The sequence below is a fragment of the Paenibacillus tyrphae genome (assembly GCF_027925525.1).
In the GTDB taxonomy this organism is placed as follows: Bacteria; Bacillota; Bacilli; order Paenibacillales; family NBRC-103111; genus Paenibacillus_G; species Paenibacillus_G tyrfis_B.
The window spans coordinates 1-115,343 of the sequence record NZ_BSDJ01000006.1; the positions used below are offsets into that span (position 1 = coordinate 1).

Sequence of the window (115,343 nt, forward strand, 5' to 3'; positions counted from 1 at the left end):
CTTCGTTACTTTATTCAAAAGTTTCAGCATGAATAAGATCCTGCGAATGAGCGAGATAGAACGAGAAAACAGCATCATACTGAGGGAGGCGGACGTAAACTCTTACGGGATACACCCCACCTCTATTTGTCAATGATTTTCTAATCCTAGGGCTTCTCAAAACTCTAGGGACCTGGCTTAGGCCCGGTCCTTTTTCCCGTTTCCGGATAGCCTCCGCAATCGTTATTTTTAGGGAGGAGGATGTGATAAACTAGTTGCTGACGGCACTACATCTATACAATACAAATGAGGGAATCGAATGAAGCAACCGCTTATCATAGGGATCGCAGGCGGCGCAGGGAGCGGCAAAACGACGCTCAGTCGTTACTTGGAGGAGCGGGCGCAGCCCTTCCATGTCCGGGTCATAGCGATGGACCGCTATTACAAGAAGGAACGGCCACAAGCGGTGGCGCCTTTTCATGGGAAGCCGTTTGAGGATTTCAACCAGCCTGACGCCCTCGATATGGATCGGATCATGGAGGACGTACGAAACGAAATCGCCGGCGGACAAGCACAGCTTCTGATCATTGAAGGGTTCTTGTTGTTTCACTTCACGGAGATGTTGGACATGGCAGACCTCAAAATCTATGTCGATTGCCCGCCGGAAGAGCGGATGCTGAGAAGAATCCCCTCGTTTGCGAAATGGGGCATTGCGGAAGAAGATGTTTCGGCGTACGCCAGCTTTGTTGCCTACCGCCATGCGCAGTATGTCGAACCGACAAAATGGCATGCGGATATGGTGGTCAACGGGTTATGCACCCACAAGGGAGGCGAAGTTGTATTCGAATGGATACGGACCCGATTAAGCAGGCAGGAAGAGAACAGAGACAGGGGATGAGTGAAATGGACTTGCTTTACCGCAGAGCCGTGCCGCAGGATAGCCTGGAGATTGCCCGGTTATCCGGTCAATTGGGCTATCCCGCTAACGCGGAGCAAATCGAAGCAAGGTTGGCTCCGATTTTGAGTGCGGACGATCATGTCGTGATCGTGGCAAAAACGCAGAGCAAGCTCGTCGGCTGGATTCATGCGCATGGGAGATTGCTGGTCGAATCTCCGCCCTACGCTGAAATCGGAGGGCTGGTCGTGGATCAGGAGTTCAGAGGCAAGCGAATCGGCAAGCAGTTGGTACGGCATTGCGAGGAATGGGCAAGAACGAAGGGCTATCACGAGCTTCGCGTCCGGGTCAACGTCACCCGAGTGGAAGCCCACCAATTCTACAAGCACGCAGGATTCGAAAATACGAAGACGCAGCAAGTGTTCCGAAAAGAGCTGTAGCATGAAGAAAACAATAGCAATCGCCGCAGTCATGTTGCTTGCCGCAGCCGTCATTTACGGCGTAATCCGGCTCGAAATCGGGGGCCCGGAGCAGCAGCTCGCCCGCGCCATTGAGAAAGAAGCGTCCAAAGCCCGGGAAGCGGGCAAGGCCGTTTATTTGAAGGAACACACCGACTTCGCTTGGGACAAGGCGTACGTCTTTGGGCCTTACACCGCTCCGCAAACCATCAATGCCGCTGTGGGCTATCATTGGACCGATCAATATTTGTCCAATGACGATGCCAACACAATCATCGTTTTTTGCAACGAAGGCAAAGTGGTCCGGCATATCGTCTACTCGGGCCCGATGAGCAATAATTTATACGACAGGCCGTTGAGTCCGGAAGAAGCGGTGATTTGGCCGTAGGACGTGTAGTTTCAGACGGTGCAGCCTGGGCGCCGGCAGATTTAACCGATGGATCTGCCGGCGGGATACCGGAGTTGACACCCGTCTATCTTAGGGGTACGATTGGAATAGAATTAGTACCTGATCCTATGATTACATACTAACTTTTCGTGGCAACTGCGTTAGGAGAGGGTGAGATTAAAAAAAGATTGGAGGAAACATCATCGTGAGCCAGTCCAATGTTATGGAAATGACCGTGCCTCAGCGGCAGGAGGAGCTTGCCGATACTGATTGTGCCATCGACGTGACGCCTGTCCGAAGGACGATTGCCGAACGCACGCTGCGGAGCGTGACGGAGATTCCACATGCCCTGACGGTTGTGGAAGCGGACGTAACGAATCTGGTCCTGCTGCGCAGCAAGCTCAAAGACGACTTTTTGCGGCAGGAGGGCGTCAACTTGACGTACTTCGCCTTTTTTATCCAAGCGGTCGTCCGGGCGATCAAGGACTATCCGATCATGAATTCGATATGGGCGGACGACAAAATTATCGTGAAGCGGGACATCCATCTCTCGCTTCTGGTCGGGACGGAAGACTCGGTGCTGGCCCCGGTCATCCGGAGTGCCGATCTCCGAAATATCGCCGGACTGGCGCTGGAAATCGACAGGCTGGCTCAATTGACGCGTACGGGCAAGCTAACGCCAAGCGACATGCAGGGAGGCACATTCACAGTCAATAATACGGGGGCGTTCGGCTCGATCTCGTCTTACCCGACCGTCAACTACCCGCAGGCCGCGATTTTAACGTTCGAATCGATCGTCAAAAAGCCGGTTGTCGTGGACGACCGAATCGCCGTGCGTTCGATGGTTCGTTTGTGCCTGGCATTGGACCATCGCATCTTGGACGGGGTGATTTGCGGGCGCTTTTTGCAGCGGGTCAAGGAAAATCTGGAGGCGTACGGCCCGGAGGGCTCCTTGGATTGAACCTTAAGAACGATGATAAACGGCGCTCCTAAGCTAATGAAGTATTGGCTTGGGGGCGCTTATTCAAATTGTTTGAATAGCGAGGGGCATTACGGGAGTGCTGCGGCAAATTTCACTTTACATTAAGATTGTATAGGATTCAGGTTAAGTTTACCCGTTTATATTGTTGTTGTAGGGAAAAGACAACAAAAAGGAAGTGATTCTTATGAATCGAATGGGTAAATATGGAAGCAAACTGGCTGTCGCTGCCCTGGCCGTTGCAGTATTGGCCGGGAGCGGCCCGGTGCCAGGCGTATCGGCGGAATCCGGTCCGGCAGGACCTCAGGCACCGGAGGAAGTCGAGCGATTTGTCGATGCGTTTTTTAACCAGCCGGATATTCAGAAACAGATGGCCGGTGCCGCGGTGGCCGTGGTGAAGGACGACCGGGTACTGTTAAACAAAGGCTACGGCTACGCCAATGTGGAGCAGAAACTGCCGGTCGACCCGGACCGAACCCTATTTCGCGTCGCCTCGGTTTCCAAGGTGATTACAGCTACAGGCGTCATGCAATTGGCCGAGCAAGGGAAGCTCGATTTGAACGCCGATGTGTCGAAATATTTGGGGGAGGTTCGCATCGGGAATCGGACGGATGTACCGTTGACCATGCGGCATTTATTGATGAATGCGACCGGATTTGAGTATGGGGATTTGTCCGATTCTACAACGACCGACTTGTCCAAGGAAGTTTCCTTAAAACAATATCTTCTCAACAATTCGCCCACGATTATACGCCAGCCAGGACAATTTTATCGCTATGACAACCTGGGATTTACGATTCAAGGGTATGTGATCGAACAGGTTGCGGGCCAGCCGTTCGGCGATTACGTTCAGAAACATATTTTTCAGCCGCTGGGCATGACAAACAGCGATTTTCGGCTAAATTCGGAAAATTTAAAGCGGCTCGCCGTACCCTATAACCAGCTCGGTGATAACATCCCTACACTTGCGACGGTCCCGACAGAGTTTCCGGGAGGCGGAATGCTCTCAACCGGCTCGGACATGGCTCGGTTTATGATGGCACATTTGAACGGGGGGAAGATCGGGAGCACGGCGATTCTGAGTGAAGCAACGACTCGCGACATGCACAAGCCTCAGCTTGCCATCCATCCGAAGCTGCCGAATATGGCCTACGGCTTCGAATATTCCAATCGGCAAGATGCCAACGGGCAGTATGTGGTTGAGAAGTCCGGAGATGTAGACGGATACCATACGGGGATGTGGTTGATTCCCGATCAGAAGGTCGGCGTTTTCATTACCGTCAATAAGGATTTTGAGCTCCGGAAGCCTTTTTTCAAAGCCTTCATGAATCATTATTACCCGGCTGCGGGCAAGCAAGCCGATGCTCATGGGCCGCTCTCCTCGTCGCTAACTGAGTTTGCAGGCACATACAGCGATTTGCGAAACCGGATGTGGACATCGCGCATTCGCGCGGAAGACGGCAAGCTTATCGTGCAAGACCCGCTTGGCGAGCATGTGCTGCATGAAATCGAGCCGCTTCTGTTTCAGGACGATCAGGGTGTCAAAGCGGCGTTCAAACGGAATGAAAAAGGCGAGGTACAGGCGTTTTATTACGATCTGAAGCTCGACAGCTGGTCCGAAAAATTGCCGCAGCCGCGCCCCTATGACGATGTTGCTCCCCAGCATCCGTATGCAGCCTACATCGGCCATATGCGCCAGCTTGATGTCATCGGGGAGGCAAGCGGCGACAACCTTTTCCGGCCTGAGCAGCCCATTACGCGGGAACAGTTTATCGGCTGGATCATCCGGTGGTCGGGTCTCGCCCCGTCGAAGCAAAAGCCGGTGTTCGCCGATGTCGCGGACAGTCCGTATGCCCAGCATATCCAGGCCGCGCAAGAGCTTGGCTTGATCCAGGGATCAGTCGGTGACCGGTTCTTCCCGCAGCAGCCATTGACACGACAGGAAGCGGCGACCATTGTATGGCGCATGGCCTTCAATCATCTGCGTGCTACCCCTAAAGAAGCCAAGATTGCAGGCCATACGGATTCATGGGCGGTGGAAGGTGTCCGCTTCGCTGTGGCGAAAGTATTATATGGACCCGAAGTTAGCGAGGACCAAAACGGAGCGGTCGACTACAGATCGACACAGCCGATGCTGAGACAAGAAGCCGCAGTGCTATTGTCCCGGTTCGCCGATCATTTATTCTAGCCAGCGATAGCTCTTTTCCCTCATCAGCGGATAGCTGATGGATAAGGATACGGGTATAAGACAATAGAGGTGAAGAGCCAATCAAAACGATATTGATCATCGACGATGAAGCGGAAATTGTCGAATTGCTCGCCGTTTATTTAAACCATGCCGGTTACGGCACAATGACGGCGGGCAACGGCGATGAAGCGCTGACGATCCTGCAGCGCGAGCAGATTGACTTGATCATCGCAGATATTATGATGCCACGGATGGATGGATGGGAGCTGCTTAAGAAAGTGCGGCAAAGCTCCCCGATTCCATTTCTTTTTCTCTCGGCCAAGTCGGACGATATGGACAAAATATTCGGATTGCAGCTAGGGGCGGACGATTACGTGGGCAAGCCCTTTAACCCGCTTGAAGTCGTAAGCCGGGTGCAGGCGCTGTTCAGACGCCTGGATGCCTTTACCAAGCCGGACAAGCCCGCTCCTGCCATCATCGAAATCGGTGACGTCAAACTGGATTTGGAGAGCTGCAAGCTCTATAAAACCGGTATAAACAAGGAAGTCACATCCTACGAGTTCAAAATTATCGCTTTGTTGATGAGCCAAGCCGGCAGGGTATTCACGAAAGCGCAGATTTACGAGCAGGTCTGGGGCGAAGAGTATATGGGGGACGAAAATTTGATTATGGTCTATATCAGCAAGCTCCGCGAGAAGATCGAGCATAACCCAAGAAAGTCTGACTACCTGGTTACGATTAGGGGGTTAGGCTACCGTTTTGAGAAGAAATAATAGCATTCGCGGCCCAAGACCGCTGAAGAAGTTGTTTGTCCGCAACTATATCGTCATTAGCGGCCTTTTGTTGGGCGCGATTGCCGTAGCGCTTGTGAGCACCGATATTCTGATGAACCGGGTAGTAGACAGGACGGGCGATTTGCCTCGGATTGCGGGGGAAGATATTTATCGGTATCCCTTCGAAAATATCGACGGGAAGCTGCTGGATCGGTACGGCGGCTGGTTTGAGGTGATCGACGAGGCGGGAGAGGTGATCTATGTCCGGGGAAATAAGGAAGACGATATCGTCCGTTACCGGGATGGACTGCTCTATGTCAAAATGGATATGCAGCGGAACGATGATTCGATCTATTATCACGCTTATTCGGTAAAGGGGCCGAATCAAGAGCCGTATATCCTGCTTTGGAAAATACCTATGCGGCTGGATAAAGTCTCTGCGGCCATAGCCATTTTTGCGGCATGTTTTGCGCTTGGCTTGCTTATCGTCGTGTATTTGTACGCTAAATACTCGGTTAAGCAAGTAGAGAAGCCGATCCGGCAAATTGTAGAAGGCATCAAAGAAATGGAGCGGCTGAATTATACGAAGCGGCTGACGTTTACGGCCGAGCAGGAGTTCGACGAAATCCGCGAGGCTTTCAACGGGTTGGCCGAGCGGCTGCAGCGGACCTCTGCCGAGAAGGAAGCGGCCGAGACCAGCCGCAAAAACATGCTCTTGCATTTATCGCATGATTTGAAGACGCCTATGACTTCGATTTACGGCTATTCCCAGTTGCTGCTGGACGATCCGTCGCTGGAGGAAAGCAGGAGGCGCAAATATATCCAATACATTCACGACAAATCTTCCTATACGTCCAATTTGATTAAGGACTTGTTCGAATTGGCAAAATTGGAAGATTCCAATCAAATGCTGAAAAGAGAAAAAGTAAACGTCACCAAATGGTTTCAGCAGATTGTGGCGGAATGTTATTCCGAAATCGAGGACAAAGGGTTCGGACTGGATGTGCAGATTCCGGAAGAGCCGCTGCCGGTGATGCTGGACCATGTGCATATGAAACGCGTTATCATGAATCTGATCGGAAATGCGCTCAAGTTCAATGCAGCGGGAACGGTGCTGTACGCGTCTTGCGAAAGCAAGGACGGCCGGGCTGTGCTGCGGCTTGGAGATGACGGAATTGGCGTACAGGAGCCGATCAGGGAGCACATCTTCGAGGAATTTACACGCGGAGCCGGGGCGGTGAAAGACAGTACCGGTTTGGGCCTCGCCATCTGCCAAAAAATCGTTACGCTGCACCAAGGCACGATTGAACTGGAAGCGGACCGTCGGTATTCCACGATGTTTCGGATCAGCTTGCCGCGTGCGGATGCATAAAAGGCAGCGGCACCTTCGGACGCGAAAATCACGTTCCGAACGGCCGCTGCCTCTGTTCAGCTTGCGCCCATTTAAAGTTTTACGATCTTGGTAGCGATATTTTTGCAAAATTCGCTGTCATGCTCCACAAAAAGAATGGTCGGCGAGTGCTCAAGCAGCAGTTCCTCGATCTGCATACGGGAGATCACATCGATAAAATTCAGCGGCTCGTCCCAAATATGCAAATGAACCTTCTCGCAAAGACTTTTCGCCAGCAGCACCTTCTTCTTTTGGCCGCCGCTATAATCTGAAATATCCTTTTCAAACTGAGCTCTGGAGAAATCGAGCTTTCTTAGGATCGATTTAAACAGGCTTTCGTCAATTCCGGTGCTTCTAGCGTAGTCCGATAAATTTCCATGTAAATGCGAAGTATCCTGCGAAACATACGATATTTTCAGCTGGCTTCCCTTTCGGAACGTGCCGGTATACGCGATATCCTCGTCGCAAATCAGCTTAATAATGCTTGATTTTCCGGAGCCGTTCGCACCCGAGAGCGCAATTCGTTCCCCTTGCTCAATCGTAAAGCTGATATCGGTGCAAACCGTCTTCTCCCCATAATAAATGGAAACATGGTCCAGTTCGGCGAGCTGATTTTTATGAAAAGCCAGCTGGGTAATCTTTAAGCTCTCGGAGCTTTCGATATTTTTCAAGAGCTGCGACTTTTCCTCGATCGCGTTTTGCTGCCGGTGCTCCATGGATTTGGAGCGTTTCATCATTTTGGCAGCCTTGTGCCCGATGTACCCTTTGTCCACCTTGGAGCCGGAATTTCTTGTGCCGTTCTTCGTTTTTTCCACTTCATGTGACCAATTGCTCGTTCGTTTGGACGCTTCCGACAAACGTTTAATGTCTTTTTTCAGCTTTTCGTTCTCGCCAAGCTCAAATTGGTCTTGTCTCTGCTTATTTTCCCACCAATCGGAAAAATTGCCTTTTTGAATTTCGATGTCGGTTTTATTGATGGACAGAATATGGTCTACGCAGCGATCCAGGAACGACCTGTCGTGAGAGACGAGGATAAAGCCGCTTTTCGTATTGAGATATTGACTGACCAGTTTTCGGGCGTTCATGTCCAGGTGATTGGTCGGCTCGTCAATCAACAGAAAGCTGTTTTCCTTCAGAAATAAGGCGGCCAGCAATACTTTGGTTTGCTCGCCATTGGACAACGAAGCAAAGGGACGGTATAGAACGTCCTCCGACACCTTGAGCAGCGAAAGCTCGCGCATCAATTCCCAGTGAAGGTAATCCGGGTAGATGTCGCCGATGATATCGATTGTGTTATGCTCCTTGTTCTCCACATGGAATGGAAAATATTCAAAGCTGACTTTGGCGGAAATCGTTCCGCTGTATTCATACTTCCCAAGCAATAGGTTGAGGAAGGTGGTTTTGCCTCTGCCGTTTCTTCCCGTAAATCCGAGTTTCCAATCGGTATCGATCTGAAAGCTTACGTCCTCGAATAAGTTATCGTAACTGCCGTCATAGGCGAACGTCAGATTTGTTACATTGATTAATGACATAGATATAGATCCTCCTGTACAAAAATATAAAAGCTGCAAGAAAGTTACCTTTCCTACAGCTCAAATAAATACAGCAAATCCAACTCAAATATAGAGTTAGATAAGGATATATTGTTTGAGTGAAAAGATATCGTAACTTTCTTGCATATAAATAATAAAACATGCGCTCGTGTCGCTTTTTTGTTTTACTATTTTATATTTCTTAGCAAGAAAGTTATTTTACATTATATCTTTTCAGCTCCTGTCATTAATTTAGAGCCATCTTACCATAGCTATTTGTTAATTTCAACTATTTGACTTCATGGAAGGGGGAGGATATAATTCCAAATGACCACTTAGTCATTTATAGAACCAATTGGTCAAGCGGACTGAAATTGAAATCTGCAAGAGAGGTGAACGTTATGACCAAAACCGGTTCGAATTGGGGACCGCTCGTCATTTTGATGGTGAACATGTTCATTACGATGGTGGGAATGGGACTGATCATCCCCATTTTGCCTAAATTCATTACGGAATTCGGGGCAAGCGGTCAGGACATGGGATATCTTGTCGCGGCTATGGGGGTGACGCAGCTCCTATTTTCGCCTATTGCCGGCGAGATGTCCGATAAATACGGACGTAAAATTATGATTGTCGGGGGGATCGGGGTATTTGCGTTGTCCCAGCTGCTGTTCGGGCTGGCCGATCAGATGTGGCTGCTTTACGTATCCAGGCTGCTCAGCGGAATCGGGGCTGCGCTCCTGACACCCGCGATGATGGCCTATGTGGCCGATATTACGCAGGAGAAGGATCGCGGAAAAGGATTGGGCCTGTTCAGCGCCTCCATGTCGCTGGGCGTCGTGATCGGGCCCGGCATCGGCGGATTTCTGGCCGACTACGGGCTGCGGGTTCCGTTCTATGTGGCGACGGCGATCGCCGGCGTGTCGGTACTGCTGTCCCTGCTGTTCCTGCCGGAGACACAGAGCCGGGAAGCGAGGCAATTGGCCCGGACGGCGGAGAGGAAGCGGGAAAATCTGTTCAAGCAACTGCTTAGCTCGTTTCGCGCGCCGTACTTCGTGCTGCTTCTGCTTGTGTTCATGCTGACGTTCGGGTTAATGAATTTTGAAGCCGTGATTAGTTTATATGTGGATGTGAAGCACGGATTTACGCCGAAGGACATCTCGCTGATGATCACGCTCGGCGCGCTGGCAGGGGTTTTCACCCAGGCTGTTTTGTTCGAAAGGTTGCTGCGGAGGTTTAGCGAGCGTCAAATTCTTATTGCTATGTTTTTGCTTTCCGCCGTTATGATGCTGGCGGTCCTCGTGACGAAGACGTACGTTTCCGTTTTTGCCGTGACCATTCTGTTTTTCGTTGCCACGACGATTATCCGGCCGGCCGTCAATACGCTGTTGTCCAAAATGGCCGGAAACGAGCAGGGGTTCGTAGCGGGGATGAACAACGCCTATATGAGCTTGGGTACGATCGCGGGACCGTCCATTGCCGGCGTGCTGTTCGACGTTAACGTCAATTACCCTTATGTGCTCGGAGCGGCCTTCATGGTGGCAAGCACGGCTATGCTGATCCGCTGGAAGGAACGCAATCGTGCAGGAAGCTCGGCACCGTTACAAGAAGGCGCCGCAGCCGTTCAGGACTAGGGTGGAGCTTGCAAGTTACTTGCGTATCCGCTATATTCGCTAAGACGTAAACGAAGCAGACCATACAAGTTTCGGGGCGGTGTAACGGTGGAAGAGAAGTGGAACGAGAAGAAGCGGCACATCCTGCTTGCCGCGATGAAGCTATTCGCTGCGAACGGGTATGTGCAGACGACGATGCAGGAAATCGCCGAAGCTTGCAAAATGTCCAAAGGCAGCGTATATCAGCAGTTTTCCTCCAAGGAAGCGCTGCTGCTGGATATTTTTAAATTCTTTTTTAAGCGTTTGAACGACGGGATGCAGCTCGTGGAACGCGAACGGCAACTGGGGTCAAGGGAGCGACTGGAGCGGAAAATACTCGTCTGCCTTGGCCTGTGGATCGAATATCCCGAATTTTTCACCATGCAGATGCGGGAAAACGGAGGCTTCGTAAATCAGGAAATTCGGGATTACTTGAAGCAAATGGATACCGAGATCAGTATGTTCTTTATCGACAGCCTTGTTGGCATCTACGGGGACGGCTACGCGCCCTATGCGCCGGAAGGCGTATTGCTGTTAAGCAGCTTGCTGTCGACCTACATGGGCTTGCAGTTGGTCGAGAAGATCAAGTTGGGACCGGACGAAGTATGCCGCCATATTCTGCATATCGTCGATGCGGTAGCGGAGCGCGTGCTGCAGGAGAAGCCGCGCCCTCTTTTGAACGAAAGCAATTGGCCGAGGCTGAAAGAGGTATACGCGAGAAATGCGAAGTCGGCTCATCCGCTCCTGCTTGTGAAGCGGTGCCGGGAACGGTCGGAGCGGCTCCCCGAAGGGGAAGCGCGCAATGAAGCGCTCGAGTCTTTGGCGGTGCTGGAGCAGGAGCTGGTGGAGATCCGCTCGCGCAAGGTCATCGTGCTCGGCATGCTGGCGAATTTGAAGCGCTCCCCGGAGCTGGCCGATTTGCTGGTGGAGCTGGAGGCGGCGTGCCAGCAGGCGGGACTTGTTCGCGGATAGTGAAAAAGCCTTGTTCTCTTCCCTTGGAAAGAGGACAAGGCTTTTCTGTTGATTCTAGAGGAAATGCGCTTAAGCCATAAATTCCGCAAACGCTCCGTCGAGTCCCTTCGGCCCGTAGTGCTCCCGGAACTCGTCGATGGAGCCCTGCCGCACCAATTCCCCGTTCCGCAGGAACATGGCCCGGTCGGCGACGGATTCGGCCACCTGCAGGTGGTGCGTCGAGAAAATGACGGCGCGGCCTTCGCGTTTCACTTCTTCAATGAGATGCACGAACGATTGCAGCCAGTACGGATCGAGGCCGTTTGTCGGCTCGTCCAGCACGAGCAGAGGCGGGTCGCCGAGCAGCGCCTGCGCAAACAGCAGCCGCTGCCGCATCCCTTTGGAGAAGGAGGTGACGGGCTTCTGCTGCACCTCGGCCAAACCGACCTTGTGCAGCAGCTCCTGGACGCGGGACGGCGGCACGCTGCGGAGCTTCGCCCAGAACGTGAGCGTCTCCCGCGCGGATAGCGCCTGCCCGAACACGTAGTCGTCGGGCATGTAGCCGACAGAAGCGGCGTAGCGCATCCGGTCGGCGCGCCACTGGAGGCCGCACGCCTCGATGGAGCCTTCGGTCGGCTGCGAGCTGCCGACGATCATGCGCAGCAGCGTGCTTTTGCCCGCTCCGTTGCCGCCGCACAGCGCCATCACCTGCCCCGGATACAGCTCCAGATCGACTCCCTTGACGATCGGCTGCTTGTTGATTGTTTTGCGGACATTCGTCAGCTTCAGCACCGGTTCAGCCACGCGACCGCCCCCTTTCCCAGAGCACGACGGCGGCGCCCAGACAACCGGCGATCCAGACGGTCGAGACGAGCAGGAACAGAAGAGTGCCGCCCGTCCCGCGAATCCACCCGATCCATTCGTAGTATTCGGGCCCGAGCACGGACCCTCCGCTCAGCTTGACGACGATGAACAGCCGGACCAGCTCCGCCGGATTGAACAGGGTGAGCACGGCCAGCGCCGGTTTGATCCACAGGTACGGCAGCAAGCCGAGCACGGCGACAAGCAGCGTCGGCCAGCCGATGACGGTGAAGAACCAGATCGCCACGCCGTACGTCAGCGCCTGCCAGCGGTTTTTGGCGAGCGTGCCGACGATGGCAGCCACAGCCAGAAACAGCAGCACGATGCCAGCTGAGAAAGCCAGGAACAACGTGAAGGTTTTCACATCGAACGGCTTTCCGGTAAGCTGTCCGACGACGCCGGTCAAGCCGTAGCCGAAGGCGACGATGACGAGCAGCACGGCGGCGATGCCCGCATATTTGCCCAGCACGAACGCGGGCGTGCCAAGCGGATAAGCGGAGAGCAGCTGCCAGCCGCCTTCTTCCTTTTCCGCGGTCAGCGAGAAGGAACCGAGCAGCAGCGTCATGAGCGGCAGCAGGTACAGGATCAGGTTCAGCATCGTGCCCGTGACGCTCGAATACCCTTCGACGACCCGGCTGGAGTGAATCAGCAGCAGGGCCAGGCTGAACAAGGAAAAGAGCGCAAGGAACGAATATGCCCACGGGTTGCGGAAGCCGATTCGCATCTCGCGAATCGCCACAGTCAGCATCGGTTTCATTAGTGTGCGACCTTCGGCTCTTCTTTCTTCGCTTCGCTGCCGCCATGGCCGTCCTTCATGTCTTTCATGTCTTGCTTGCCTTCATCGCCGGGCTTGTGGCTGTCTTTCATATGCTTCATCTTGTCCGAATTGCGTTCCCACGTATGGGAGCCCAGCTCGGAGCCCGTCATCAGCTTGCCTTTTCCATTCTCCGCGATGAATTTTTCCGCCGTCGCTTTATCCTTGAACGAATAGATGCCGTAAGCCATCGGCGATTTGAACGATTTGTCGTACACGTAGTAAGCCTTCTCCAGCTCGATCCATTCCTTGGAATGGTAGTCCCGAACGAATGTCGCTCCGACCTGCTCGGTGCCATTTTTGCTCTTCCATTCGTTGTAGCAGCCGATATCGTCGAATTTCAGCGATTTGCCATCCTTCAGAACCGCTTGCGTTGCGAACTGGTCGTCTTTCACCTGCATGTTGCACACGGCGCATTTGTCCGTCGCTTCGTTGATGGCCTGCGGCTCGTATTTTTTGGCTCCGCATGCGGACAGCACCAGAATGATCATGACGATGGCCAGACTTAAAGTAAATTTTTTCATTTTCTTCGAACCCCCGTTACGAATATGGTTGTTACTGCGCTCCCCAGCAGGAGGAGGCTGACGATTAGCGTTCCCGCCGTTTCAGATCCGGCCGGCAGACGGTAGGCGTCCGGTGTGTAAGGCTTCATCGCCGGCGCCCGGTCGGTCGTCCAAGCCTTCTTGGACGAGGTCAGCATGCCCTCCAGAAACGTCATGCCCGGCGACTGGAAGAACAGCTGGAACGGCGGAGTCGTTTTGGTCATCTTCTGAAAAAAAGGATTGATCGCATACGGCATATCGCTGAACCCGTCTCCGTCCAGATCGACGCCTTGGAAGCTGTCCCAATAGTTGCCTTTCACGTCGTTATTCTGGCTGTCCGTCGCTTCGGCCGGGATCACGTTGCCCTGAAAATCGTTGCCCTGAAACCGGTTGTTCTCGGATTCTTTGAGCTGCAGGCCCACGTAGTTTACGGTCACCCGATTGCGCTCCAGCACGTTTTTCTGCGCTTGCTCGATGTAGATGCCGACGCGGTTACCCTCCAGACGATTGTCCGCGAAGACGGAATCGCTCGCGTCGAACAGCAGCAGGCCTTGGGAGTTGACGTTCTCGCTTTGTTTAACGAACGTGTTGCCCGTGACCTCTACGCTTTTGACGGCCATCACCATCGCTCCCGTGATGTTGCGCGCCCCGGTGTTGCCCCGGATCGACGAGTCATTGACGTACATGAAATGCACGCCGTACCGGGACTCGTTCACCTCGTTCTGTTCTACCCGGATGCCGTTGCTGTTCTCGATGTAGATGGCATCGTGCATACCGGTGACGGTGTTGCCTGCGATCACGTTGTCATGGGAGGCGTACAGGTCGATGCCGTTGCCCTTCTCCGTCATCTTGACGTCCGGCCCCGCCCAACCCACCGTTGTACGGCTGATCTTGTTGCGGCTCGCGTCTCGCAGATGAATGCCGGAGGACACCGTCTCGATCCGCAGATTCTCCAGCGTGCTGTCGGCGCCGGAAAGCAGCACGGCCGCCGTAGTCTTGACTCCCGTGTCCCGGATCGCCAGACCCGCTAACGCGGAGCGGTCGGCACGGAGCTCAACCGCCGGCTGATCCGACTCGTTGACGATCTGCGCTCCGTCCGCGCCTTCGATCCGCAGCGGCTTCGCGACGACGGCTGGCCCCCGGTAGGTCCCGGCCGCCAGCTTCAGCGTGCCGCCGGGCGGCGTTTCGTCAATGAGCTGCTGGAGCGGGATTTCCTTCCCGCTGCTTCCACTGTTGCTGCTGCTTTCGGCGCAGACCGCCGTGGACGGCAGCACCGCAAGTGCGAACGCCAGCAGCGCGACGCGCAGGGCGGACCCGTGCGGCATCAGGCTGCGGATGCGGTTGCGGCTCATGAAGCGACCTCAATCTTCTTTTTCTTGATGATGTGCAGGTCGCCGATGTACAGATGCACGTAGACGGTGTACGTTCCCGGCTCCTTCAATTCTTTTTCCGCGGAGTACGCGTTTCCTTCCGGCTTCGCATTCAAATACGACAGCGTATCGTTTTCGGACTTGCGAATGTCGAAGGCCAGGGTGGCTTTGGTCGATTCCGGCACACCACCTAACGTGGCGGTGAACTTGGTGACGGCGTTCACCTTGGGCGGCGAAGGCTCGGTCGTCAGCGTGACCTCCACCTCCGACGGGTCGACCGGACGCTCGGAGGTGGAGCAGGCGGTCATCACGGTCACCAGCAGCAGGCCAAGCAGGACCGTCAGCATTCGTTTACGATTCATCTCATCACTCCTTACAAAACAGGCAAGCACCCTCATTGTATAGAACGGAAAGCGGGTTGCCCATAGCCCGGTCGGGCTATCGGAGGCGGTTTCCTGTGAAGATAAAATGAACTTTTTGGCAAAAGCCGCCTGCCGGTTGAGGGGAGCGGTCCGGAGGAGCGCATGGAAATTATTCCATTTTTATGGTAAGATCAAAAATGGAAAACTTTTGGTTTTTTTGAAAAGGAGATGGACGACATAAGCAAATGGCTCATTTTGCTGCTGGCCGCAGCGGTAACCTTGCCGTCGGGATCGCAGACCGCCCGTGCCGACCAGAAGCCTGCGGATCAGAAGCTTGCCGAACCGAGCGCGATGCCTTATATTACTTTGTTTGACGATTTTAAACTGTACGCCAGTGATAAAACGAAACCGAATGAAGTCCTCGGCTCCATCAGCGCTTATCAGTCTGTGAAGCTCGCCCCGATTGAAAGCGACAAACTGCTCTCTATTACGAGGATGGATAAAGTACCGGTCGAGACGTGGCTTGGCAAAGCGTGGATTAACTTGAAGGAAGGGGCGTACAAGTACGGCCAACTGCAGAAGCAGGAACAGACCTTGACTCTGCTGGACCCCCAGACCTCGCTCTATGACTCCCGGATGAAATTAACCGGGTACAGTCTTTCGCCGCAGCAGGTTCAGGCGGTTGCTTCCATCGACGCATGCGATCCGTACACGCCCTGTCGCACATCGGCGAAATGGTATTTGATCCGGACCTCCTGGCTGGGGGAGCAATGGATTCGTTCGGAGCATTATGCGGAGAATTACGCGGGCCAACCGGTTGAAGGAATGATTCCCGTTGCGCGGGAGAGCGAAGTGTACAGCCAGCCCTTTGAAAAGCCGTTGACCGGCGAGCCGAAGCTGCCCCCTCAAGTATTGAAGCCTGTGGCGAAGTATACCCGGTTAGCCGGCATGGCTCCTCCGAGCGTCTGGTACCAGATCGAGACGCCGAACGGACTGCGATGGATTCGCTGCAGCGACGACTATGGGCTTGGTTTTGAAGGGGTAGAGCAGGTCGACCTGAAGCTGGACATTCCCGTTCCGTTCCATTACTTTAAAACTCCTGCGATCTACTCCACCTATACCGAGAAAATAGGGGCAGAACAACCGGCCCAAACCGTTCAGGTCATCGGGAAAAAAGGAAGCTGGTACTTTACGGTAAGCGAGGGCGTCGGGAAATGGATCAATCCGTCCATGGAAATTGCCTCGCGATTAACCGGTGATTTCGAGCAGGATGTCAAGCTCGGGGTGCAGTTAAGCAGCGAGCGGCTTGAACTTACGGGGTCCTCGATCGGGTTCGACATCCCTTATGTAGAAAATCAGCCTGCGGAAAAATGGCTCACGTTTACCCCGCAAACCGTTACGGCATCTCGGGTCTGGAACTCTCCAAACGGAGAGTCCTGGTATTACATCCACACTTGGCAGGGCGCGAAATGGGTCAGGCCGTAAAGCCCGCTTGCGATTGGACGATGGGATGATCGAATTGAAAAACAGACCTTCGAATTCCACTTTTACGGTGGCTCGGAGGTCTGTTTTTCTTTTGCCGGCCACCGATCTCATCGACAAAGGGGTATTTTTTTTGATATACTTCAAAAAACGTATTGAGAATCATTATCATATAGGACGGTGCACAAGCTTATGAATCCAGGCATCACGGAACCGGGGGATAAGGTGGTCACTTGGCTGGACGGTACGCATTGGAAGCTTCGGGACGTAGAAGCGTTCAAAGGAGACGGCGAATGGCGCATGGAGCAGCAGCTCGCGGATTCGTACGTTCTGCTCGCGGTGACGAAGGGACACGGGCGGTTGATCGTAGACCGGAAGGAAGGCCGGCTCCGCCAGGATACCGCTTATGTGTGCTCTCCGGGCCAGACGTTCGGTGCCGCTTCGGATACGGCGGAAGGGTTGAGCCTGTTTTTGTTCCGGTTTGACTTGTACCGAGAGACGGAAGAGGACGAGGGGCAGCTCCGGTTCAACAAGGAACAAGGCTTATTCTGGGTGCAGGACGAAATTCCGATGGTCCCCGCCGCGCAGATGATTACGCTATGCGATGCCGTGAGCCGCCATTGGCAGAGCGGCGAGGATACCGGACGCCCGCGCGCCCGCCTGGCCTTCCGCGAACTGATCTATGGCGTTATGAAGAATGTCGGGCTCTCCGCGAGAAAAGATTCGGAAGCCGCCATCCGGCGGACGAAAGACTATATGGAGCGCCATTTCAACGAAAGCTTGTCGATCGAGCAGCTCGCCCGGATGGCCGGGGTCAGTCCCAAATACTACGTGGAGCTGTTCAAAAAAACGTACGGCAGCAGCGCCATCGATTACTTGACGGAGCTCCGCATGACGCGGGCCAAGCAACTGATGGCCGGTTCGAACGTCAGGCTGCGGGACATCGCCCAGCAGGTCGGTTACAGCGACGAGTTTTATTTAAGCCGAAAGTTCAAACAGGAAGTCGGCGTATCGCCGACGGTGTATATGAAGAACCGCAACCGCAAGATAGCCGCCTACAGCTCGGCCATCACCGGCCAGCTTGTAGCGCTGCGGATGCTGCCTTATGCCGCCCCGCTTCATCCGAAGTGGACGGCCTACTACTACGAAACGTACCGCAACGATATTCCCGTTCATCTCAGCGCTTACCGCAACAATTTGGATTGGGAAACGAATATCGACACGCTGCGCAAAGCCCGGCCGGACGTTATTCTGTGCCGCACCGGGCTGGATGAGGAAGAACAGGATAAGCTGAAGCAGATCGCTCCGCTCCTGCAGGTGCCGTGGGCCGAGAAGAACTGGCGGGAGCAGCTGCAGTTTACGGCAGAGTTTCTCGGGGCGTCGAAGGAGGCGGAGCTGTGGCTGAGAGAGTACGACCGCAAGGTGGAGTCCGTTCGGGAACAGCTTGCCCGCGAGGCGGGGGACGATACGGTTCTGATCCTGCGCATTTATAAGGACGAATGCCATGTGTTCAGCAACCGGAGTATGCGGGAAGTGCTGTATGGCGACCTGCAAGTGAAGCCGGCTTGCCCGATCGGCCGCACCGTGCTCAATGAGCCGATTACGCTGGAACGATTGGCGGAGATCGACGCGGACCGCCTGCTGCTGCTCGTTCGCCAGGAGCCGGAATCGCTGGCTCACGCCAAGCGGTTAAGCGGCGCTTCCGCATGGCAGGATTTGAAAGCGGTCCGGAAGCAACGGGTGCACCGCATTCCTTCCGACCCGTGGCACGAATATTCCGCCACTGCCCACAATCGGATCGTCGATGCGGCACTGCATCTGTTTTCCGACAATTGTCCAAAGTGACTCCGGAAATCGTCCATGGTTTAAGGGGGGAGGGTAGTTTATAATCGCAAATGAGAATCGTTATCAATGAGAGGGGATTAGCAAGATGATGAAACGTAGTTGGTCAGGAATAGGAGCTGCGGCGCTGCTGGCGCTTGCCTTGTCCGCTTGCGGCACGGCAGGTCAGGGGAAAGAGCAGCCGGCCGCTTCGACAGGAACGGAGAAACCGGCGGCAGCGGCCAAAGACGCCGCGGCTCCGGCGACCAAAACGATCAAATATCTCGGTAAGGATTACACGGTGCCCGGTAAAACGGACCGAATCGTCATCGCGGGCGCGATGGAAGCGATGGAGGATGCGCTGGTGCTGGGCGTGAAGCCGGTCGGTGCGATTACCGTAGGCGGCAAATTTCCGAAGATGTTCGAAAGTATCACGCAAGGCGTGGAAAGCACCGGCGAAAAAATGCAGCCGAATATCGAAGGCATTTTGAAGATGAAGCCGGACGTCATTCTGGGCTCTTCGAAGTTCCCGCCGGAAATGGCGGAGAAGCTGGCCAAAGTCGCGCCGACGTTCCCAGTGTCGCATATTTCGACAAACTGGGAAGCCAATCTGCTGCTGCTGGGCGAGCTGACCGGCAAGCAGGAGCAGGCCAAGCAGGTGCTGCAAAAGTATAAGGAAGATGTGACAGCAGCCAAAGCGAAGCTCGGCGATCGCTTGAAAGACAAGAAGGTCGTTTCCCTGAGAGTCCGGACCGGCAACCTGTACATTTATCCCGAAGGCGTATTCTTCAACGCGTCGCTGTATGCCGACCTCGGCTTTACGGCTCCTCCGGAAGTGAAGGCCGCTAAGGCGCAGGAGCTCATCTCGATCGAGAAATTCAGCGAAATGAACCCGGATTACATTTTCCTGCAGTTCTCCGAGGACGAAAACAAAGACACGCCGAAGGCGCTGGAGGATCTGCAAAAAAATCCGATCTGGCAGAGCATCAATGCGGTGAAAAACGGCAAAGTATTCGTCAACGTCGTCGATCCGTTAGGGCAAGGCGGCACCTCGTGGAGCAAAATTCAATTCCTGAAAGCAGCTGTGGAAAAGCTGGCCTCCTGATTCCGGGCAGGCGAGCCGACAAACCATGAAACAAGCATACAAGCTTCACCCGGCGTGGATCTTATGGCTTTCGCCGGTTGCGATCGTCCTCTCGATCATTTTATCCGTCCGTTTCGGCTCCAAAACGATCGATGCAGGCACGCTCTGGGAGGCGTTCGCCAATTTCGATTCAGGCAACGTCAATCATCAAATCGTGATGCACTCCCGCGTCCCGCGCGCGATCGGAGCGCTGCTCATCGGCGCGTTCCTGGCGATGTCGGGAGCGCTTATGCAGGGGATGACAAGGAACTACCTTGCATCCCCTTCGATCATGGGGGTGACCGACGGCTCGGTATTCGCCATTACGGTCTGCATGATCGCGCTGCCCGGCTCTTCTTCGATCGAAATGATCGTGTATTCGTTCATCGGTTCGGCGTTCGGCGTAGGGCTTGTCTTCGGACTGGCGTCGCTTCTGCCGGGCGGGATGTCTCCAGTCCGGCTGGCGGTGACAGGCACCGTGATCGGCACGTTTCTCGGCAGCATGGCGACCGCGTTCTCGACGTATTTTCAGGTTTCGCAAAAAATCGGCTTTTGGTATAACGCCCGCCTGCATCAGATGGACCCGAATCTGATCAAGCTGGCGATTCCTTTTGCCGTGGTCGGGGTCGCGCTTGCACTGCTCATCTCGAAATCCGTGTCGATTCTTTCCTTGGGCGAAGAAGTGGCGGTCAGCCTCGGACAGCGGACGCTGCTCGTTAAAGTGGTCGCGATGCTTGCCGTCATTCTTCTTACGGGCGTTTCCGTGGCGCTTGCCGGCAAGGTCGCCTTCGTCGGCTTGATCGTCCCGCATATTACCCGTTTTCTCGTCGGCCTCGATTATCGCTGGATCGTGCCGTGCGCCGGTGTGCTGGGCGGGGTATTTCTTGCCTTGTGCGATGTCGCAAGCCGCTTCATGAACTACCCGTTCGAGATGCCGATCGGCGTCGTGACGTCCTTGATCGGAGTTCCTTTCTTTCTGTATCTGATTCGGAAGAAGGGAGGGGAACAGCGTGCATAATCAATCAACCGGCAAGTACATGGCGGTACTGCTTGGAGCGGTCGCGCTGATCGTCACCGCCGCATACCTGTCTCTCACGAACGGGGCCTTCGACATGACGGTGGGCGACATCGTTCGAACGCTGCTTGGGATCGACCCGCAGCCCGAGCACAAATTGGTGATCTTCGACTTCCGGCTGCCCCGGATCGTTATTGCCGCCTTGGTCGGCTTGGGGCTGGGCGTGGCCGGCGCGGCGATTCAAGGCGTCACGCGGAACGGGCTGGCCGATCCGGGAATTTTGGGCATCAACGCCGGAGCAGGCGCGGCAGTCGTCATCTTTATGTTTTTTTTCAGCGGGCAAATCAAGGGAGCGGGCTGGTTCTCTACGATGGCGATGCCGTTGTTCGGTTGGGCGGGCGGTCTAACCACGGCCGCGTTTCTGTACCTGTTTGCCTGGAAGGATGGCAAGCTGGACCCGCAGCGCGTCCTTCTGGTGGGTATCGCGACCGCTTCCGGACTCGGCGCGGTTGCGATGTACATCAGCCTGAAAATGAATCCTTCCGACTTCGAGATGGCCACGGTCTGGATGACCGGCAGCATCTACAACGCCAACTGGAAGTTTATTGTCTCCATGCTCCCGTGGCTGGTCGTTCTTATTCCCGTCATCGTGCGCAGATCGTACATTCTGGACTTGCTCCAGTTGGAGGAGAACAGCGTCAGAAGCTTGGGCGTCGCTGTGGAAAAAGAGCGGATGATCCTGCTGCTCGGCAGCATCGGACTGGTGAGCGCCTGCGTCAGCGTGTCGGGTGGGATCGGCTTCGTCGGCCTGATGGCGCCTCATATCGCCAGGCGTCTTGTCGGCATCCGGCACGTCCGCATGGTTCCCGTCTGCGGCCTGATCGGCATGGCGCTGGTCGTCGTATCGGATTTTATAGCGAAGACGGTATTTTCACCCGCCGAGCTGCCTGTCGGCATTGTGATTTCAATTATCGGAGTGCCGTATTTTGTATATTTGTTATTTAAGGCCAGAGCCTGATCAGGGACTGGCCCCAACCCGGGAGGGCGTCATGCAGGGAAAAATCATAGTCGAAACGTTCGATGACAGGGAGATAGCCGTCTATCTCCCGCCTTCGTATTTTACAAGCGGGGCAGCATACCCGGTCGTTTATGTACAGGATGGAAGCTATTTGTTCGATTCCTCCATGGAGGAGCTGGAACGAAGGTTTGAGAGCCGAGAGCTGCGCGAGCTTATCTTCGTCGGCATTACGCCGTTCGAGCGAAATGACGAGTACACACCGTGGGCTGCCCCCTCGCTGGCAGACTCGTCCCGGAATTTCGGCGGACAGAGCGCCGACTATCTCGCCTTCGTTACCGGCCGGTTGAAGCCCTGGATCGATGAGAAGTACCGGACATCCCGCCTGCCGGAGGAGACGGGCATCGCCGGCGGGTCGTTCGGGGGCTTGGTCTCGCTTTACGCCGCTTATTTGCATCCCGACGTGTTCGGCCGGTTCGGGCTGCTGTCCGCTTCCTTCTGGTACCCGGACTTCATGGAGTATGTGAGAACGAAGCCGATAGAGGCAGCAGGACGCAAAATCTACATGTATGTGGGAAGCATCGAAGGCATCCATAAACCGAGCGCCCAGAAAATGATGGTACCGTACACCCGCGAAGTGCATGCGATATTGACGGAGCGCGGGTTCGACAGGGATCGGTTGCGGCTCGAAATCGAAGACGGTGCGGGTCACGAAGCGAAGTATTTTATCAAACGTTTTCCGGAAGCGATGGCTTGGCTGTTTCCGGCGGAAATCGATTCTTGAAATTTCCGGCCGGTCCGCGTATAGTACAGTTAGTAATTAATAACTAACTGATCGAAGAGATCGGCCGGAGCACTCCGGTTTCGCAGGAGGAACGATGGGCAAGATGAAGTCGAAGACCGGCGAGCCTGCCGCAGCGAACCGCAGGGAAGAAATATTGGAAGCCGCCGTAGCAGTGTTCGCGGAGCATGGCTACTACAGCGCCACTACGGCGCAAGTTGCGGAGCGGGTGGGCATTTCGCAGCCTTACGTGTTCAAATTTTTCAAAAGCAAAGCGGAGCTGTTCGCCGCTGCGCTGAAGCTGGCCATTGAGCGCATCGTCCGTGCGTTCTCTAGGGTGGATGCCTCTTCGGACCGGCTGGAGCAGGCGATGATTCAAGCTTACGAAGAGCTGATGCGCACGCATCATCATGAAATCGTTTTGCAAATGCAAGCGATGGTCATCAAGGAAGAGCCGATCCGCCAAGTGATGCGGGAAGGCATGCATCAGGTGACGGCTTCCGTGGAGGCGCGCTTTCGCGAAGCGGGCATCGCACAGCCGGAGGTAGCGGTCAGCATGTTCATGGCGAACGGCATGCTGTGCAACATTTCGGCCGTTTTGGAGATGCCAGAGCTTAAGCCGAAGCACCCGGAACGCTAATCATTATTTCTTCTTGTTAGGTAAACACCGTGCTTCTTCTGGATATATCCCCATAGACTGATCACATAAAGTTGATCATGCGCCCTGGGAGGAGAAGGCAACATGGAGCCAACGACCGACTTGGAAAAACTCCGGATGAGATTGTGGGATCGGTATTTAACCTTACAGGACAGGAACAAAATTTCTTTTGATCAATACTGGTATGAATTTCTGATTAGATATTCGATAACGGATGAAGATTTGAATGGGGAAACAGCCGCGAAATGAGAACGGATACTAAGGAGACCCCTGTTCATCAAAGTAATCGTACTTCATTACTTCGACGAACAAGGGTTCTTTTCGTTGTAAAGGTATTCCATTGTAGAAAAAAAGCCGCTCGCGGCAATTGACATGCAGTTATACATACCCATCGGCTGAAGAGCAACGGCTCGTCCGCTTGCTACGAAAGCTCCGTTCATTCCTTGAAGAAGTCTAGTCATGTAATAAACGTATAATGGCATCAATAAATAACCATAATCCAAGCAATCCTAGAATAACTCCGGCAAATTTCTCCGACCATTCGCCGAGGTATCGTTTCAACTTTGAACTAAACGTAAGTCCTAAAAATGTAAAAACGAATGCTTGAAGTGCAACTAAACTAATGGTTAACGCAATAGGCACTCCGACAAGACCGATGGAAAAGCCAACTGCCAATTCATCCAAACTGATGCTGAGCGCTGTTACAATCAATGTCCATCCAACCAAATTCCGTTCCAGCTTCTCTTCCGCTTCATCCTCGTCTTCCAAAAAGATTAGCCAGACGGCTACCGCTAACAGAGCAATTCCGCCAATTAACGAAGCCCAATTGCCAATGAGCTGACCCACGCCTTGTCCGATAAATAGCCCAATTAAAGACATTAATGCTTCCGCACACGCAAATGCAAGGGCAATTTTCATTTTTCCTTTTGTTTTTACAAACCCTAGAGATATCGAAATCATAAGCGTATCCATTCCAAGTGTTAAAATCAAAGCGATCATCTTCAAAGCAACCAACACGATTCCCTCCAACGTTGTGAAATAATGAAACAGGTGTTACATTTAATTATATAGTATAATAATCATAGAAATGAAACAACTGTTTCATTTCAAAGTCAAATCACTGCTTGGGAGGGCAATCATTGTGAGCGAAAAGCGGAAGTGGCTTATATTATCGTACCGTGTACCCGCAGAGCCATCTACATTGCGTGTCCGGGTTTGGCGGACGCTCAAATCCATTGGGGCCTTTTATTTGCAGCAATCCGTATGCGTGCTCCCTCTTACGTCAGATATTCAAGGGAAAGCCACTCAACTTCAAAACCTCATTTCCGACAATCATGGCGAGGTGATATTGTTGGAGGTTGAGCAGTTTTCAGGCATTACAGAAGAGCAGATGGTCGCTTCGTTTAATCAACAGCGTGAAGTCGAGTATAAGGAATTTATCGAGAGTTGTAATGTCTTTCTTGAAGAAATTAAAAAGGAAACAAGCTTGGGGAACTTCTCCTATCATGAAGTGGAAGAAAATGAGGCAGAACTGGTTCGACTCAAAAGATGGCATCGAAAAATATTGAACCGCGATTTTTTCCAAACGAATTACACGACAGAAAGTCAAAATAAATTGGATGAGTGCGCAGCTTCACTAGAGCATTTTACACAGCAAGTATATGAAGAAGAGGGGAACAAAGAAGGCGAATTGATGTAAAGTTTATTTCGCAAAAGCCCCGGCATGGAAGGAATCGGAGGCAAAGCGGCAGGGGGCGGAGCAGGCTGGGGACAGCTCTGCAGCTTCGGCTAGCGAATGAGCTGAGGAAAGCATCCGGGCGGCTGGCACAATAATCAAACCCCCATCAGCTAGGCTGGCGGGGGTGCTTTTCAACTTTTTCAGACAAAATAATGCATTCCATATGTATTATGTATTTTGTTTGCTAGTGCCGGACAGCTTCGCTTTGAAGAATTTTAGTTATTTGTTCTGCGAAGTTGGATCTGGCGAATATCCCGATCGCCACTGACCCTAAAGTTACCAGAGAAGCAATGACATATATAGTCTGAATGCCGAAAGTATCGGCCACCCATCCAAGAGAAAGCAATGAAACACTGAAAAACACATTGTTCGTTACCTCAAGACAAGCCATGACCTTCGGCAGCTTATCTTTTTCAGCGTTTTCTTGTAACAAAGTTCTCCTAATTACTGCCGTTACTTGTAGGGGTGGACCCATTATAAACATCAGAGCTATTGCTACAAAAGGGTTTCCATTAAATGCGAATGCTCCTGCTATGGCCGCATAAATCGCCAGACCCCATAACATTAAGGGGAATTTTTTATTATTAAAGTAATTCGAAACTGAAACCACAAGCAACCCACCTATAATAGATCCCGCAAAGAAAGATCCATTTGCCAATCCCCACCAACTCTCATCTTTGTTAAGAACCTGAACGCAAAACGCAAGCACAAAGGCACCAAGCCAAGCTGTTCCGCCAATTGTATCTATTGCATCAACTATAAAGATAGTTCTTATTCGCTTGTTACGAAAAGATGTCTTCCATCCTTCCGCAGCTTGCTCCCATTTTGACTCTTTATTATATGATTTTTTTTCTTGATCGCTATTGTCCTTGACCAGAGAAGCAAGTATTGTAGCGATAAACAATGATGCTAAAACGATAATCATGGAATTAAATGTTCCAAGCATAATCACCAAAACACCGCTGAAAGCCCAACTAGAACATTTAATGATCTGATCGGTTGTGGATACCAACCCATTTACTTTTATCAATGCCTCTTTGGTGGCTAGTCGAGGAATTATGGAATTTCTGCAAGGCTTAACCCAGCCATCGAAAAATGAAATACAAAAAATCAGCAAAAACAGGAGGGCCAAGGGGATTGATTCCGTTAAAAAATAATAAATCATTAAGCATGAGAAGATTGAGAATTGCGCTAATTGAGCGAATACCAGTATCTTTACCAATCTGAACCTGGAAACCACTAACGGAAAAACTAAACCGCTTACGATCTGTGAAAGATATCGCATCAAAGGTACAATTACGGTGGACAACAATGAATGTGTGTTTCCAAAGACAAAAGAAATTACTGTCATTAAGTAAATGATGTCTGCAACGTTTGAAATTGTTTGACTTCCCCATAAAAGATAAAATGACCTCTTAATCATAAATTAGTCCATTTCCCTCTTTCATAAATTTGCCTGCGTTTGTATTTATATGTAAATTATAACATAAATAACACACCGGAAGGAAACCCTTCCGGTGTGCCTTCTACTTCACAACTCTTTCAGACGGTACTATTCTTCCATTTCATTAAGTTCATCTAGTGAAATCTCTTCTGGCTGATAGTTTTTTAGTGAATAGTTGTTCCAATACCAGAAAAAAGCACCCTGGGAAACAATAAGTCTTTCAAACCATAATTCGAAATTAAGATCAATTGCTTTAAATTCATCCGCAAGGTTTAGAATTGAGCCTTCGAATAAGTAGTCTTCCCTTCCTTCTTTGACCCGCAACGAATCAATAAAAATAATGGTTTGGTCATACTTCGCAATGGCATACAGGTTAGGAGGGAGTTCGTTTTGTTCCGAGTATTCCATAATTTCCTCCAAGCCAAAAATATACCATGGAGTATCAACATACTCGGACTGATCTTGAAACAATATAGCGCCATCGTGCATTTTCAAGAAATCGATGTAACTCGTTGGCAAGAAAAAGTCTGTCTCTTTTACAAAGCCGTAGATTTGATCTGGCGTAGCGCCTTTATACAAAGAGCATGTGCAAGGAATAACATAACCCGATTCTCTTTGAATCCAAAGGATCGGTTGTTTCGCCAAACGAGCCTTTAAGCTTTTCAAGGTCAGATATACAATTTTGTTCATTGATAATAAGCCCACCAATTTGAGAATTGATAATGTTTATCTGCGTACAAAGGAATTAAATTATCAAAAGAGTTATCGCCTCCAAAATTCAAAGGTCTGATATGATGTATCTCAATACCCGCCTGCCAATTTACGTATCCGTATCGTTTGTCATAATAATCTTTATACTGTCCCTTCACCGTATTATTAAATGTTTTTCTCAAAGCTTCAACAACATCAGACGATACTCTGGAGTAAGTTGTAGTATCGGGAGGAAAAGCGTTTAAATACCCGTTTACATCTATACCGTACCAAAAAGGATACAGTACCCCGATTTTATTGAGCAGTATTTCGGTCGTCTGATTTCCATCTGTGGCATAGCCAGCCGTGCTTCCGTCAGGATTTCTCCAAATTGCAAAATTAGACGACTGATACCAGTAAAAGCTTGTATTATTCGCGCTAACATATTTCCTTTCCGATTTTCCTACAAATGGATATAGCCAATTATAGTTTAATACATCTGTTACCGTATAGCTCCCGTATTTATTCGGCCCTCTTGATAATGAAAGCTGCCCCCAACAGTAGCAGGCAGACTACCTTCCACGGCAGTTAGTGCAATCTCCAAATACGGGCTTGTATTTCCTGTGATAACAAAATCCGCTGAATAGTACGCCACTGAGACGCCACTACCGAGTCTGCCTCCACTGACTCCCGCAGAAGGATCAATAGTTGAAAATTCTGTGTTTGATTGTCCAACATTTTTCAGATTGTATACGCTGTGCTCTTTTCCGGATTCAGAGTAGGTGATGACATCGTTGGGCTTCAAGAAGGATGCGCTTAATTCGTTGGCTAATTGGTCCGCATTCTTATTCGAAGCATGACTTTTGCCGACGTTATCACCTTCGATTACCTTAACTGCCTTATCTTTGTCATAGACAACCGAAAATTTGTGAGAAATTCGAATTTCCTTTTTCTCAGTGTTATCCAGCAGAACAGCATTGTTTTTAGCTGATGTTGAATCAGCCGCAGCGGCAGGAAGCACACTTGAGAGAACGAAAGACAAGCTCAGGATAGCAGGTAATAAGTATTTCCCAATTTTCTTAATACCCATTGGAAATGTCACTCCTCTATTGATTTTTTTGCAAACAAGAAACGAAACAATTGTTACTAAAACCTATCTGCCCCCCCCCCCTTTGGGATAATTTGGACATCTCATCGGCCGGTTAGGTTGTCCAACCACAAAGTACCATAAAAACCCATTATATGTTAAGACCTATTTTTGTGCCAATCTGCCTATTTAAAAGTCCTGAAAAATTACATGTAATTCCTAATTATAGTATTTTATTTACATTTTTATTTGGCCGATGTAATATTATGGGTATATTGAAGTGGAGGAGATTGGTAATGGTATCGACCGTTCAAAGTCTAAGAACTGTTGTAGAAATTGAAATACAACACCATGGTTATACTCCTTTACAATTTAGCGAGCTTGCAGGAATCCGTATTGATCAACTGGATTACCCCCGGTCTGTCACCATAGACCAACTCGAAAAGATAGCATCCCTTTTCGGGCGCCCACCCGGTTGGCTTTATGAGATGTATCTAAAGGAATGCTTTACAAGCGATAATCTCAGCATTTCGGAACAATTTGCACTGGCAGAAAGCCTATTTGAACAAGGAAAGAAATATGAAGCCGTACCGCTTTATCGTCATGTTGTCGAAAATGGTAACGGTTACGAACCGCAGTATATCATGAGTCAGTTCCGATTGTTTCAATCGCTCATTGGGACTGGTGTAGAAGAGAACAGGGAGGCTGTTTTTCGCTTCGAGGGTCATTACAAGTATCTGCCGGAGGATGTCCGGCTCGATGCACTTTTGCAAATGGCGAATGTTTACTACACCTTCGAGGATTGGAAAAAAGTCGAGCGATATGCTGACGAGCTTAGGGAACTGGCAACCAAAATATACGAGGAACAATTAAAAAATGGTAAACCTTACAATTTCCTTAGAACACAACGGCATTTAGTGGTATATTATGGTCAAGGCTACCTTTTGAAGGGTGTTGCCTTGGCGAAACAGGATCAGTACGGGGAAGCGAAAGAGTATGTTTTAGGGTATTCCGATCTTGGAGGGTTTCAATTCCTTGACGAGACTGGTCAAAAGGAGGTTGAGAAGTTCAGGGTTTGGGGTAAAGGGAACATGTATGCTCTTGAGGTGAGTACGGGAAATGAAACTGTCATCCCGGAGTATCTGACCTATATCGAAGAGCATCCAAATGAATATGTTTCTGGGGCCATGCATGTTGCTAAAGCAGCATGCAAATTTAATTTTTCTGTCGATGAAATTCTGGAAAAATTGTCTGTGAAACTCCCTGATATCAATTCTAGTATCACGCATATTCACGGAACCCAATTATTTCATTTTTGGTACATGAAAGCAAAAATTAGTTTCAAGAAAAATCGTAGGCAAGCTGGAATTGATGAACTTTTACATGCTCTGCAATTTGCTCGGAAAATCCAGTATTATTCTGGCTTTGAAAAAAGCGTCTCATTGTTCTGGAAGTTTATTGACCATGCTTCCTCAACTCAAAGAATGGATTTTCATAACATTTTTGAAGGAGCGGTTGATTTATGAAGAAAGTAATTTTTTCATTGGTGATGGGTCTTGTTTTTTTGAGCGGAATTAATTTAGTACCACAACCACCCGTAACGTCTCAAAATCCACCTGTACCGCAAATGTCTGCCCTGGACGATCATGGAGTCGGGGGCTAAACACCAGAAAAAATGAGTCCCGGCCAGTAAGCGAACTGGTTAGGGACTTTTTTCATTTTACTACACCGCAGCACACGTATAACTTTGCCATGGAAACCGCATCCTAACGTGTAACTTATTCTCTCTAACACACAGGATGATCGCCATGGCTTTTTTGCATAATTGGATTCGAGGAAAGAAGAGCTTTGCGGCGCAAGCGCAGGCGAACCATAAGCTGAATACCCCGATCAGCTCCGTATTAGCGCAAAATATAGCCGATTTGCATGAGCTGTTCAGTCAGACGCCCGATTTGGTCGTACGTCATTTCGTGATCAAACAGACGGGCAATCAGGCGGCCATTGCTTATTTGGACGGGCTCACGGACAAAAACGCCCTTAACAAAGATGTGCTGCGCCCGCTTCAATTCGAAGCGGATTCGGATGCCCCGGGCAATTTACCCCGGGTGAACGTCGGGAATGTCCGGACCATAAGTCTGTGGTCCGATCTCGAAATGGCCATGCTGCAGGGCGTCAGCATTTTATTCGAGGATGGCCGCAACGATGCGGTTGTTTTCAATACGCAGGGGTGGCCGCAGCGGTCGATCGAAGACCCGCAGCTCGAGGCATCGCTTAAGGGTGCGCATCAAGGCTTTGTCGAAACCAGCAGCCAGAACATCGCGTTGATCCGCCGTTACATCCCGAACCGCGAACTGAAAATTAAGGAGCTGACGATTGGCCGCCGAGGGAACACCCTCGTATCCATCTTATATATGGCTGATATCGTTCATCCCGAAGTGTTGAAGGAAATCGAAGACCGCATTCAACAGTCGGACATTGATGCCATTATTAACACGGGGGAATTGGCGGAATTGATCGAAGACAACCCGTACTCGCCTTTCCCGCAGTTTATCGCCACCGAACGCCCGGATTCGGCTGCCGCCCAATTGCTGCAAGGGAGATTTGTCGTCATCGTCGATCGTTCGCCCAGCGTACTGATCGGCCCTGCGACGTTTACATCGTTTTTTCAAAGTGTGGACGATTACAGTACGCGCTGGATGGTCGCATCCTTTACACGTTTGCTGAGATTTATGGGCTTTACCGTAGCCGTCTTTTTGCCGGCGCTCTATATCGCCGTCATTTCCTTTAATTACGAGGTCATTCCGCTGCAGTTGTTGTTGTCGATCGGAGAATCCCGGGCGCGCGTTCCGTTTCCTCCGCTTGTCGAAGCACTGCTTATGGAAATTACGTTGGAAATGATGCGCGAAGCGGGGGTACGGCTTCCGGCACCGGTCGGACAAACGGTCGGAATCGTCGGGGGTATCGTGATCGGGCAAGCGGCCGTATCCGCGGGAATCGTCAGCAACATTATGGTTATCGTGGTCGCTTCCACGGCGATCGCTTCGTTTATTATCCCGAATTACGATATGGCTTCCGGCGTCCGGCTGATTCGGTTCCCGATGATGATCATTGCCGCGATGTTTGGGATTGTGGGCATGGTAATCGGCATGATGACCTTGATCGGACACTTGATTTCACTGGAATCGCTGGGCACGCCTTACGGCAATCCGATCGCTCCGATGCGGTTCGCGGATATGAAAGATACGTTCGTTCGGTTGCCCTTATGGCGCATGAAGACGCGTCCCAAGAGCTCGCGGGCCGTTAATTCGCAAAGAATGGGCGACAACCATCCGAAAGGTGACGGCTGAATGAAGAAGTATGCGTTTAACGAGATCACGCTGATGCAATATATTTTGGCGATTCACGGGATGCAGATCGGGATCGGCGTGCTCCAGCTCCCCCGTCTGCTGGCGGAGAAGGCCGGAACCGACGGATGGATATCCTTGGTCATCGGCTGGCTGGTTGCCCTTACTGTCAGTCTGGTGATCATCCGGGTCATGAGATATTATCCGGAAGGAACGCTATTGGAGCTCCTGTCCCATCATTTCGGCCGCTGGGCAGGGAAGCTTGGGGCGCTCGTTTTTTGCGCATACTTCTTTTTCTTTTTCTTTATTGTCGTTGTCCGGGCCGTACTGTTTTTGAAGCTGTGGATTTTACCGCAGACCCCGGATGCGACGATCATGGTGTTGATTCTGATTCCGAGCTACCTCATTGTTCTGGGAGGCGTGCGCATTTTGGGCAGGTATGCGGAACTGGCATTTTATATGTCGTTGTGGCTTCCGTTCTTTTACCTGTTTCCTTTGTCGGTCAGCCACCATTGGCTTCATCTCCTTCCCGTACTGAAGGAAAGCTGGAAAAACATCTTGGAGACATCCCTGACGACGATCGTGTCTTTCCTTGGATTTGAAACGGCGTTTTTCCTCTATCCCTTCTTGCAAAAGAAACAGTATGCTTCCAAAGGAATGATTGTCGCTAATATCCTCACTATGATCGTTTATCTGGGGGTTACTCTCATCTGCTTTGTTTTCTTCAGTCCGGACGAAATTACGCGGTACAACGAACCGACACTTAGCGTGCTGAAGGTAACGGAGCTCCGGTTTGTCGAGCGGATGGAAATTGTTTTCCTTGCATATTACCTGTTTATTCTGTCGACCACATTGATGCCGATGATGTACTTTACCATTTTTTGCTCGAACTGGTTGTTCGGCACGAAGGCTTACCGCGCACACTTTCTGGTCTTGGCGGCAGTTGTTGTCGCTTATGTCGTTTTCTTTGTTCCGACATTTCCCCAGAGCGATAAGTCTCAGAAGATTTTCGGCAACATTGCGCTCTATCTTTGCTTTGTCCTGCCTTTCGTCTTATGGTTTCTGCTTTGGATGAAAACTCGTTCTGCTCGGAGGAAACTGGCATGAAACGATGGCTTTCGCTCGGACTGCTGGTTATTCTGCTTGTGACCGGCTGTAGCAGCGATAAGATTAATGTCGAGGAGTTGACGCTTGGCTTAATGCTCGGCATGGATCTGGACCAAGATAACCATATGGTGTATTACTTGTCCAGCCCTGTGTTTAACAAGGAAGCGAAGAAGAAAAATGAAGAGTTCGGCCGCAAGACGGAAACGCTCCGCCAATCGATGACGGGGTTCGATGCGATGACGACCGGGCTGACCATTCGGGGAAAGGTGCAGGTTATGCTGGTAGGCAAACGCATCTTGCAGCATCCCGATTGGTTTCGGCTGTTCGATGTCGTATACCGGGACGCCAAGTATTCCGTGAACGCCAGAGTTGTCGCTGTGGACGGCCCGGTTGCGGAAGTCATTAACTTTTACCCGATTGACAAGCCGCGGCTGCCCCTGCATATGACCAGATTGATCGATACGGCCAGCCGGAGGGGCATCACCGTGAAAACGACACTGCAGGAGCTGCACCGGCAAATGTATGAGAAAGGGGTGACGCCTTCGATCAGTGAAGTTAAGATGGGCAAGGCTGTTGAGGTGAAAGGAACGGCCGTGCTGAATGAGCGTGGGAAGTATGCGGAACTGCTCAACTTGCAGGAGAGCACGTTGCTGCTTATTTTGCAGGAGCGCGGGAAGGAAATGAACCTTTCCGTTCAAATTCCGGGAGAGGACGAACGGGGACCGGTCCGCCGAAGCACGATCACCTTTCGGGTCAAAAGCGCCAAGACGAAAATTAAAACCAAGTACGTCCAAGACAGGTTTCAATTCGATATCGATGTCAAAATGTCTATTGCTTTGTCGGAGAAGTTATTCCCGTTTGACGTCAGAAAAGGGGGAGAGAAGCTGCAGAAGGCTATTGAGGAGCAGTTGAAGCGGCAAATCGAACATATAATCAGCAGTTTTCAAAAGCATCAGATCGATCCGATCGGTCTCGGGCTACACGCCCGCGCTTATGAATACCAAGCGTACAAGAAAGTGCAGGAGCATTGGGGCGAAGCATTCGCCAAGGCCGACGTGAAGCTTTCCGTGAAAACGGAAATTACCGATATGGGGCCGGTCAAATGAACTATACCCGGAGCATGTTCAATCCGTAAAGCGAGTGGTGACGAATGAAAAAGTATGCGTTTAATGATATCACATTGATGCAATATATTTTTCTGATCGCCGGTATTCAATTGGGTATCGGTCTGCTTCAACTCCCCCGTGAATTGGCTGAACGTGCGGGAACCGACGGGTGGATCGCCATCGTTATCGGTTTTGTCATCGCCACATGCTCCAGTCTAATGATTGTCGAAGTGATGAAGCGGCACCCGGACGGAACGCTTTTTGATCTGCTGAAGCGCTACGTGGGGAAGTGGGCGGGACAATCGGCAGCGGTCTTTACCGCGCTGTATTTCGCTTTCTTTTCCTATACCATTATGGTGAGGGGAGCGTTGTTCGTCAGGTCGTGGATTTTACCGAAAACGCCTGATTTCGTCATGTTGATTCTTTTCGTCGTCCCGTCGTATTTGATTGCCCGGGGAGGCGTTCGCGTGTTAGGCCGCTATTCGGAGCTTATTTTTTATATCACCTTATGGATGCCCTTTTTCTACCTCCTCTCCTTGAGAGAAGGCAATTTGCTGTACATACTTCCTTTGTTTAAAGAGGGCCTGCAGCCGATCCTGCTGGCGGTAAAGCCGACGCTGTTCGCTTTTTTAGGATTTGAAGTGGCATTTCTCCTGTATCCGTTTCTAAAATCGAAAAAATACGCCTCCACAGGGATTATTGTCGCCAATACGCTGACAATGCTCGTTTACTTGCATGTTACCGTGACCTGCACTGTCTTTTTTAGTCCGGATACCATTACTCACTTTAACGAACCGTCGGTCAATGTGCTCAAAACGTTGGAGTTCCGGTTTATCGAACGGCTGGAAATCTTTTTTCTCGCTTTCTTTATCTTTATGATTTCAACGACATGGCTGCCGGGAATGTACTTTTCCGTTTTCTCGATCAATTGGATGTTCGGCAGAGAAGATCACCGCAAGCTGCTTCAATGGTTAATGCTGCTTTTTGTCGCCAGCATGTTCTTTGTTAAGCCGTCGTTCAACAAGACCGATAAGTGGATTGAAGTTGTCAACTTGATGGGGATATGCTTTGGTTATTTGTTTCCTTATGTTTTGTGGGTGTACGTATGGCTTCACGATCGTCTGCAGCGGAGGCGAAGGGGAACATGAAGCGATGGGTACGGATAGCAGCATTGGCCGTCTGCGTAGCGATATTGCCCGGATGTTGGGATCAGACGAATATCGAGGATTTGACGCTCGGTCTAACGCTAGGCCTCGACTTGGACGAGAAAGATCACTTGACAGTTCATATGGCCGCTCCCGTGTTCAGTAAAGAAGCGAAGAAAAAAAATGAAGCCTACGAATTCCGGTCCAAGACGCTCCGCGTATCCAGAAACCAATTCGATGCCGTTGTCACCGCTCTTACCGTCGGAGGGAAGTCGCAAGTGCTGCTTCTCGGCAAGCGTTTGGCAGAGCAGGCGGATTGGTTTCCTTTGACGGATGTCTTTTTCCGGGACGGGAAGCAGACCGTCAATGCGAAGGTTGTGCTTGTGGACGGCCCGGTATCCGATGTGATACACACTTTTCCTAAGGATAAGCCGCGTCTTTCTTTTCATCTGACCAGGCTGCTCGATAAAAATAACAAGCGAAATTTTACCGTCCGGACGACGATTCAAAAGCTGATCGATCAGAAGTATGAGAAGGGCATGACCATTTCCATTTCCGAGCTTAAATTGAGCAAGGAACTCGAGGTAACGGGCACGGCGCTGCTGGATAACAAGGGCAAATACAAGGGCTCGCTGAATCAGCAGGAAAGCGCCTTGCTGCTCATTCTGCAGCGGCAAACGGTAGATGAAATTCCGTTCAATATCCATGTCCCGCACGAGCGGAAGAGCGGTGTCTTCGCTTCGGATATTGTCAGCTTCAACGCCGGTACCGAGAAGATTAAAATCAAAACGGCTTACAATCAAGGGAAGTTTCGTTTTGATGTCGGCATCCATTTGTCGGGAGCTGTGACGCAGAGACTGTTTCCTTTCGATTTTGAAAAAAAAGGAAGAGAGATGGAAGCCGCGATTGAAAAGCAACTGGACAAGCAATTCTCGGAGCTGGTGAAAAAATTCCAGAGCCTGAAGGTCGATCCGGTCGGCTTCGGCATCTATGCGCGGGCGTATCAATACAAGGACTATAAACAAGTGCAACAGCAATGGCCGGACGTGTTCGCGAAGGCGGACGTGAACGTTAAGGTCAAGCTCACGCTCAAGAGCGGTGGGGTAACCAAGTGATTCATGCGGCTCTCTGCGAGGAAGAGAGGCGCCCCCGGGCAGCCGGACCGGCAGCCCAAGGGAGATAAAGTTTGTCTGTTATTTCATGAATATACCTCGAATTCGAACAGCGAATATCCGTAGGCCGTGCCGCGCGCGGTGCCGAGTACCCGGACATACCTTGCATTCTGCGAGGCGAACGTGACTTCGTCCGTTCCGCCGTTGCCGCTTGTCGTCGTATAGACGTCCGTCCAACCGGTTGCGTTATCCGACACTTGAATTTTGTACGCCGATGCGTAGGCGCCTTCCCATTTCAGCTTGACTTTGCTGACGGCTCGGGACGAGCCGAGATCGACGTAGATCCATTGCGGATCCTTTCCTTCCACGCTGGCCCACCGCGTGCTGCTGTTGCCGTCCACCGCTTTGGACGCGTCGAAGCCGGGGCCTTCGACGGAGCTGGCGACAGCCGGTTTGCCGAGCGCCAGATTGCCACCTGTTGGCGGAGGCGTGACAGGCACCTCGTCGAGGATGGACGTAATGGCCAGCATATACCAGGCGGCGTGGGGAATCCACTGTTCCAGGCTGCGCCATCTCTCGCCGCCGGATTGGATGAAGTCGATGCCGGAGCCGTCGTTGTTTTTGGAATGGATGCCGTTGCTGATTCCGCCGTCGAGGTCCGTATGGCCGTATTTCGTGCTGCCGTAATCCGGGGGATTCGTCCCGAAGCCTCGCAGCATCGAGATGCCATACGGGTTTTTCCCGAGAATCCAATCCAATTGATCGGCGTAATAGGTCCGGTACGTGCCCGGTAAATTCGCGCTGCCTGCGAAGGCGTATTTCCCGCCGATCAGCGACATGGCCGACAAGGACGACAGCCGCGCATTTTCCCCCTGCCACCAATAATTCGATTCGTTCTGCCGCGGGATGAAGAAATCTTTGCGTATCTTGCCGTTGTGCTTGGTTACTTGTCTGGACAGGCCGAAGCCGTTCGGAACTTCGCCGGTAATGGCGATCAGATGGTTGATGTAATTTTTGATCGAGTCGATATTGACCGTCTGCGAAGCCGCTGTATCCGTCTGTGCATAGAGAGCCAGCGCCATCGCGGGCATTCCCGCCTCCGCCGCATGGTAGTACGGGCGCGAGCCGCCGTCCGCGTAATACCAGCCTTCCGTCTGCTGTCGGCTCACAATGCTCGCGGCCCGGGCGCGGGCGTCGGTCAGGTAAGTCTGGTTGTTCGTCGCTTTGTACAGTTCGGTAGCCGCAATCAGGGCGCAGTAGTCGTCGATAATATTCTCGACCCCGTTATCGGTATAGCTGGAGTTGTTCGTCTTCAGATGCGCGTAGGCGCTGACGGCTGCGTTCAAATAGTCGGCGCTGGTAAACTCCCCCGACAAGCCGAGTCTGGAGCTGGCCGCCAGCGCTGCGATCGCCATGCCGCCGCCTTCGCGGAAGGCGGCTTGGTAATTGGCCGACTTGTCGCCCGTGCTGTTGGAGTAGGCGGCTACATACCGCTTGGACAAATCGCCCGTCCAGTTGTCGAACACGGTAACGTAGAAGTACGGATTGTTCGCCTTCATGCGGACGAGAAAATCGGCGCCGAAGGCGGCTTCCTGCTCCAGAGCGGCCTTCTTGCCGATCGCATCGAGCTGCGCCGGGTAACGGTCGCGAATGTAGGTCATTACCCAAACGACCAGCGGCGTTTGCTGCGGGGTCATAAAGTTGGTGTACTGGAGATGGCTCAAATATTTGGAGATATCGCCCGAAGCGTCATACCAGCCGCCGCGCACGTCGCGGGTTTGGGCGGGATTGCTGCCAAACAGCTTCGCTTTGGCGTCGGCGTTCCATACGGCGCCCGCGTTGCGGCTTTTGAAGAAATAATCGAGCGCCGGGCCGAACGTCTTTTTGAACAGAAGGGCATCGTCGATGTCGAAGGCCGGAGACGTAACCGTACTGCCCTGAACGATCCTGATTTTGTATGTGCCCGGCGTCCGGAACGCGGTGAAATCGAGCTTGGCGAATACCCGGTCGCTGTACCACGAAGTCATGCTTTTCCAATCCGCGGCAGCGATGGCGCCTTGAAAGACGGACTGCGAAGTGGACGCATCGATAAGCTCAAACGATGTCGGCTTGGCTCCTGAGGACGACCAATCGACGACGGCGGTTTTCGGATACGTTTTCTCGTAGCCAACCTGATTGACGCGGATCGCATTGGCCGCGGCGTGCGACGGGGCGGGGGACGCAGCGAATGCCGACAGCATCATCAGACAGCACAGGACCAGCATCATGATTCGCTTTCTCATGAAACAGCCTCCTTTGATTGTAGTTGTGTAAACAACGGCAGGTCGTTACTCCTTGACCCCTCCGGCCGTCATGCCGTGAACGAGAAAGCGCTGCAGGAAGATAGCAATGAGCAGCGGAGGGATGGAAGCGGCGACGCCGCCGGTGGCCACCATGCCGAAATCGACCGCATGCTTGCCGCTGAACTCCGAGATGGCGACGGAGATCGTCTTGGAGTCGAGCGTGGAGGTGAACAGCAGGCCGAAGAAGAAATCGTCCCAGGACAGCAGGAACACGAAGATCAGGGTGGCGACGATGCCGGGTCTGACCATCGGAACGACGACCAGCCGGAGCGTTTGCAGCCGGCTACACCCGTCCAGCGCGGCAGCTTCGTAGAACTCGTGGGACAATTGCTTGAAGTAGCTCTGCATAATCCAGATGACGAACGGGATCGCGAACGACAAATTCAACAGTACGAGCGTCGCTTTGGAATCGAGCAAGCCCAGTTGGTCCACCGTCATATATAAGGGGATGACGATTACGATGGACGGAATCATGTACGTGAACAAAAATAAGTAAATAAGCGGCTGTCGGAAGGTAAAGCGGTACTTCGCGAAAGCGTGAGCGGCCAAGCCTCCCACGATCAGTGCGATCAAGGTAACAAAGGCGGCTACGATCAAGCTATTCCTCATCGAAATGCGGAAGGCGTAAGCCATATCATTGTCCGGATTTGTGAAAATATCGCTATACCGCGCAAGCGTCACCCGCTCCGGAATCCAGCGCAGTGGGACGCTCTGCAGATCGACCTGATACGAAATGCTGGACAGCACCAGCCATGCGAAGGGAGCCAGCGTACAGAAGGCGACGGCCAGTCCGAACGCATACTGGACGAAAGTCAGCGTGCGCGATTTCATGTCTTCGCCTCCCCGGTACCGAACCCTTTCACGTAAGCGAACGTCAGCAGAGCGATGAAAGCGGCGATCAGGTAAGACAGCGTCGCCCCTTCGGAAAACTGAAGGCTGGTGAACGCTTTGATGTAGGTCATATAGTTGACGACCATCGTTCCGTTAGCGGGTCCGCCTTGGGTCAGCACGAAGATCAGGTCGAACACCTTGAACGTTTCCATCGTCCGCATGACGATCAGGAACAGGAACGTCGATTTCAGATACGGCAGCGTAAGGACGGCGAATCTGCGCAGCAGGCCGGCGCCGTCGATATTCGCCGCCTCGTAGACGCTTTTGTTCGTAAGCTGCAGGGAGGCGAGGATGAAGATGGCGACGAACGGCGTCATTTTCCACACGTCGGCGAGGATCACCATGTTCATGGCCGTCCAAGGGCTGCTGAGCCATGGCCGATACGCATCGATGAGATGAAACTGGGTCAGCAGAGCGTTCAGCGCCCCGTACTCCGGGTGGTAGATCCATTTCCACATCGCGCCGTTGACGATGGTCGGCACGGCCCAGGGCAGGATGATGACGGAGCGCAAAAAGCGGACGCCGGCGAATTTCTCGTTGAGCAGCAGCGCGATCATCGTGCCGAGCAGCAGCTCCGCCACGATGGAGACGGCGGCGAAATAAGCGGTTCGTCCGAAGGCCGACCAGACGTCGGGATTGCCGAGGACGGAGGCGTAATTGCTCAGCCCGACGAACTCGCCCGACCCGGACGAGGTCAGGTTCCGGTCCTGCACGCTGTACAGCAGCGTTTGGATGAGCGGAAGCAGGACAATACCGAACACCAGCACGATGGCAGGAGCGACGCTGAATAGGCCGAACGCTTGGTCGCCGGTTCTTTTTTTCATAAAGCATCTCTCCTTGGCAAGGCAGGGGGCGGCGAAGCGCCCCGTTACGGATTATTTCGCGATATCCTTGATTACTTTGGCCTGCAGGTCGTCGAGCGCCTTCTGCGGCGTCGCTTTGTCGAGCAGCGCCTGGTGGACGGAAACTTGCAGCTCGGTGGAAAATTGGCCGTACCAAGGCACTTGCGCACGGTTGACGATATGCTCGTACTGCTTCTTGGACACTTCGATCAGCTGCGGATTCGTCCCGGTGACGGCGCTGTCGTTGAACAGCGATTTCCAGATCGGCAGCGCGCTTTGGGCATGCTTCTTCTGGAACTCCTTTGAAGACAGGAACTGGATGAATTTCCAGGCCTCGTCGGGATGCTTGCTTTTCTTGGAGATCGCCAGTCCCATGCCTCCGTTCGTCGTGGCGCTCGGCTTTTTGGCCGTTCCGGGCACGGCGGCAATGCCGATCTTGCCTACGACCTTCGACTCCTTCGGGTCGTTCGCCATGTCGTACATGTAAGTCCAGTTCAAGGCGAAGGCGGCTTTGCCGCTGGAAAATACGCCTCGCACGTCCTCTTCCAAATATTCCACGGAGCTGGGATTCGTCAGGCCGTCCTTGATCGACTTTTGCATAAACGCGAGCGCTTCGACGTTCTCGGGCGTCTGGATCGTCGGCTTGCCGTCCTTCACAAACTCGCCGCCGAAGGAGCCGGCGATCATCGTGAAGTCTACGGATAAGGCTTCCGCTTGCTTCCACGACCAGACGATCGGATGCTCGACGATTTTTTTCTCCTTCAGCGCTTTGGACGCGGCGATCAGTTCGTCCCACGTCTTGGGCACCTCGGCAATTCCCGCTTTCTCCAGCATTTCCTTGTTGTAGAACAAATACTTGACGTCGTTAAGCCACGGCATGCCGTACAGCTTGCCGTCGGCGCGCATCGCGCTTAGCGCACCTTCGAAGATGTCGCCGCGCTCGGCGTCCGATACTTTGCCCGTCACATCGAGCAGCAGATTCGCTTTGACGAATTTGGCGGTCCACGGCGCATCGATCAGCATGACGTCGTAGCTTCCTCCGCCGACGAGAATTTTTTGCTCCAGCGCCTCGTATGGCACAAAAGTGGCTTCGACCTTAATGTTGGGATTGGCTTTGATGAATGCGTCGACCGCTTCCTTGATCGCTTCCTCGCTGTAGCCCGCCTGCTTCATAAAGATGGCGTTTAGGGAAACGCTTTCTTTTTTCTGGCTATCTTCTTTCTTCTCCGGCGCAGTTGCGGCGGGCGTTGTTGATGCGGCACAGCCGGCGAGCAGACCGGCTGCCGCGCAGACGATCAGTACGGCCGCAAGCTTTTTTTTCATAGGCGGCTTCCCCCTTGACGGATAATGATTTTATGGTAAAGCAAGCAAGGGTGGATGGAAATGAACGATCCTTGCGCGATTATGGACAATTCTGATTTTTTAACGCCTGCTTCTTGTAATCGGTCGGGCTTAGGCCGTACAGCTTGCGGAACAGGCGGTTGAAATAAAACGGGTCCGGAATGCCGACCTCTTCGGCGACCGCTTTGACGCTCAGGTCGGGATTTTTCAGCAGCTCTCTGGCCCGCTCCATGCGCAGCGCGTTCAAATAGCCGACGATCGTTTGACCGGTCTCATTCTTGAACAGGCGCGACATGTGGCTTTCATTCAAATTGACGTACCGGGCGACCGCCTCCAGCGTAATTTTCCGGTCGATATGCCGGAGCAAATATTCGATGATTTCGCGAACTTCCTTGCGGTATTTCCGCGCGGCGGGAGGAGGGGCGTGGCGCTCAAGGTAGCGCAGCGCTTCTGCGAACGCGGCCCGGAACTCCCCGGCGGTTCCCGCTTGCATGAGCGAATCGCGGTACGTCCCCGGCAGAGCGCCGCTCCCGTCGGCCCCCGCGCTGGCCGCCTCCCAGCAGTCGATCACCGTCAAGGCGCTTCGCGCCAGCAGGGAAGGGTGAAGCCGCGCCTCTCCGGCCGTTTCCAGCAAGGCTTCCATGGCGGCGGGCAGGCCATCGGTTTCGCCGGAACGAATCCGCGCGATCATGTCGTCCTGCAGCCGTACGATAGGCGGAGGAAGTGAACCATCGTGGCAGCCGGTCTCCCCGGCATGCATAACGACCGGGGTCGGAAGGTAGAAGCGGATGCCCGCCGCCCGCTTGCAGGCGCGGTAAGCTCCGCTTGCGTGACGCAGCCTGGTGAACGGTTCGCTGACGACGACGTTAACCTCCAAATTCAAGTACATCCGCAGCATGTCCGCGATCTGCTTGGCGAGCTGCATTTTGCCGCTGGCGGAGGCATATCGCCCTTGTCCGGAGAGCAGCACCATATACTCGCGGCCGGCGATTTCTGCAAACTCGCCCATGGGCAGGCCGGTCATCAGCTCGGATACGATGTTGCGGATGGAGAACGACATCAGCTGCTTTTGACTCCATTTGTTCCGGTCATACCGGTCGACGTGCAGGTACAGCAGGAACAGCGGCCGCTCGCCGGGCTCGATCTTGAGACGGCTCGACTGCCGTGCCAGCTCGCTATCGGATAGCGGTTCGCCATGGATCAGCTCCTGGAAAAAGCGGTTTTTCGATAGCCGGTAGCCTTCCAGCACCGCTTCCGTCCGGATCCGGTCCGCTTCTTGTTCCTGGCGCTCGGTGAGGATGAGCTCGCGGGTTTTGCCGAGCACGGCGAGCAGCTCCTCCGCTTTCAGGGTCACCTTCAGCAAGTAGTCAAGCGCGCCGAGCTTCAGCGCCTCGCGTACCAGCGCGTATTCGTCGTAGTTGCTCAGAGCGATGATTTTGCCGCGAAACCCGGGGCGGCCTTGCAGCTCCTGAATCAGCTCAAGCCCGTCCATCCGCGGCATCCGCAGGTCGGTGATGACGATATCCGGGTCCAACCGGTCGATCATGCCGAGCGCCGCCAGCCCGTCCTCCGCCCCGCCGCACAGCTCGTAGCCGTGCTCCTCCCACGGAATCATCATGTTGAGCCCGATGCGGAGCATTTTTTCATCGTCTACGATCATGACCTTCATCTCTGATTTCCCCCGATCATCGGCATCGTCAGCAGGACCCGGGTGCCTTCGCCCTCCCGGCTTTCTACCGTCAGCCCGTATTTCGTCCCGAAATTAAGCTGGATTCGTTCCTGGACGTTGCGTATTCCGATATTGGACAAACGATGCTTCCCGCGATAATTCGAATCGAGCAGGCGGCGAAGCTGCTCTTCGTTCATCCCTTTGCCGTTGTCCTGAACAGCGATCTGCAATTGTCCGTCTGCGCTTGTGGCGGTGATGACGAGCTTCTTATCCTCGCGCTCCGCGCCGTCGAGTCCGTGGATCAAGGAGTTTTCTACGATCGGCTGGAGAATGAACTTCATGATGGCGGCCTCGGACAGGCCGTCGTCGATGTCGTACTCGACGGTAAACGAGCTTCCGAAGCGGAGGCGCTGAATGATGAGGTAATTGTCCACATTGGCGAGCTCCGAGCGGAGCGGGATAAATTCCTTCTTGTCGACCATCGTATGGCGGAGCAGCTCGGCGAGGGCGGTCAACCCGTCGCTGACGACCGGCACGTGATTGATCGCGGCGGTCCATTTCAGGCAGTTTAACGTATTGAACAAAAAATGCGGATTGATCTGCGCCTGCAGCATCTGGAGCTCGATTTCCCGCTTCTTGATCTGCTCCTGTTTCGTATGGTCGATCAGATCGCGAAGCTGCTCGATCATGAGGTTGAACTTGCCCGTCAGGAAGCCGATCTCATCGTTGCTCGGGTCCTGGATTCTGACCTGGAAATTGCCGGTGGAGACCTGTTTCATCGATTCGGTCAGCCGCTGCAAGGGGGTGGAGATGCTGGTGGAGATCAGGAACGCGAGCAGGAGGGAGCACAGGAGGCACAGCCCGACGACCAGCACGATATAAGGCAAAATTTGCTTCGTTTCTTTATTGAGCAGTTCGTAAGGGATCGTTCCGACCAAATACCAGCGCGAGACGGCATCGTAGGAATAGACCAAAAGGTATTTCTGCTTGTTGAATACGGCGGAGAACGCCCGCGTCCCGAGCAGCTCATGCTCCGAAATTTCCTTCAGCAGCTCGCCGTTCGGATAGTTGGCGCCTACTTGAAGACTGCGGTTTCCCGCCGACAAAACGACGCCCCGCGTATCGGCAATGAACAGGTCCGAGCCTTCGCCGACATCGGCATCCTCATGGATGATGCGGGAGTAATAGCTTTCCTTGACGGCGATGAATACGTAGCCGATGGTGTTCATCCAGTTGAACTGCGAATGAATCGGCCTCGCGAGCACGATGCAGTCGACGCCGTTCTTCGTCACGATATGGGTCCAGACGTCTTTGCCGGCGCCGGCCTCGATCATATCGGTCAACATGGCGATGTCTTCATCCCGGAGCTTGTCATAGCCGAGATCGTACATCAATTTGCCGGAAGAATTGGTGATTTGGAGGGATTTGATTTGGCTGAACAGCTTGCGTCCGCTGAAGGCGCTATTCAGCTCGTAGTAGCTGTCCATAACGGACTGCGTGTCCGGGGCGGTGTTCGCCTGCAGAAGGCTCGTTTGCACGAGGTTATGCATCATGATTTGGTCCGTTAAATACAGCAGAAGCTCGTTTTCCCGCTTGATTTCGTTGCGCAGCTGGTCCAAAATTTGCAGCGAGTAGGCGCTGATCTTCGAGCTGATCGCTTCGCCCGACTTGTGATACGTCAGCAGGGTGGCGATGCATAGGGGGAGGATGGAGAGAAAAAGAAATGACAGAATAAGCCGGTTCTTGATTTTGGAGAGCCGCAAATACGGATGTAACCGCGCCGCCCAGCGGAGTTCGTCCCAATGCCTCACGTCGATCGTTTCACAACCTCTCTCTAAAGGATCGTACTTTGTGCCTAGACCTCTTTTCCAAGTTCAGGGAGGTTCTCCTAGATTTAAAGTACCTTCCGCATGGGGCGAACGTCAAGAGCAGGATTGGGCGGGGCGCCTTCTTCACACCATCTTTGGATTCATTTAACATAGCGCAAACAATCGGAGGATAAAGTGAAGATGTAGAGAATACAACAAAGTGAAGGAAGATGAAGGATTTCCTTCTTGACGGGTTGACGGAGCGGAGGAAAGGCATGAAAACGACGTTTGTGTGGTTCGATTTGGGATATACGTTAGTTTATTTGGAAAGGGAACAATGGTTTGCGGCCTATTTGGCTGAGCAGGGGATCGCCAGGAAGCTGCGGGAGATCGAGCTGGCTTACCATCATGCGGACAAGCTGTTCATGCGCGAATACCCCGGCGTTCTCGGAAGGGAAGCGGCGACGTTCTTCCCGTGGTACCTCGGCGTGCTGAATTACCGGCTAGGGCTGTGCCTCGATCTGCAGGAGCAGTGGCGGCGGCTGAACGAGCTGCGGACGGAACGCCGTTCGCCTTGGGTGGCTTATCCTTACGCGGCCCAGATGCTGGAGGAGCTGAAGCAGGCGTCCTACGGTATCGGTTTAATCTCCAACTGGGATTCCAGCGCCAGACAGGTGCTGGCGGATACCGGGCTGCTGCCGTATTTCGACCACGTGATCGTCTCCTCGGAAGTCGGCGTCGAGAAGCCGGACCGGGCCATCTTCGAGCTGGCGCTGCGGCAGGCGGGCGTACGTGCGGAGGAATGCTGCTACGTCGGAGACAATTATTACGACGATGTCGTCGGCTGCCGCGAGGTGGGGATGGACTGCTGCCTGATCAATCGGTTCGGCCGGGATGGCATCGAAGAGGTGCAGCATGAGCCCGTCCTTGCGTCGGTGCAGGAGCTGCCCGCATATTTGCACAGAAAGGAATGGAAGCGCAGCGTATGAGCGTAGAAAGCAAGATCGAGCAGCTATTCGATTTGCTGAGCCCGAGTCAAAAGAAAGCCGCCTACTTTCTGACCAAAGACATCCGCCAAGCGGCCGTGCTGCCGGCCAAAAAGATGGGCGAGCTTGCCGGCGTCAGCGAGGCCACGGTGCACCGGCTCGCGCAGACGCTCGGCTTTGAAGGCTACGCCGCGCTGCAGAGCGAGCTGCAATCGCAGTTTCTGCAGGCGCGTCCCGTGCAGCGACTGCTGGAAACGGCGCAGGAGGAGCAGGCGACGTGGCTTGACGAGCTGTTCGCGCAGGATATCGACAACCTCCGCGAGACCGCCGCGCTCAAGCAGGAGGCGAAGGTGGAGGAGGCGGTCCGGTTGCTGCTGGATGCGGAGCGCACGTATACGGCAGGCTGGCGCGCCGGCCTTGCGGTGACGGCGCCGCTCGCTTACATCATGCATTACATGCTCGGCCAGGCCCGGCTGGTGCCGCAAGGCGAGGCGGCAGAATATGCGGCGCATTTCCGGCCGGGAGACGTGCTGCTTGTCTCCGGGTTTCCCCGCTACTGCCAGACGACGATGCACTTGACGGAAGCGGCAAAAGAGAAGGGCGCGCGCATCGTCGCCTTGACGGACTCGCCGGTATCGCCTTTTGCCAAGCTGGCCGATGTGTACTTGCTCGCCGCGACCCGTTCGCGGGGCTTTCTCGATTCGTACGTGGCACCGCTCGCGTTGGCGAACGCTTTGATCAAGAAGATGGCCCAGCTCGACTTGGAGCGGGTCAAGCGCAATATGGTGGAGATGGAACGGAAGTTCCGCATGTTCGAGACGGAATCGTCCGGGTGGACCGGACCGAACGGAAAGGGGACAACGAAATGAAATTGACGATTTTGGGCCCGTGGGGCGCTTATCCGGCTGCGGATTCCGCGTCGGCGTCGTATTTGATTCAGACGGAGTCGGTCAACGTGCTGCTGGATTGCGGCTCCGGTGCGCTCGCCCAGCTCCAGCGGCATCTGCCGCTCGAAGAGCTGGATGCGGTCGTGCTCACGCACTACCATACCGACCATATCGCCGACGTGTACTGCCTTCAGCATGCGGCGATGATTCTGATGCAGCTCGGCCGCAGAACGAAGCCGATCGAGATCTACGCCCACGACACGGACCCTGCCGCCTTCGCAACGCTCGCTTACGGAGAGTACATGCACTCGCATGTTATTGCGGTAGGAGATACGCTTGCGCTAGGCGATCTGACGTGGACCTTCGGGCATACGACGCATCCCGTCCCGTGCCTGTCCATGCGCATCGAGCACGGGGAGCAGGCGCTTGTTTTTACGGCGGATACCGCTTGGAACGACGATTTGATGCGAATCGGCCGGAACGCGGATCTGCTGCTCTGCGAAAGCAACCTGTACAACGAATACTTCGGCAAAATCGGCGGACATCTGACCGCCGGCGAAGCGGGAAGACTCGCCTCGCAGTGCGGAGCGAAGCGGCTCGTGCTCACGCACCTTCCCCAGTACGGCGATCTCGCCCAGCTTGTCCGGGAAGCGCAGGAGACGTATCAAGGACCGATTGATCTCGCCCGCACGGGCGATCAATACCGGCTGTAATACGGCCGGAGCGAGTGTTGAGAAAGAGGTTATTGACAGAAATAGAGATACATACGGAGGTGGGGTATCTACTGGAGGAGCGATAGCGCTCGCCTTTGTCTGCGGGAAATATCCGCTGCTAAGCGGCTTCAAATAAAAATTTCCTGCAGACAAGAGCGACCGGAAGTAGATACCCCACCCCCTCGTACACCTCTATTACCGTAATTAACCACTTTCTCAACACTGTCCGGGCTGTACTGCAGCCGGAAGAAATAAAAATAGAAAAGAGGAGAAACCATGCTAACCGAAAGATTGCGAAGGACCCCCCTGCTGCTTGCCGCTCTACTGCTGTCCGTCACCGTCCTGTCCGCCTGCGGCTCGGGCGACCCGGCCAAAACGCCGGCCACCGGGGCCGAAGCCGCCAAAGAGCCCGTGCAGGGCGGCAGCGTCGTCGTCGCCGTTCCGCAGGACCCGGACTATCTCGACCCGCACCTAGCCGTCGCCTCGGGGACGCAGGAGATGATGTTCAACGTGTTCGAAGGCCTGCTGAAGCCCAACGAAAAAGGGGAGCTGCAGCCCGCGGTTGCACAGGAATACAAGGTTTCTCCCGACGGGCTGACGTATGCGTTCACGCTGCGCGACGGCGTCAAATTCCACAACGGCAAGACGGTGGCGGCGGAGGACGTGAAGTTTTCGTACGAGCGGCTGATGGGCAAGGATACGGGCAAGCCGCTCTCCAGCGCCTTTGCGAACGTCGAAGCCGTCGATACGCCGGACGCCAAGACGGTTACCGTCAAGCTGAAAAAGAACGACGTCTCGTTCATGAGCAACTTCACGGCCGCTATTTTGCCGAAGGGATACGACAACCAGAATAAAGCGCCGATCGGCACCGGGCCGTTCAAGTTCGTCGAGTTCCAGCCGAACCAGAAGCTCGTTATCGAGAAGAACAAAGATTATTACGTCAAAGGCGTGCCTTACCTCGACAAGGTCGAGTTCCGCATCATGCCGGACGCCGAGGCTTCGCTGCTCGCTTTGAAATCCGGCGACATCGACATGTATCCGCGAATCGGAAACGAGCGCATCGCCGAGCTGGGAGATCAGTTCCGCTACGTGGAAGGCATGCAAAACATGGTCCAGCTCATGACGATGAATATCGCCCGCAAGCCGTTCGACGACCCGCGCGTGCGTCAGGCGATCAATTACGCCGTGGACACGGATGAAATCATTAAAGTCGTAGCTGACGGCAAAGGAACGAAGCTCGGCTCCAACATGAGCCCGGTCATGCAGAAATATTTTCAGGAAGGCTTGGAATCGACCTACAACGTGAACGTGGACAAAGCGAAAAGCTTGCTGGCAGAAGCGGGGCTGAAGGACGGTTTCAGCACGACGATTTCGGTGCCGTCCAACTACAAGTTCCATGTCGATACCGCGCAGGTCATTGCACAGCAGCTCGCGAAGGTCGGCATCACCGCCAAAATCGAAATGGTCGAATGGGCCGTCTGGCTGGACCGGATCTACAAGGGCCGCGACTACGATATGACGATCATCGGGCTGACCGGTAAGCTCGATCCGCACGAGGTGCTGGTACGCTACGCGTCCGACTACAAGTCGAACTTCTACAACTACAACAACCCGGAATACGACAAACTGATCAAGGCGGCCCAGGTCGAGCTGGACGACGCCAAACGGGCGCAGCTTTATAAAGACGCGCAAAAACTATTGACCAAAGACGCCGTCGCCGTCTATATCATGGACCCGAACTTCACCGTAGCGATGAAAAAAGAGCTGGACGGCTACAAGCTGTACCCGATTTACGTGCAGGATATGTCCACGATTTACCGCGTGAAGTAACAATCTGCGCAAAATATCGAGTTAAACGGGCGGATCACACGGAAAAAACGGTCCGCTCGCGCAGCGGTCTCATGAGTCGCGCAATTTTTTAGGAAAGGGGAGACAGCGACGTGACGTACGCATGGCGGAGAGCCTTTACATTCGTGCTAACGGTGCTGCTGGTCCTGATGATGACCTTTGCCGTCTTTCGGATCATTCCGGGGAACCCGGCTTTGACCATTCTCGGGATGGAGGCGGACGAGGCTCAGGTGGCCGCGCTTGAAGCGAAGCTGGGCATCGACCGCCCGCTCGGAGAGCAGTTTGCGAGCTGGCTCGGAGGCGTCGTCTCGGGCGATCTCGGCGAATCGCTCAAGTTTTCCAGGCCGGTCGGGGAGCTGATTCTGGACCGGCTGCCGGTGACGGCGTCACTCGCGGTGCTGTCCATGGCGATGACGGTCGTCATCGCCGTGCCGCTCGGCATCGCGGCGGCCAAATCCCAGCGCCGGGCGTCCGGCTGGTGGATTTCGCTGCTCAGTCAGCTCGGACTGGCCGTTCCGTCGTTTTGGCTGGGCATTTTGCTCGTGCTGCTGTTCGCCTTGACCTTCCGCTGGTTTCCGGCCGGAGGCTACGTCCGTTGGTCGGAATCACCGGTCGAAGCGCTGCGCTCCTTGTTCCTGCCTGCGCTGGCCGTCGCGATTCCGCAGGTCGCCGTCGTGGTGCGCTACCTGCGGACGACGATGCTGGAGCAGCTCAAGCAGGACTACGTCCGGACCGGCTACAGCAAGGGGCTGAGAGAACGGGCGGTGCTGTACAAGCACGTGCTGAAAAACGCGCTCATCCCCGTCGTTACGGTGATGGGGATGATTTTTGCCGACGTGCTGGGCGGCAGTCTGGTGGTCGAGCAGGTGTTTGCGCTGCCGGGGCTTGGGAGGCTGCTCGTTTCCTCGATCGGCGCCCGCGATTTTCCGCTTGTGCAGGGGATGATTTTATTCACGGCCGTAACGGTCATTGCGATCAATTTTGCCGTCGATATGCTGTACCGGGTGCTGGACCCGAGAATTCGGTTGAAGTAGGAGAAGAGCGGCATGATACGAAATCGGAACGTTCATTTGATCGTGGGCGGAGTGTTGGTCGGCACGATGCTGGCGCTCATGCTGATTAGCTGGCTGTATGTTCCTTACGACGTCAATAGCATGAATCCGGCCGAACGGTTTCTCGCTCCCGGGGCGAAGCACCTGCTCGGGACGGACAATTTCGGACGGGATATTTTAAGCCGGGTGATGACGGCTTCCCGGACGGCCTTTCAGGTCGGGTTTCTGACCGTTCTGATCGGTGCGGCCGGGGGGCTGCTCGTCGGAGCCGCCACAGGCTATGTCGGCGGCTGGCTGGACGAAGTGCTGATGCGGCTGATGGACGCGATGATGGCTTTTCCCGGGCTGCTGATGGCGCTGATGCTGGTCGCGGTATTTCAGCCGAACCTGACCAATACCATTCTGGCGATCGGCCTGATGGCCGTACCCGGGTTCGCCCGCATCGTCCGCAGCGGGTTCGTGCAGTACAAGGAGATGGATTTTGTGAAGGCGGCGCGCGGCATCGGGGCGGGACCGCTCGCCATCGTATTCCGCCACATTTTCCCGAACATTCTGTCGCCGTTCATTGTGGCGGCGACGATGAGCTTCTCGGGAGCGATTCTTGCGGAAGCCGGGCTGAGCTATCTCGGGCTCGGCATTCAGCCTCCCGATCCGAGCTGGGGACGCATGCTGAACGAGGCCCAGAGCTATATTGCGAAAGCGCCATGGTACACGCTGGCGCCGGGCGTCATGATCACGATGACCGTGCTCGGCTTCAATCTGCTCGGTGACGGGCTGCGCGATTGGAACGACCCGAAACGATAAGGGGGAACGAACCATGGCCAGAGGAAAAGAAACGCCTCTCTTGAGGCTGGACGAGCTGCATATCGAGCTTCCGACCCGTCAGGGCATGCGTACCGTGCTCGAAGGGGTATCGCTGTCGGTCGGGCGTGGCGAAATCGTCGGCATCGTGGGGGAATCGGGCTGTGGCAAAAGCATGACGGCCCAGGCCGTGATGGGACTGCTGCCCGCCGGCGCCCGCATCGCGGGCGGGGTGATCAACTACGACGGTGCCGAGCTGACACAGCTGTCGCCGGAGGCGATGCGCAGACTGCGGGGCGGGGAGATCGCCATGGTGTTCCAAGACCCGATGACCTCGCTCAATCCGGTATTTACGGTCGGAGAACAGCTGATGGAAGGGCCGCGATTGCACTTGGCGATGTCGCGCAAAGACGCGTATAATCATAGCGTAGGGATGCTGGAAAAAGTTGGGCTGGCCCGTGCGGAGCAACTGATGCGCGAATATCCCCACCGGTTGTCCGGCGGGATGCGGCAGCGGGTCATGATTGCGATGGCGCTGGCCTGCCGGCCGAAGCTGCTGATTGCCGACGAGCCGACGACGGCGCTCGACGTGACGGTGCAGGCACAAATTTTGGAGCTGCTGCGGGACTTGAACCGGACGGAGGGCACGTCGGTGCTGCTGATCTCGCACGATCTCGGCGTCATCTCGGAAATGTGCAGCCGCGTGTCCGTCATGTACGCTGGGCAGGTGGCGGAGACGGCCCCGGCAGCGGAGCTGTTCCGCTCGCCCGCCCATCCGTACACGGCCGGTCTGCTGCGGTCGATCCCTTCGCCGGATAAGCGGGGCGAAGCGCTGTATGCGATACCCGGGTGTGTACCGCCGCCGGAGGAGCGCGCCGGAGGCTGCCCGTTCGCGGCCCGGTGCGATCGCGCCGTGGCGGCCTGCTCCGGCGTAAAGCCAGCGAGCCGCTTGATCGCGGACCGGCACGAGGTCCGCTGCTTGCTTGCCGAGGAAGGGAGGCCGTCCGTCCGTGAGTATCAGCTCGCTTGAACGTGAACCGCTGGTGGCGATCGACCGGCTGACGAAGCGCTACCCGGCCGCCGCCACCGGCTTCGGCAAGCCCAAAGCCTGGGTGAACGCCGTGAACGGCGTCTCCTTCGAGATTCGCAGCGGCGAGACGCTTGGCCTCGTCGGCGAAAGCGGCTGCGGCAAGTCGACGACCGGACAGTTGCTCGCGCGGTTGTTGGAGCCGACCTCCGGGTCCATCCGCTTTCGCGGACGGGAACTGACAACGCTGCGGGCCCGCGAGGTACGGGAATTGCGCAAGCACATTCAGCTGATCTTTCAAGACCCGTACGCGTCGCTCAATCCGCGGCATACGATCGGCTCGATTCTGGAGGAGCCGCTTCGCGTCCACCGGATCGGATCGCGCGCCGAACGCAGGCAGCAGGCCCGCGACATGCTGGAGACGGTGGGGCTGGACCGCAGCTACGCCGCCCGGTATCCCCACGAACTGAGCGGCGGCCAGCGGCAGCGCATCGGCATCGCGCGGGCGCTCATGCTGGCCCGTCCTTCGTCGTGGCGGATGAGCCTGTGTCCGCGCTTGACGTGTCGGTGCAGTCGCAAATTTTGAATCTGCTCAAGGAGCTACAGCGGCGCTTCGCGCTGACCACGCTGTTCGTCTCGCACGATCTCAATGTCGTGCAGTATATGAGCGACCGGGTCGCCGTCATGTATCTGGGAGCGATTGTCGAGCTCGCGCCGGTCGAAACCTTGTTTCGCGGTGCGGTACATCCGTACACGCGGGCGCTGCTCTCGGCGATTCCGTCCGTCGGTGCCGGAGAGCGGCGCGAACGCATCGTGCTCCGCGGCGAGGTACCGAGCCCGCTTCATCCGCCCGCGGGCTGTCTGTTTCACACGCGCTGCCCGCAGGCGGTGGCGGAATGCGCTTCCATGCTGCCGGACTGGAAGCACGTCGGCCCGGACCATTACGCGCGCTGCCTGCTGACTTAAGCAGCATTCGCATCGGAGCGGCAGGGCGCAGTCTGCAGAAGCCGCCATGGCCATTCGATCCGCTCAAGTCTACAGGAGAACGAGGAGGGAACCATTTTGAACATCGGCATTTTGTCGGATTTGCATATTGATACCAATAACCCCGGCTGCTCCGTCCCGGTCGAGGAGGCGCTCTGCGAGGCGGCGCTTGCGCAGAAGGTGGATCTGCTGCTGATCGGCGGAGACATCTCCAACAACAGCGCCACGACGCTGAAGACGCTCAGGTACATCCGGGAGCGGCTGTCCATTCCTTGCTTGTTCGTACCGGGCAATCACGATCTGTGGAACATCCACGACCCGGAACGTACGGCTTGGGATTCGTACCGCGAACTGCAAGCGTTCGAAGGGAACCTCGCGAATGGCGCTTACATGATCAATGAAGAATGGGCCGTCGTCGGGGATATCGGCTGGTACGATTATTCGTTCGGCGCAGATCGCTATACGAAGGAGGAGTTTGACCGGATGTCGCTCGGCGAGCGGACGTGGCAGGATAGTCTGTTCGCCCTGTGGGACCGGCCGACGACGGAAGTCTGCGATTATTTCGTGCAGAAGCTGGACAAGCAATTGCGCGAGCTTCGGGACAAGAAGGTCATCGTGATGACCCACGTGCTGCCGCACCGTTATTTTACCGTTCCGTACGCACCCGAGGTATGGGGTTACTTTAACGCCTTTCTCGGAAGCGAGCAGTACGGGAAGCTGATCGAATCGTACGCTTCCTCCGTGAAGCTGGCCGTCTGCGGCCATGTGCATTACCGGAAAAGCCAAACCTTCGGCAGCACGCTGTACGTATGCAGCTGTCTCGGCTATACCCGGGAATGGTCGAATCCGGGAGACGCGCGGGCCGAGGTTGCTAAGGCGTTGACCGTGATCGAGCTGGCCTCGCTGGAGGAGCGTAGTCCGTTGAATGCATAATTGATCCGTCCATTGTACAGAGGAAGCACCTCTTGCGGCGAAAGCGGTTAGAGGCGCTTCTTTTTTCATTCGTCCGGAATAGGATGCAGTACGCTTCAGGTACTACGCAAAGTTAGTACTACCCGCTTTGTCGAATTCGCGTACAATAAGATTTAAGACCAGGTGCTAGGAACTAATCGCAAAAAAAACAGAACGCACCGACGGAGGGAATGGCTATGGTATTGGTAAAATGGTTGGCCCGAATCGTACTCAACCTGTTATTTCAAGCGAGATTCAGCGGTTTGGAAAAGCTTGACTTCCGCAAACCGACCATTCTGATTCCGAACCATCTGTCGCTGATCGATGCGGCGCTGCTTGCTACGCGGCTGCCGGAGGAAGTGACGTTCGTCGTGAACACGCGCATTGCGAAACGGTTCGCCCCGTTGATCCGGCTGCGCAAGCATATCGCCGTCGATCCGATGAATCCGTACTCCGTGAAGCAGATGGTCAAGACGGTGCAAAAAGGGGCCCCGCTTCTCGTATTCCCGGAAGGGCGCGTCAATACCGCGAGCGGCGGCTCGCTGATGAAAATATACAGCGGCGTCGGCTACATTGCGCTCCGCACGGGCGCGACGCTGTACCCGATTGCCTTGAACGGACCGGAACGGTCCAAATTTTCTTACCTGAAGCATAAAATCCGGCAGGTATGGTTCCCCGAGGTTACCGTGCAGATCGGTGATCCGTTTACCTTGGATTACGATCGCGCCCAATCGATGAAATCGCAAAAAGAACGCGCTGCGGCGCAAATCCAGAAGAAGCTGGAGGCCGAGCTGGTGAGCAGCCGGGTGAAGACCGGGATCAACCTGTTCAACGAACTGCTGACCGCCGCCAAGCATCACGGGTACAAGTTTCCGGTGTGCGAGGATATAAGCCAGACGTTTACGTATAAAAAGCTGCTGACCGCTTCCTACGTCTTTGCCAGAAAGCTTGCGGCCGAACTGAAAGACGAGCCGGGCGTCGCCGTCCTGCTGCCGAATTCCGCCGCCCATCTGCTTGTTTTGTTCGCGCTGTTCAAGCTTGACAAACGGCCGGCGATCCTCAACTTTTCAGCCGGGGAAAAGAACATGCGCATCGCCTGCGAAACCGCTTCCGTCCGGACGATTCTGACCTCCAGACAGTTTGTCGACAAAGGAAAGCTGACGCCGGTGATCGAAAGTCTTGGTCAAAGGTACCGTGTGCTGTATTTGGAAGACATGAAGGATACGCTCCGTATGAGCGATAAGCTGTCCGGCTTCGCGGATTTCCTGCTCAAGCGGAAGGCGGCGGCGAACAATACCGAGATCGTGCTCTTCACGTCCGGCAGCGAAAGCGTCCCGAAAGGGGTCGTGCTGGACCATGCGAACCTGTATGCGAATATGCAGCAGACGCGCACGGTGATGGACATTAACGCCCATGACGTCTTTTTCAACGCAATGCCGATGTTCCACAGCCTCGGGCTGCTGGTGACGGTGCTTCCGGTGCTAAACGGCGTGAAGGTGTTCCTGTATCCGAGCCCGCTCCACTACAAAGTCATTCCGGAACTAGCTTACGATCGTAATGCGACGTTTCTGTTCGGCACCTCGACGTTTCTGGCGGCGTACGGCAAAGCGGCGCATCCGTACGATTTTCAATCGCTTCGCTGCGTGATCGCCGGAGCCGAGAAGCTGAAGGACGAGGTCCGGCAGCTGTGGGTCGACAAGTTCCATGTGTGCCCGGTGGAAGGCTATGGCACGACGGAAGCTTCGCCGGTCGTGGCGATGAACACCCGGATGTGGCACCGCAAAGGCACGGTCGGCCAACTGCTCCCGGGCATCGCATATAAGCTGGAGCCGGTGCCGGGGCTGGAAGGCGGCAAACTGCTGATTCAGGGCCCGAACTTAATGAAGGGCTACCTGCTCCACGAAGAGGGCTTCAAGCCGTGCCCCGAATGGTACGATACCGGAGACGTAGTGAAGATCGACGAAGACGGCTTTGTGACGATCGTGAGCCGGGTGAAGCGGTTCGCGAAGATCGGCGGGGAGATGGTGTCCTTGAACCAAGTGGAGGAAATTGCGGCAAGCTGCTACCGGGACGCGAACGTAGCCGCAGTCAGCGTGTCGGACAGCCGCAAAGGCGAACGAATCATTCTGTTCGTGACGCAGAAAGAGCATCAGATTCAGACGATCAAGCAATTCGTGAAAGATCATGGACATTCTCAACTCATGACTCCGTCCAAGCTGGTACAGGTTGAGAAGCTACCGATTTTGGGCAGCGGTAAACCGGATTATGTGGCACTCAAAAAGCTGGCCGAAGAGCCGGCGGCAGACGAAGGAGCGAACGCCGTATGAACCTATGGAACAAACTCAGACTCAAGCCGATCAATGCGCTGCTCGTCTCGCAGTTCTGGAGCGCGTTCGCCGATAACGCCATTTTGTTCGCAATCATTGAAATGCTGCGGGCCAAGGCGTATCCCGAATCGTATATCGGCAACGTGCAGCAAGCCTTTTTGTTCGCTTACGTCGTTCTGGCGCCGTTCGTCGGCAGCTTCGCGGATAAGCATCCGAAGTCAGTCGTACTGCTGATCGGCAATGCGCTGAAAGCGCTCGGGATCGTCGGGCTGCTGCTCGGTCTCGAGCCTGCCTTAAGCTACGCCGTAATCGGAATCGGCGCAGCCGTGTACAGTCCGGCGAAGTACGGCATCCTCAGCGAAATTTTGAGCCGCTCTGCCACAGACGCGAAGCAGCTCGATTCCGAGCTGCTCCAGGCGAATGCCAAGATCGAAGGCTACACGATCATCGCCATTCTGGCCGGTACGGTGGGCGGAGGCATTCTGGCGAAGCAGTCGCTGACGGTGTGCATCGTCGCCTGCCTGCTGCTGTACGTGACTGCGCTGCTTTTGTCGCTATCGATTCCGCGGGTGGCGGGGAACCCGAACATCCATTACGTCAAAGATTCGATCTTATTCTTTAAAGATATCGCCCGGCTGTTCCGGGACCGGACGGCCCGCTATTGCCTGATTGGCACCAGCTCGTTCTGGTTGACGTCGTCGGTCATTCGCGTGGCGGTCATCTCCTGGATTCCGCTGCACCTCGGCATTCACGGCGTCGATCAGATTTCGATGCTGATTGCGGTTACGGCGATCGGCATTATGGCCGGAGCCTTGACCGCTCCCAAGCTGATCCCGGCGCACAAGTACTTGAACTCTTATCTGTACGGTGTCGTGATGGTGGTGCTCATTCTCGTTTTCCCGATGCTGAGCAATTTGTACGTGACGGTGTTCATCTTGCTGGCGGTCGGTTTCGCCGGCGGCGTCTATGTCGTACCGCTGAACTCGGTGCTGCAGAAGGTGGGTAACCCGAAGATCGGAGCAGGCAAAACGATTGCCGTGCAAAACTTGTTCGAGAACGTCCTGATGTTCGCGGGCGTGCGGGCGTATACGCAGGCAACTGCCGCAGGAACAAGCGTGGAGACGTCGATCTACGGCGTCGGGCTGGTGCTGGCGTTGTTCGTGCTGTACCTCGTGTTCCAGGCGGTGATGCTGAAACGGAGAAGCGCCGATGTTGCCGGTTCCCGCGTATGACCGTTCGTGCTTAAAAGCAAAGACCGGACCCTGCCGCCTGGCAGGATCCGGTCTTTCTTGCGCTCAGCGTCCCGGCAGCGGGGCTGAACCGTACGGGTAAGTATACTGAAGCGGTTCGTCGAACGTGATGTAATCGAGGTTGACCATCAGCAGCAAAAAGCGCATGCCGGTTTTAGGGTCGCTGATGATAATGTGGTCACGGCCGGCGGCTTCCAGGCGTCCTTTGAAAATTTTGGCGTTCCACTGGGTGTTGTTCTCGTACGTCATATACAGCGTAGCGATTTTGCCCAGATTGAGGCGCAAAATATTTTCGATGAAGGACTGCTCCATTGGCAGTTGCCCCGGGGTGGTCGGCGCGGCCGCCGTCGGGATCGGCTGTCCTGCAGCGGTAATCGAAGAGCCTGCCGGAATCATCGGCGGCACCGATTGCGCAGTAGGCTGGCCGTAGGCGGGTCCGGGGTAACCGGCGCCGTAAGGAGTCGGTACTGCTTTGTTCGGATTGTTATACATCGCTCATAATCCTCCTTCAAACTTCGCTTGATTTGGGTTTCGACTGGGCTGGAGCACACCATTCATACTATGGTGTGGGCGAATGTTTGGTGACGGATTTTTTATTGAAATTGGGGAGCGATGCTGCGTAGCCCGAGAGGAAGCGGGCTAACCGAAAATCTGTGCCGCAATGCTGTAAAGGTTTCCGTTCCGGGGCGGAAAACACGGCGAGTGCAGGAGCATGACAGGCGGTTCGCCAACCTTGGTGAAGCCGCAAGCTTCCAATAACGGAGTAAACGTAGAATGTTCCGAAGCGACATCGATCCTTAATTTACCCGGATGTCCGTTTGCCAGGTAATCGACGAGAGCAAGAGCAGTAACGTCGTTTGGAGCCGTTATCGGGCCTAACGTTAGCTGGACAGGCCCTTGGATGCTTAAACCGAATCCTGCAACCGTGCCGTTCGGGGCTTGGGCGATGAATGAACGCTTTGCCTGCTTCATCCGGGTTTGCAAGAATCGAGAGCGGTCCGCCCCGAAGGACCGGCGGTCCAGCTTGATAACCTCCGGAATATGTTCATTTGTCATGGGGATCACGCGGATAGGCTCACGCGCCGGGCTCCAAGAAAGCGGATGATACCGGTCGCATAATAGCTTGCAGACGCGGCCTGCTTTTCGAAAGCCGAGCTTTTCATACAGAGGCTCGCCCTCTTTTGTGGCGATCAGTTGGATCGTCGTATCCGAACCTACGGTATTTATGCACGTTTGGATCAACGTTTGCCCCAAGCCGAGCCTTCGATATTCCGGGTGTACGATAACTAAGCCGATGGAAGCCAATTGCCGTCCGTAAGGGATAATGGCCGTACTCGCGACGATCTGCCGGCGATTATTTTTGATCCCGTAGATAGTGCCCGAAGACAGCACCGTTCGCAGCTCGGGCTCGGTATAATCCCACCCGACCGATTCGGATAGCGCAATAAGACCGGAAATATCCGTTTCGGATAGCTTGTGTATGTCCCGTGCCGGCGAAAGCGACATCATGCCAACCATCGTCCTTTCGTATGTGGATGCAAAAAGAGCCCTCGATTCACAAGGGCTCTTCCCGAACTAAAACTCAATAGTATCCGGGTCCGGACCGAAGCGACGGTCCTGGTTCAGGCCGTCCAGACGCGCCATATCCTCGTCGGACAAGGTGAAGTCGAAGACGTCGATGTTCTCGCGGATGCGGCTTTCGCGAATGGACTTCGGAATGGTAACGACCCCGTGCTGCAAATCCCAACGGAGAATAATCTGCGCTGGCGTTTTGCCGTATTTGCCCGCAAGCTCGCTTAGCAGCGGCAGATCGAGATTGCCCTGCATCAGCGGACTCCAAGCTTCGAGCTGAATCTTGTGTTCCTTGCAGAACGTCCGCAGCTCCTGCTGAATCAGAAGCGGATGGAACTCGACTTGGTTTACCGCAGGAACGATTTCGCTATCCTGCAGCAGTTCCTCCAGATGGTGCACTTTAAAATTGCTGACGCCGATCGCCCGGACGAGTCCGTCCTTATACAGCTTTTCGAGCGCCTTCCAAGTTTCCTTATATTTGTCCTTCCCTGGCCAGTGAATGAGGTACAGGTCGATGACCTCGAGCTGCAGCTTGCGCCGGCTCTCCTCGAAAGCCCGAAGCGTGCTGTCATAGCCTTGGTCCGCGTTCCATACTTTCGTGGTGATGAACAACTGGTCGCGCGGAATACTGCTGGCTTGAATCGCTTGGCCAACCCCTGCTTCGTTGCCGTAGACGGCAGCCGTATCGATGGAGCGGTAACCGGCTTCCAGCGCATGCTGCACGGCTTGGACGACCTCTTCGCCTTCCTTGGTTTTCCAGACGCCCAGTCCGAGCCATGGCATGCGGACGCCGTTGTTTAACACCGTAGTGTCGTTTCGCTGAATCGCGGTCATGTTCAAATTCCCTCCTTGGACAACTTTCAATCTATTTTAGGATAACACAATCAGGTATGAACGGAAAATTCGCACGGGCATTCCGTTCGTAGGAAACTTCGTTATTGAACGTCGGTATAAAAGAGTTTATTATGTAAGTTAAGGAAAAAATAGAACCAAACGGTAATCCTTTGTGTTGTCTTCTTGTTTCTGTCAGAATGTTAGCCGCACTGCATCGGCTGGGAAAGGAATAAGCATGAAGCTTCGGACGTCCTTTATCGTGTGGTTTGTCGTGCCTGTGACGTGCCTGCTCGCTTTGAGCAACGTCATTTACTATTATACGACGAAACAGATGCTGATGAACAATCACTATAATGAAGTGGAAAGTTTCTCGAGCAATATCAAAGTGTATTTCGAGCATTCCCAACGGTCTGCCGACTATGCCGAAAAGCTGCTAGCGCAAAATTTGCGGCTGGCGGCCATGCTCGCGCAAAGCAAGCTGCCTCCGCGTTTGGAACAGGTGAGCAATAAGGAGTTGACAGAACTAAGCAAAGAGCTGCGCGTGTCGGATATTACGCTATTTCAGCGCGAGGGAGACGATATCGTAGCCATGCGTTCCTCCAATCCTACTCAACGGAACATATCTGCCAAAGAGTTTACCGATTTTTGGTTTCTCGCTCTCAAGCAACTGCTGGACGGTAAGAACGTATCGATTTCCGAAGGCTATACGCTTCCCCATTATTGGTCAGGACCTGTGGACGTTTCATCCTCGGACCCGAATGCGCTCCATAAATTCGGATACTACCATGACGGCCAGACCGACTATATTATCGATCCATACTTCAGGCAGGAGGATATGGAGGAATATGTGACCTTGGCTTCTTACATGCACATCATCGAACGTCTGCAGAAAGAAAAACCGTTCCTGATCGAAATCACAGGCTTCAATGCCGAGCGTTTCGGAGAAGAAATTTATGAAGTCAAGCAAAATAATCGGTTGGTTTTTCCTCATCCGACGCGCCCGATCTATTTTGGGCAGTATGCCATGCAGTCGGACGATGATGTGGAGATGGTCAGACAGGCAAATCGGGACAAAAAGACGATCAGCTATCAGACAAGCGTTCAAGGAAGTGACGTGATTAAAAGCTTTGTGCCCATCGAAACCCAGCTGCCGCTGGTGGTCGGCCTTGTCTCGGATTACAGCTATATTCAGAACGAACTGAAACGCCAGTCGGAGCGGCTTCTGACGATCAGCGTCGTGTCTTTCCTGATGCTCGGTGCTTTCGTGCTTGTTTTAATCCGGAGAAGCAAGCTTGCAGCGGCTGTCATTTCCGCCGAGAAAATTTATCTTGAAAATATGAACAGCTTGTTTACGGCCATCCGCGGGCTAAATCACGATGTCGGCAATATTGTCAATGCCATTCACGCTCATGTGCAAAAGAAAGAATACGACGAGCTGGAAAAAGTAACGCAAGCGTGGGTGAAGGAAGTCGTTGAAGTTCAAGATGTCGTTGCGATCCGGCATCCGACGCTATCGGCCATTGTGCAGTTCGCGGCCAGCAGCGCGATCAAGCAGAAGGTGAAGCTGGAGCACGACATCACTGTCACGGGCGATCTGAAGCTGAACGGGGAGAAGTCGCTCGATTTGATTCGCATCGCAACCAATTTAATATCCAATGCGTTTGATGAGACCGTGAAGCTGCCGGTGGAGGAACGACTGGTTCAAGTAGCCGCTTGGAACACGGGCCGCTTGCTGTACTTCAAAGTATCCAATCGCGGGAGACAGATTGGCGATGAGGAGCTGCCCCAGCTTCTAAGCGCGGGCTATTCCACAAAATTCAAGCACGAAGGCTTGGGCTTGCAAGTGGTCAAAGAGCTGGTGCAAAAATATAAAGGGCAGCTGTGGGTAGAAGATTTTGAAAGCGCAGGCGCTACGTTTATGTTCAAAATCCACATTTAGACAATCCAATGAACGATCATAAGGTGGTGAACCGGACGTTGAATCAAAGGGAACAACTGACCGCTTTAATTGCGGAAGACGATTTTGCACAGAAGCAGCTTTTAATTCGATTTGCCGAAGAACATCAACTCATCGTCGTCGATACGGTGTCGTCGGGGAATAAGCTGGTGGACAAGTATATCGAGCTGCAGCCGGACCTCATCCTTACGGATATTAACCTGGACGATATTTCCGGTCTGGAGGCTTGCCGACTGATTAAGGCGAAGGGGTACGATCCTTGCATTATTGTAGTCACGGCGCTCACGGACATGAAATATGCGGAGGAAAGCTTTGAGATCGATTCGCTTTCCCTGATGCTGAAGCCCGTCACCTCCGAACGGTTCAAGAAAAGCTTGGAGAAGGCGAAGAAGCATTTGACGCAGAAAAGAAAGCAGTCGCCCGCAGCCGGATCCAACGACGAACGCTTGATCCGCTTCAAGCAAAAAATCTGCGATTTGGACGGGCGAACCATCCAACGGGAGCTTTATGTCAAGGAGGAGAAAATTGTTTACATCTCCAAGGACAGCAAGCAGATTTTGATCAAATGGACGGATTCGCATTCGGTCCAGACGATTCATACCTCCTCCACCCTGAAAGAGCTGAATGCGGCGACTTCGCCGCTTCTCTTCCAGTGTAACAAGAGCCAGTTGGTCAACGTGAGATATATTCAAAAAATTTGCGCCGATCTGATTACGCCGGGCAATTACGAAATCCTGCTTTATGGCGTACCCGAATCTTTGACGCTAAGCCGCAGCTGTTTTGCCCATTTTGAGCGGGCACGCAAGCTGATGGCGGAAGAAAAAGGCGTACAGGACGCGGTGTTAAGGCAGTAGGAAGTTGTTTCCGTTTACCGCGTCCGCATGAGAATCAACTTATTCTACAAGAAGCGTGATTTTATGGGAGGACCGATTGCCAATTTCTTTGCCTGCAAGCTCGGTCATCGTATCCCATGGGCTGTTCATTACATAGCCGTACACCTCGTAGCGTCCCGGTTTTTCCGGGGCGTTTATTTCAATTTGCCGCAAAGCCGCTTTCTCGGGGGGAGCTTCGAACCACCAGTACGGTTTGCCGTCAGGGAAAGGAAGCTGGCGGTCATCCATCATCAGCCATACCAAATAATCATCGGCTCCTGCAAATCCGCCGGCCCGGACAGCCAGCTTTATGCTTTCATTCGGCTTCGCCCGAATGATTGTGGGGAGCGTGCCGAAATTATCTTCATTTTCAAACTGCTGATTCAACATGATCCCGCGAACGGGCATATTAGCGATTTCATACGAATGCTGATCAGAGACGGTTGAAAGCGCAAAGACGGAATTGCCTGTCTTTTTTAATGCATATCTGGCCACAATACCGAAGTAATCTTTGATTTCTTCTTCTTTTTCCGAAGGGTTCTCTTTATTGGCAACAATGTTTATAGCTAACGCGTGCAGATTGGGCGGCAGCGATGTGATCGGGAAGCGGACGGGAATCTCGGCAGACGCGCCTTTCGCCACGTTGAATTTATATTCGTTAACGGGCATGGAAAGGGCGGTTCCGGCATGAAAAGGAATTTTGACATAGTCTAGTAGAAGATAAAGAGAGAAGTTCTCATTTTGTCTGGATTCGTTAGTAAAAACAACGGTGTAATTAAATTCGTCCCTATCTTTAAGGTCCAGAAAAAAACTGGTAACCTCTTCTCCTCGCGAATCTTTCATTTTAAGACCAAAGCTTTCCGTGATGACCTTTTGCTTTGGTGGCGAGAAGGAATTGACCGCCAAGTTGAAGGCAAGTCCGATAACCGATCCGAGTATGATACAGAGAATTAGCTTAGCAGCCTTTCGCATTCCAGTTCACCTCCTAGCGATCAGCCAAATTTTTATAAAAGGGGATGAATGTCTGTCCGAGTGAACAGACATTCATGAAATGATTACCGGTATACTTTAGTAGAACTATGTTTCGTTTCCCCTTTATGCGTCGCTTGATGGTACCCGGTTGCGTAATAGCCGTTGCTAGCATATAAGTCGCTGGACACACTGCCGGATCGTTTGGCCGATTTTGGGGCATTGCCGAGGGAGCGCTTGTCTCGATCCTTCCACGATACGTCGACGCTCAAATAATCAACGACGCCTGATCCCACTACATACGTATTAGCATACGCATAATCGCCCGAGGTACCAAGAGTTCCTTCAATATCAACTCCGCCTACCCGGAAAACTCCCGTACTATCACTTCCTGCCAAAGCCGAGCCTGTCACGGCAACCAACAGTGCGCTTGCTACGATCGCTACTTTGCCTTTCATTTTGAATCCCTCCACGAATAAAATGTTGTACTTCACTGGTTACGACGTCGTTTGTGTGAAGTGATTTCATTATTTCATACACATACAAAATTGTTCTCATTTTGGAATATCTGGTTGAAATTCCGCATTTTCTTGTTTGAAAAGTGTCGAAATGTGCCGATTCCTTAGATTCGCTCTAAACAATAAACCACATTTTATTGAGAAAAGGGGGCTAACAACAAGTGATTTACAAATATAACCTAATTTAATATAATTATCCTTGCATAAACTTTTATTTCTTAATACTTTTGTTCTAAACTATTTTCCATCATGGCAGATCCGTCAATCGTCCGTCGTTGTATTTGTTTGAAAAAAACGAAGGGAGCGGTAAGTGTGGAGGTCGTGGAAAAGATCGTTTACCCCGATGAGATCACCGGGTTCAGCAGGGAGGAGCAGCGGTTCGAGTCTTATTCGTGGTACCGGGAGATGAGAAGGAGCCATCCGGTCTATTTCGATCCGAAGCAGAAGGTCTGGAATGTTTTTTTATACCGGGACGTGGAGCGGGTATTGTCCGATTATCATCTGTTCTCCAGTAAAAACGACCGGAGGCTGTCGCCGTTCCCGGTTATAGGAGAGGAAGAGAAAAGCTTGACCTCTATGGATCCCCCGTTGCATTCCAAAAGGCGGGGATTGGTTGCGAAAGCGTTCACCCCCAAGTCGCTTAAGACATGGGAACCGCGAATTGCTGCCGTCGCGCAATATTGGCTGGATCAAATCCGGGAGCAGGATACGATCGATCTTGTCTACGATCTGGCGATTCCTCTGCCGGTGACCGTCATTGCGGAGCTGCTGGGCGTTCCGGCGAGCGATTGGAAGCAATTCAAGCTGTGGTCGGATGCGATTGTCACACCGGGCAGCCGCGACACCTATGCCGAAAGCGTGAAAGAAAGGACGCAGGCACTGAAGGAAATGGCGGACTATTTACGGCCTATAATCCGGGAAAAAAGAAGCCGTCCGACAGATGACATCATCTCGGATTTGACGATCGCCGAGCTCGAAGGGGAGCGTTTGAGCGACGAAGAAATTATTCATTTTGGTATCGGGTTGCTTTTTGCAGGGAACGAGACGACAACGAGGCTGATCTCCAATGCGTTCTATTGCTTTCTGGTCGACCAGCCCGCCGCTTACCCGCTGCTCAGGAAGGAGCCATCACTCATTCCGAACGCGGTGGAAGAAGTGCTGCGTTTCCGCTCGCCTGCCCAGTTCCTGATGCGCAGAGTTGCGCAGGATACGAATGTGTTCGGCGTGGAAATGAAGGAAGGGGAATCGGTCATCGCCTGGATCGGCTCGGCCAACCGCGACGAGGAACATTTTGTTCAAGCGGAGCAGTTCGATCTGAACCGGCCGAATAATCAGCAGCACCTGTCGTTTGGGAAAGGGACGCATTTCTGTCTGGGCGCGCCGCTGGCGAGGATGGAAGCGAGCATCGGCCTGACCGAATTCATGAAGCGCTATTCCCGGCTGACTCTGCCTGAAGATTGGAGCTTGAGCGAAAACCTCGGAGAGAGGGGATTTTTTGCCAAGTTTCCCGTCCGGATCGAGCGGTAGCGCGCACGCGTTTGCCGCTTATGGAAGGGCTGCGCAAGCGGCTGAACGATTTTTCCACTTCTGCGGCCGATTCGGAGCGTTACTATAGCGTAAGCTTGACGTTATATCCGTTTGGAAGCGCTAGGCAAGAAAGTATTGAGGGTTCCCAAGCAATTCCGGTTGATGTCTCCGGTTTTAATCGGAGGCATTTTTTTTCTATTGTCCGCTTATCTTTATGCTTGCCGCTACTTGTATTTTCCGATGATATGCAAAAAAATATACGCAATGTCCGACGTCTCCAAGCGCGCAGCCACTCTTGTCTCTTGATGGGGGATTCGACAATATTTTGAACAACGCCATCCGTTGTTGTCAAACGGTCCGCAGGTTGTTATGATAAAGAGGATCTTTTTAAGAGTGAAGGATATCACAATCGTTGTCGAATTCCTCACACAAGGGGGTTGCATAAAGGTGGAAAAACAGGCAAGTTTGGGGATGGGCGTAGAGACGACAGATGTTGAGGCGGATACCGCTGTCAACTCGCCGGCTACGTGGAGAGATTTTGTGAATCTTGCCAAACCCGGCATTTTATTTTCTAACGCGATTACGGCATTTGGCGGCTTTTGGGTCGCTTCCGGTTGGCATATCCAGTGGGATAAATTGATATATATGCTGCTCGGCACCGTGTTGGTGATGGCGTCCGGCTGCGTGCTGAATAACTATTTGGACCGGGACATGGACAAGAAGATGACCCGGACGCAAAAGCGTGCTACCGCAGTAGGCACCATTGCTCCGCAGACCGTATTATGGTATGGCATCGTGCTCGGCGTTCTCGGCCTATCGGTGCTATGGTTCTTGACGAATCCACTTACCGCTCTGCTCGGTTTACTCGGTTTGTTTATTTACGTATGGATTTATACCGCATGGTTTAAGCGGTCATCCGTATGGAGCACGTTCGTCGGCAGCTTTTCCGGCGCAATGCCTACGCTGCTCGGCTACTGTGCCGTTCAGGGACAGATCGATGCCGCGGGACTTATTCTGTACGGCATTATGTTCCTGTGGCAGCCGCCGCACTTCTGGGCACTTGGCATTCGCCGGATGGAAGAATACCGCGCAGCCGGCTTCCCGCTCCTGCCGGTAGTTAAAGGAACGTACATTACCAAGATGGCGATGATCCGTTATATCGTGCTGCTCGTGCCCGTTTCGCTTCTGCTGTACTGGCTCGGTTTCGTAGGACCGCTTTACTTCTTCGCGGCAACGCTTATGGGCTTGTACTGGGCGTTTTTGAGCCTTAAAGGGTTCAAAGCGAAGGATGAAGTACAATGGGCCAAAAAAATGTTTATTTACTCCATTAACTATTTGACCTTGCTGTATATCATCATGGTCATCAGCACCACTCCATTACCGTAGGGTATTCGCGAACGGTGCAAAACGGTGGATGACAATCCCTTGGCCCCGGCCTTGGGATTTATTTTTTGAATAATGGGAAGGTGAGCGATGATATGCAGAAAACCGGTTTTAAAATCGTCGTCATGGTACTGCTGGTTGGTTTGATCGCAACATTGGCTTATATGCTGGTCAAAGGTCCGGAGAAAAAAATCGGGGTGCTCAAAAAGGCGCCGGACTTCAAACTGGAAAACTTGGATGGCAAGACGGTAACGTTAGCCGATACGGCAGGAAAAGCGAAGCTGGTCTATTTTTATTTTTCATATTGTCCTGACGTTTGCCCACCGACAACCTACAACCTGTCTAAAATTCAGGACGCACTGGTGAAAAAAGGCGTGTTCGGCACGAAGACGGCGCTTCTTTCCATTACCTTTGATCCGACGAGAGATACGCCTGAACGGCTCAAGGAATTTTCCAGCCGCTTTCATCCGGATTATAAGGGCTGGTATTTCCTGCGCGGCGACGAGGCCTATACGGCGGACCTTGCCAAAAAATTTGACGTCCTCGTAGCCAAAGACCCAAAAACCGGTAATTTTACGCATACGAACTTGTTTCTACTGGTCGACGGCAAAGGCGACGTGCGCACCTACTATTCGGGCAACGACGAGAATATCGATATTGAAGGAATCGCCAACGATTTGATTCAGGTTAGCAAGGAATCCTAGGCTAATGACGAGGGCATCGATTTGACATGGCTTATTTTACGCACATTTTGCTCAATAATGTCATTCCGCTAACCATCATGATTGCGATAGGCGTCATTTTGTACCGGGCATTCAAGCTGGATATCAAGACGCTTTCCAAATTGAATTTTTACTTATTCTCCCCGGCGCTGGTATTCAAAATGCTTTACGAATCGTCGCTGTCTCTGGCTGTTCTTGGCCAAACGCTGCTGTTTTTCGTCCTGTTTTTTGCCGCGATGTTTCTTTTGATGGAAGTCGTCATCCGTCTGCGGGGATATAAGGGTGGCATGATCCCGGCGATGCGCAATAGCGTTATTTTTTACAACAGCGCGAACTATGCGATTCCGCTCAATCAGCTTGTGTTTGTCGGGGACGCGTTCACCTTATCGATTCAGATCATCATTATGATGATGCAGAGTCTGCTGCCGAATACATACGGCATCTATGCCGTTAATGCTTCTAAGCGCAATGATATGAAGCAGACGCTCCGTACGATCCTGACGCTGCCAGTTATCTATATCATTCCGATCGCCTTTTTGATGAAAGGGCTGCACATTCCGATCCCTGGTCCGGTATATGCTCCGATCAATTATGTATCGGATGCGTTTATTGCAACCGCTCTTTTGACGCTTGGGGTACAATTGGGGAGCATGAAATGGACGTTCAACCTGGCGGATGTCATGCTGTCAAACGTGCTAAGGCTCTGTGTGGGCCCGGCTGTCGGGTTTTTGATCGTCATGCTAATGGGGATCGAAGGGGTCATGGCGCAGGCGCTTGTGCTATCCTGCGCAGTGCCGACATCGCTGAGCAGCGTACTCATTGCCGTCGAGTACGACAATGAGCCGGAATTTTCGTCACAAGCTGTGTTTTCCTCGACGATATTTAGCATTTTTACGGTGACACTGGTTATTTATTTGATAAAATTTATGGGCTAGAACTTCTCAAAGGTCGGGATTATTGGGGGATAGATAATAAACTCCTCCAGCCCGGCCTTTTCCAATTGTTGAATGAGATACTCGTCCGGCGTGCCTTCGACGCCGGCATAGCCACGCCGCGTATAAATTTGTTCGGCATCCGGAAACGTATCCCGAAGAATGGCGCGTATTTTTTTGCCCGAAGGGTCATTATCCGTAAACAGGTACACATCGCACGTTCCGATCTTCTTCTTCAACTCTTCCAAACGATCCGTATTCAGCGATCCGAAGGTACAAACGATGATAATGTCCTCTGTCAGCAGGCGGCGAAGCCTGCTTTTGTCATTTTTTCCTTCCACAATAATCGCGATCGACATTGACGGCCTCCGTTCCTGCAGTGAATTTTCTTTCTTGTAGTATATCCGCTTTTGCTGTCCGATCCAATCCCTCCGTGAACGTATTTCCCAGGAAATGTCGGAAACTGGCCGGAGATACGGCAGAAGAATCGACAGGAGCGTCGTTCAGAATAGTAGAGGAAAAGCAGGCTGATGAGCTTGAGGACGAGGTGTAAGACAGATACAGAAAAACCCACCGTCTGTAATGGACGACGGGGCAATCTTAGGGAACGAAGGCCAATCAGTTTACCTCACAAATGTCTTTCCTTTGGATACAAAATAAATCAAAAATTCTGAAAAGCTATTTGCAACGACCTCATATTCCTGATGATCTTCGTTTTCATGCTGCAAAAATAGTACTTTTCCAAAGCAGTGATCTTCTAATGACAAAACATAAGTATGTCCGTATCCATCCCCGGCAAACGGTATCTTTTTTCCAAAGTGAATCCCTTGTTTTGCATAAACTTCTAATCGCCGTTCGATAGAAAATACGTATTTTATCGGAAAAAACAAATAACATTCATCCGGAACAGAGTGATTACCATTATGCTCCAAATAATAGGACTTAAATTCCACTGGCAATTTTGTATCTAAAGTTTTCTCTAATTCATAAAAGTCTAATTCAGTAAGTTCTTGGAGGGGCTCTTGACTGTATTTTCTGACAAACGCTATATATTCATTAAAATCCATATTGTCCCCTTTGCTGAGGAAGATACATGCATTAACAAAGGGCCGTTGCCCTTGTCTGCGAGAGACAAAAGAAACGGCCCTTTTTCATGGAGAGTGGTTCATGATGCGTTATACAATTAGTTGTTGATAAAGCTTGCTTTAGAGAGCAGGCGTTTCAGCATGGTTGCGGATTGTGCGCGAGTCGCCGTATCGCGGGCGCCCAACGTGTCGTCCGTCATGCCGTCGATGATGCCGGCGTCAATCGCAGCGGCGATTTCGTTCTTCGCCCATACGATTTTGCTTGCGTCTTTGAACTTCGCCAACAGCTGAGTTTGTTTATCAGCCGAGACGTCCGGTTTCGCACCGGCATAGTTCAGAGCGCGTACGACCATAGCCGCCAGTTCTTCGCGATTGATTGTAGCGTTCGGACGGAACGTTCCGTCTTCGTAGCCGTCAACCAGCTTCGCATTGGCTGCTGCTGCTACAACGCTTGCGTACCAGTCGCTAGCTGCAACGTCTTTAAACGTGCTGCTGCCGTTGTTCGTATCCAGACCCAGTGCGCGAACAACCAGTGCTGCGAATTCCGCACGGGTGATATTGCGCTCCGGCTGGAATGTTGTGTCGGTTACCCCGTCAACGACAAGTTTGTTAGCCAGCAGCTTGATGTAGCTCTCAGCCCAGTGGCCGCTGATGTCGGAGAAGGTTTTATTCAACTCGATTACGGCATAGATGCTGCTGCCGTTTCGTTTCAACGTCGCTTCGTTTTTACCGTCTGTCGAAGAGAAGACAGCAGGTACAAAGCTCAGTTTGCCCGTTGTCGGGTTGTAAAGAACACCCGTCGCTTTGGACGAATCGACAGCTTTGCTCAGCGGAAGAACCCGGCTGATGTAGTTGTTGCCGAGGTCCAGAGCTGCAGTTTTTTGATCTTTGCCAAGGCCGACGATATCGAAGTCAACAGCATTGCTGGCTACCGTACCGCCAAGCGCTTTAGCAGCCTTGTCTACGCTGTCCTTCGTTGTATCGCTTGCTTTGGCGATCGTTACTTTCAGCTTCAGCTCATCCGTCGTTACCGACAGCTTGCTAGCCAAGTCTTGCAGCTTCAGCGCGTTGAGCGGAATGATGTAAGCACCTTTGTCGTTAACGATGACCAGTACCTTCTTGGAATCCGTTACATAATCGACAAGTGCTTTAGCCGGGATCAGGGCGATGTCGCCGCTCAGCTTCAGCGTCACTTTGTCGTGGTTCTTGAACGAATTTTTCAGTTGGTCGGCATCGACGGAACCATCAGAGTTCACGTTGATCGTTTCCGAACCCCAGATTCCACCGCCGCCTCCGCCGCAGCAAGTGCTACCGCCGCCGGTGGTAGTGCCGTTGTTACGGTATACGGACTCGTACACAGCTCCGGTAATCGTTTTTCCGTCAACCGACGTACCGAAAGGACCTTGCAGACGGACATAATCATAAGTGCTGCCCGCTACCGTAAATTTGTAGTTATACACATTGTTTGTAACATCGTAGTCAACATAAGTGGCGTCGGAAACGGCAATGCGATTTCCGTTCGGATCAAACGCGTATACGGTAGCATTCACGCTGTACACATCGGAATACACCGTACCGGTTACCGTGCCGTTGCTATCAAAATTCAAGTTTTTGAATCCCGAAGCGGCAAACGCCAACACAGGAACCAAAACAGAGATGATAAGCATCAGTACGGTCACTTGTGCTGTTTTTTTAAGCACAGCAGGTTTCATGCAGAGTTCACTCCTATCTTCCTTGACGAATAATGAATTATTACTATTGCGTTGAACAGGTTTCCTGGACAAATGCATTTTCACCTCCTTCAGCCAGTCTATTGAATATCATTTAGATGTTTTCGAATCGGACAGAGCTATTTATGTCCGTCGCGCGAATGGCAGAATGATCCATTACGGCAGCACTTTGAACATTACCCAAATCTGCCCGCAGTGAAACATCTCGGCATCTTAAACGGCGGAGAGTGAAGTAAAGTTGCGTTCCGAATCGCTTATCACTACTTTTGGACTATTAATTTATGACTAAATTCCTATAAAATACCGAATTGGGAATATCGAGACGATTTTCATTCCATCTGGAAAAGCAAAAAAACGCGCCTCGAATCTCTTCATATCCCCAAGTTCGAGTCAAACTCGCGCGGGAGCGGCGAACGAACGGGACGGCAGCAAAGAGAGTGCGAGCATAAGGCAGAGAAAAGCGAGGAAATACGGCGATACTTGTGTCCGTGTATGCCCTGCCACAATCGGGCCGATAAAGGCGCCGATCGAGTACGAAACCGACAGAATTGAGAAGACGCGTCCGTAACGGTCCGCGGGAGTAAGGGCTGCAAGCAGCGATGCGATGGCCGGAAAAATGACGCCTTTGGTCATCCCGATCAGAAACAGAGAAGCGTAGAGCGGCAGCGGCCAATGAACGGACATCCCGAAAAAAATGAACGCCAGCGCAAGACAGCCGAACATCATCCGGTAAAAAGGGAAAATCCGGTTCAAAAACAGTAAACTAAGCGTCACCAGCGACCCCATGGAAATAACGGAAAAGAACACGCCGGAGGTCATGATCGAACTGCTCGCCTCCTTCATTAACGGAAGCTCGAAAAACAAAATGCCTTGGGAGCAAGACAGCGCAAGAGGAATAACAAAGAAAAGCCACGGAACGTTTTCCTGGCCGGAGACCGGTAAATTATCCTTGGAGGCAGAAGGAAGGGCGTGCTCCCCGGTAATCGCTGCATTGGTTAGGCGTTCGCTGCGCTGTTCCTTTACCCCGATCCAAGCAAGTAATCCGGTAAGGATGAGGCCCCATCCTAGAAACGTAAACGACTTGGCAAAGCCAAGCTGCGAGACCAGATAGGCGCCGGCCGCCGGACTGAGCACGGAAGCGATGGTATGCACCATGCCGTTGCCGGCCATCAGCTTGCTTTGTTGAATCTGGTTTTTGGCGATTTTGGCGAGCAGGGACAAGCAGGCCGGCGACAGAAATGCCAGGACGAAGCCGCTGATCGAACGGATGACGAGGAGCCCCCACGGATCGCTGACGCGGGATTGAATTAAGAGCACGATTCCTGCTACAATCAGGCTGAACACAATGAAGCCCTTGCTTCCGTAGCGGTCGACGCCGTAGCCTGCGATCAGGTTTCCGGGCAAGTGCGTGATCGAGTAGACCCCAAGAATAAGCCCAATGAACGAAGGCGTCGCACCTAGCGAAACGGCAAACGGAGTAAGAATCGGGTACTGGGCATGCAGGTCGAAAATGGCGACGAACATGAACAGATAGAGCCATATGGCGGTTTTCATGAAATCACCTCTTTCATAAATGGAGTTCGTCCGTCTACCGCTACTCTATACGTTTACGTCTGCCGGCAAAGGGATAGTACATGTTTTTGCAACGTGCCGGATCGTTTAGCGTATAAGAAACGTGGGTTCCGACGGACAAAAGGAGGGATGCCGGATGGACATGTTTATCCGAATCGTGCTGGTGGCCGTTCTGGTGCTGGCGCTGTGGAGGTTGTTCGGATCATTGCGCCGAACAAAGCGAAGAGAGGACAAAGGGGCGGAAATCCAGCGTAAGCTCGCCGAGCTCCGCAAAAAAAGAGATGAAGAGTGACGCGGAACTGGTGTATGATAAGGGCGGAGAACCGCTGTAAGGGATTTACATAAGCGATGGAAGACGGACTTTTAGGGGAGCGATGGAAGTGGATTTCGTAACGGCTTTTTTATCCGAACGATGGTATGTGCTCGTCGGAGCGCTGATTGTGCTGTTTCTCGTCATCAAAGTGGTGAAAACCGTCATCAAGTGGGTTCTTGTGCTCGCGATACTGGCGGGGCTCTTCTGGTATGGCGCAAGCTACAAGGATCAGCTCCTGGAGCTGGGTACGACAGTGGGAGCGAAAGTCGCCGCCGAAGTCAAGAATCAAGCGGTCAAAGCGATTACCGACGAAGTGAAAGAAGCGAAATACAGCCAGAACGCCGACGGTTCGTTTACCGTAAGCACCAAAAGCGCGAAGCTGGAAGGCAAACCCGGTTCGAGCGATGTGCAGGTTACTTTTATGAATCAAACGTTCACGATGAAGCTGGACGATGTCCTGAAAGGATTCATTGAGCAGGCGAAGAAAAACGCGGGCCAATAAGCCATCGGAACGCATCTCGATAGGAAAGGAGGGGGACGCCGGTGAACGAACTGCCAAAGCTGGCGCAAATCAATTTGATTACCGTGCTCATCGCCGTATTGTTTGTAGTATCGATTGTACAAGGCTTGCTTCGCGGGGCGTCCTCCTCCGCGAAGCATCTCGCGCTCATGGTGACGGAGGGGGCAGTTACGTTGCTCAGCCTGTTTCTCGCTTGGGAGCTGACTTCATGGCTGTCACCCAAGCTGCAGGTGTGGCTTGAAGGGCTCGGGCTGACGATACCGTCCGAGGAACTCGGCTTTTGGAAGCAGCTATATTACACCGCCGCAACGGCGCTGCGCGATTTTTCCCTGCTGCGGTTCAGCGTCCTGTTTGTTTTGGGATATGGCTTGATTAAGCAGCTGGTTTACCGCATTATCGACCCGCTGGTGGACGATTGGCTGGCGGAACGGACGAATGCGGACACCGCCGGCGGGGGGCGAGTCGCCTCTCCCTCCTTGCTCAGCAGTCTCATCGGCGGCATCATCGGCTCGGTGACCGGGTTTGGCCGGGGGATGATTATGATTGCCGTGCTGTTTATCGTCACGACGCTGTTCCCGCAGACGCCGGTAGCCGCTTATATTCAGGATTCGTCCCTTTTTCAAAAAGGGGCGACGGAAGTGATCCGGCCGATGACGGGCGACTTTTTCGCTAACCAGCTCCCTGTTTTCACACGGGCCGTGGAACAGGAGTTCGGCAACATTTTACAGCGGAAATACGAGGTCGTGGATGCCCGCATTCCCCAAGATGTCGCGGAAGCGGCCAAGCAGGTGACGGCCAAAGGCCAGACCGACGAAGAGAAAGCGAAGTTGCTGTACCGCTGGGTCGGCACGCGTATCAAGTACGACTGGGACAAAGTGAAGGCGTACGAGGAGCAGCGCATTTGGAGAGAGCAGACGCCGGAGGATACGTTTAACACGAAGAAGGGCGTCTGTATCGACTTTTCCAGATTGTACGCGGTCATGGCGAGGTCGGTGGGGCTGGACGTCAAGGTTGTGACCGGGCTCGGTTACGACGGGCGGGGCGGTTACGGTCCTCACGCTTGGAATGAAGTGTATCTGGGAGAGAAAAGGGAGTGGGTGCCGCTCGATTCCACTTGGGTAGCCAGCGGAGGCAACTGGTTTAACCCGCCCCGCTTTCAGGATACGCATATCAAAGATACGTAATAACGAAAGCCGGACGGCCGCTGCAAGCGACGAACCGGTTTTTTCCTTTTCCGTACGTTTCTATAAATTCCCCGAATATGATACACTTGTGAAGATATAAGTTTGAAAAAGGTGGGTTTATCGTTGCTGCGCAAACCGTTAACGCAATATAAAACGATATTTTTCGATGTCGGCGATACGCTGATGACGATTCCGGCGGCCCGGGTCATCATGCAGCAGTTTTTGGCGAGCCGGTCTTTTCATCGGGGACAGGAGCAAATCGGGGAACTTTTTACCGAAGCTTTTCGTTTATTTTATTATGGGAAGCAGCTTGACCCGTTCGAAGCTTGCACGCCGGAATCGGACCGAGCTTTCTGGATGAAGCTGTACGATTATATCCTTAAAAAACTGGGCGTCGAAGAGGAAAAGTGGACGGAAGAGCAGATTCACGTCTGCTGCCACGAGCTCTACGACTTATTCACGGCTCCGCAGCAGTATGCGCTGTTCGAGGATGTGGAGGAAAGCCTCCTCGCCTTTAAAGGGAAAGGGCTGCAGCTTGGCATCATCTCCAACTTTGCGCCGACCTTGCGCTCGATTCTGGAATACAAGGGCATTCTGCATCACTTCGATCCGGTCATCGTCTCGACGGAGGTCGGTCTGGAGAAGCCGGACCCGGCGATTTTCCGTCTGGCGCTGGAGCGCGCGGGGCTGGCATCGGAAGATGTGCTGTACATCGGGGACCATGATCGCAACGATATTTGGGCTCCTGCTCAAGTCGGCATCGATGCGGTGAAGATCAAGCGATACGATTATCATTCCGGAGACGGCATTCTTTCCCTGCGCGAGCTGCTGCAGGACGTAAAGTAGCATAGGGGAACGATTTTTAGAAGGAAGGAGCCGCAAGCAAGATGAAGAAACCTATCGGCATGGACGACTCAAGCAAGCAGGACGGAAGCCAGCGCCGTCATTTTACGACCCGGATCAACCTGTTTTTTTTCTTTACGTTTTTCCTGTTTTCGGTACTTATCGTGCGGCTGGCGATGCTGCAGTTTGTCGAAGGCAAAGAGCTGTCGGCCGAAAAGGACAAAATCAACAACGCCGATACGCCGATCCCGCCGATTCGCGGCAATATTTTCGACCGCCAAAACGCTCCGATCGCCTATACGACATCGGCACAGTCGCTCTACTTCCGCATCGAGCAGGACCAGCCCAAGGATCAGGTGGTTACTCTGGCCAAGCGCTTGGCGGACATTTTTGCGCAGTACGGCAATAAGGACGTGAAGCAGCCGACCGCGGAGGAAATCATTAAGGAAATGGATGTCGGCTTCGATTTGAACCAGCAGGAAACAGCTAAAAAACCGAGCTATTACTCGGTCCCGAGACGGATCAAGACCGACTTGACCCAAGCGGAAATGGCGTTTATTCTGGAGCATCGCGATGAGCTGAAGTGGATCGAGATCATGGAGGAAAGCCTTCGCACATACGATCGCGAGAACACGATTGCGGTGCAGCTTGTCGGGTACATGCGGCCGTTTTCGACGGCGAGGGAAGCGAAGAACGGGCTTGAATTTTATAAGGACAAAACGAAGACGGAAGGCTATCTGGACCGGGAATACGTCGGCTACGACGGCATCGAATTGATGTACCAGGAAGAGCTCCGCGGCAAAAACGGCGTGAAGTCGTATCCGGTCAACGCCTTGCAGAAAATTATCGGCAGCGCGGAAGCGCCCCCGGTCATCCCGCCGGAGAAGGGGAACAACCTGTTCCTGACTATCGACAAGAATGTCCAGCTTGCTACCGAGAAGGCAATCACGGACCATCTGGTAACGCTGAAAAGCCCGGCGTACCGCTCTAATCCGTACTCGAACAAAGGAGTCAATGCCGTCGCGGGCTATGCCGTGGCGATGGAGGTCGAGACGGGCAAGGTCGTGGCGATGGCCAGTATGCCGGATTACGATCCGACCTTCTGGAGCAATCCGTTTTCGGATGCCGATTACAAGCAGGTTCAGACGAAAATCAACAACGGCACGATTACGACCGCGTATCCAGATTATCCGGAAGATGAACAAAAATATCATCCGACATCCATCGTGTATATGGGCTCCGTCGTTAAACCGCTCTCGGTGCTGATCGGGCTCAACGAAGGGCTGTTCACGACCAATACGTATTATAACGATACCGGCGTATTTACGTACGGAAAAGACAATAATTCCAAACTGACGAATTCCGGCAGAGCCGCCTTTGGATCGATCAATGCAACAGGGGCGATCCAGCACTCGTCGAACACGTTCATGTCCGCTTTGATTGGCAACGCGCTGTACACTCGCAGCCCTAACAAAGCGGTAGAAATTTGGGACCAGTACTTGGCCAAATTCGGCTTGGGCGTGCTTACCGGCAGTGGCCTGCCGCGGGAAAGCGCGGGAATCAGCGAGTACAAGACAAATACGAAGGAGACGGCCCAATCCCGGATGGTATTCGCCTCCTGGGGGCAGAACGAGAAGTATACGACGCTCCAATTGGCGCAGTACGCGACAACGCTGGCCACCCGGGGCAAACGGCTTCAACCGCTGCTTGTCGACCATATCGAGACGTACGACAAAGGCCAAATTGTCAAGAAATTTGACCCTGTCGTACTGGATCAGACCGATTTCCCGAAAGCTTATTGGGACGCCGTGATCAAAGGCATGCTGCAGGTCGGCATTCAAGGCTTTGACGATTTTCCATATACGGTCGCCAGAAAAACAGGAACCTCGACGCAAAGGGTAGCCGGCGGCAAAGAAATTGACAACGCCGTGTTCATCGCCTTCGCGCCTGCGGAAAATCCGAAGCTTGCCGTCGCCGTCGTCGTCCCGGAGGGCGGATTCGGCTCCTACGGAGCGGCGCCGATTGCGCGTAAAATCTTCGACGCTTACGATCAATATTACGGATTGGACGGAAAACCGAAAGGGCCTCCAAAAGAAAGCAAAACGCCATAGCAAAGCACCGGAAATCTCCTCGCGAAGAGGGGATTTCTTTTTTTATAAAAAAAAGTGTTGCACTAGGTAAACATATTTGTATATTATAAACATATAGTCTTCAGGGAAATAAAAATGGGCTAATACAACTTATTTGGAGAGATGGGAGAGGGGTACTTTGAAAAACGCAAAAACAAAACCGAGGCTATCGTCTTCGTTCAAGCGGTTTATTATGACGATCATGTTCCTCGCGCTTGCCGTATCGCTCGCTGCGTGCGGAGCGCCTAAGGAGAAGGAGAACGCCGCTCCCAGCAAATTGAAAATAACGACCACAATCGGAATGATCGCCGACATCGTCAAGCAGGTTGGGGGAGAGCACGTCGAGGTGACCGGATTGATGAAGGCGGGCGTCGACCCGCACTTATACAAAGCATCGCAAGGCGATCTGAAAAAGCTGGATCAGGCAGACATCATTTTCTATAACGGGCTTCATCTGGAAGGCAAAATGACCGACGTCTTCGAGAAAATGGAGAAAACGAAACCGACGGTGGCCGTGACGAAAAACATTCCGGAGTCGAAGCTTCGCGGCATGGAGGACGGAACCGGAGCGCACGACCCTCACGTATGGTTCGACGTCAAGCACTGGATCAGCGCGACCGAGACGGTGCGCGACGAGCTCAGCAAGCACGATGCGGCGAACGCGGCGGATTACAAGAAAAACGCGGAGGCATACATCAAGCAATTGGAGGAGCTGCATCAGTTCGCAAAGGAGCAGATTGCCTCGATTCCGGAAAAGCAGCGGGTACTCGTTACGGCGCATGACGCGTTCGGTTACTTCGGGGATGCGTACGGCATCAAAGTGATGGGGCTTCAGGGCATCAGCACCGCGTCGGAATACGGCTCCAAGGACGTCAGCGACCTGCGCGACTTCCTCGTCGCGAACAAGATTAAGGCGGTTTTCGTAGAGTCGAGCGTACCGAAAAAATCGATCGAGGCCGTTATCGAAGGAGCCAAGAAGCAAGGACACGAGATCCAAATCGGCGGCGAGCTGTTCTCCGACGCGATGGGGGAAGAAGGCACGCCGGAAGGCAACTATATCGGCATGGTAAAGCACAACATTAATACGATCGTTCAAGCGTTGAAGTAAGAGTCCGGGAGAGAGGGCGAGAAGCGGACAACGAAAAGGGGAGTGGAACCAATGAAAGAACAGCGCATACCGTTATCTATACTAGGCATGACAGTAGCTTACCAGAAAAAGCCGGTTCTCCGCGATATATCGCTGCAGGTACCGGAAGGAAAATTGATCGGCATAGTTGGACCGAACGGCGCCGGCAAATCGACGCTGATCAAAGCGGCTCTCGGGCTCATTCCAAGCGTAACCGGGGAAGTGTCGATTTACGGCAAGCCTTACGCCGAGCAGCGGAAACTCATCGGCTACGTGCCGCAGCGGGAGTCCGTCGATTGGGATTTTCCGACAAGCGCGCTCGATGTGGTGATGATGGGCCGATACGGTCATTTAGGCTGGCTCAAGCGGCCGGGTGCCAAAGAGCGGGAGATTGCCATGGACTGCTTGTCCAAGGTAGGCATGGCCAGCTTTGCCGACAGGCAGATCAGCCAGCTGTCCGGCGGACAGCAGCAGCGCGTGTTTTTGGCCCGGGCGCTGGCGCAGGATGCGAAGCTGTATTTTATGGACGAACCGTTCGTTGGCGTCGATGCGGCCACGGAGAAAGCGATCGTTACGCTGCTCGGCGAGCTCCGGGAGCAGGGCAAGACCGTTCTGGTCGTGCACCATGACCTCGCGACCGTGAAGCAATATTTCGACTGGGTCATCCTGCTGAATGTGGAGCTTCAGGGCATCGGGCCTGCGGAAGAAGTATTTACGCGGGACAATCTTCAACAAACGTATGGCGGGCGGCTGGCCTTTTTGGACCAGCGTGAAGGCGCGCTCGTTGTGAACGCGAGGTGAGCGGCATGGCATGGCTGGAAATGTTCCGCGATCCGAATGCGCAATGGATATTGATGGGGAGCATGCTGCTCGGCCTGAGCAGCGGCGTGCTTGGCAGCTTCGCTTATTTGCGCAAGCAGAGTCTGATGGGCGACGCGCTTGCGCATGCGGCGCTGCCGGGCGTGTGCATCGCTTTTATGCTTACCGGCTCGAAATCGATCTTTTTCTTCCTGCTCGGCGCGATTGTCGCCGGTCTGGCGGCCACCTTCGGGATCGGCTATGTAACACGCAACTCCCGGATCAAGCAGGATACGGCGCTTGGTATCGTATTGTCGGTATTTTTCGGACTCGGCATCGTACTGCTGACCAAAATTCAGCACGGCGGCAGCGGCAACCAGAGCGGTCTCGACAAGTTTTTGTTTGGGCAGGCCGCTTCCATGGTACTGTCGGACGTCATCACGATGGCGGTTGTGGCGCTGCTGCTGACGATGATTTGCGCCTTGCTGTTCAAGGAATTCAAGCTGCTCAGCTTCGACCCGGGTTTTGCCAAGGGGATCGGGCTGCCGGTTGCTTTTCTCGACCAGTTCATGATGTTTCTGATCGTGGTGGCCGTGGTCGTCGGCATTCAGGCCGTAGGCGTCGTGCTGATGTCGGCGCTGCTCATTACACCGGCCGTCTCGGCCCGGTATTGGACCGAGAAGCTGGGCGTCATGGTAGCTCTCTCGGGCGTTTTCGGAGCGCTCAGCGGCTTCTTCGGCACCCTGCTTAGCGGCATGGCGAACAATATGCCGACCGGACCGCTTACGGTGCTGGCCGCGACCTTTTTCTTCGTCGTGTCGGTGCTGTTCGCGCCGCGCCGGGGGCTGTTGGCCAAATTGCTTGAGCGATTGGCTGTCAAACGGAGCGTGCTAAGCGAGCGGGAGCTTCGGCCGCAGCTGCACGGCATCGGTGCGGCAGGCGAACCGCTTCGGAAGGAGGGGCAGGCATGAACGACTTCTGGATACTGCTGACGGCTGCGCTCGTAGCCTGCTCCTGCAGCCTGCTCGGCTGCTTCCTCGTTCTGCGGAAAATGGCGATGATCGGGGATGCGATCAGCCACTCGGTATTGCCGGGAATTGTGCTGGCGTTTCTGCTCAGCGGCTCGCGGGATTCGCTGTGGATGATGCTGGGGGCGTCGGTCATCGGCCTCGTGACGGTGTTTCTGATCCAATGGTTTCATCAGAACGGCGTTCAATCCGATGCTTCCATCGGCGTCGTGTTTACTGCCTTGTTCGCCGCAGGTGTCGTCTTGGTAAGTCTGTATACGCGGCAGGTGGATCTCGATCTGGATTGCGTGCTATACGGGGAAATTATTCATGTGCCGTGGGAAACGGTGGAGTGGAACGGGATCGATATCGGCCCGAAGGCGGTCTGGGGACTCGGCATCGTGCTGACGCTCAGCGCTTTGATCATCGGGCTGTTCTACAAGCAGTTCAAAATATGCGCGTTCGACCCGGCCATGGCTGCTGCGGTAGGCATTCCGGTCGCGCTGTTCCATTACCTGCTGATGGGACTGGTCTCCATGACGACGGTAGCCTCGTTCGAAAGCGTAGGCGCCATTCTGGTCGTCGGTATGCTGGTCGTGCCGGCCGCCACGGCGTATTTGCTTACGGAGAAGCTCAGCCGCATGATCCTTTACAGCATGGGAGTCGGCGTGCTGAGCGCCGTGCTCGGCTACCTCGCCGCCGTGCTGCTGGACGCTTCGATCGCCGGCTGCATGATCGTCGCCGCAGGCGTGCTGTTCATCCTGGCGCTGCTCTTCTCGCCGACGCACGGCGTCGTCTGGCGCAAATTCAGACGGAAGCAGGCCGCTGTTGTGTAAAAGGGAAAAACCGGGCTTACGCGAGCCCGGCTTTTTCGTATACGCGCTTGAACGCTTGCTGTGATCGTGCAACCAACGCTTCGGCGGTGTCTGCCGGCGGATGTGGTGTCAAAATCTCCTGTGCCACGACGCCGGTATAGCCGATGCGGTGCAGCCCTTGCAGGAACGTCGTCAAATCGATGACGCCCTCGCCCGGATACAGCCGGTCGTTGTCCAGCACTTCGGCGACCGGAACGTCCTTCGCGTCGTTGATATGGACATGGACGATCTGGTCGGCGCGCAGCTTGGCGATGTCGGCCGCTGTGCCTCCCGTCGTATACCAGTGATAGGCGTCGAACAGCAAGCCGACATTGCTTTTGCCGATCGTATCGATCCACTCCAGCATACTCTCCGCATCCTGTAGAAATGGATGCTTCCAACGCGTTCGCAGATGGTGCGGACCGACGAATTCCAGTCCGAGCCGGATGCCGTACGCCTCCAAAATGTCCGCGCACAGGCGCAGGCGCCGAGTTGCGGCGGCCATAAAACGCGCGGCGTTCTCGTCTGTCGACGGCAGCACGTACGTGCAGCTGGCGGTTACGCCGAGCTTGCTGGCCGCAGCCGCCTCCGCAGCAAGCCGGGGCAAGCCTTCCCGGAACGCATCCTCGGTTTGCCGCCACTCTGCGGCGAGTCCGATCGCGCCGATGCGCACCTGTTTCTCCTGCAAAAAGCCTCTTACTTGATCCAAGCCTGCCGCTGCGATCCATTCCTCCAGCTCCTGGCCGTGCGCGTCAACCGCGCCGAACCCGAAGCGGGAAGCCAGCTCTACAAAGTTGTTGATCGGCCCTGCTTCGCCGATGCCTGCTCTAGTCAATCCTTTGATCATCCGTTCGTCACTCCTTCGACAAGGTATACCCGCCCACATCATAAACCGCCGCTCCGCAAGCTGTCTACTCGGAAAAAGTGACATGATTTTTGCCGGAAACCTACCATTTCCTGAAACCCGTACGAATATGGTATACTGTTGTATCGGACTATTTTTTAGCGCTTGAGGAGGAAAAACAATGTGCGGGATCACCGGCGTCATGTATTTTGAAGACCGCGAGCCTTCCCCGTCCATACTGAAAAGCATGACCGACTGTATCGTGCATCGGGGACCGGACGATTTTGGATTTTGGAGTGAGAACCGCATCGGACTCGGCTTCCGCCGCTTGTCCATCATCGATTTGCAGGAAGGCCATCAGCCGCTCGCCAACGAAGACGAAACGGTATGGATTGCGTTCAACGGCGAGATTTATAACTATAAATATTTGCGCAATACGCTTCAGGCGAAAGGACACCAATTCAAAACCCATTCGGACACCGAAGTCATCGTCCACCTGTACGAGGAGTACGGAGAGGAATGTGTGAAGCAGCTTCGCGGGATGTTCGGATTCGTCATCTGGGACCGCCGGAAAAGGCAACTGTTCGGCGCGCGGGACCATTTCGGCATCAAGCCGTTCTATTACTACCACGACAACGGCCAATTCCTGTTCGGCTCGGAAATCAAAAGCATTCTGGCCGCCGGAGTCGCCCGGACGATCCATACGGAAAGTCTGCTGAACTACTTGACGTTCCAATACGTGCCGGAGCCGACGACGATGTTTCAAGGCATACATAAGCTGCCGCCGGGACATACCGTTACCGTATCGTATGACGGCGGGCTGTCGGTCAAGCGGTATTGGGACCCGATGCTGCAGCCGGAGGAGCGGCCGTTTGACGAATGCGTCGAGCGGATCCGCGAAGCGCTCAAAGATTCGGTCGTTCACCATATGCAGAGCGACGTGGAGCGGGGCTGCTTCCTATCCAGCGGCATCGACTCGACGGCGATTGCGGCGCATATGCGTCAGGTCGAATCGATCCGCACGTTCTCCGTCGGCTTCGAGGGGGCCAACAACGAGACGGTCATCGCGCGTCAGACTGCAGAGGCGCTAGGGACCGAGCATTACGACAAAATCATCACGAAGGAAGATTACTTCGGCACCTTGGCCAAAGCCGTTTGGCATCAGGACGAGCCGGTGGCCGACCCTTCGGCGATTGCGCTTTACCATGTGGCGCAGCTAGCACGCGAGCACGTGACGGTCGTGCTGTCCGGCGAAGGAGCGGACGAGCTGTTCGGCGGGTACCGCATCTACTGCGAGCCGCAATCGCTCGCGCCCATCGAGCGGCTGCCGCACGGCGTGAAGCGGCTGCTGCACGCGCTGGCCCGGCTGCTGCCGGACGGCGTCTACGGCCGCAATTACGTGCTGCGCGGCACGACGCCGCTGGAGCAGCGGTTCCTCGGCAACGCCAAAATTTTCACCGAAGACATGAAGGCCGAGATTGTGCGGGCCGACCGCGAGCTGCTGAGCCGGTACCGCAATCCGTTCGACATCGCCAAAACGTTTTACGATAAAAGCAAGCATCTGGACCCGGTGTCCCGGATGCAGTATATCGACATGAACTTGTGGATGCCCGGCGACATTCTGATGAAGGCGGACAAAATGACGATGGCGCATTCCATCGAACTGCGCGTGCCGTTCCTCGATGTGGAGGTGTACGAGGTAGCGCGCCGGATTCCGGCCAAATACCGGATTGCGGAAGGTACGACAAAATACGTATTCCGCAAAGCGATGGAAGGCATCATTCCGGATTTTATCTTGAACCGGCCGAAGCTCGGATTCCCGGTGCCGATGCGCGATTGGCTGAAGGGCCCGCAAGGAAATGTCGTGATGGAGCAGATCGCGGCAAGCGGCATCGACAATTACATCCGGATGGACACGGTAAGGGCGATGCTCGGAAATCATCAGAGCGGCAAGGGCGATTATGCCCGGCGCATTTGGACGATTTATATGTTCGCGCTTTGGCATGCGGCCTACATGGAGGAGCTGCCGGCCCGAACGCTCGCGCACGCTCAATAAGCTAAAGTCCGCACGGGAACGATTTCGGCCGCAGCCCGCGGCAGGTACGAGCCCCAAGGAACGGACGAAAAGGGAGAGAAGCGAACATGAGTCGATTCAAAATGGTAGCGTTGGATCTGGACGGCACTTTGCTGACGGAAGAAAAGACAATCTCGGAGGAAAACCGCGCGGCTATTCTGGCGGCGCACGATGCCGGAGTAACGGTCATGTTTTCGACCGGACGGGGGATTCAGAACTGTCAGGCTTATGCGGAGGAGCTCGGTCTGAAGTCGCCGCTCGTCACCGTGAACGGCAGCGAAGTATGGAAAGCGCCGGGCGAGCTGCTTGAGCGCCATACGCTGGACACGGAGCTGATCCGCCGCATGCATGCGCTCGCGGTTCATTACGATACTTGGTTCTGGGCTTATTGCGTCAAGGAAATTTACAACAAAGAGCACTGGCTGCCGGAAACAGAGATCGATGGGCAGCAGTGGCTGAAGTTCGGCTACTATATCGAGAACGAAGAAAGCCTTACCGCTATTCGCCGGGAGCTGGAATCGTGGGATAGACTGGAAATTACAAATTCCCATCCGTTCAATATCGAGGTGAATCCGAAAGGAATCAGCAAGGCCAGTGGACTGAGACAAGTATGCGCCATGCTCGGAATCGAGATGTCGCAGGTGATCGCCATGGGTGACAGCTTGAACGATGTCGCCATGATCCGCGAAGCGGGGCTCGGCGTGGCGATGGGGAACGCGCAGGAAGAGGTCAAGCGGCTGGCCGATGCGGTAACCGGGACGAACGAAGAACACGGGGTCGCTCAGATTATAAGGGAATATGCGCTGAAATAGCGGATCGTGCTATCCGGCAAGGCAGGCATGACAGCTGAGAAGGGAGGCATCTATCTATGCTTATCGCCGCATGGATCATCGTCGTTGTTCTGTTTCTTGTCGGCATGGCCGGGGCGGTATACCCGGTGCTGCCGGGGGCGCTCGCGATTTATGCGGCGTTTTTTGTCTATGGCTTTATGGTCGGCTTCGAACCGTTCGGCGTCTGGTTCTGGCTCGTTCAAACGACGATTGTGGCCGTTCTGATGGTGGCCGATTATGCCGTCAGTGCGGTTGGCGTCAAAAAGTTCGGCGGCACGCGGGCATCCGTCATCGGCAGCACGATCGGGCTATTGATCGGACCATTTGTTATCCCGGTTGCAGGGCTGCTGATCGGGCCGTTTCTCGGCGCCGTCGTGGGCGAGCTGATCGTCGGAACGGAATTCCGCCAGGCGGTACGGGCGGGAATCGGAGCATTGGTCGGCTTTTTCTCGGGGCTCGTCGTTAAACTTGTGCTGCAGCTTCTGATGATCGTGCTGTTTATCATCTGGGTCGTGTAAGGCATTAAGGGAAGAAGGGAACGTTTTGTCCAAAGATTCATTAGTCAAAGGAACGCTGATTCTAACCTTGGCGGCATTGGTCGCCCGGGCGCTCGGCGTGGTGCAGCGCATCCCCCTCGTTTATTTGCTCGGCGATATCGGCATGGCGGCCTATGGCATCGCCTTCAACCTGTACTCCGTGCTGCTCGTCGTCGCCACCGCAGGGATTCCGAGCGCGCTCAGCAAAATGATCTCCGAGAAGACCGCGCTCGGCCGGCATGCGGAGGCGGACCGGATCTACAAGGCGGCGCTGTGGTTCGCCGTCTGCGCGGGTGTACTGATGACCGTGCTGCTGTACGCCGCAGCGCCGTATTTTGCCGACAGCATTCTCAACCCGCAGGCGGCGCTGCCGATCCAAGCCATCGCACCGGCGCTGCTGCTGTTTCCGCTGATCGCCATCATGCGAGGATACTTCCAGGGACGCCGGATGATGATGCCGAACGGCATATCGCAAATAATCGAACAGGTGTTCCGGGTCGTCACTTCGGTGGCGCTTGCTTATTTGCTGCTCAGCCACAGCTTGGACTATGCCGTCGCTGGCGCTTCGTTCGGCGGCGTGGTAGGCAGCATTGCGGCGGCGGCCGTGATGCTGTACTATGCGATGCGGCTGAAGCAAAGCGACCGCCGCGAACGGTCCGCGGAGGACACCGACGCAGCGGCAGCGAGCGCGGGCGCTGTGGCATCCAGCCAACCGCTGACATTCAAAGAGATCTATGCGCAGCTGTTCAAGCTGTCCGTGCCGATCGTCATTTTCTCGATGACCGTCACGCTGATTTATACGATCGATTCGTCGATCGTCACTCTGCTGCTTAAGGATCAGTTTGGAGAGCATGCGGCTCGTGAAATGCTCGGAATTTTAACCGGCCGGGCGCAATCGCTGGCAGGCATTCCGATTATTCTCGCCGTAGCGCTCAGCCAATCGGTCGTACCGATTATTTCGTCCGCCTATTCGCAAAGAGACATGAAGCAGGTGTCCGATCAGACGGCCAAGGTGCTGCAATTATCGATTCTTACCGGCCTGCCGATGGTGCTGCTGATCAGTCTGGGGGCGCGCCCGATCAACGGGTTTATTTTTGCGAACCTGACCGGTTCACCGATTGTCGATACGTACGCCCCTCCAATCATCGCTCTGCTCACCGTCAGCGCGATGTTCCAGATCGTCATGCAGACCTCGGGAGCGGTACTGATGGGGATGGGCCGCATGAGGCCGCTTGTGCTGAGCGTGATCCTTGGCATCGCGGTCAAGCTGGCGGGCAGCTATGCGCTGGCTCCGTACTGGGGCATCTACGGCATCATTGCCGCCACCGCTCTGTGCTTCGTCGTGATGACTTGGCTCAACCTCGCGGTGCTGCGGTCCGCCGTGCCGTTCCGGGTGTTCGGCCTGCGCCGCTGGTTGTCGCTGGCGATAACGACGGCGTTGATCTGCCTGCTCAGCTATGGACTGGAGCAGCTTTGTGTTGCCTACGTCCACCCGTTCGGCATCGAACGCTGGGACGATATGGTGCAAGCTTTGATCATCTGTGCGATCGCCGGCGTGGCTTACCCCGTCCTGCTCTTCCTGACGCGGGTCATGACGCTGCAGGATTTGCAGCATCTGCCCGGACCGCTCCGGAAGCTGGCGAAGCCGCTGCTCGCCCGTTTGGGCCGTACGACGCAGCAAGAAAAGCGCTAAGCGAAGCGTTAGCGCTGACAGACGATTGTGAAAACAGCCCCGAACCTTCAAGCAGATGATGCTGCTGCGAAGGTTCGGGGCTGTTTGTCGTCCGACGGCGGCTGTTGAGAGCGCCATCATTGGCGCGTGCACCGCCTGTTACGGACTGAACGTTCGCCGCTTATGGCTGCTGATTTTTGTGCCGTACCGGACCGGCGTGACACCAGAGGGTCACGATCGGGTCTTCGATGCTGGAGTGCAGGTGGTGGTCTTCTCCCGGCTCTACGACGATAATATCGCCTACGGTTACCGGGTGGAACGTCTTGTCGATCTCCATCGTCCCGCAGCCTTGCACGATCAAGAACGCTTCGCAGTCCGTATGCACGTGATAGTCCCGGCCGTCCGGCCCGTCGTTCGTATGGCTTCGCTCGCCCGGCTTGCTGAACGCCAGGCCGCCCGAGGACACATAGGCGCCAGGGAGCACTTGTTTCAAAATATGCCCTTCGCGGGCGTCCTGCAGCTCGCTCAAACGGTATTTTTTCATTCGCGGTGATCCCTCCGTTTTTTGGAAAAAGGGGTAATTCCGATTCCGTAATGATCATATCCGATTTGGGCTCCGACGGGTATTGAACAATTTAAGAAAGACATGGAATCTTTTATGCTTTATTCGTAGGGAAGTTACGCGGAGAACCAGGCTTGCTCCAAGATCCGCGCCGCAGCGTCGATGTCCTCCTCGGATAGCCCGGCGAAGCCGAGCAGAATGACCGGGTCCGGCCCTTCGGGGACGGACTCGAAGCAATAGCCCGAGATGCCGTATACCTTGACGCCCGCTTCCTTCGCGCGGGATACCAGCTCTTCCTCGCTCAAGCCGTTGCGCACCTTCAGGAGCAGGTGCAGGCCGGCGTTTTCCCCGATAATGTCGACCGGCTGAGGGAACTTGCACACCGCCGCCACAAGCCGGTCTCGTTTTCTTTTGTAAATGCGGCGCATTTTGTTCAAGTGCTTCTCGAAATGCCCTTCCTTGATAAACCGGTACAGCACGTGCTGATCGATGCGCGAAACGGTCGAGGCATAAGAAATGTAATGCGTGCGGTACACCTCCAGTAGCCGTCCGGGCAGCACCATATAGCTGATGCGCAGCGAAGGAGATAACGGCTTCGACAGCGTGCCGATATAGATCACTTTGCCGCTCGAATCCATCCCATGCAGCGAAGGGATCGGCTTGCCGCTGTAGCGGAATTCACTGTCGTAATCGTCCTCGATGATGTACCGGCCATCCTGTTCGTTGACCCACTGGAGCAGCCGCATCCGGCGGTTGACCGGCATGACCATGCCCATCGGGAACTGATGGGAGGGCGTCGTATACACGATGTTCGAGCGTCCGTCCGCAAGCTGCGCAACGTCGACACCCTCTTCATCCAGCGGCAGCAGCTGAACGTCGATGCCGTAGCTTCGGAGAATGCGGTACATCCGGTAATACCCCGGATTCTCGACGGCGAATGAATTGTCCCGGCCCAAAATTTGCAGCAGCAGCTGAAACAGGCTCTCCGTCCCGGCGCCGACGATAATTTGTTCCGGGGTGCAGGACACTCCGCGGGAGTAGTACAGGTACTGGGAAATCGTACTGCGAAGCCTTTCGTCTCCTTGCGGATGCCCGAGCTGCAGCAGCGACTTGTGCTCGGACTGAATCGTTTCTTTAGCCAGCTTCTTCCATATGGCAAAAGGGAACACGTCCAGATCGATACTTGTCGGCGAAAAATCGTACCGGGGAATGAAGGCGTCCGAGTCCGTCGTCGGCTTTCGCATGGCAGGTACCGGCGGTTCCGTACCGATCCGCAGCACCTCGTCCGTTTTGCTGACGAAAAATCCGCGCTTCGGCACCGCTTCGACGTAGCCTTCCGCCACCAACTGCTGATATGCGGTTTCCAGCGTATTTTGGCTGATGCGCAAATACCCGGCCAGCTTCCGCTTGGACGGCAGCCTTGTCCCGTAGGAGAGGTGCCCCGACTCAATTTCCCGCTTGATGTGCATGTATAGCTGATCGTATAAAGGCTGCTTGCGTCCCGGGTCCAAATGAACCGTGAACATGTCCATGAACGATGCCCCTTCCCAAAACTGACCTCATCATTTTGTACAAAACTGAAGCTTATGATCCGTTCAAATAATGATTATAATCGAAAAAACATAGACAGGAAAGGACATAAGCAGCATGTTGAAAAAGTCGTATCGAGGAAGAAATCTTGGGCTGGCGCTCATCATTATCGGTGCCGGCTGCTGGGGATTGTCGTCCCCCATGATGGAATGGCTGTTCTCCCATCAGAAAATGTCGTCCACGGCGCTTCTGCAATTCCGGTTCATGCTATCGGGCGTGATCCTGCTATTGATCGCCATGGGCAGAAAGCAAAATATATGGAAGGTTTGGACCGATCTTCGCATGGTCCTGTCTTTAATCATCTTTTCGGTCTGCGGGATCATGGTGCTGCAGTATGCGTTCATCAGCACCGTCGAAACGGGCAATGCTGTGACGGCTACCTTGTTTCAATTTTTGAGTCCGGCGGTCGTCATGATCGTGCTGGCGTTCAAGAAGCGGAAGCTGCCGACCTGGATCGAGACGGTGCTGGTTTCACTCTGTATCCTCGGGTTGTTTTTCATGGTGACGAACGGGTCTTTGGAAGGAATTTCCTTGTCGCCCAAAGCCGTCGGCTGGGGGCTTGCCACTGCCGCTGCGTTCGCCTTCTATACGTTGTTTCCGGTTCCGCTCATCCGCCGCTGGGGCGGCATGCTCGTGTTGGGCTGGGGGATGCTGATCGGCGGGATCGTGTTCAACGCGCTGCCTGTTTCTGGAGGCTTTTACTCGGCTGTGCAGGGCATGGATGCCATCTCCTGGATTCTCGTGCTGTTTATCGTCTTGTTCGGTACGTGCCTGGCCTTTTTGTTTTATTTGGAAAGCCTTCATTACCTGGAGCCCGCCGAAACGAACACGCTGTCCGTCATGGAGCCGCTCGTGACGATCGTCGTTTCGATGCTGTGGCTTGCGGAGCCGTTGAAGTTCTTTCAAATCATGGGCGGTCTGTTCATCGTCGCTTCGTCCGTCTTGCTGTCCGTCAAGCCTTGGGATAAAAGGGCGCGAGGCGGGGAGAGAACGGCAAGTGAAGGGTTATAGCCGATTGTCCGGGCCGGCAAGCCTAAAAAAATACAGTCTCTTAAAAAACGAATCCATCCTCCCTTATCCGAACATGTAGTATGATGAAGAGATCAAGGGAAAGGGGAGATCCGTCATGACCGCACGGGAAACGTGGATTGCGGAAGTCGAAGGCATTGAGACGCTGGATACGCATACCCATTTAGTCGGGGACAAGCTGTGTGCGCAGAGCTTCTGGGATATCGCCCATTATTTCTGGTTGAACCGGGAAATGCAGGCGGGCGGATATCCCGCCGACGCGGCGGAGCTGCCGGAGAAGGAGCGCATCGAAGCGTTTATGAAGGCGTACCGCGCCACGCGGAATACGCTGATGAATTGGACCGTCACACACATCTTCAAGCAGCTGTACGGAATTGAGCTCCGCGACGAGCGCTCTGTCTACGAGGCCGATGAGGCGGTCCGGGCATCGGCTCAACAGGCGGGCTGGGCGCAGCAGGTGGCGGACAAGCTGAACGTCCGCGCCTTCGTGGTCAATCATCCGGACCATGCGAAGTTTGTCGGCATGAAGCGCGACGCGATTTTGCTTCCGCGGATCGACGGCAAGCTGCCGCAGTGGACCCGGGCCATCGCGGCGTCGGCGCAGCCGGAGGAAGCGTACGAAGAGGCGCAGCAAAGCATAGATAAGCTGTTTGCGTCGTACCGGGTGCAGGGGTGCCCGGGCGTCATGACAACGCTGCCCGCTTTCGAGGCCAGCGCCAACCGCTCGTATGCGTTGAAAGCCGGCGCGACGGAGGACCAGATCCTGATGATGCTTCTGCATGCGGTGTGCGAAGCGGCCGAGCGTCACGGGCAGATGTTGCAAATCTTCGTGGGCGTGGAACGGTCCTGGTGTGGTATGGCGACCCCAGTAAACGATCCGCTCAAGATCGTCAAGCTGTCCGGCTTGTTCGAGCGGTATGCCGTTCCGTTCGAGCTGGTGGCAGCCTCGGAGCTGAACAACCTGGATATCGTCCAGGCGGCGTGGAATTTCCCCAATGTGCACACGGGAGGGCAGTGGTGGTTCAATTTCCGCGCCAGCACGTACCGCGATGCGATGCAGTACCGGCTGGAGGCGCTGCCTGCGCTCAAAAGCTCGCTGATCGTCTCCGACGCGCGCTGCATCGAATGGAGCTACGGCAAAATCGCGCTCGTCAAACGGCTGATGGCCGAGTTTCTCTTCGAGCAGACGGAGCGGGGCTGGATCGACCGCGAGACGGCGCTGCAGGTTGCCAGGGGCTGGCTCTACGAGAGCGCGGCGCAGCGGTACGGCTTCCGGGAGCAGTAAGCGCGCCCGGCGGAGGCGGCCCATTAAACGATCAGATCGCTGGCAAGCACGGCCAGCTCGATTTTTTTCAGTCCGATGCCGCAGTCTTGCGTCATTTCGAAGGAGAACGGCGCACTGATTTCCGTAAAATAGTCGAGGACGGACAGGTCGCGGAACCAATCCCCGGGTACGGGCGGTTCGACGTCCCTGTCCTTCCATGCATCCGTCAGCGCCGGACTGTACAGCGGGGCTGCGCCGGGCCGCAGCTTGCAGCCGTCGAGCCGTTCCAGCAGCTGGCCGCGGGGCCGGGGCGGCTCCTTGCGCACGGGTGCGAACAGGTGCGGCCAGTAATCCGCGCGGGAGCCGCTGTGACGGCGTCCGCAGGCGAACGCTTGGGCGCCCTCGGCTACCGCACGTATCCCGAATAAAATGGCGTACAGCTTTTTGCCGACCTCGATGCGCTCCCGCACGCTGCTGAAGTTTTCCAGAATCAGACCTGCGAGCCGTATACGTTCTCCTTGAACATATGGAAACACGACCTGGTTCAGCTGAAGCAGCGTCTGCGTCTGAAAAAACAACGTGTCGAGCACGGTGCTTTGAAACGAAGGATGACGGACGACGCGCTCCTCAATGTAATGCTGCTCGTTCACGATTAACGCGACGGTGAGCAGCCCGGATTCCCGCTCGACCCAGAAGCGGTCCCAGACCGGGCGCATAAAGCGCGAAACGCCGAGCCGGGGGAGCAGATGAAACAGCGGGCGTTTCAGCTGCAGGCTCGCCCGGTACAGCAGAAGCTGCGGGTAAGCATCCCGGAAGATGAGCGCGTTGGCCCTTTCCAAAAAAGCGAAAACGTTCTCGCACTGCTCTTCGTTCAGCAGAAACGGCAGCAGATCACCCCGCAGATCCGTCATGCTCCAGCCCCCGTTGCGCGACACCATATGAGCGAGAAACGCCCAATGCAGCTCCGGATGCTCCCGGTACATATGCAAATAAGCCGCGGTACGCGTCACATTGTTGCGGATATGCACGTCCCGCTCGCGCAGGATGCGCTCCAGCAGCTCCTGCTCCTCTTCCTTGGCCTCAGGCCCGGTCTCCGGGGTTTCCTTTGCCGGCTCCGCGTTCCCTTCCTGCAGCGCAAGCTTCCATTGCAGGCGCTTGCGCAGCGCTTCGACTGACAGCGGATCGATCGGAATGCGGTGCGCCGCAGCCAACAGCTTTTTTTCATGCGCTAATGTCTGTGCCTTTCCTTTGACCCACTCTGCCGCTTCCTGTGGCAAATCCGCCAGCTTATGGAGCAGATCGATGCCGTTCCAACGGTATTTTCCCCGGCTCATGTTCCGAGACCTCCCGCCTTAAAAAAAGGATTTTCCAAACTGCTGTCGTATAATTCCATATGCAAGTGCGCAACGTTCTGCCAATTTTTTCGTATAAGACGGTAGGTTGCATGCATTATAGTACATATTTTTAGGAGGTTCCCGATGAGAACAAAACGTTGGAACGTCATGCTCAGCCTCGTGCTGGTCGGCATCCTGATCCTGCTGGCCGGCTGCCAGCCGGTCGGCAATGTCGACGTAGGCAAAGCGATGGCCGGAAGCTTGGCCGTCAAATCTTCGGAAGGCAAGCAAACGGTAACGCTGGAGCTGACGCCGGACCCGGGGGTCACGATGTCGCCGGAGGGCAAACGGGCTTTCGATCTGTTCAGCAAGGTGAAGATCGACATTACCGAGATGAAAATGCAAGATCAACTGCATACGTCTTTGAAAGGCGCATTCGAGTATCAGAAGGGCCGCGTGCCGTTCGAGCTGGTCATGTCCGACATGAATTACACGCTCAAAATCGAAGGCGCGAAAAAGCCGATCGTCATCCGCAACAGCGCGACGGCGATGAGCGGCACCGCCGAGCTTTCGAAGGAAGTGCAGGAGCAGCTCCAACAGCTTAGCAAGAAAGCGGTTGAGGCAATGCCTTCGCTCACGTCGTTCTTCACCCGCAACTTCCCGAACCCTAGCAAAATTACGGCTGCGGAAGTGAACGAAACCGTAAACGGCGAATCGCTGACCCTGCAAAAGGTGCATGCCGAAGTCTACGGCAACGAGCTGCTTGGCTTGGTGAAAGGCTTCTTGACAAACGTACTAGCCGACGATCAAGGCCTGAAGGATTTTATCGGCGTGCTGTATGATCTGTATGTGCCGATCCTGAAGGAAGTGACCAAGGAAGCCGGCAAGAGTGATGTCAATTCGATGAACGACCCGCTTACGCCTTATTTGAACAATAAAGCGCTGGCTGTAGAATTCATTCATACGTTCGTTAAAACCCATTTGGAGCAAATGCTCAAGGATTTCGACGCGTCGGTCGACGCGATGGGTCCGGAAGCCAAAGCTTGGTTGAGCGACAATCAATCGCTTAAGATGGACCTGTATGTAGACAAAGATTACGTAACTCGTAAATCGAACACGGAAATTGGCTTCACCCTTCCTCAAGGCAAGGGAGACGGCTTGAAAAGCGTCAAAATCACATCGGTCTATGAAGTGTGGAACGTGAATAAGCCGGTACAGGCGGCTACGATTGACACCGCCGGCGGCGTTATCGAAATGAACGGTGCGGACGGCCGCATGACGGCAAGCAAATTCGTCGCATCGCTTGATCCGAACTCCCAGCTGTATAAGCTGCTTAAAGACGATCTTGGCGTAACGAAGAAAAATATCAGCATGTTCGTCGGCGAAGACAAAGAGCTTTCTTTCGGTTCGCTCCCGTATAACGACAACGGAACGATCATGGTTCCGGCGCGTTTCGTCGTCGAGGAACTGGATGCCGATGTGAAGTGGGATGAGGCCACCAAGCAAGTCAAAGTGACCGACCCGCTCAGCGGCGCCGTGCTCGTATTAACGATCGGCAGCGACGAAGCTACCGTGAACGGCAAAACCGTGAAGCTGGAGAAGCCGGCCGTACTCGTGGATGGCGTTACTTATGTTCCTGTTCGCGTCGTTTCCGAAGGCCTCGGAGCAAAAGTAGGCTGGGAGCAAGAAACGCAAACCGTTAAAATTACCCGAGATTAATTTGGCTTTATCCTTAATATGTGCTTGAACGGCCGGACTATTCCGGCCTTGGAAGCAGAAAACAGCCTCCCATCCGACTCCGCCTCGGAAAGATGGGGGCTGTTTCTTTTTTCGTATACGAGGTTCAGGCTTAATCCTGTGTTGTTGAATCGGAAGGCGGGGCCTTCGTCTCCGCTCCCGGTCCGAGCGACCGGGGGGAAGGCAGCCGACCGGCTCGGGCAGCCGTCTCGCGCAGCAGGTATTCGATATGGCTGTTGACGCTGCGGAATTCGTCGGCCGCCCATTTTTCCAGCACTTCGTACAGCTTCGGATCAAGCCGCAGCGGGAAATTTTTTTTGCCGGCCATAGCGGACCGTCAGTACAAGCTTCCCGTATTGATGACCGGATTGGCGGAACGGTCCGACACGATGGCGACGAGCAGATTGTTGATCATGGCGGCTTTGCGTTCTTCGTCAAGCTCGATGACGCCTTCTTGCTGCAATTGGGCGATTGCCAACTGCACCATGCCGACGGCGCCTTCCACAATTTTGGCACGCGCGGCGATGATCGCCGTTGCCTGCTGACGCTGCAGCATGGCGCTCGCGATTTCCGTGGAATAAGCCAGATGCGTCAGACGCGCTTCAATGACTTCGACGCCGGCTACCGACAGCCGGTCCTGCAGCTCGCGGCTCAGCTCTTTGGCAACCTCTTCGGAGTTGCCGCGCAAGGAGTAACCGTTCTCGTAAGAATCGTACGGATATTTGTTGGCGACGTGCCGCAGCGCGGTTTCGCTTTGGATTTCAACGAATTGCTCGTAGTTGTCGACATCGAAGCTCGCTCTGGCCGAATCGACGACGCGGAAGACGACGACGGCGGCGATTTCAATCGGGTTGCCATCGATGTCGTTCACCTTTAACTTGGCGCTGTTGAAGTTGCGGACGCGCAGCGATACCTTTTTGCGTCCGGAGAACGGAACCGTTACCCACATGCCGCTCTCGCGCATTGTTCCGGCGTAGCTGCCGAAGAACGTCACGACCATCGCCTGATTCGGTTGAATAACCGTTAATGAAGACAAGGGGAGCACCGAAAGAATGATTAAAACGATGCCCAGAACGGGCGAAGTTTCTGTAATCAGAAGGGAAAGTCCTCCTCCGACCAGCGCAAGCACCAGCAGCAGCCCGACAAATCCGTTCATCACCCATGCTTTTCTTTCTTTCATCGCAAACACTCCTTTGTTTTAAAGGGAATCATATTGTTTTGATATTTTTATGATATCACTTTTAGTAATAATTGTAAAGTAGGATAAAGTGGAAATTTCAATTGAGCAAATGAAGTTGGGCCCCTCTGCGCAAGATTGACAGAAGCCGCTCCGAGTGCTATAAGTGGGGTAAGCGAAAGAAATAGCGCAAAACGATGACCGAAGGCGGTGCTTTCCGTGGAACAAGTGACAACCGAACAACGATTTAGAGAAGTAATCGGCGGCTCCAAGCCGACCGTTGCCGTTTTCAAAGCGACTTGGTGCAAGGACTGCCATTTCATCGATCCGTTCATGCCTCAAGTGGAGGAAGCGTACCAAGATCGCCTGAACTTCATTCATATTGACCGCGACGATTTGCCGGACCTTTGCTCGGAATTGAACATTTTGGGTATCCCGAGCTTTATCGCGTTCCGCGACGGGCAAGAGCTTGTCCGCTTCGTCAGCAAGCTGCGCAAAACCCGCGACGAGATCGAGCAATTCCTGGACCGCGCGCTGGAAGTATCGAACGCTTTGCAAAAGTAGCACCCATAGAGGGCCCAAGCTCAAAAGCCCGCCGGAAACCGTTCCGGCCGGGCTTTTGTTTGTTGAAGAGGGTGGTGCAGAGGTTTCGCCCGGTTTCAAGGCTTTGTAACATTTCCGCATGGATTTAGGTACTTTTTATCGCTATAATAAGGGTTGGACGTTCGCTTTTGTCTAATGTTGTCGACAAATGATCATAGACGTATTTTATAGAAGAAGCGGGTGAATGTTACGCATGAACATACAACGTTGGCTTAGACGCTTATCTTTTGCGAGCATGGCCGGCATGTTTTTGATCTTGCTGATGGGCGCGTTGGTGACGAAAACGGAATCGGGCCGGGGCTGCGGCGACGATTGGCCGCTGTGCAACGGAAAGTTCGTTCCGGCTTATACCATTGAATCGTTGATTGAGTACAGCCACCGTTTTGTTGTCGGCATTGTAGGGATGATATTGCTCGCTACGACGATTCTGGTGCTGCTGTACAGCCATCGCAAGGATGCCAAATGGTACGTAGGTGGAGCGATGTTGTTCACGGTGCTGCAAGCGATCCTTGGCGCCATGGCCGTCGTATGGCCGCAATCCGGCCCGGTGCTTGCGCTGCACTTCGGCTTCTCGCTGCTGTCGTTTGCCTTTACGCTGCTGCTGTACTTGGTGTACACGAAATTCGGAGATGCGATGCACCGCGGCGACGGAACGAGGTTGACCAAAGGCGTGCGCATCGCCATCTGGGGCATTTTGATCTACTCTTATGTCGTCGTTTATTTGGGAGCCTATGTCCGGCATAGCGAAGCGACCGGCGGCTGTATCGGCTGGCCGCTGTGCAACGGACAAGTCATTCCGGAGCTGAGCGGGGCGACCGGCATTGTCTTCATGCACCGCGTGGCGGCTGCGGTATTGGGGATCGCTATTCTGGTTCTGTTCCTCGTCGTTCGGATGCAGGCGCATACGAACAGCGCGATCTACCGGGCGACCCACTTATCGTTGGTGCTTATTATCTTGCAAATCTTAAGCGGCGGCTTTGTTACGCTGGCCATGGGATACGACATTTACCTGCTCGCCAGCATGCTGCATGCGCTGCTGATCTCCTGCTTATTCGGCATCCTGTGTTACTTGGGGATAACGTCTCTGCACGCGGCAGAGGGGAAGGTACAGGCTTACGCGGCTCCTCGGCTGCCGTAAGCCTCTCTTATTACTATACGCCCTATCCGGGGACATCTAGCAATGATCTATTTCACTTCGTGGGATGAAAGAAGGGAGACGCTCGGCAAATGAGATTCGAGAATTTACGCAGCTTTCTGGAAGCGCTTCGTAAGGAAAATCAATTAAAAGTAATCTCCGCGCCGGTCGATCCGAATCTGGAGCTTGCCGAAATTCACCGCAGGGTCATCGACGAGCAAGGGCCTGCGCTGCTGTTTACCAATGTAAAAGGTGCTTCCTTTCCGGTCGTAACGAATCTGTTCGGCACAAGCCGGAGGGTAGACCTCGCGTTCGGGCCGCGTCCCGAGCAGCTGATGAAGGATATTATCGCGGCGAAGGATACGCTGCTTCCACCGACGCCGAAGGCGGTCTGGGACCAGCGGCAGCTTCTTCTGGACCTGCTCAAAGTCGGGACGAAAAACGTGTCCTCCGACGCCGCTCCGGTACTGCAGCAGTGCAAGACCGATGCGCCGCTTGCCGGGCTGCCTGTATTGACGAGCTGGCAGGAAGACGGAGGGCCGTTCGTCACGCTTCCACTTGTGTATACGGAGCATCCGGAAAACGGCCATCATAACCTGGGCATGTATCGGATGCAGGTATATGACGATCGGACAACGGGCATGCACTGGCAAATTCATAAAGGCGGCGGCTTCCATTACCACGAAGCGGAGAAGCGCGGACAAGCGCTGCCGGTGACAGTTTTTCTCGGCGGGCCGCCGGCCTTGATCGCATCGGCCATCGCGCCGGTGCCCGAGCATCTGCCGGAGCTGCTGCTGACCTCGCTCATTATGGGGCAGAAGCTTCCGCTCGTGGCTGATCCGAAAGGCGGACATCGTCTCGTCGCCGAGGCGGAATTTGCGATTCGCGGCTCGGTAGCGCCGCATGTGCGTCGTCCCGAAGGTCCGTTCGGCGATCATTACGGCTATTATTCGCTGACTCACGATTTTCCGGTGTTCAACGTGAGCCATATGTGGCACCGCAAGGATGCGATTTATCCGGCTACGATTGTCGGCAAACCGAGACAAGAGGATTACTATCTCGGGGAGTTTCTGCAGAAGCTGCTGTCGCCTGCCTTCCCGATGGCGATGCCGGGCGTCAAAGATCTATGGACGTACGCCGAAACCGGCTTTCATGCGCTTGCTGCGGCGATTGTACGTGAGAGCTACAGCCGCGAAGCGATCGTCTCGGCGTTCCGTATTCTTGGCGAGGGCCAGTTATCACTGACGAAGTTTTTGATGGTGACGGATCGGCAGTTAGATCTGGAACGTTTCCCGACGCTGCTCGAAACGGTGTTGGAGCGATTCGATCCGCTGCAGGACTTGTACGTATTCGGCAATACGTCGCACGATACACTCGATTATACCGGCGACCGGCTTAACCATGGGAGCAAGGCGGTGCTGGTTGGCGTCGGCGAGCCGAAGCGGGAGCTTCCGGCCGTCTATATGGGCGGGGAGCTGCCGGGCATTTCGGCTGCTGCCGTCTACTGCCGCGGCTGTCTCGTGGTCTCTGGCGCCTCCTATACGGACGATCCCGGATTGGCTAGCCGTTTGGCGGAGGCGGCGGGTGATCGTCTGGCTCAGTGGCCGCTTGTCATCGTGGCAGACGAGACGTCCATTGCCGGCGACCAGACGGCGTTTCTGTGGACGGTGTTCACCCGCTTCAACCCGGCGGCCGATATTTACGCGCGTACGCAAGTCAAGCGCCATCATATCGGCTACGAGCTACCGCTCGTGATCGATGCCCGGATGAAGCCGGGGTACCCGGACGAGCTTTTCCCGCGGGAAGATATCGTGAAGCTGGTTGATTCCCGGTGGAGCGAATATTTTGCTTAATATCATGAACGCAATCGACGATAGCGGCGTGTCCTTTACCCAGGGCCATTATGCGCCGCTGTCGTTTTTTTGCAGATGCGATTGTTTTTGCAAAACGGGATCGGGTATACTGAATGGGACAACAGGATGGGATGGGGACACCTATGCTAAGAGCGATTTTTGACGAGCCGCCCAGGCAGGATAGCGGGCTGCTACTTGAGGCCAATGAGGCGATCCGCGGATATTTGCGAACCGTCACCCGGACGAAGAAGGGAGCTGCTCCAACACCGGAGGAGCGCCGTTATGCGATCTGGTGCCAAAGCTTTCTGCGGGCATTGGACGAAATGGAGCAAAGCCAGTACGCGGCTGCCCGCTACGGGGAGCGGGTGAAGACGTCCTTCATCGACCGGATGGAGCGCGAGGAACTGGACGATTACCACCGCCATTTATATTATTACAACAACGCACTGATTCGTCTGTTTGCCGTTCTGGATAAGCTCGGGCATTTTATGAACGAACGTTTTGCTTTGAAGACGGAAAAGATCAAATCGCGGTTCTCATATTTTACCGTTCTTCGCAATATGCATCAGCACAAACTGTTTATCGATTTGGAGGCGAAGCTCTACGAGCTTAAAACGAGCTACAAGGAGCCGCTCACGCACCTGCGCAATCAGCGCAACATGGAGATCCATACGATTAACGCCGATCTGCTGGACGATTTGATGAAAGCGGAGGAAGCGAAATACGGGGAGCGGCCGCGTCCCGAGACAGAGGATGTCCGCGGAAATCTGGCTGACCTTGGGCAAGGCTGCGACATGGCATTCCGTTCGGTGACGACCGTATTTCGTTATCTGGTCCGGTGATTCGGGGCGGCTTTAAGTTGAATCGCTCTCCGGCTTGCACTATACTTTGGATAGAACGGGAACGAATGAGAAGCGGGAGGTGGGAGCATGGAGGGGCAGCGGAAAACCGCCCTCATTACGGGAAGCGCCAAAGGTCTTGGTAAAATGACCGCGCTCCTGCTTGCCGAACGGGGAACTGATATCGTGCTGAATTACGTGCACAGCGAGAAGGAAGCGTTCGAGCTGCGCGAGGCGATCCGCGGCAAGGGCGTGCGCTGCGAGGCGGTTCAGGGAAGCGTGGCCGTTCCCGAGGACAGGGAAAGGCTCGTACGGGAAGCGATCCGCCATTTCGGTTCAATCGATATTCTGATCAACAACGCCGGTCCGTTCATCCGTGAGCGTCGGCTGTTTATGGAGTATGAGCTTGAGGAAATCAACGAGCTGATGCAGGGCAATCTGCTAGGCGTAATGCATTTGGACCATCTGGTTATTCCGCTGATGCGGCGGAAGCAGTGGGGCCGGATTATTCACTTCGGCTTCGGCCACGCGGCGGAGGCGCGGGGTTGGCCGCACCGGGCAGCCTATGCGGCGGCCAAAGTCGGTCTCGTCTCCTTCACGAAAACGCTGGCCGTGGAAGAAGCGTCGGAAGGAATTACGGTCAACATGATTTGTCCGGGAGACATTCGCGGCGCGAATAAAGAGCGGACGATCGGCGAGGTGGAGCATCTGCAGGACGACGAATCTCCGCGCGGACGCCCCGGAACGGGAGAGGATATCGCTCGGGTCATCGCCTTCCTATGCGAAGAACGCTCGGATTTCATTACCGGCAACATTATGGACGTATCCGGAGGGCTGGACCCGATCCGCGCCATGATCGGCAGCGGGTCCGCGCACACGGCCGCAAGCGGCACAAAAAAACAGCCCTGAGCGGCGCATGGAGCATGCGGGCTCGGGGCTGTTCTTCGTAGGACTGTGTTCCGGCGGTTAATGCATTAGAATACTTGCATTACCTCTTGAACGCCTTCCACTTCTTCAAGCAGCGCGCGCTCGATACCGGCTTTCAACGTGATGGTCGAGCTCGGGCAACTGCCGCAAGCGCCCATCAAACGCAGTTTAACGATACCGTCTTCAACGTCGACCAGCTCTACGTCGCCGCCGTCGCGTTGCAGGAACGGGCGCAGCTTATCTAGAACTTCAAGAACCTCGTCGTACATGGTGCTTTGCTGAGTGTTCTCGCTCATTTGCATCATCTCCCTTCTTATTTTATTATAGTACAATCGATCGAAAATTAAAATGGCTGTAAGGCAGGCGAAAGTGCGATGAGACCGATCATTGAATTTTGTACGAATAATATGCACCACGGGACAGCCAAGCTGATGCAGCAGTTGGAGCAAAATCCGGAATACGACGTGATTGAGTACGGATGTCTCGGCAACTGCGGCGAATGCTATTTGGCCCCGTTCGCGCTGGTGAACGGCGAGATCGTAGCGGCAGCCACCGCAGAGGAACTGGAGGCGGCTATTCAGCTTAAAATAAAAGAGATCGAGGATATGCTCGATCTCTTCAAAGACGAATAAAGTTTATCCCAGATGGCGCTTCGACATCCAAAGCACGCCGCTCTTCAAGGCGCGGGGCACCATGCCGAGCATGACCGTCCGCTTGCCCATCAGGCCGAAGCCTGCTTTTTTGCCGAGCGACCCGAGAACTCCCTTGAGCTTGATTTTTCCGAGCCGGGGAGTTTCGTTTTTCCATACGGCTTGCAGTACTTCCGCCACCTGCTTGCCTTGCGCTTCTGCCGCTTGTCCGCTCGGGGAGAAGGGCAGGGCCGCACAGTCGCCGACGACGTAAATTTCATTGTAATCGGGCAACTGGTGGTATTCGTTAATCGTTAACCGTCCTTGATTGTCCTTGGGCAGATTCAAGTTTTGCACGATCGGGCTGGGCTGAATGCCGGCGGTCCAGATCGTAATGTCGGTCTGAATGATTTCCTGCTGGTTGTACAGCAGACCGCTTTCCAAGCGGTTCAACGATACGTGCGAACGCAGCTCGATGTCGTGCTCCAGCATCCACTCGCGCACATAGCGCTGCAGCCTTTCCGGGAACGGAGACAGGACGCTGGCGCCGCGGTCCAGGATGCGGATGTTCAGGTCCGGCCGACTCTCGCGCAGCTCCGCCGCCATTTCTACGCCGCTGAGACCGCCTCCGACAATGGTGATCTGACCGTAAGGAGCCGCATCGTTCGAAGCCTGATACGTTTTGCGGGTGGCCGACAACGACTGGATGCTGTTGGAGAATTCCTCCGCTCCGGGAATGTTGTGGTATTTGTCCACGCAGCCGAGTGCGATGACCAGCCAGTCGTAAGACAACGGTTCGTCGTTCGCGAAACGGATTATCTTCTGCTCGGGATCGACAGCCGTGACTTCGCCATATTTCAGAATCAATCTCGGATCTACCGGAAAATGCACCCGGATGTCTTGTTCAGACACCGTTCCGGCAGCAAGCGCGTAATATTCCGTCTTCAGTCCCTGATAAGGCATCCGGTCGATCATAATCATCACCGTATCGGCCGGGATGTCTCCTTCCAGCAATTCTTTCGCTACCGTCAGTCCGCCGTAGCCTCCGCCCAAAATGACAAGTTTTTTCATACAACGGTTAACCCTTTCTCTTATGACTTAATTAGTAGACCTTGATCTCGTTATAGAAAGTATCGCGCTCGACGGCAATGCGGCCGGCTCCTTGAATGAGCCAAACCAGTTCGTCCCGTGTCATGCCTTCCGGCGAGGTCGCTCCAGCGGCATGGCTGATGCGTTCCTGGATAATCGTGCCGTGGGCGTCCGAAGCGCCGAACGTCAGGGCAATTTGCGTAAGCTGCGTACCGAGATTGATGAAATAAGCTTTGACATGCTGAATGTTGTCCAGCATCAGACGGCTGATCGCGATCGTCTTCAGATTGTCGAACGCCGATACCCGGCGTTTGATGCTGGCATTGACGCTGGCCGGCTGAACCGAGTTCGGTATAAAGACCATGAAGCCGCCGGTTTCGTCCTGCAGCTCGCGCAGGTACATCATGTGACGAATCCGTTCTTCGAACGTCTCGATGGAGCCGAACAGCATGGTGGCGTGCGTTTTCATGCCGAGCTGATGCGCGGTGCGATGCACTTCAAGCCAAGCTTCGGTGGAGGCTTTGTCGACCAAGTGCATTTTTTTGCGGTAACGCTCGGACAAAATCTCCGCGCCCCCGCCCGGCATCGTGCCGAGTCCGGCATCCATCAGCGTTTGCAGCACTTCTTTATAGCTTAACCCGCTGAGCCGGGAAAAAAACTCAATTTCCGCCGCCGTGTGAGCCTTGATGGTCACATTCGGATAACGCTGCTTCAGCCCCTTGATACAGTCGACATAATATTGGAACGGCACGTTCGGATTGTGGCCGCCCGTAATGTGGAACTCTCGCATGTTCGGGTGGTAGTGCTTGTCGATGTAATCGAACATTTGCTCGGCCGTGAGTGTGTACGCGCCGTCCTCGCCCTCGTCGCGGCGGAAATGGCAGAACGCACAGTGCTCTTCGCACACATTGGTGAAGTATAGGCTCATGTTGTCGACGAAATACACTTTTTTGCCGTTCTTCTTCAGGTTCACTTGGTTTGCTAATTGTCCGATGGTTAATAAATCGTCCGTTTCGTACAGAAAAACGCCGTCTTCCAGGGTCAAACGCTCTCCGTGCTCCACTTTTTCGGCGATTTCGGCCATGCGCCTTTCTTGGCTGTTGACAATCATACTCATGGTTTAGCCACCTCCGTAAATGGGTCAGGCGCCCCTGGTTTCCGCTGACGGGACGCTCTGTCGATGAAGTTGTACAACGATACAGGGAATCGAGCTTTTCACAGTCTGCCGCGGATGAACCGGCGGAAGCTGTGAAAGCTTGCACATGGTCAGCCGGCCAAGGACACACAGGTAGGCGAAGCTTGGACGTATTCCATGAAATACGAAGCTTCGCTTGGTGCTTGGACAGACCGGCAATGTGTTTCTCCCGATGACACGTGTGATAAACAATACTCCTTATTATAAACCTACTGCCGGAGAGGGGCAATACATGAATCGTTAAAACTATATTCCTGTTGTAAAAAGGGACAAGATAGGGTTTAATTCCTATTTTCATGGGCAGGGGAGTTTAGTATACTATTAGATTGAAATAACATTGGGTAGGACGGTGCCAAGTTGCTTACTCCAGCTCTCGATGAGCAGGCGACCATTTCCGAAGAAATCGAAGACATGCGCGAGCAGATGGTAAGTTTGGGCAATCAGCTCGGGTTCATGCATCCGGAAGTGCAGCACTGCAGCAGACAATTGGACCAATTGCTGCTTCGTTATTATGAAGCCGATAAAACGGATAACCGCAAATGAGGCAGCCCTTGAGGACCGAGGCCGGAAGGAGTATACTTCTATATAGAAGTACATTTTCGAGCAGGTAAGGGAGGCATGACGATATGATTAAAATCAGCGAAACGGCTTGCGATAAAATTAAAGAAATGCTCGCGGCGGAGGAAGCTCCGAACCTGTTCCTGCGCGTGGGCGTCAAGGAAGGCGGCTGCAGCGGCTTTTCCTATGGGATGGGCTTTGACGACAACGAGCAGGAAGGCGACAAAGTCATGGACATCCACGGGTTAAAGGTCGTCGTGGACGAAGAGAGCGCCAAATATTTGTACGGCGTGGAGATCGATTTCCAAGACACCGGCATCGGCGGCGGGTTCAGCATCCATAACCCGAACGCGGTAGCCACCTGCGGCTGTGGCTCCAGCTTCCGTACGAAGCCGGAGGAAGAAGCGCTGGCTCAGCCTTGCGAGGATTGAGGCGGGGTAATGCGTATCTAGGCGTTGTGAGTACGTAGAACTTCACGATGACCTGAACGTCTGCTTTAGGCGGTAGCCGAAGCGGCGGGTTGCGGATTGTATCGATAAAGTAGCGTAATATATCAACCGTTCAAAATGAACGATAACAACCCGAATTTTTTCGTTTATGGGTTGTGGATTACGTACCTCCTGACGTTATTCTTCGGAATAAACGTTGGGAGGTTTTTGTTTTGAGGTTTAAAAAGAAGGAACGACGCGTTCCGAATGGGGCGCAAAATTAACTATCGGGAGTCCCCGCAGCTAACGTTTGAACAGGCGCTGGACTTTGTCATTAGCGCAAAAAGGTCAGAAGGGCTCCATGAATGGTCCCTTTGAATCAGCGGATAGGCAGGCGCTATAAAAACGATCAAATGTTCGATCGAAACACGCGTCATTTGACGAGCTTTTTGGGATGTTCTTTAGCGCTAAGATTGCGGAAGGTGTATCGAAAAGAATGCTTCAGATTTAAACCATTGCTAAGCAAAGAGACCGCCCGACCAGCGCCTATGCGCCTTGGACCCGCCGCAATGGGCCGAAACCTAACGAGCATTGAACTGCGGAATTCGAACGTTTATGTGTTAGGACGAAGAAAGGACGCCATATTACGGCGTCCTTCGTCTTACTACATAATAAATCCCGGTAGTCTATCTGGGAAAAACGCTCATCACGCTCATTTAATCCAAATTATTTACCGACATAAACATTTCCCCCAGTAGCAACCGTTGAAGAAATGTTATTTTTGGCTTTGAATACATAGGTACCCTTTTTGACACCTAAAAAATGACATTCAGCGGGATCCCCGTGTGCTCCACCTGCACTCTTCCAAACTGGAAAACTAAACGAATCATCACCAGTTACAACATTATATAAATAATATGTAACATTGGCAGCTTTAGTTTTATCTTCCGTACCATTGGAATCTTTCACGTATTGGTCCACTCTTAGGGTAACCGTAGAGCCAGCCTCTACACTAAAGCTTTGGCCAACGTCCACAGGTTCAGTAGAAGTTAAGTCTACATGCCAATTTGAAACCGAACTTGCGGCAAAGGTAGGGGAAGTTACCAGAGCAGAAAACAAGAGAGTCAAAACAGTCAAACACAAAAATTTTCTTACTTTCGCCATACCCACAACTCCTTTAAGTACTTATTTTGCGATTAGTGAATCGCTATGTTTAAAAATATCATATATAAACAAAAAATACAATATTTTCATATATAAAATAGTTTTATTAGTAATTTAATGGAATTCATCTGCCTGACGATGGCCCTCCGCGGACCGGGCCTCATCCAACGGTACGAGCCGCCGGGATGATCGCGGATATCCGCTCACGGCCGCCGCGCAGTGTACCGTTCACATAGAACCTTTTTTGTCATTTAATCATCGCTTCCTTACAACCTAATTGGATATTGAAAGCTGGCCAGTTTTACGAACTTCTGAATTTCCACGTGCTACATGATGCAGATAAACTGAGCCTTATTCGTTGAAGATGGACATGTAAAACAGGAAAAAGATTGACGGCTCGTCCTTATCGTTATAATATTTATTTTAATAATATTTATTGCGACAAATAAATTGTTCAGTGAGGGGTACGCAATGAGTTTAATCGACTACTGTATTATGATTGGGGAGCTGCTGCGGGTCATTGACACCAAGCATTCGAAGGTTGTGAACCAGCATTACTCTTCGCACAATTTGACTGGCCCGTCGATCAACATTTTGCTGCTGCTGCATCATGAAGGTCCGACCCGGGTGGGCGATATCGGGGCGCGGCTCAATATGGTGGACAGCAACGTATCGGCGGTGTGCTCGCGGCTTGAGACGATGGATATGATCGAGCGCGTAAGGACGAAGGAAGACCAGCGGGTGGTCAAGATTCAATTGACCGACACGGCCCGGGATAAGATGCAGGAAATTCTCGGGAACGTGAAAGACTTCCAGGAGCTGTTCGTGAAGAACGCGTCGGAAGACGACTTGAAAGATATTGTGCACGGTCTGACGAAGCTGAACGAACTGCTGGAGAACGTATTGAAAGAAAAAGCAAGTTCCCGGCAAACATGAGACTGTACGAGGGGGCCGTGCAGACACTTCGGCTGGCTATCCGTTCGCTGTATGAGAAGGGCGAGCAGGAGCGGGATACCCCTAGAGGTCTGCTCTTTTGCTCTGCCATATGAAGCGCCAGAACTCGCGGGTTTCGTGAGTTTCGGGCGCTTTTTGGCTTTCACGGAAGGCTTGAATGCGATTACAGCACAGCAGGCTCTTGGTTACCAGTAAACTACGGCTTCGTTGCTGAAATAACCATTTTGTAGTAATATCAGAACAGATGTTTGTTACCGGGGGGCGTGGAAGACGCAGCGCTTCGTTCGATTTGGAGAGGAGGACGAATATGCCGGTAATCAGATCCGAATTGTATATAGAAGCGCCGATTGAAACCTGCTTCGATCTGGCGCGAAGCATCGACGTTCATGCCCAATCGACTTCGCAAACGAAGGAAAGAGCGGTCGGCGGAGTCATGAGCGGGTTGATCGAGCTGGGGCAGACGGTGACGTGGGAGGCCGTCCATTTCGGTATCAAGCAGCGGCTGACCGCAAAAATAACGGAATTTGAGTCGCCTTTTTATTTTGTGGACGAGATGGTCCGGGGCGCGTTCAAACGGTTTCGGCATACGCATGAGTTTTGCGCCGTCGATTCAGGAACGTTGATGATTGACGAATTTGATTACACGTCGCCGTTAGGGCCTGTTGGCAAGCTGGCGGACCGGATGTTTCTGGAATCGTACATGAAAAATTTTTTGCTGAAACGAAATCTCTACATTAAAGAGCTTGCAGAGAAGCAAGCCGGATGAATGCCGGCCCCATGCAAAAAAAGCGGACATTCCTGTACAAGGAGTCCGCTTTTTTTCGCCGTTGATGATGGAGCGTGCCGCAAGTCGGCTCACTGTTTGGCGTAAACATGCAGGCGCTCGATATATTCATGCACCAGCGCTTGCAGGGCTTCCGCCTTTTGCTCAAGGGCGCCGTCTTCGCCGAAGCCTTGCCGAATCGCTTCGATGTAGGCCTGGCCCTGTTTCTTGCCCGGCGCGTACGCGCGGCCGTAGTCGTCCAGATAGCTCGGCAAAAAGTAACATTCCAATACATTCATTGCCAGCCGGTAGTCCTCTTGCGGATTCGAATCGGACCAAGCCTTCAGCTTATCATATAAGGCGCTGAGCGTAATCAGGCCGAGCCGATACGTTCTTCGCGCAAATTCAAACGCCTGCGGGTCGATCTCTTCGCGCTCGAACTGCTTGAAGTTTTTTTCGTCCAGCAAATACAAAGCCCCGCCCCATTCGGAAGCAAATTTCAGCCAAAAGTCGGCGTCCTCGCGTCGGATCGTAATCGTTTGAAGCTCTTCGAAGACGATATCCGGGTTAGCGGCGAGCTTGGCTTTGGCCTCCTCTTTCGGCGAGTTTCCTTCAAAATTCAGCACATTGGCATTCACGTGACTGCTCCTATCTAAGCCGTGGGTTTATTCCGAGGGTTCCTGCCGTAGTTGGCAGCGAACGCGCGAACGGATACTTCATTGTATCATATCCGCAGTCGCCGGTTAAATCTTGAACGCCAACGGCTCCGGTCGAACCGACAGCTTGACGTTGCTTGGCTTATGCTTGTGCAGCAGGGTCCACATGAGATACCGTCCGATCGGGTTGGCGCTGTGAATAATAATTTCTTTTTTTGCATACAGACCTTTCTTGACCATATATTTGACCAGATCATAGCCGCTGGCTTTACCGAGACCCAGATCGTGATCGAGTGACAAAATGTTAACCGGTCTGGTCTTCATCAAATCGATGCATTGCTCGACCGACCTCGCCAGCGTAAATCCTTTCGGACAAGGACGGAGGTCGTCCAAGTACACGTTCATCATATGCTATCGCCTCTCTTTGACTTCCAGCATACGCAGCGCACGACCCGATTGCTTGGACTGCGGCGCAACACGGCGCGCCGTTTATCCGGCGAACGCCAAAAACGCCGCTTCTTGGTCGAAGTGGCGTCCGCAGGCAGCGTGACTGTTATCGTTCCAGCAGAACTTGAATGCCCTTGATCACGTTCCAGATCATAACGACGAAATACAGAATCAGACTGATGACGCCCAGAAAAATCGTGGAGGTGACCGAGATCGTCGCCATCCAGATGATCAGGAAGAAGATCAGCGAGAGGAACGGCAAGAGGTGAGAGAGAAGCGCTTTTTTGGCGTGTTCGCGGACCCGGCCGTCGTTGGTGACGAAATACACGATAACCGGGACAAGAAATCCGGCGAAAAAGATGCTGAAATAACAAAGCGAAGCGATCAGTTTGCGCGCATCCATGAGGGGTACTCCCTTCTTCAATATCAAAATCCATCGAAGTTATGACTACTTACGCCGGAAATGGCAGCCGGTTTCAGGCTCGCATCGCCACGCTGCATAGTTTCAACCGAGTGGGGGGCGTTTAAACAATAAATAACATTCGCAATCCATAATTACCCTATATTAGTTTAATTGGTTGTAAATGGTCAAAATGCGATCATATTTTTTTATCACGAAAACGGTACGCTGCTTGTGTATAACTTTGTCCACACTATACACCCCGCCAATGACATGTATTCGACACTTATTAACAGAATACTCACAAGATATACACAATTTCATGTGGATAAAGGAACGCTTGTTCTAATTTTGGGCGCATGTTAATATAATTTTACATTACAGAATAAGGTGAGTTGTTCCATGAAACTGATCAGTAATGAGATTTTAGTGGACTCCTATTTCAAAGCCGTCGATTTGAAACTCGAAGAAGATTTTGTCGAATTGTTGTTAGACGAGATCAAGAGGAGACAAATCAACTTAGAATTTTACAGAGAAGGTAAAGCCCAGGTCAGCTGACCGGGCTTTTTTCTTTTATCGGGAACAATCTATGATATAATAGTTCCGACTATGACGGGTGTGGGAGAGTAACGATGGAGCGATTAACGATTGCTGTCAATGTGCCGCTTGGCTTTCACGCCAGACCGGTTTCGCGGTGGGTCAGCCTCGCGCAGACCTTTCAAAGTCACATTACCGTGACGTTCCGGGACAAAACGGTCGACGGCAAAAGCGCGCTCGGGCTCATGGCGCTCGCCGTTCCGGGCGGTGCAGAGCTTGAGGTGTGCGCAAGCGGACCGGACGAGCAAGAGGCGCTTGCCGCTCTTGCGGGCTTGGCCTCGCGATCGTTTTCCGCTTAAGTTTACGGCTACGGAGGCAAACATATGTTATCCGCAAGACAGCAGAGCATATTGACGGAACTATTGGAACAACGCGGATTTGTGCCTGTGGACCGGTTCCAGTCGGAGTATGGCCTTTCGGCGCGGACCGTTCGCCACGATCTGCTGCAGATCGAAGACTGGCTGGCCGGGTACGACATCGGGATCGAGCGCAACCGCAAGCACGGCATTGCGCTTATCGTAGACGAGGACGGGCGGGAGAAGCTTGAGCGTCTGCTTAGAGAACGGCCGGATCATCTCGATGCGGAGCGGCGGTCGCGCTGGCTGGCCAAGCGGCTGCTCGAATCGTCCAAGCTGCGGGCGGACGAGGTGCAGGAAGAGCTGAAAATCAGCAAAAGCACGCTGCTGAGCGATTTGACGGAAGTCACCAGGCTGCTGGGCGGCAAAGACCTGAAGCTCGCCAGAGAAGGCGGATGGATTCGGGTGCTGGGGGACGAACGGAAAAAGAGATCGGCTTATCTCGAACTGCTGCGGCTGGAAATTACGGATGAGAATGTTCTTCGGGTCGTTCTTGGAGACCGTGAAGACCGGATGGGGGGAACGAACCTATGGAACCCGTGGTTCTCGCCCAAGGATGCGCAGTTTTTATTCGATATCGTGCGGATGCTGGAGCGCAAGCTGAACGTCGAATTTACAGACGCGGGGTATTCGGCGCTTGTGCTTCACCTATTGATGGCCGTCGAGCGGCTGAGAAACAACCACCGCATTCAAATGGACCCGGAGCTGTTCGGCGAGGTGAGCGGAGCGGAGGAGTTCCGGGTCGTCCGACAGCTTGCGCTGCCGGAAATGGAGCGTTATTTTCAGCTTGAGGTGCCCTTGGAGGAAGCGGGCTATATTACCCAGCACATTCTGGGCGCACAAAAAGCGCAGGATGCCAAGGCGGAGCAGTCCGTTTACGTCCAACTGGCCAAGCGGATCGTCATGGAGGTGGAGCAGGAGCTGCATCGGCCGCTTCAGCGTACCGAACAGGTGGTACACGGGCTGTCCGTCCATTTGAAGCCTGCGATGTACCGCGCCAAATTCGGGCTGCAGAGCGCGAATCCGCTGCTGCCGCAGCTGGAGCAGGAATATGCTTCGCTGCTCGACGTAACGCAAGAGGTAGTCAACCGGGTGCTGCAGGAGCAGGGAGTTTGCTTCGACCGCGATGAAATCGGTTACATCTCTTTGCATTTAAGCAGCGGGCTATCGCATGCCGTAAGCGCGATCCGGAAACGGGTCGCGATCGTATGCAGCTCCGGCCTCGGCTCGTCGGCGATTCTTCAGCGGAGGCTGGAGTCGATGTTCCCCGTGCTGGAGATTGCCGGAAGATTCGCTTACAAGGAGCTCAAGCAGCTGCCGTTTGAGCAGATCGACGCGATCTTATCGACGATCGAGATTCAACTGCCGCTTCCGGTGCAGGTGATCAAAGTATCGCCGCTGCTGAGCCCTGAGGACGAGAGCAGCATCGGGCGTCTGCTCGGCGTGTCGCCGCTGGGGCGGCCGATGGAAGCCGATACGCTGCAGCGGGTGGGCGAGATCGTTCGTATCGTCGAGCGGCATGCCGACGTACGTAACCGGAACCGGCTGCTGGAGGACCTTATCCATCTGCTGCAGGGTGGGGGCGTGTCTGGGCACAAAGGGCTGCAGCGGCTCACCGAATTGCTGCCCGCCGGCTCCATCCTGACCGGGCAAACAGCCGAAGGCTGGGAAGAGGCGGTGCGGCTCGGCAGCAGGCTGCTGCGCGAGCGGGGAATCATCGGGCTTCAGTACGAAGAAAAACTGTTCCAAATGATTGGCGAGCAGAAGCATCATTTTGTCATCGGGGAAGGCATTGCCTTTCCGCACGCATCGCCGCAGGATGGTGTATGGGGCACCGGCTTCAGCTTGGTCACACTGGCGGAGCCTGTACCGCTCGGACCGTCGGGGCAGCCGGTATGGCTGCTCGTCACGCTGGCCGCTGCGGACAAAACGTCGCATTTGACCGCGTTATCCACACTGCTCGACGTGTTTGGCGATGCGGCGTTCATGGAATTTCTGAGACGGGCCGACGATGCGGCTGCCGTATGGGATCGTTTGAAGGCAAAGGAGGGCGAGACGCTTGACGCTGAAAATTAATGTGGTTTGCACAAGCGGCCTCGGCACCAGTCTGATGATCCGCATCCATCTTGAAGCGCTGCTTCGGGAGCAGGGGCTTCGCGCCGACATCGAGCATATGGATGTCGCCTCGCTCGGCTTGAGTTCGGCCGCGGACTTGATCGTCGGCGCTCACCATATCGCCGATTCTTTACCTCCCCGGCTGCTGGAGCAAGCCGAATGGATACCGCTGGAAAATATGACGGACCGGAATTATTTGCGGACCAAGCTGATGGAAAGCCCGCGTTTTCTGGCCTGGCGGGAACGGGAGAAGGGATTACGGGAATGAACTGGTCGCAAATTATTAATAAAGGGCTGCTCGGCGAACCGGCCTTTTTGCTCGGGGTTATAGCCTTGATCGGGCTGCTGTTGCAGAAGGCTTCTCCGCAAAAGCTGCTCAGCGGCACGATCAAAACGATGCTCGGGTATATTTTGCTGCAGATCGGAGCTTCGGCCGCCGGTTCGTCCTTATCCAATCTGTCGATCATCGTGCAGCGCGGACTGCAAATGATCGGCATTATGCCGCACAACGAGACGATTGCGGGGCTCGCGCAGATCAACTACGGCCGAGAGATCGCGGTCATCATGCTGATCGGTATGGCGCTTCATCTGGCTATCGCCCGTTGGACGCCGTTTAAGTACGTATTCCTTACCGGTCATCATATGCTTTTCATGGCTTCGATGCTGGCGGCTTTGCTCGATTCGGCCCATCTTCCGGCGTGGCAGCTGTACGGATGGGGCGGGCTGTTCTTGGCGCTGGCCATGTCGTTCGGACCGGCGGTGAGCCAGCGGTACGTCCGGCAAGCGACCGGCGGCAGCGAGTTCGCCATCGGGCATTTCAACAGCGTAGGCTATGCGCTGTCGGGCTTGATTGCGCAGGTGGTCGGGACGAAGGAAAAGAAGCCGATGCCGGAAGGGTTGAAACGGATTTATCCGTTTTTCCAGGATCATATGGTCGTCATCGCCGTTTTCACGCTGCTGCTGTTCAGCTTGTCCAGCTTGTTCGTTCCGGCCGAAGCGCTGTCCGAGATGTTTTCCGGGCGTCATCCCGTCGTCGTCTCGGCCATTCAGGCGATTTGGTTCACGGCTGGTGTGTTCGTTATATTGTCTGGCGTGCGAATGATGCTGGCTGAGATCATTCCTGCCTTTAACGGGATTGCCGAAAAAATCGTGCCGGGAGCGATTCCGGCGCTGGATTGCCCGGTTTTGTTCACGTACGCACCCATTGCGGCGGCGCTCGGCTTCCTGCTCAGCTTTATCGGCGGGCTTGCCGCGATGGGCATGCTCATGGCATTCCAGTATACGGTCATCATCCCCGGCGTCATCCCGCACTTTTTCTCGGGAGGCGCTTCCGGCGTCATCGCGTATCATGTCGGCGGCCGAAGAGGGCTGATCGTCGCCACGTTGTGCCACGGCTTCGTCATTACGCTGCTGCCGGTCTTTTTGCTGCCGCTGCTCTCCAGCCTCGGCTTCGTTCGGGCGACGTTCGCGGATACGGATTTTGCCGTCGTCGGGCTGATTTTGAACGGTCTGCTTCGCTTGTTTGGCTTAGAGGCCGGTTAATACAGTTGTTGTCCGCTTGAGCCTCCGGTTCATGATCTTGTGGTCATGGGCCGGAGGTTTTATTTTTTGCCGTTTCATGTGGCAAAGACTTAAACTTCCGGGGTGGAAACGCTTCACTTATGATAAAGCTATCCAAACAACCGAAGGGAGTCGTTACAAAAGATGAAAAAAGCACTATCCGCTACGCTCGCCGTAATCTTGACCGCATCCGTAGCTGCCGGCTGCGGCAGCGCTGACAAGCCTGCCTCCGGCGGAGCCGCACCTGCTCCGGCAGCTGGAGATGCAGCTAAAACGGACAAGTCGAAAGGCAAGCTGACCGTATACGTCGGATTCCAAGAAGACCATGCCGTCGAGGCGATGAAGCAGTTCACGAAGGACACCGGGATTCAAGCCGACATGGTCCGCATGTCCGGGGGCGAGATTCTCGCCAAAATCCGCGCGGAGAAAGACAACCCGCAGGCGGATATCTGGTACGG

The 115,343-nt window shown here is 54.0% G+C and carries 109 protein-coding genes and 2 pseudogenes (1 of these 111 running past the window's edge); 73 read left to right on the plus strand and 38 right to left on the minus strand.

Features of this window, described 5'->3' with window-relative positions; translation table 11 throughout:
- Positions 1-298 precede the first annotated feature (298 nt).
- From QMG93_RS08715 to QMG93_RS08745, 7 genes and pseudogenes are all read left to right on the plus strand, one after another.
- The gene (locus tag QMG93_RS08715) at positions 299-877 is read left to right on the plus strand and encodes a uridine kinase (RefSeq protein WP_281935484.1); all 579 of its coding nucleotides are present in this window, start codon (positions 299-301) and stop codon (positions 875-877) included.
- A gap of 5 nt (positions 878-882) precedes the next feature.
- Positions 883-1,314 carry a GNAT family N-acetyltransferase gene (locus QMG93_RS08720; RefSeq protein ID WP_281935486.1) on the plus strand — a complete coding sequence of 144 codons (432 nt, stop codon included), beginning with the start codon at positions 883-885 and terminating at the stop codon, positions 1,312-1,314.
- A gap of 1 nt (position 1,315) precedes the next feature.
- A complete protein-coding gene (locus tag QMG93_RS08725; protein ID WP_281935488.1) occupies positions 1,316-1,720 on the plus strand; it encodes a hypothetical protein in 405 nt (134 codons plus the stop codon).
- Between the two features lie 274 nt (positions 1,721-1,994).
- A pseudogene (locus QMG93_RS08730) lies at positions 1,995-2,681 on the plus strand (dihydrolipoamide acetyltransferase family protein); the annotation flags it as partial.
- Between the two features lie 205 nt (positions 2,682-2,886).
- Positions 2,887-4,887, plus strand: a complete 2,001-nt coding sequence (locus QMG93_RS08735; protein WP_281935490.1) for a beta-lactamase family protein — start codon at positions 2,887-2,889, stop codon at positions 4,885-4,887.
- A gap of 80 nt (positions 4,888-4,967) precedes the next feature.
- Complete coding sequence (locus QMG93_RS08740) at positions 4,968-5,660, plus strand: response regulator transcription factor (RefSeq protein ID WP_281935920.1); 693 nt, start codon at positions 4,968-4,970, stop codon at positions 5,658-5,660.
- Positions 5,647-7,032, plus strand: coding sequence for a sensor histidine kinase (locus QMG93_RS08745; protein WP_281935491.1), 1,386 nt, complete (start codon positions 5,647-5,649; stop codon positions 7,030-7,032). Before QMG93_RS08740 ends, QMG93_RS08745 begins: the two co-directional genes overlap by 14 nt.
- A gap of 71 nt (positions 7,033-7,103) precedes the next feature.
- On the opposite strand, the gene QMG93_RS08750 is transcribed toward QMG93_RS08745, so the two are convergent.
- Complete coding sequence (locus QMG93_RS08750; RefSeq protein WP_281935492.1) at positions 7,104-8,582, minus strand: Lsa family ABC-F type ribosomal protection protein; 1,479 nt, start codon at positions 8,580-8,582, stop codon at positions 7,104-7,106.
- 401 nt (positions 8,583-8,983) lie between these two features.
- On the opposite strand from QMG93_RS08750, the gene QMG93_RS08755 reads away from it, so the two are divergent.
- Entirely contained in the window at positions 8,984-10,216 is a 1,233-nt protein-coding gene (locus QMG93_RS08755; protein ID WP_281935494.1) for an MFS transporter, read from the plus strand.
- A gap of 87 nt (positions 10,217-10,303) precedes the next feature.
- Entirely contained in the window at positions 10,304-11,206 is a 903-nt protein-coding gene (locus tag QMG93_RS08760; RefSeq protein ID WP_281935496.1) for a TetR/AcrR family transcriptional regulator, read from the plus strand.
- A 69-nt stretch (positions 11,207-11,275) separates the two neighbouring features.
- Here QMG93_RS08760 and QMG93_RS08765 read toward each other — a convergent pair whose 3' ends face one another.
- The 5 genes from QMG93_RS08765 to QMG93_RS08785 are packed head-to-tail and all read right to left on the minus strand — an operon-like array spanning position 11,276 to position 15,134.
- Positions 11,276-11,989 (minus strand): ABC transporter ATP-binding protein, encoded by a 714-nt coding sequence (locus QMG93_RS08765; protein ID WP_281935498.1) that lies wholly within the window; start codon positions 11,987-11,989, stop codon positions 11,276-11,278.
- Positions 11,982-12,803: an ABC transporter permease gene (locus tag QMG93_RS08770; RefSeq protein ID WP_281935500.1), complete on the minus strand. Its 822-nt coding sequence runs from the start codon at positions 12,801-12,803 to the stop codon at positions 11,982-11,984. The genes QMG93_RS08765 and QMG93_RS08770 overlap by 8 nt, the downstream gene beginning before the upstream one ends.
- Positions 12,803-13,384, minus strand: coding sequence for a nitrous oxide reductase accessory protein NosL (locus tag QMG93_RS08775; protein ID WP_251600801.1), 582 nt, complete (start codon positions 13,382-13,384; stop codon positions 12,803-12,805). Before QMG93_RS08775 ends, QMG93_RS08770 begins: the two co-directional genes overlap by 1 nt.
- Entirely contained in the window at positions 13,381-14,754 is a 1,374-nt protein-coding gene (locus tag QMG93_RS08780; protein ID WP_281935506.1) for a nitrous oxide reductase family maturation protein NosD, read from the minus strand. The genes QMG93_RS08775 and QMG93_RS08780 overlap by 4 nt, the downstream gene beginning before the upstream one ends.
- A complete protein-coding gene (locus QMG93_RS08785; protein WP_281935508.1) occupies positions 14,751-15,134 on the minus strand; it encodes a hypothetical protein in 384 nt (127 codons plus the stop codon). Before QMG93_RS08785 ends, QMG93_RS08780 begins: the two co-directional genes overlap by 4 nt.
- A gap of 228 nt (positions 15,135-15,362) precedes the next feature.
- Between QMG93_RS08785 and QMG93_RS08790 the strand changes: the two genes are divergently transcribed.
- The 7 genes from QMG93_RS08790 (at position 15,363) to QMG93_RS08820 (ending at position 23,011) form a co-directional block, all read left to right on the plus strand.
- Positions 15,363-16,619: a hypothetical protein gene (locus QMG93_RS08790; protein ID WP_281935510.1), complete on the plus strand. Its 1,257-nt coding sequence runs from the start codon at positions 15,363-15,365 to the stop codon at positions 16,617-16,619.
- 189 nt (positions 16,620-16,808) lie between these two features.
- The gene (locus QMG93_RS08795; protein WP_281935512.1) at positions 16,809-18,461 is read left to right on the plus strand and encodes an AraC family transcriptional regulator; all 1,653 of its coding nucleotides are present in this window, start codon (positions 16,809-16,811) and stop codon (positions 18,459-18,461) included.
- Positions 18,462-18,546: 85 nt separating this feature from the next.
- A complete protein-coding gene (locus QMG93_RS08800) occupies positions 18,547-19,542 on the plus strand; it encodes an iron-hydroxamate ABC transporter substrate-binding protein (RefSeq protein ID WP_413789277.1) in 996 nt (331 codons plus the stop codon).
- 25 nt (positions 19,543-19,567) lie between these two features.
- Positions 19,568-20,578 carry a FecCD family ABC transporter permease gene (locus QMG93_RS08805; protein ID WP_281935513.1) on the plus strand — a complete coding sequence of 337 codons (1,011 nt, stop codon included), beginning with the start codon at positions 19,568-19,570 and terminating at the stop codon, positions 20,576-20,578.
- 19 nt (positions 20,579-20,597) lie between these two features.
- Entirely contained in the window at positions 20,598-21,593 is a 996-nt protein-coding gene (locus QMG93_RS08810) for a FecCD family ABC transporter permease (RefSeq protein WP_413789280.1), read from the plus strand.
- 31 nt (positions 21,594-21,624) lie between these two features.
- Entirely contained in the window at positions 21,625-22,374 is a 750-nt protein-coding gene (locus tag QMG93_RS08815; protein WP_281935517.1) for an alpha/beta hydrolase, read from the plus strand.
- A 94-nt stretch (positions 22,375-22,468) separates the two neighbouring features.
- Positions 22,469-23,011, plus strand: coding sequence for a TetR/AcrR family transcriptional regulator (locus QMG93_RS08820; protein ID WP_281935519.1), 543 nt, complete (start codon positions 22,469-22,471; stop codon positions 23,009-23,011).
- Between the two features lie 471 nt (positions 23,012-23,482).
- Here QMG93_RS08820 and QMG93_RS08825 read toward each other — a convergent pair whose 3' ends face one another.
- Positions 23,483-24,046 carry a manganese efflux pump MntP family protein gene (locus QMG93_RS08825; RefSeq protein ID WP_281935520.1) on the minus strand — a complete coding sequence of 188 codons (564 nt, stop codon included), beginning with the start codon at positions 24,044-24,046 and terminating at the stop codon, positions 23,483-23,485.
- Between the two features lie 124 nt (positions 24,047-24,170).
- On the opposite strand from QMG93_RS08825, the gene QMG93_RS08830 reads away from it, so the two are divergent.
- A complete protein-coding gene (locus QMG93_RS08830) occupies positions 24,171-24,728 on the plus strand; it encodes a Chromate resistance protein ChrB (protein ID WP_281935522.1) in 558 nt (185 codons plus the stop codon).
- A gap of 223 nt (positions 24,729-24,951) precedes the next feature.
- On the opposite strand, the gene QMG93_RS08835 is transcribed toward QMG93_RS08830, so the two are convergent.
- The 3 genes from QMG93_RS08835 to QMG93_RS08845 all read right to left on the minus strand — a co-directional run bounded on the left by QMG93_RS08835 (position 24,952) and on the right by QMG93_RS08845 (position 27,991).
- Positions 24,952-26,190, minus strand: coding sequence for an MFS transporter (locus tag QMG93_RS08835; RefSeq protein ID WP_281935523.1), 1,239 nt, complete (start codon positions 26,188-26,190; stop codon positions 24,952-24,954).
- Positions 26,191-26,319: 129 nt separating this feature from the next.
- Positions 26,320-26,901, minus strand: coding sequence for an SMI1/KNR4 family protein (locus tag QMG93_RS08840; RefSeq protein WP_281935525.1), 582 nt, complete (start codon positions 26,899-26,901; stop codon positions 26,320-26,322).
- Between the two features lie 502 nt (positions 26,902-27,403).
- Positions 27,404-27,991, minus strand: coding sequence for a hypothetical protein (locus QMG93_RS08845; protein ID WP_281935528.1), 588 nt, complete (start codon positions 27,989-27,991; stop codon positions 27,404-27,406).
- A gap of 293 nt (positions 27,992-28,284) precedes the next feature.
- Here QMG93_RS08845 and QMG93_RS08850 point away from each other — a divergent pair, with 293 nt between their 5' ends.
- The 7 genes from QMG93_RS08850 to QMG93_RS08880 all read left to right on the plus strand — a co-directional run bounded on the left by QMG93_RS08850 (position 28,285) and on the right by QMG93_RS08880 (position 35,805).
- Complete coding sequence (locus QMG93_RS08850) at positions 28,285-29,514, plus strand: DNA-binding protein (protein WP_281935530.1); 1,230 nt, start codon at positions 28,285-28,287, stop codon at positions 29,512-29,514.
- A complete protein-coding gene (locus QMG93_RS08855) occupies positions 29,511-29,651 on the plus strand; it encodes a hypothetical protein (protein WP_281935532.1) in 141 nt (46 codons plus the stop codon). The genes QMG93_RS08850 and QMG93_RS08855 overlap by 4 nt, the downstream gene beginning before the upstream one ends.
- A 145-nt stretch (positions 29,652-29,796) precedes the next feature.
- A complete protein-coding gene (locus QMG93_RS08860) occupies positions 29,797-31,335 on the plus strand; it encodes a spore germination protein (protein ID WP_281935534.1) in 1,539 nt (512 codons plus the stop codon).
- Positions 31,336-32,439, plus strand: a complete 1,104-nt coding sequence (locus tag QMG93_RS08865; protein ID WP_281935536.1) for a GerAB/ArcD/ProY family transporter — start codon at positions 31,336-31,338, stop codon at positions 32,437-32,439.
- Positions 32,436-33,545 carry a Ger(x)C family spore germination protein gene (locus QMG93_RS08870; RefSeq protein WP_281935537.1) on the plus strand — a complete coding sequence of 370 codons (1,110 nt, stop codon included), beginning with the start codon at positions 32,436-32,438 and terminating at the stop codon, positions 33,543-33,545. The genes QMG93_RS08865 and QMG93_RS08870 overlap by 4 nt, the downstream gene beginning before the upstream one ends.
- A gap of 44 nt (positions 33,546-33,589) precedes the next feature.
- The gene (locus QMG93_RS08875) at positions 33,590-34,693 is read left to right on the plus strand and encodes a GerAB/ArcD/ProY family transporter (RefSeq protein WP_281935539.1); all 1,104 of its coding nucleotides are present in this window, start codon (positions 33,590-33,592) and stop codon (positions 34,691-34,693) included.
- Positions 34,690-35,805, plus strand: a complete 1,116-nt coding sequence (locus QMG93_RS08880) for a Ger(x)C family spore germination protein (RefSeq protein WP_281935541.1) — start codon at positions 34,690-34,692, stop codon at positions 35,803-35,805. The genes QMG93_RS08875 and QMG93_RS08880 overlap by 4 nt, the downstream gene beginning before the upstream one ends.
- Before the next feature lie 83 nt (positions 35,806-35,888).
- Here QMG93_RS08880 and QMG93_RS08885 read toward each other — a convergent pair whose 3' ends face one another.
- From QMG93_RS08885 to QMG93_RS08910, 6 genes are all read right to left on the minus strand, one after another.
- Complete coding sequence (locus tag QMG93_RS08885; RefSeq protein ID WP_281935543.1) at positions 35,889-38,084, minus strand: discoidin domain-containing protein; 2,196 nt, start codon at positions 38,082-38,084, stop codon at positions 35,889-35,891.
- Positions 38,085-38,129: 45 nt separating this feature from the next.
- The gene (locus QMG93_RS08890) at positions 38,130-38,975 is read right to left on the minus strand and encodes a carbohydrate ABC transporter permease (RefSeq protein ID WP_281935545.1); all 846 of its coding nucleotides are present in this window, start codon (positions 38,973-38,975) and stop codon (positions 38,130-38,132) included.
- Positions 38,972-39,859 carry a carbohydrate ABC transporter permease gene (locus QMG93_RS08895; protein WP_281935548.1) on the minus strand — a complete coding sequence of 296 codons (888 nt, stop codon included), beginning with the start codon at positions 39,857-39,859 and terminating at the stop codon, positions 38,972-38,974. The genes QMG93_RS08890 and QMG93_RS08895 overlap by 4 nt, the downstream gene beginning before the upstream one ends.
- Positions 39,860-39,910: 51 nt before the next feature.
- Entirely contained in the window at positions 39,911-41,200 is a 1,290-nt protein-coding gene (locus QMG93_RS08900) for an ABC transporter substrate-binding protein (RefSeq protein ID WP_281935550.1), read from the minus strand.
- Between the two features lie 79 nt (positions 41,201-41,279).
- Complete coding sequence (locus QMG93_RS08905; RefSeq protein ID WP_281935552.1) at positions 41,280-42,887, minus strand: helix-turn-helix domain-containing protein; 1,608 nt, start codon at positions 42,885-42,887, stop codon at positions 41,280-41,282.
- A complete protein-coding gene (locus QMG93_RS08910; RefSeq protein ID WP_281935554.1) occupies positions 42,884-44,698 on the minus strand; it encodes a sensor histidine kinase in 1,815 nt (604 codons plus the stop codon). Before QMG93_RS08910 ends, QMG93_RS08905 begins: the two co-directional genes overlap by 4 nt.
- 272 nt (positions 44,699-44,970) lie before the next feature.
- Between QMG93_RS08910 and QMG93_RS08915 the strand changes: the two genes are divergently transcribed.
- The 11 genes and pseudogenes from QMG93_RS08915 to lplT all read left to right on the plus strand — a co-directional run bounded on the left by QMG93_RS08915 (position 44,971) and on the right by lplT (position 57,503).
- Complete coding sequence (locus tag QMG93_RS08915) at positions 44,971-45,684, plus strand: HAD family hydrolase (RefSeq protein WP_281935556.1); 714 nt, start codon at positions 44,971-44,973, stop codon at positions 45,682-45,684.
- Entirely contained in the window at positions 45,681-46,550 is an 870-nt protein-coding gene (locus QMG93_RS08920; protein WP_281935557.1) for a MurR/RpiR family transcriptional regulator, read from the plus strand. Before QMG93_RS08915 ends, QMG93_RS08920 begins: the two co-directional genes overlap by 4 nt.
- Entirely contained in the window at positions 46,547-47,281 is a 735-nt protein-coding gene (locus QMG93_RS08925; protein WP_281935559.1) for an MBL fold metallo-hydrolase, read from the plus strand. The genes QMG93_RS08920 and QMG93_RS08925 overlap by 4 nt, the downstream gene beginning before the upstream one ends.
- A gap of 276 nt (positions 47,282-47,557) precedes the next feature.
- Positions 47,558-49,111: an ABC transporter substrate-binding protein gene (locus QMG93_RS08930; protein WP_281935561.1), complete on the plus strand. Its 1,554-nt coding sequence runs from the start codon at positions 47,558-47,560 to the stop codon at positions 49,109-49,111.
- A gap of 110 nt (positions 49,112-49,221) precedes the next feature.
- Entirely contained in the window at positions 49,222-50,163 is a 942-nt protein-coding gene (locus QMG93_RS08935; RefSeq protein WP_281935562.1) for an ABC transporter permease, read from the plus strand.
- Positions 50,164-50,175: 12 nt separating this feature from the next.
- Positions 50,176-50,985, plus strand: a complete 810-nt coding sequence (locus QMG93_RS08940) for an ABC transporter permease (RefSeq protein WP_281935564.1) — start codon at positions 50,176-50,178, stop codon at positions 50,983-50,985.
- 13 nt (positions 50,986-50,998) lie between these two features.
- Positions 50,999-52,012: an ABC transporter ATP-binding protein gene (locus tag QMG93_RS08945; protein WP_281935566.1), complete on the plus strand. Its 1,014-nt coding sequence runs from the start codon at positions 50,999-51,001 to the stop codon at positions 52,010-52,012.
- A pseudogene (locus QMG93_RS35360) lies at positions 51,993-52,975 on the plus strand (ABC transporter ATP-binding protein). Before QMG93_RS08945 ends, QMG93_RS35360 begins: the two are co-directional and overlap by 20 nt.
- A 96-nt stretch (positions 52,976-53,071) precedes the next feature.
- Complete coding sequence (locus QMG93_RS08955) at positions 53,072-53,926, plus strand: metallophosphoesterase (protein WP_281935568.1); 855 nt, start codon at positions 53,072-53,074, stop codon at positions 53,924-53,926.
- 215 nt (positions 53,927-54,141) lie between these two features.
- Positions 54,142-56,271 carry an AMP-binding protein gene (locus QMG93_RS08960; RefSeq protein ID WP_281935570.1) on the plus strand — a complete coding sequence of 710 codons (2,130 nt, stop codon included), beginning with the start codon at positions 54,142-54,144 and terminating at the stop codon, positions 56,269-56,271.
- Positions 56,268-57,503 carry a lysophospholipid transporter LplT gene (gene lplT / locus QMG93_RS08965; protein WP_281935572.1) on the plus strand — a complete coding sequence of 412 codons (1,236 nt, stop codon included), beginning with the start codon at positions 56,268-56,270 and terminating at the stop codon, positions 57,501-57,503. Before QMG93_RS08960 ends, lplT begins: the two co-directional genes overlap by 4 nt.
- 63 nt (positions 57,504-57,566) lie before the next feature.
- Here the strand turns inward: lplT and gerQ are convergent, their stop codons facing one another.
- From gerQ to QMG93_RS08980, 3 genes are all read right to left on the minus strand, one after another.
- Positions 57,567-58,013, minus strand: coding sequence for a spore coat protein GerQ (gene gerQ / locus QMG93_RS08970; protein ID WP_281935574.1), 447 nt, complete (start codon positions 58,011-58,013; stop codon positions 57,567-57,569).
- 147 nt (positions 58,014-58,160) lie between these two features.
- Positions 58,161-59,030 carry a GNAT family N-acetyltransferase gene (locus QMG93_RS08975; protein ID WP_281935576.1) on the minus strand — a complete coding sequence of 290 codons (870 nt, stop codon included), beginning with the start codon at positions 59,028-59,030 and terminating at the stop codon, positions 58,161-58,163.
- A gap of 66 nt (positions 59,031-59,096) precedes the next feature.
- Positions 59,097-59,927: an aldo/keto reductase gene (locus QMG93_RS08980; protein WP_281935578.1), complete on the minus strand. Its 831-nt coding sequence runs from the start codon at positions 59,925-59,927 to the stop codon at positions 59,097-59,099.
- Between the two features lie 235 nt (positions 59,928-60,162).
- On the opposite strand from QMG93_RS08980, the gene QMG93_RS08985 reads away from it, so the two are divergent.
- Positions 60,163-61,866, plus strand: a complete 1,704-nt coding sequence (locus QMG93_RS08985; protein WP_281935579.1) for a sensor histidine kinase — start codon at positions 60,163-60,165, stop codon at positions 61,864-61,866.
- 38 nt (positions 61,867-61,904) lie between these two features.
- The gene (locus QMG93_RS08990; protein ID WP_281935581.1) at positions 61,905-62,738 is read left to right on the plus strand and encodes a LytR/AlgR family response regulator transcription factor; all 834 of its coding nucleotides are present in this window, start codon (positions 61,905-61,907) and stop codon (positions 62,736-62,738) included.
- 39 nt (positions 62,739-62,777) lie between these two features.
- On the opposite strand, the gene QMG93_RS08995 is transcribed toward QMG93_RS08990, so the two are convergent.
- A complete protein-coding gene (locus QMG93_RS08995) occupies positions 62,778-63,728 on the minus strand; it encodes a hypothetical protein (protein WP_281935583.1) in 951 nt (316 codons plus the stop codon).
- 83 nt (positions 63,729-63,811) lie between these two features.
- Entirely contained in the window at positions 63,812-64,183 is a 372-nt protein-coding gene (locus tag QMG93_RS09000) for a hypothetical protein (RefSeq protein ID WP_281935584.1), read from the minus strand.
- Positions 64,184-64,555: 372 nt separating this feature from the next.
- Here QMG93_RS09000 and QMG93_RS09005 point away from each other — a divergent pair, with 372 nt between their 5' ends.
- The 4 genes from QMG93_RS09005 (at position 64,556) to QMG93_RS09020 (ending at position 68,810) form a co-directional block, all read left to right on the plus strand.
- Complete coding sequence (locus QMG93_RS09005) at positions 64,556-65,770, plus strand: cytochrome P450 (RefSeq protein ID WP_281935585.1); 1,215 nt, start codon at positions 64,556-64,558, stop codon at positions 65,768-65,770.
- Positions 65,771-66,217: 447 nt separating this feature from the next.
- Entirely contained in the window at positions 66,218-67,156 is a 939-nt protein-coding gene (cyoE, locus tag QMG93_RS09010; RefSeq protein ID WP_281935587.1) for a heme o synthase, read from the plus strand.
- A gap of 92 nt (positions 67,157-67,248) precedes the next feature.
- The gene (locus QMG93_RS09015; protein ID WP_010493762.1) at positions 67,249-67,857 is read left to right on the plus strand and encodes an SCO family protein; all 609 of its coding nucleotides are present in this window, start codon (positions 67,249-67,251) and stop codon (positions 67,855-67,857) included.
- A 26-nt stretch (positions 67,858-67,883) separates the two neighbouring features.
- Entirely contained in the window at positions 67,884-68,810 is a 927-nt protein-coding gene (locus QMG93_RS09020) for an AEC family transporter (protein ID WP_281935592.1), read from the plus strand.
- On the opposite strand, the gene QMG93_RS09025 is transcribed toward QMG93_RS09020, so the two are convergent.
- The 4 genes from QMG93_RS09025 to QMG93_RS09040 all read right to left on the minus strand — a co-directional run bounded on the left by QMG93_RS09025 (position 68,807) and on the right by QMG93_RS09040 (position 73,176).
- On the minus strand, positions 68,807-69,166 hold the full coding sequence (locus tag QMG93_RS09025; protein ID WP_281935594.1) for a toprim domain-containing protein: 360 nt from the start codon (positions 69,164-69,166) through the stop codon (positions 68,807-68,809). The genes QMG93_RS09020 and QMG93_RS09025 overlap by 4 nt on opposite strands.
- A 264-nt stretch (positions 69,167-69,430) precedes the next feature.
- Positions 69,431-69,874: an SMI1/KNR4 family protein gene (locus tag QMG93_RS09030; protein WP_281935596.1), complete on the minus strand. Its 444-nt coding sequence runs from the start codon at positions 69,872-69,874 to the stop codon at positions 69,431-69,433.
- Between the two features lie 116 nt (positions 69,875-69,990).
- On the minus strand, positions 69,991-71,604 hold the full coding sequence (locus QMG93_RS09035) for an S-layer homology domain-containing protein (RefSeq protein ID WP_281935598.1): 1,614 nt from the start codon (positions 71,602-71,604) through the stop codon (positions 69,991-69,993).
- A 408-nt stretch (positions 71,605-72,012) separates the two neighbouring features.
- A complete protein-coding gene (locus QMG93_RS09040) occupies positions 72,013-73,176 on the minus strand; it encodes an MFS transporter (protein ID WP_281935599.1) in 1,164 nt (387 codons plus the stop codon).
- A 154-nt stretch (positions 73,177-73,330) separates the two neighbouring features.
- Between QMG93_RS09040 and QMG93_RS09045 the strand changes: the two genes are divergently transcribed.
- The 9 genes from QMG93_RS09045 to QMG93_RS09085 all read left to right on the plus strand — a co-directional run bounded on the left by QMG93_RS09045 (position 73,331) and on the right by QMG93_RS09085 (position 81,950).
- A complete protein-coding gene (locus QMG93_RS09045; RefSeq protein ID WP_010493747.1) occupies positions 73,331-73,486 on the plus strand; it encodes a hypothetical protein in 156 nt (51 codons plus the stop codon).
- 82 nt (positions 73,487-73,568) lie between these two features.
- Positions 73,569-74,009, plus strand: coding sequence for a hypothetical protein (locus QMG93_RS09050; RefSeq protein WP_281935602.1), 441 nt, complete (start codon positions 73,569-73,571; stop codon positions 74,007-74,009).
- 41 nt (positions 74,010-74,050) lie between these two features.
- The gene (locus tag QMG93_RS09055; protein ID WP_281935604.1) at positions 74,051-75,211 is read left to right on the plus strand and encodes a transglutaminase domain-containing protein; all 1,161 of its coding nucleotides are present in this window, start codon (positions 74,051-74,053) and stop codon (positions 75,209-75,211) included.
- A 123-nt stretch (positions 75,212-75,334) separates the two neighbouring features.
- Positions 75,335-76,057: an HAD-IA family hydrolase gene (locus QMG93_RS09060; protein ID WP_281935606.1), complete on the plus strand. Its 723-nt coding sequence runs from the start codon at positions 75,335-75,337 to the stop codon at positions 76,055-76,057.
- 41 nt (positions 76,058-76,098) lie between these two features.
- The gene (locus tag QMG93_RS09065; protein ID WP_281935608.1) at positions 76,099-78,165 is read left to right on the plus strand and encodes a peptidoglycan D,D-transpeptidase FtsI family protein; all 2,067 of its coding nucleotides are present in this window, start codon (positions 76,099-76,101) and stop codon (positions 78,163-78,165) included.
- 211 nt (positions 78,166-78,376) lie between these two features.
- Entirely contained in the window at positions 78,377-79,291 is a 915-nt protein-coding gene (locus QMG93_RS09070; protein WP_281935924.1) for a metal ABC transporter solute-binding protein, Zn/Mn family, read from the plus strand.
- A 51-nt stretch (positions 79,292-79,342) separates the two neighbouring features.
- Positions 79,343-80,110 carry a metal ABC transporter ATP-binding protein gene (locus QMG93_RS09075; protein ID WP_281935610.1) on the plus strand — a complete coding sequence of 256 codons (768 nt, stop codon included), beginning with the start codon at positions 79,343-79,345 and terminating at the stop codon, positions 80,108-80,110.
- A 5-nt stretch (positions 80,111-80,115) separates the two neighbouring features.
- Entirely contained in the window at positions 80,116-81,078 is a 963-nt protein-coding gene (locus QMG93_RS09080; RefSeq protein ID WP_281935612.1) for a metal ABC transporter permease, read from the plus strand.
- Positions 81,075-81,950, plus strand: a complete 876-nt coding sequence (locus QMG93_RS09085; RefSeq protein WP_281935614.1) for a metal ABC transporter permease — start codon at positions 81,075-81,077, stop codon at positions 81,948-81,950. The genes QMG93_RS09080 and QMG93_RS09085 overlap by 4 nt, the downstream gene beginning before the upstream one ends.
- Positions 81,951-81,966: 16 nt before the next feature.
- Here the strand turns inward: QMG93_RS09085 and QMG93_RS09090 are convergent, their stop codons facing one another.
- On the minus strand, positions 81,967-82,815 hold the full coding sequence (locus QMG93_RS09090) for a sugar phosphate isomerase/epimerase family protein (protein WP_281935616.1): 849 nt from the start codon (positions 82,813-82,815) through the stop codon (positions 81,967-81,969).
- Between the two features lie 178 nt (positions 82,816-82,993).
- Here QMG93_RS09090 and asnB point away from each other — a divergent pair, with 178 nt between their 5' ends.
- The 4 genes from asnB to QMG93_RS09110 all read left to right on the plus strand — a co-directional run bounded on the left by asnB (position 82,994) and on the right by QMG93_RS09110 (position 87,945).
- Entirely contained in the window at positions 82,994-84,868 is a 1,875-nt protein-coding gene (asnB, locus tag QMG93_RS09095; RefSeq protein ID WP_281935618.1) for an asparagine synthase (glutamine-hydrolyzing), read from the plus strand.
- A gap of 86 nt (positions 84,869-84,954) precedes the next feature.
- Positions 84,955-85,698 (plus strand): Cof-type HAD-IIB family hydrolase, encoded by a 744-nt coding sequence (locus QMG93_RS09100; protein WP_281935620.1) that lies wholly within the window; start codon positions 84,955-84,957, stop codon positions 85,696-85,698.
- 56 nt (positions 85,699-85,754) lie between these two features.
- Positions 85,755-86,234 (plus strand): DUF456 domain-containing protein, encoded by a 480-nt coding sequence (locus tag QMG93_RS09105; RefSeq protein WP_281935622.1) that lies wholly within the window; start codon positions 85,755-85,757, stop codon positions 86,232-86,234.
- A gap of 25 nt (positions 86,235-86,259) precedes the next feature.
- The gene (locus tag QMG93_RS09110) at positions 86,260-87,945 is read left to right on the plus strand and encodes a polysaccharide biosynthesis protein (protein WP_281935624.1); all 1,686 of its coding nucleotides are present in this window, start codon (positions 86,260-86,262) and stop codon (positions 87,943-87,945) included.
- A 160-nt stretch (positions 87,946-88,105) separates the two neighbouring features.
- On the opposite strand, the gene QMG93_RS09115 is transcribed toward QMG93_RS09110, so the two are convergent.
- The gene (locus QMG93_RS09115) at positions 88,106-88,468 is read right to left on the minus strand and encodes a cupin domain-containing protein (protein ID WP_281935626.1); all 363 of its coding nucleotides are present in this window, start codon (positions 88,466-88,468) and stop codon (positions 88,106-88,108) included.
- A gap of 134 nt (positions 88,469-88,602) precedes the next feature.
- Positions 88,603-90,018, minus strand: coding sequence for a PLP-dependent aminotransferase family protein (locus tag QMG93_RS09120; RefSeq protein WP_281935628.1), 1,416 nt, complete (start codon positions 90,016-90,018; stop codon positions 88,603-88,605).
- Positions 90,019-90,133: 115 nt separating this feature from the next.
- Here QMG93_RS09120 and QMG93_RS09125 point away from each other — a divergent pair, with 115 nt between their 5' ends.
- Both QMG93_RS09125 and QMG93_RS09130 read left to right on the plus strand, forming a co-directional pair.
- Positions 90,134-91,087 carry a DMT family transporter gene (locus QMG93_RS09125; RefSeq protein ID WP_281935630.1) on the plus strand — a complete coding sequence of 318 codons (954 nt, stop codon included), beginning with the start codon at positions 90,134-90,136 and terminating at the stop codon, positions 91,085-91,087.
- A gap of 115 nt (positions 91,088-91,202) precedes the next feature.
- The gene (locus QMG93_RS09130) at positions 91,203-92,390 is read left to right on the plus strand and encodes a glucuronate isomerase (RefSeq protein WP_281935631.1); all 1,188 of its coding nucleotides are present in this window, start codon (positions 91,203-91,205) and stop codon (positions 92,388-92,390) included.
- 23 nt (positions 92,391-92,413) lie between these two features.
- Here the strand turns inward: QMG93_RS09130 and QMG93_RS09135 are convergent, their stop codons facing one another.
- On the minus strand, positions 92,414-93,703 hold the full coding sequence (locus QMG93_RS09135) for a DUF2515 domain-containing protein (protein WP_281935634.1): 1,290 nt from the start codon (positions 93,701-93,703) through the stop codon (positions 92,414-92,416).
- 144 nt (positions 93,704-93,847) lie between these two features.
- Here QMG93_RS09135 and QMG93_RS09140 point away from each other — a divergent pair, with 144 nt between their 5' ends.
- The gene (locus QMG93_RS09140; protein WP_281935636.1) at positions 93,848-95,422 is read left to right on the plus strand and encodes a copper amine oxidase N-terminal domain-containing protein; all 1,575 of its coding nucleotides are present in this window, start codon (positions 93,848-93,850) and stop codon (positions 95,420-95,422) included.
- Between the two features lie 130 nt (positions 95,423-95,552).
- On the opposite strand, the gene QMG93_RS09145 is transcribed toward QMG93_RS09140, so the two are convergent.
- Positions 95,553-95,768 carry a hypothetical protein gene (locus tag QMG93_RS09145; protein ID WP_010493727.1) on the minus strand — a complete coding sequence of 72 codons (216 nt, stop codon included), beginning with the start codon at positions 95,766-95,768 and terminating at the stop codon, positions 95,553-95,555.
- A 9-nt stretch (positions 95,769-95,777) separates the two neighbouring features.
- On the minus strand, positions 95,778-96,620 hold the full coding sequence (locus QMG93_RS09150) for an SPFH domain-containing protein (RefSeq protein ID WP_281935639.1): 843 nt from the start codon (positions 96,618-96,620) through the stop codon (positions 95,778-95,780).
- 216 nt (positions 96,621-96,836) lie between these two features.
- Between QMG93_RS09150 and QMG93_RS09155 the strand changes: the two genes are divergently transcribed.
- From QMG93_RS09155 to QMG93_RS09175, 5 genes are all read left to right on the plus strand, one after another.
- Positions 96,837-97,181, plus strand: coding sequence for a thioredoxin family protein (locus QMG93_RS09155; protein WP_281935641.1), 345 nt, complete (start codon positions 96,837-96,839; stop codon positions 97,179-97,181).
- Between the two features lie 223 nt (positions 97,182-97,404).
- On the plus strand, positions 97,405-98,358 hold the full coding sequence (locus tag QMG93_RS09160; RefSeq protein ID WP_281935643.1) for a COX15/CtaA family protein: 954 nt from the start codon (positions 97,405-97,407) through the stop codon (positions 98,356-98,358).
- Positions 98,359-98,447: 89 nt separating this feature from the next.
- Positions 98,448-100,208: a UbiD family decarboxylase gene (locus QMG93_RS09165; RefSeq protein ID WP_281935645.1), complete on the plus strand. Its 1,761-nt coding sequence runs from the start codon at positions 98,448-98,450 to the stop codon at positions 100,206-100,208.
- Between the two features lie 143 nt (positions 100,209-100,351).
- Entirely contained in the window at positions 100,352-101,050 is a 699-nt protein-coding gene (locus tag QMG93_RS09170) for a Cthe_2314 family HEPN domain-containing protein (protein WP_281935648.1), read from the plus strand.
- An 87-nt stretch (positions 101,051-101,137) separates the two neighbouring features.
- Positions 101,138-101,956 carry an SDR family oxidoreductase gene (locus QMG93_RS09175; protein WP_281935649.1) on the plus strand — a complete coding sequence of 273 codons (819 nt, stop codon included), beginning with the start codon at positions 101,138-101,140 and terminating at the stop codon, positions 101,954-101,956.
- A 65-nt stretch (positions 101,957-102,021) separates the two neighbouring features.
- Here QMG93_RS09175 and QMG93_RS09180 read toward each other — a convergent pair whose 3' ends face one another.
- Positions 102,022-102,270, minus strand: coding sequence for a NifU family protein (locus tag QMG93_RS09180; RefSeq protein WP_010493716.1), 249 nt, complete (start codon positions 102,268-102,270; stop codon positions 102,022-102,024).
- Positions 102,271-102,348: 78 nt separating this feature from the next.
- Here QMG93_RS09180 and QMG93_RS09185 point away from each other — a divergent pair, with 78 nt between their 5' ends.
- The gene (locus QMG93_RS09185; protein WP_010493714.1) at positions 102,349-102,606 is read left to right on the plus strand and encodes a YuzB family protein; all 258 of its coding nucleotides are present in this window, start codon (positions 102,349-102,351) and stop codon (positions 102,604-102,606) included.
- A gap of 3 nt (positions 102,607-102,609) precedes the next feature.
- Here QMG93_RS09185 and QMG93_RS09190 read toward each other — a convergent pair whose 3' ends face one another.
- Complete coding sequence (locus QMG93_RS09190; RefSeq protein ID WP_281935652.1) at positions 102,610-103,674, minus strand: NAD(P)/FAD-dependent oxidoreductase; 1,065 nt, start codon at positions 103,672-103,674, stop codon at positions 102,610-102,612.
- 31 nt (positions 103,675-103,705) lie between these two features.
- Complete coding sequence (mqnE, locus tag QMG93_RS09195) at positions 103,706-104,809, minus strand: aminofutalosine synthase MqnE (protein ID WP_063178124.1); 1,104 nt, start codon at positions 104,807-104,809, stop codon at positions 103,706-103,708.
- Between the two features lie 435 nt (positions 104,810-105,244).
- On the opposite strand from mqnE, the gene QMG93_RS09200 reads away from it, so the two are divergent.
- Positions 105,245-105,430, plus strand: coding sequence for an aspartyl-phosphate phosphatase Spo0E family protein (locus QMG93_RS09200; protein ID WP_281935655.1), 186 nt, complete (start codon positions 105,245-105,247; stop codon positions 105,428-105,430).
- Positions 105,431-105,513: 83 nt separating this feature from the next.
- Positions 105,514-105,876 carry a HesB/IscA family protein gene (locus tag QMG93_RS09205; protein ID WP_010493708.1) on the plus strand — a complete coding sequence of 121 codons (363 nt, stop codon included), beginning with the start codon at positions 105,514-105,516 and terminating at the stop codon, positions 105,874-105,876.
- Between the two features lie 723 nt (positions 105,877-106,599).
- On the opposite strand, the gene QMG93_RS09210 is transcribed toward QMG93_RS09205, so the two are convergent.
- Positions 106,600-107,037, minus strand: a complete 438-nt coding sequence (locus QMG93_RS09210; protein WP_281935657.1) for a hypothetical protein — start codon at positions 107,035-107,037, stop codon at positions 106,600-106,602.
- 471 nt (positions 107,038-107,508) lie between these two features.
- Between QMG93_RS09210 and QMG93_RS09215 the strand changes: the two genes are divergently transcribed.
- Together QMG93_RS09215 and QMG93_RS09220 are read left to right on the plus strand one after the other, a co-directional pair.
- Positions 107,509-107,973 carry a MarR family winged helix-turn-helix transcriptional regulator gene (locus tag QMG93_RS09215; protein WP_281935659.1) on the plus strand — a complete coding sequence of 155 codons (465 nt, stop codon included), beginning with the start codon at positions 107,509-107,511 and terminating at the stop codon, positions 107,971-107,973.
- A gap of 325 nt (positions 107,974-108,298) precedes the next feature.
- Positions 108,299-108,757 (plus strand): SRPBCC family protein, encoded by a 459-nt coding sequence (locus QMG93_RS09220; protein WP_010493703.1) that lies wholly within the window; start codon positions 108,299-108,301, stop codon positions 108,755-108,757.
- An 89-nt stretch (positions 108,758-108,846) separates the two neighbouring features.
- Here the strand turns inward: QMG93_RS09220 and QMG93_RS09225 are convergent, their stop codons facing one another.
- The 3 genes from QMG93_RS09225 to QMG93_RS09235 form a co-directional block, all read right to left on the minus strand.
- Entirely contained in the window at positions 108,847-109,392 is a 546-nt protein-coding gene (locus QMG93_RS09225) for a hypothetical protein (protein WP_281935662.1), read from the minus strand.
- A 105-nt stretch (positions 109,393-109,497) separates the two neighbouring features.
- Positions 109,498-109,818: a cyclic-phosphate processing receiver domain-containing protein gene (locus QMG93_RS09230; protein ID WP_281935664.1), complete on the minus strand. Its 321-nt coding sequence runs from the start codon at positions 109,816-109,818 to the stop codon at positions 109,498-109,500.
- Positions 109,819-109,963: 145 nt separating this feature from the next.
- Complete coding sequence (locus QMG93_RS09235) at positions 109,964-110,260, minus strand: DUF4870 domain-containing protein (protein ID WP_281935666.1); 297 nt, start codon at positions 110,258-110,260, stop codon at positions 109,964-109,966.
- A 399-nt stretch (positions 110,261-110,659) separates the two neighbouring features.
- Between QMG93_RS09235 and sda the strand changes: the two genes are divergently transcribed.
- From sda to QMG93_RS09265, 6 genes are all read left to right on the plus strand, one after another.
- Positions 110,660-110,815 (plus strand): sporulation histidine kinase inhibitor Sda, encoded by a 156-nt coding sequence (gene sda, locus QMG93_RS09240; protein ID WP_010493699.1) that lies wholly within the window; start codon positions 110,660-110,662, stop codon positions 110,813-110,815.
- A gap of 74 nt (positions 110,816-110,889) precedes the next feature.
- Complete coding sequence (locus QMG93_RS09245; RefSeq protein ID WP_281935669.1) at positions 110,890-111,153, plus strand: HPr family phosphocarrier protein; 264 nt, start codon at positions 110,890-110,892, stop codon at positions 111,151-111,153.
- Between the two features lie 24 nt (positions 111,154-111,177).
- A complete protein-coding gene (locus tag QMG93_RS09250) occupies positions 111,178-113,286 on the plus strand; it encodes a BglG family transcription antiterminator (protein WP_281935670.1) in 2,109 nt (702 codons plus the stop codon).
- Positions 113,270-113,593 carry a PTS sugar transporter subunit IIB gene (locus QMG93_RS09255; RefSeq protein ID WP_281935672.1) on the plus strand — a complete coding sequence of 108 codons (324 nt, stop codon included), beginning with the start codon at positions 113,270-113,272 and terminating at the stop codon, positions 113,591-113,593. The genes QMG93_RS09250 and QMG93_RS09255 overlap by 17 nt, the downstream gene beginning before the upstream one ends.
- Complete coding sequence (locus QMG93_RS09260; protein WP_281935674.1) at positions 113,590-114,867, plus strand: PTS ascorbate transporter subunit IIC; 1,278 nt, start codon at positions 113,590-113,592, stop codon at positions 114,865-114,867. Before QMG93_RS09255 ends, QMG93_RS09260 begins: the two co-directional genes overlap by 4 nt.
- 162 nt (positions 114,868-115,029) lie before the next feature.
- Positions 115,030-115,343, plus strand: the beginning of a protein-coding gene (locus tag QMG93_RS09265) for an ABC transporter substrate-binding protein (RefSeq protein WP_063178144.1). It continues 763 nt past the right edge of the window; only the first 314 of its 1,077 coding nucleotides appear in the window; its start codon is at positions 115,030-115,032; the stop codon falls past the right edge of the window.

Coding starts and splice junctions, on each gene's coding strand:
- QMG93_RS08715 (WP_281935484.1), top strand. CDS start 299: ATGAAGCAACCGCTTATCATAGGGATCGCAGGCGGCGCAGGGAGCGGC.
- QMG93_RS08720 (WP_281935486.1), top strand. CDS start 883: ATGGACTTGCTTTACCGCAGAGCCGTGCCGCAGGATAGCCTGGAGATT.
- QMG93_RS08725 (WP_281935488.1), top strand. CDS start 1,316: ATGAAGAAAACAATAGCAATCGCCGCAGTCATGTTGCTTGCCGCAGCC.
- QMG93_RS08735 (WP_281935490.1), top strand. CDS start 2,887: ATGAATCGAATGGGTAAATATGGAAGCAAACTGGCTGTCGCTGCCCTG.
- QMG93_RS08750 (WP_281935492.1), bottom strand. CDS start 8,582: ATGTCATTAATCAATGTAACAAATCTGACGTTCGCCTATGACGGCAGT.
- QMG93_RS08755 (WP_281935494.1), top strand. CDS start 8,984: ATGACCAAAACCGGTTCGAATTGGGGACCGCTCGTCATTTTGATGGTG.
- QMG93_RS08770 (WP_281935500.1), bottom strand. CDS start 12,803: ATGAAACCGATGCTGACTGTGGCGATTCGCGAGATGCGAATCGGCTTC.
- QMG93_RS08775 (WP_251600801.1), bottom strand. CDS start 13,384: ATGAAAAAATTTACTTTAAGTCTGGCCATCGTCATGATCATTCTGGTG.
- QMG93_RS08780 (WP_281935506.1), bottom strand. CDS start 14,754: ATGAGCCGCAACCGCATCCGCAGCCTGATGCCGCACGGGTCCGCCCTG.
- QMG93_RS08785 (WP_281935508.1), bottom strand. CDS start 15,134: ATGAATCGTAAACGAATGCTGACGGTCCTGCTTGGCCTGCTGCTGGTG.
- QMG93_RS08790 (WP_281935510.1), top strand. CDS start 15,363: ATGGACGACATAAGCAAATGGCTCATTTTGCTGCTGGCCGCAGCGGTA.
- QMG93_RS08795 (WP_281935512.1), top strand. CDS start 16,809: ATGAATCCAGGCATCACGGAACCGGGGGATAAGGTGGTCACTTGGCTG.
- QMG93_RS08800 (WP_413789277.1), top strand. CDS start 18,547: ATGATGAAACGTAGTTGGTCAGGAATAGGAGCTGCGGCGCTGCTGGCG.
- QMG93_RS08805 (WP_281935513.1), top strand. CDS start 19,568: ATGAAACAAGCATACAAGCTTCACCCGGCGTGGATCTTATGGCTTTCG.
- QMG93_RS08810 (WP_413789280.1), top strand. CDS start 20,598: ATGGCGGTACTGCTTGGAGCGGTCGCGCTGATCGTCACCGCCGCATAC.
- QMG93_RS08815 (WP_281935517.1), top strand. CDS start 21,625: ATGCAGGGAAAAATCATAGTCGAAACGTTCGATGACAGGGAGATAGCC.
- QMG93_RS08820 (WP_281935519.1), top strand. CDS start 22,469: ATGGGCAAGATGAAGTCGAAGACCGGCGAGCCTGCCGCAGCGAACCGC.
- QMG93_RS08835 (WP_281935523.1), bottom strand. CDS start 26,190: ATGATTAAGAGGTCATTTTATCTTTTATGGGGAAGTCAAACAATTTCA.
- QMG93_RS08840 (WP_281935525.1), bottom strand. CDS start 26,901: ATGAACAAAATTGTATATCTGACCTTGAAAAGCTTAAAGGCTCGTTTG.
- QMG93_RS08845 (WP_281935528.1), bottom strand. CDS start 27,991: ATGGGTATTAAGAAAATTGGGAAATACTTATTACCTGCTATCCTGAGC.
- QMG93_RS08850 (WP_281935530.1), top strand. CDS start 28,285: ATGGTATCGACCGTTCAAAGTCTAAGAACTGTTGTAGAAATTGAAATA.
- QMG93_RS08855 (WP_281935532.1), top strand. CDS start 29,511: ATGAAGAAAGTAATTTTTTCATTGGTGATGGGTCTTGTTTTTTTGAGC.
- QMG93_RS08860 (WP_281935534.1), top strand. CDS start 29,797: ATGGCTTTTTTGCATAATTGGATTCGAGGAAAGAAGAGCTTTGCGGCG.
- QMG93_RS08865 (WP_281935536.1), top strand. CDS start 31,336: ATGAAGAAGTATGCGTTTAACGAGATCACGCTGATGCAATATATTTTG.
- QMG93_RS08870 (WP_281935537.1), top strand. CDS start 32,436: ATGAAACGATGGCTTTCGCTCGGACTGCTGGTTATTCTGCTTGTGACC.
- QMG93_RS08875 (WP_281935539.1), top strand. CDS start 33,590: ATGAAAAAGTATGCGTTTAATGATATCACATTGATGCAATATATTTTT.
- QMG93_RS08880 (WP_281935541.1), top strand. CDS start 34,690: ATGAAGCGATGGGTACGGATAGCAGCATTGGCCGTCTGCGTAGCGATA.
- QMG93_RS08885 (WP_281935543.1), bottom strand. CDS start 38,084: ATGAGAAAGCGAATCATGATGCTGGTCCTGTGCTGTCTGATGATGCTG.
- QMG93_RS08890 (WP_281935545.1), bottom strand. CDS start 38,975: ATGAAATCGCGCACGCTGACTTTCGTCCAGTATGCGTTCGGACTGGCC.
- QMG93_RS08895 (WP_281935548.1), bottom strand. CDS start 39,859: ATGAAAAAAAGAACCGGCGACCAAGCGTTCGGCCTATTCAGCGTCGCT.
- QMG93_RS08900 (WP_281935550.1), bottom strand. CDS start 41,200: ATGAAAAAAAAGCTTGCGGCCGTACTGATCGTCTGCGCGGCAGCCGGT.
- QMG93_RS08905 (WP_281935552.1), bottom strand. CDS start 42,887: ATGAAGGTCATGATCGTAGACGATGAAAAAATGCTCCGCATCGGGCTC.
- QMG93_RS08915 (WP_281935556.1), top strand. CDS start 44,971: ATGAAAACGACGTTTGTGTGGTTCGATTTGGGATATACGTTAGTTTAT.
- QMG93_RS08920 (WP_281935557.1), top strand. CDS start 45,681: ATGAGCGTAGAAAGCAAGATCGAGCAGCTATTCGATTTGCTGAGCCCG.
- QMG93_RS08925 (WP_281935559.1), top strand. CDS start 46,547: ATGAAATTGACGATTTTGGGCCCGTGGGGCGCTTATCCGGCTGCGGAT.
- QMG93_RS08930 (WP_281935561.1), top strand. CDS start 47,558: ATGCTAACCGAAAGATTGCGAAGGACCCCCCTGCTGCTTGCCGCTCTA.
- QMG93_RS08940 (WP_281935564.1), top strand. CDS start 50,176: ATGATACGAAATCGGAACGTTCATTTGATCGTGGGCGGAGTGTTGGTC.
- QMG93_RS08945 (WP_281935566.1), top strand. CDS start 50,999: ATGGCCAGAGGAAAAGAAACGCCTCTCTTGAGGCTGGACGAGCTGCAT.
- QMG93_RS08960 (WP_281935570.1), top strand. CDS start 54,142: ATGGTATTGGTAAAATGGTTGGCCCGAATCGTACTCAACCTGTTATTT.
- lplT (WP_281935572.1), top strand. CDS start 56,268: ATGAACCTATGGAACAAACTCAGACTCAAGCCGATCAATGCGCTGCTC.
- gerQ (WP_281935574.1), bottom strand. CDS start 58,013: ATGTATAACAATCCGAACAAAGCAGTACCGACTCCTTACGGCGCCGGT.
- QMG93_RS08975 (WP_281935576.1), bottom strand. CDS start 59,030: ATGATGTCGCTTTCGCCGGCACGGGACATACACAAGCTATCCGAAACG.
- QMG93_RS08980 (WP_281935578.1), bottom strand. CDS start 59,927: ATGACCGCGATTCAGCGAAACGACACTACGGTGTTAAACAACGGCGTC.
- QMG93_RS08985 (WP_281935579.1), top strand. CDS start 60,163: ATGAAGCTTCGGACGTCCTTTATCGTGTGGTTTGTCGTGCCTGTGACG.
- QMG93_RS08995 (WP_281935583.1), bottom strand. CDS start 63,728: ATGCGAAAGGCTGCTAAGCTAATTCTCTGTATCATACTCGGATCGGTT.
- QMG93_RS09000 (WP_281935584.1), bottom strand. CDS start 64,183: ATGAAAGGCAAAGTAGCGATCGTAGCAAGCGCACTGTTGGTTGCCGTG.
- QMG93_RS09015 (WP_010493762.1), top strand. CDS start 67,249: ATGCAGAAAACCGGTTTTAAAATCGTCGTCATGGTACTGCTGGTTGGT.
- QMG93_RS09020 (WP_281935592.1), top strand. CDS start 67,884: ATGGCTTATTTTACGCACATTTTGCTCAATAATGTCATTCCGCTAACC.
- QMG93_RS09025 (WP_281935594.1), bottom strand. CDS start 69,166: ATGTCGATCGCGATTATTGTGGAAGGAAAAAATGACAAAAGCAGGCTT.
- QMG93_RS09030 (WP_281935596.1), bottom strand. CDS start 69,874: ATGGATTTTAATGAATATATAGCGTTTGTCAGAAAATACAGTCAAGAG.
- QMG93_RS09035 (WP_281935598.1), bottom strand. CDS start 71,604: ATGAAACCTGCTGTGCTTAAAAAAACAGCACAAGTGACCGTACTGATG.
- QMG93_RS09040 (WP_281935599.1), bottom strand. CDS start 73,176: ATGAAAACCGCCATATGGCTCTATCTGTTCATGTTCGTCGCCATTTTC.
- QMG93_RS09045 (WP_010493747.1), top strand. CDS start 73,331: ATGGACATGTTTATCCGAATCGTGCTGGTGGCCGTTCTGGTGCTGGCG.
- QMG93_RS09050 (WP_281935602.1), top strand. CDS start 73,569: ATGGAAGTGGATTTCGTAACGGCTTTTTTATCCGAACGATGGTATGTG.
- QMG93_RS09065 (WP_281935608.1), top strand. CDS start 76,099: ATGAAGAAACCTATCGGCATGGACGACTCAAGCAAGCAGGACGGAAGC.
- QMG93_RS09070 (WP_281935924.1), top strand. CDS start 78,377: ATGACGATCATGTTCCTCGCGCTTGCCGTATCGCTCGCTGCGTGCGGA.
- QMG93_RS09075 (WP_281935610.1), top strand. CDS start 79,343: ATGAAAGAACAGCGCATACCGTTATCTATACTAGGCATGACAGTAGCT.
- QMG93_RS09080 (WP_281935612.1), top strand. CDS start 80,116: ATGGCATGGCTGGAAATGTTCCGCGATCCGAATGCGCAATGGATATTG.
- QMG93_RS09085 (WP_281935614.1), top strand. CDS start 81,075: ATGAACGACTTCTGGATACTGCTGACGGCTGCGCTCGTAGCCTGCTCC.
- QMG93_RS09090 (WP_281935616.1), bottom strand. CDS start 82,815: ATGATCAAAGGATTGACTAGAGCAGGCATCGGCGAAGCAGGGCCGATC.
- asnB (WP_281935618.1), top strand. CDS start 82,994: ATGTGCGGGATCACCGGCGTCATGTATTTTGAAGACCGCGAGCCTTCC.
- QMG93_RS09100 (WP_281935620.1), top strand. CDS start 84,955: ATGAGTCGATTCAAAATGGTAGCGTTGGATCTGGACGGCACTTTGCTG.
- QMG93_RS09105 (WP_281935622.1), top strand. CDS start 85,755: ATGCTTATCGCCGCATGGATCATCGTCGTTGTTCTGTTTCTTGTCGGC.
- QMG93_RS09115 (WP_281935626.1), bottom strand. CDS start 88,468: ATGAAAAAATACCGTTTGAGCGAGCTGCAGGACGCCCGCGAAGGGCAT.
- QMG93_RS09120 (WP_281935628.1), bottom strand. CDS start 90,018: ATGGACATGTTCACGGTTCATTTGGACCCGGGACGCAAGCAGCCTTTA.
- QMG93_RS09125 (WP_281935630.1), top strand. CDS start 90,134: ATGTTGAAAAAGTCGTATCGAGGAAGAAATCTTGGGCTGGCGCTCATC.
- QMG93_RS09130 (WP_281935631.1), top strand. CDS start 91,203: ATGACCGCACGGGAAACGTGGATTGCGGAAGTCGAAGGCATTGAGACG.
- QMG93_RS09135 (WP_281935634.1), bottom strand. CDS start 93,703: ATGAGCCGGGGAAAATACCGTTGGAACGGCATCGATCTGCTCCATAAG.
- QMG93_RS09140 (WP_281935636.1), top strand. CDS start 93,848: ATGAGAACAAAACGTTGGAACGTCATGCTCAGCCTCGTGCTGGTCGGC.
- QMG93_RS09145 (WP_010493727.1), bottom strand. CDS start 95,768: ATGGCCGGCAAAAAAAATTTCCCGCTGCGGCTTGATCCGAAGCTGTAC.
- QMG93_RS09150 (WP_281935639.1), bottom strand. CDS start 96,620: ATGAAAGAAAGAAAAGCATGGGTGATGAACGGATTTGTCGGGCTGCTG.
- QMG93_RS09160 (WP_281935643.1), top strand. CDS start 97,405: ATGTTACGCATGAACATACAACGTTGGCTTAGACGCTTATCTTTTGCG.
- QMG93_RS09165 (WP_281935645.1), top strand. CDS start 98,448: ATGAGATTCGAGAATTTACGCAGCTTTCTGGAAGCGCTTCGTAAGGAA.
- QMG93_RS09170 (WP_281935648.1), top strand. CDS start 100,352: ATGCTAAGAGCGATTTTTGACGAGCCGCCCAGGCAGGATAGCGGGCTG.
- QMG93_RS09175 (WP_281935649.1), top strand. CDS start 101,138: ATGGAGGGGCAGCGGAAAACCGCCCTCATTACGGGAAGCGCCAAAGGT.
- QMG93_RS09180 (WP_010493716.1), bottom strand. CDS start 102,270: ATGAGCGAGAACACTCAGCAAAGCACCATGTACGACGAGGTTCTTGAA.
- QMG93_RS09185 (WP_010493714.1), top strand. CDS start 102,349: ATGAGACCGATCATTGAATTTTGTACGAATAATATGCACCACGGGACA.
- QMG93_RS09190 (WP_281935652.1), bottom strand. CDS start 103,674: ATGAAAAAACTTGTCATTTTGGGCGGAGGCTACGGCGGACTGACGGTA.
- mqnE (WP_063178124.1), bottom strand. CDS start 104,809: ATGAGTATGATTGTCAACAGCCAAGAAAGGCGCATGGCCGAAATCGCC.
- QMG93_RS09205 (WP_010493708.1), top strand. CDS start 105,514: ATGATTAAAATCAGCGAAACGGCTTGCGATAAAATTAAAGAAATGCTC.
- QMG93_RS09210 (WP_281935657.1), bottom strand. CDS start 107,037: ATGGCGAAAGTAAGAAAATTTTTGTGTTTGACTGTTTTGACTCTCTTG.
- QMG93_RS09215 (WP_281935659.1), top strand. CDS start 107,509: ATGAGTTTAATCGACTACTGTATTATGATTGGGGAGCTGCTGCGGGTC.
- QMG93_RS09220 (WP_010493703.1), top strand. CDS start 108,299: ATGCCGGTAATCAGATCCGAATTGTATATAGAAGCGCCGATTGAAACC.
- QMG93_RS09230 (WP_281935664.1), bottom strand. CDS start 109,818: ATGATGAACGTGTACTTGGACGACCTCCGTCCTTGTCCGAAAGGATTT.
- QMG93_RS09235 (WP_281935666.1), bottom strand. CDS start 110,260: ATGGATGCGCGCAAACTGATCGCTTCGCTTTGTTATTTCAGCATCTTT.
- sda (WP_010493699.1), top strand. CDS start 110,660: ATGAAACTGATCAGTAATGAGATTTTAGTGGACTCCTATTTCAAAGCC.
- QMG93_RS09245 (WP_281935669.1), top strand. CDS start 110,890: ATGGAGCGATTAACGATTGCTGTCAATGTGCCGCTTGGCTTTCACGCC.
- QMG93_RS09250 (WP_281935670.1), top strand. CDS start 111,178: ATGTTATCCGCAAGACAGCAGAGCATATTGACGGAACTATTGGAACAA.
- QMG93_RS09260 (WP_281935674.1), top strand. CDS start 113,590: ATGAACTGGTCGCAAATTATTAATAAAGGGCTGCTCGGCGAACCGGCC.